The 115,343-nt window shown below is 41.6% G+C and carries 112 protein-coding genes (2 of these 112 only partly in view); 53 read left to right on the top strand and 59 right to left on the bottom strand.

Going from position 1 to position 115,343, the window contains the following annotated elements; all coding sequences use genetic code 11:
* The 5 genes from AC3E9V_RS04935 to AC3E9V_RS04915 all read left to right on the top strand — a co-directional run.
* A protein-coding gene (locus AC3E9V_RS04935; RefSeq protein ID WP_488752080.1) for a putative LPS assembly protein LptD crosses the window boundary here: on the top strand, positions 1-353 show its 3' portion. It extends 2,386 nt beyond the left edge of the window; the window shows 353 of its 2,739 coding nt (coding positions 2,387-2,739); the start codon falls outside the window, past its left edge; its stop codon occupies positions 351-353.
* A 113-nt stretch (positions 354-466) separates the two neighbouring features.
* A complete protein-coding gene (locus tag AC3E9V_RS04930; RefSeq protein ID WP_488752079.1) occupies positions 467-1,744 on the top strand; it encodes a sensor histidine kinase in 1,278 nt (425 codons plus the stop codon).
* Positions 1,741-2,157: a response regulator gene (locus tag AC3E9V_RS04925; RefSeq protein WP_488752078.1), complete on the top strand. Its 417-nt coding sequence runs from the start codon at positions 1,741-1,743 to the stop codon at positions 2,155-2,157. Before AC3E9V_RS04930 ends, AC3E9V_RS04925 begins: the two co-directional genes overlap by 4 nt.
* A gap of 14 nt (positions 2,158-2,171) precedes the next feature.
* On the top strand, positions 2,172-3,941 hold the full coding sequence (locus tag AC3E9V_RS04920) for a PAS domain-containing protein (RefSeq protein WP_488752077.1): 1,770 nt from the start codon (positions 2,172-2,174) through the stop codon (positions 3,939-3,941).
* Positions 3,942-4,290: 349 nt separating this feature from the next.
* Positions 4,291-4,644: a LytR/AlgR family response regulator transcription factor gene (locus tag AC3E9V_RS04915; RefSeq protein WP_488752076.1), complete on the top strand. Its 354-nt coding sequence runs from the start codon at positions 4,291-4,293 to the stop codon at positions 4,642-4,644.
* Positions 4,645-4,683: 39 nt separating this feature from the next.
* On the opposite strand, the gene AC3E9V_RS04910 is transcribed toward AC3E9V_RS04915, so the two are convergent.
* Complete coding sequence (locus tag AC3E9V_RS04910) at positions 4,684-4,863, bottom strand: hypothetical protein (RefSeq protein ID WP_488752075.1); 180 nt, start codon at positions 4,861-4,863, stop codon at positions 4,684-4,686.
* A 200-nt stretch (positions 4,864-5,063) separates the two neighbouring features.
* Between AC3E9V_RS04910 and AC3E9V_RS04905 the strand changes: the two genes are divergently transcribed.
* The 3 genes from AC3E9V_RS04905 (at position 5,064) to AC3E9V_RS04895 (ending at position 7,112) form a co-directional block, all read left to right on the top strand.
* Positions 5,064-6,026 carry a calcium/sodium antiporter gene (locus AC3E9V_RS04905; RefSeq protein ID WP_488752074.1) on the top strand — a complete coding sequence of 321 codons (963 nt, stop codon included), beginning with the start codon at positions 5,064-5,066 and terminating at the stop codon, positions 6,024-6,026.
* 80 nt (positions 6,027-6,106) lie between these two features.
* A complete protein-coding gene (locus AC3E9V_RS04900) occupies positions 6,107-6,817 on the top strand; it encodes a YebC/PmpR family DNA-binding transcriptional regulator (protein WP_488752073.1) in 711 nt (236 codons plus the stop codon).
* A gap of 67 nt (positions 6,818-6,884) precedes the next feature.
* Positions 6,885-7,112 (top strand): hypothetical protein, encoded by a 228-nt coding sequence (locus AC3E9V_RS04895; RefSeq protein ID WP_488752072.1) that lies wholly within the window; start codon positions 6,885-6,887, stop codon positions 7,110-7,112.
* On the opposite strand, the gene AC3E9V_RS04890 is transcribed toward AC3E9V_RS04895, so the two are convergent.
* Complete coding sequence (locus AC3E9V_RS04890; RefSeq protein WP_488752071.1) at positions 7,098-7,550, bottom strand: hypothetical protein; 453 nt, start codon at positions 7,548-7,550, stop codon at positions 7,098-7,100. The two genes, AC3E9V_RS04895 and AC3E9V_RS04890, sit on opposite strands and share 15 nt — an antisense overlap.
* A gap of 366 nt (positions 7,551-7,916) precedes the next feature.
* Here AC3E9V_RS04890 and AC3E9V_RS04885 point away from each other — a divergent pair, with 366 nt between their 5' ends.
* Positions 7,917-8,468, top strand: coding sequence for a hypothetical protein (locus tag AC3E9V_RS04885; protein WP_488752070.1), 552 nt, complete (start codon positions 7,917-7,919; stop codon positions 8,466-8,468).
* 375 nt (positions 8,469-8,843) lie between these two features.
* Entirely contained in the window at positions 8,844-12,197 is a 3,354-nt protein-coding gene (locus tag AC3E9V_RS04880) for a two-component regulator propeller domain-containing protein (protein WP_488752069.1), read from the top strand.
* Positions 12,198-12,385: 188 nt separating this feature from the next.
* On the opposite strand, the gene AC3E9V_RS04875 is transcribed toward AC3E9V_RS04880, so the two are convergent.
* From AC3E9V_RS04875 to AC3E9V_RS04860, 4 genes are all read right to left on the bottom strand, one after another.
* Positions 12,386-12,751 (bottom strand): DUF2200 domain-containing protein, encoded by a 366-nt coding sequence (locus AC3E9V_RS04875; protein WP_488752068.1) that lies wholly within the window; start codon positions 12,749-12,751, stop codon positions 12,386-12,388.
* A 172-nt stretch (positions 12,752-12,923) separates the two neighbouring features.
* Entirely contained in the window at positions 12,924-13,109 is a 186-nt protein-coding gene (locus AC3E9V_RS04870) for a hypothetical protein (RefSeq protein ID WP_488752067.1), read from the bottom strand.
* Positions 13,099-13,665, bottom strand: a complete 567-nt coding sequence (locus tag AC3E9V_RS04865; protein WP_488752066.1) for an ATPase — start codon at positions 13,663-13,665, stop codon at positions 13,099-13,101. The genes AC3E9V_RS04870 and AC3E9V_RS04865 overlap by 11 nt, the downstream gene beginning before the upstream one ends.
* 90 nt (positions 13,666-13,755) lie before the next feature.
* On the bottom strand, positions 13,756-13,887 hold the full coding sequence (locus AC3E9V_RS04860) for a helix-turn-helix domain-containing protein (RefSeq protein WP_488752065.1): 132 nt from the start codon (positions 13,885-13,887) through the stop codon (positions 13,756-13,758).
* 1,256 nt (positions 13,888-15,143) lie between these two features.
* On the opposite strand from AC3E9V_RS04860, the gene AC3E9V_RS04855 reads away from it, so the two are divergent.
* Genes AC3E9V_RS04855 through AC3E9V_RS04840 form a run of 4 tightly spaced genes read left to right on the top strand, consistent with a single transcriptional unit; the run spans position 15,144 to position 17,351 of the window.
* The gene (locus AC3E9V_RS04855) at positions 15,144-15,692 is read left to right on the top strand and encodes a hypothetical protein (RefSeq protein ID WP_488752064.1); all 549 of its coding nucleotides are present in this window, start codon (positions 15,144-15,146) and stop codon (positions 15,690-15,692) included.
* A gap of 13 nt (positions 15,693-15,705) precedes the next feature.
* On the top strand, positions 15,706-16,527 hold the full coding sequence (gene murI, locus AC3E9V_RS04850; protein WP_488752063.1) for a glutamate racemase: 822 nt from the start codon (positions 15,706-15,708) through the stop codon (positions 16,525-16,527).
* A gap of 12 nt (positions 16,528-16,539) precedes the next feature.
* Positions 16,540-16,872, top strand: coding sequence for a TfoX/Sxy family protein (locus tag AC3E9V_RS04845; RefSeq protein WP_488752062.1), 333 nt, complete (start codon positions 16,540-16,542; stop codon positions 16,870-16,872).
* A gap of 5 nt (positions 16,873-16,877) precedes the next feature.
* Entirely contained in the window at positions 16,878-17,351 is a 474-nt protein-coding gene (locus AC3E9V_RS04840; RefSeq protein WP_488752061.1) for a GNAT family N-acetyltransferase, read from the top strand.
* Between the two features lie 11 nt (positions 17,352-17,362).
* Here AC3E9V_RS04840 and AC3E9V_RS04835 read toward each other — a convergent pair whose 3' ends face one another.
* The 4 genes from AC3E9V_RS04835 to AC3E9V_RS04820 all read right to left on the bottom strand — a co-directional run bounded on the left by AC3E9V_RS04835 (position 17,363) and on the right by AC3E9V_RS04820 (position 21,245).
* Positions 17,363-17,713, bottom strand: coding sequence for a pYEATS domain-containing protein (locus tag AC3E9V_RS04835; RefSeq protein ID WP_488752060.1), 351 nt, complete (start codon positions 17,711-17,713; stop codon positions 17,363-17,365).
* A gap of 38 nt (positions 17,714-17,751) precedes the next feature.
* Positions 17,752-18,270, bottom strand: coding sequence for a hypothetical protein (locus AC3E9V_RS04830; protein WP_488752059.1), 519 nt, complete (start codon positions 18,268-18,270; stop codon positions 17,752-17,754).
* 68 nt (positions 18,271-18,338) lie between these two features.
* Positions 18,339-20,057: a lysine--tRNA ligase gene (gene lysS, locus AC3E9V_RS04825; protein WP_488752058.1), complete on the bottom strand. Its 1,719-nt coding sequence runs from the start codon at positions 20,055-20,057 to the stop codon at positions 18,339-18,341.
* A gap of 3 nt (positions 20,058-20,060) precedes the next feature.
* Positions 20,061-21,245, bottom strand: coding sequence for a proline dehydrogenase family protein (locus AC3E9V_RS04820; RefSeq protein WP_488752057.1), 1,185 nt, complete (start codon positions 21,243-21,245; stop codon positions 20,061-20,063).
* Positions 21,246-21,326: 81 nt separating this feature from the next.
* Between AC3E9V_RS04820 and aroB the strand changes: the two genes are divergently transcribed.
* Positions 21,327-22,364, top strand: coding sequence for a 3-dehydroquinate synthase (gene aroB / locus AC3E9V_RS04815; protein ID WP_488752056.1), 1,038 nt, complete (start codon positions 21,327-21,329; stop codon positions 22,362-22,364).
* Here aroB and AC3E9V_RS04810 read toward each other — a convergent pair.
* A complete protein-coding gene (locus AC3E9V_RS04810) occupies positions 22,353-22,514 on the bottom strand; it encodes a hypothetical protein (RefSeq protein ID WP_488752055.1) in 162 nt (53 codons plus the stop codon). The genes aroB and AC3E9V_RS04810 overlap by 12 nt on opposite strands.
* Positions 22,515-22,602: 88 nt before the next feature.
* On the opposite strand from AC3E9V_RS04810, the gene aroA reads away from it, so the two are divergent.
* Entirely contained in the window at positions 22,603-23,859 is a 1,257-nt protein-coding gene (gene aroA, locus AC3E9V_RS04805; protein WP_488752054.1) for a 3-phosphoshikimate 1-carboxyvinyltransferase, read from the top strand.
* 5 nt (positions 23,860-23,864) lie between these two features.
* Complete coding sequence (locus AC3E9V_RS04800) at positions 23,865-25,226, top strand: M20/M25/M40 family metallo-hydrolase (protein WP_488752053.1); 1,362 nt, start codon at positions 23,865-23,867, stop codon at positions 25,224-25,226.
* Positions 25,227-25,412: 186 nt separating this feature from the next.
* On the opposite strand, the gene AC3E9V_RS04795 is transcribed toward AC3E9V_RS04800, so the two are convergent.
* The 13 genes from AC3E9V_RS04795 to AC3E9V_RS04735 form a co-directional block, all read right to left on the bottom strand.
* Positions 25,413-25,733: a hypothetical protein gene (locus tag AC3E9V_RS04795; protein WP_488752052.1), complete on the bottom strand. Its 321-nt coding sequence runs from the start codon at positions 25,731-25,733 to the stop codon at positions 25,413-25,415.
* A gap of 397 nt (positions 25,734-26,130) precedes the next feature.
* Positions 26,131-26,751: a dihydrofolate reductase family protein gene (locus AC3E9V_RS04790; RefSeq protein ID WP_488752051.1), complete on the bottom strand. Its 621-nt coding sequence runs from the start codon at positions 26,749-26,751 to the stop codon at positions 26,131-26,133.
* Between the two features lie 22 nt (positions 26,752-26,773).
* A complete protein-coding gene (locus AC3E9V_RS04785; RefSeq protein WP_488752050.1) occupies positions 26,774-27,250 on the bottom strand; it encodes an SRPBCC domain-containing protein in 477 nt (158 codons plus the stop codon).
* Positions 27,251-27,254: 4 nt separating this feature from the next.
* Positions 27,255-27,581 carry an ArsR/SmtB family transcription factor gene (locus AC3E9V_RS04780; protein ID WP_488752049.1) on the bottom strand — a complete coding sequence of 109 codons (327 nt, stop codon included), beginning with the start codon at positions 27,579-27,581 and terminating at the stop codon, positions 27,255-27,257.
* 197 nt (positions 27,582-27,778) lie between these two features.
* Positions 27,779-29,056 carry a hypothetical protein gene (locus AC3E9V_RS04775; RefSeq protein ID WP_488752048.1) on the bottom strand — a complete coding sequence of 426 codons (1,278 nt, stop codon included), beginning with the start codon at positions 29,054-29,056 and terminating at the stop codon, positions 27,779-27,781.
* Positions 29,057-29,196: 140 nt separating this feature from the next.
* Positions 29,197-29,835: a hypothetical protein gene (locus AC3E9V_RS04770; protein WP_488752047.1), complete on the bottom strand. Its 639-nt coding sequence runs from the start codon at positions 29,833-29,835 to the stop codon at positions 29,197-29,199.
* Positions 29,819-30,310 carry an RNA polymerase sigma factor gene (locus AC3E9V_RS04765; RefSeq protein ID WP_488752046.1) on the bottom strand — a complete coding sequence of 164 codons (492 nt, stop codon included), beginning with the start codon at positions 30,308-30,310 and terminating at the stop codon, positions 29,819-29,821. The genes AC3E9V_RS04770 and AC3E9V_RS04765 overlap by 17 nt, the downstream gene beginning before the upstream one ends.
* A 283-nt stretch (positions 30,311-30,593) precedes the next feature.
* A complete protein-coding gene (locus AC3E9V_RS04760) occupies positions 30,594-32,228 on the bottom strand; it encodes a gamma-glutamyltransferase (RefSeq protein ID WP_488752045.1) in 1,635 nt (544 codons plus the stop codon).
* 92 nt (positions 32,229-32,320) lie between these two features.
* Positions 32,321-32,626 (bottom strand): hypothetical protein, encoded by a 306-nt coding sequence (locus AC3E9V_RS04755; RefSeq protein ID WP_488752044.1) that lies wholly within the window; start codon positions 32,624-32,626, stop codon positions 32,321-32,323.
* Positions 32,627-32,700: 74 nt separating this feature from the next.
* Entirely contained in the window at positions 32,701-33,405 is a 705-nt protein-coding gene (locus AC3E9V_RS04750; RefSeq protein ID WP_488752043.1) for a DUF6197 family protein, read from the bottom strand.
* Between the two features lie 160 nt (positions 33,406-33,565).
* Positions 33,566-35,239 carry a M56 family metallopeptidase gene (locus AC3E9V_RS04745; RefSeq protein WP_488752042.1) on the bottom strand — a complete coding sequence of 558 codons (1,674 nt, stop codon included), beginning with the start codon at positions 35,237-35,239 and terminating at the stop codon, positions 33,566-33,568.
* The gene (locus AC3E9V_RS04740; protein ID WP_488752041.1) at positions 35,232-35,606 is read right to left on the bottom strand and encodes a BlaI/MecI/CopY family transcriptional regulator; all 375 of its coding nucleotides are present in this window, start codon (positions 35,604-35,606) and stop codon (positions 35,232-35,234) included. Before AC3E9V_RS04740 ends, AC3E9V_RS04745 begins: the two co-directional genes overlap by 8 nt.
* A 357-nt stretch (positions 35,607-35,963) precedes the next feature.
* Positions 35,964-38,411: an ABC transporter permease gene (locus AC3E9V_RS04735; RefSeq protein WP_488752040.1), complete on the bottom strand. Its 2,448-nt coding sequence runs from the start codon at positions 38,409-38,411 to the stop codon at positions 35,964-35,966.
* A 315-nt stretch (positions 38,412-38,726) separates the two neighbouring features.
* On the opposite strand from AC3E9V_RS04735, the gene AC3E9V_RS04730 reads away from it, so the two are divergent.
* The 6 genes from AC3E9V_RS04730 to AC3E9V_RS04705 all read left to right on the top strand — a co-directional run bounded on the left by AC3E9V_RS04730 (position 38,727) and on the right by AC3E9V_RS04705 (position 43,110).
* Positions 38,727-39,401 carry a TIGR04282 family arsenosugar biosynthesis glycosyltransferase gene (locus AC3E9V_RS04730; RefSeq protein ID WP_488752039.1) on the top strand — a complete coding sequence of 225 codons (675 nt, stop codon included), beginning with the start codon at positions 38,727-38,729 and terminating at the stop codon, positions 39,399-39,401.
* Between the two features lie 88 nt (positions 39,402-39,489).
* Positions 39,490-39,825, top strand: a complete 336-nt coding sequence (locus tag AC3E9V_RS04725; protein WP_488752038.1) for an arsenosugar biosynthesis-associated peroxidase-like protein — start codon at positions 39,490-39,492, stop codon at positions 39,823-39,825.
* A gap of 42 nt (positions 39,826-39,867) precedes the next feature.
* Positions 39,868-40,905, top strand: a complete 1,038-nt coding sequence (gene arsS / locus AC3E9V_RS04720) for an arsenosugar biosynthesis radical SAM (seleno)protein ArsS (RefSeq protein ID WP_488752037.1) — start codon at positions 39,868-39,870, stop codon at positions 40,903-40,905.
* 42 nt (positions 40,906-40,947) lie between these two features.
* On the top strand, positions 40,948-41,928 hold the full coding sequence (gene arsM, locus AC3E9V_RS04715; protein WP_488752036.1) for an arsenosugar biosynthesis arsenite methyltransferase ArsM: 981 nt from the start codon (positions 40,948-40,950) through the stop codon (positions 41,926-41,928).
* Positions 41,929-42,007: 79 nt separating this feature from the next.
* Entirely contained in the window at positions 42,008-42,454 is a 447-nt protein-coding gene (locus tag AC3E9V_RS04710) for an Rrf2 family transcriptional regulator (protein ID WP_488752035.1), read from the top strand.
* Positions 42,455-42,564: 110 nt separating this feature from the next.
* Positions 42,565-43,110, top strand: coding sequence for a carboxymuconolactone decarboxylase family protein (locus AC3E9V_RS04705; RefSeq protein WP_488752034.1), 546 nt, complete (start codon positions 42,565-42,567; stop codon positions 43,108-43,110).
* A gap of 49 nt (positions 43,111-43,159) precedes the next feature.
* Here the strand turns inward: AC3E9V_RS04705 and AC3E9V_RS04700 are convergent, their stop codons facing one another.
* From AC3E9V_RS04700 to ettA, 3 genes are all read right to left on the bottom strand, one after another.
* The gene (locus AC3E9V_RS04700; RefSeq protein ID WP_488752033.1) at positions 43,160-44,053 is read right to left on the bottom strand and encodes a DUF72 domain-containing protein; all 894 of its coding nucleotides are present in this window, start codon (positions 44,051-44,053) and stop codon (positions 43,160-43,162) included.
* Positions 44,054-44,161: 108 nt separating this feature from the next.
* On the bottom strand, positions 44,162-44,317 hold the full coding sequence (locus AC3E9V_RS04695; protein ID WP_488752032.1) for a hypothetical protein: 156 nt from the start codon (positions 44,315-44,317) through the stop codon (positions 44,162-44,164).
* A complete protein-coding gene (gene ettA / locus AC3E9V_RS04690; protein WP_488752031.1) occupies positions 44,317-45,996 on the bottom strand; it encodes an energy-dependent translational throttle protein EttA in 1,680 nt (559 codons plus the stop codon). Before ettA ends, AC3E9V_RS04695 begins: the two co-directional genes overlap by 1 nt.
* 80 nt (positions 45,997-46,076) lie before the next feature.
* Between ettA and AC3E9V_RS04685 the strand changes: the two genes are divergently transcribed.
* Together AC3E9V_RS04685 and AC3E9V_RS04680 are read left to right on the top strand one after the other, a co-directional pair.
* On the top strand, positions 46,077-47,288 hold the full coding sequence (locus AC3E9V_RS04685) for a DUF349 domain-containing protein (RefSeq protein WP_488752030.1): 1,212 nt from the start codon (positions 46,077-46,079) through the stop codon (positions 47,286-47,288).
* Positions 47,289-47,423: 135 nt separating this feature from the next.
* On the top strand, positions 47,424-47,645 hold the full coding sequence (locus AC3E9V_RS04680; RefSeq protein WP_115870092.1) for a DUF2795 domain-containing protein: 222 nt from the start codon (positions 47,424-47,426) through the stop codon (positions 47,643-47,645).
* 98 nt (positions 47,646-47,743) lie between these two features.
* Here the strand turns inward: AC3E9V_RS04680 and AC3E9V_RS04675 are convergent, their stop codons facing one another.
* Positions 47,744-48,406, bottom strand: coding sequence for a 2-C-methyl-D-erythritol 4-phosphate cytidylyltransferase (locus AC3E9V_RS04675; RefSeq protein WP_488752029.1), 663 nt, complete (start codon positions 48,404-48,406; stop codon positions 47,744-47,746).
* A gap of 4 nt (positions 48,407-48,410) precedes the next feature.
* Positions 48,411-49,457 (bottom strand): tRNA preQ1(34) S-adenosylmethionine ribosyltransferase-isomerase QueA, encoded by a 1,047-nt coding sequence (queA, locus tag AC3E9V_RS04670; protein ID WP_488752028.1) that lies wholly within the window; start codon positions 49,455-49,457, stop codon positions 48,411-48,413.
* Between the two features lie 123 nt (positions 49,458-49,580).
* Here queA and AC3E9V_RS04665 point away from each other — a divergent pair, with 123 nt between their 5' ends.
* The gene (locus AC3E9V_RS04665) at positions 49,581-50,834 is read left to right on the top strand and encodes an ABC transporter permease (RefSeq protein WP_488752027.1); all 1,254 of its coding nucleotides are present in this window, start codon (positions 49,581-49,583) and stop codon (positions 50,832-50,834) included.
* A gap of 178 nt (positions 50,835-51,012) precedes the next feature.
* Here AC3E9V_RS04665 and recA read toward each other — a convergent pair whose 3' ends face one another.
* Complete coding sequence (gene recA / locus AC3E9V_RS04660) at positions 51,013-52,053, bottom strand: recombinase RecA (protein WP_488752026.1); 1,041 nt, start codon at positions 52,051-52,053, stop codon at positions 51,013-51,015.
* A gap of 361 nt (positions 52,054-52,414) precedes the next feature.
* On the opposite strand from recA, the gene AC3E9V_RS04655 reads away from it, so the two are divergent.
* The 7 genes from AC3E9V_RS04655 to tsf all read left to right on the top strand — a co-directional run bounded on the left by AC3E9V_RS04655 (position 52,415) and on the right by tsf (position 57,648).
* The gene (locus AC3E9V_RS04655; protein WP_488752025.1) at positions 52,415-53,101 is read left to right on the top strand and encodes a response regulator transcription factor; all 687 of its coding nucleotides are present in this window, start codon (positions 52,415-52,417) and stop codon (positions 53,099-53,101) included.
* Between the two features lie 9 nt (positions 53,102-53,110).
* On the top strand, positions 53,111-54,196 hold the full coding sequence (locus AC3E9V_RS04650; RefSeq protein WP_488752024.1) for a sensor histidine kinase: 1,086 nt from the start codon (positions 53,111-53,113) through the stop codon (positions 54,194-54,196).
* Positions 54,189-54,920 (top strand): RluA family pseudouridine synthase, encoded by a 732-nt coding sequence (locus AC3E9V_RS04645; RefSeq protein WP_488752023.1) that lies wholly within the window; start codon positions 54,189-54,191, stop codon positions 54,918-54,920. Before AC3E9V_RS04650 ends, AC3E9V_RS04645 begins: the two co-directional genes overlap by 8 nt.
* Positions 54,921-55,064: 144 nt before the next feature.
* Positions 55,065-55,508: a 50S ribosomal protein L13 gene (gene rplM / locus AC3E9V_RS04640; protein ID WP_488752022.1), complete on the top strand. Its 444-nt coding sequence runs from the start codon at positions 55,065-55,067 to the stop codon at positions 55,506-55,508.
* A 21-nt stretch (positions 55,509-55,529) separates the two neighbouring features.
* Positions 55,530-55,916 carry a 30S ribosomal protein S9 gene (gene rpsI / locus AC3E9V_RS04635; RefSeq protein ID WP_488752021.1) on the top strand — a complete coding sequence of 129 codons (387 nt, stop codon included), beginning with the start codon at positions 55,530-55,532 and terminating at the stop codon, positions 55,914-55,916.
* A 12-nt stretch (positions 55,917-55,928) separates the two neighbouring features.
* Entirely contained in the window at positions 55,929-56,687 is a 759-nt protein-coding gene (gene rpsB, locus AC3E9V_RS04630; RefSeq protein WP_488752020.1) for a 30S ribosomal protein S2, read from the top strand.
* 130 nt (positions 56,688-56,817) lie between these two features.
* Complete coding sequence (gene tsf, locus AC3E9V_RS04625) at positions 56,818-57,648, top strand: translation elongation factor Ts (protein WP_488752019.1); 831 nt, start codon at positions 56,818-56,820, stop codon at positions 57,646-57,648.
* 84 nt (positions 57,649-57,732) lie between these two features.
* Here the strand turns inward: tsf and AC3E9V_RS04620 are convergent, their stop codons facing one another.
* Positions 57,733-58,212 carry a hypothetical protein gene (locus tag AC3E9V_RS04620; protein WP_488752018.1) on the bottom strand — a complete coding sequence of 160 codons (480 nt, stop codon included), beginning with the start codon at positions 58,210-58,212 and terminating at the stop codon, positions 57,733-57,735.
* Positions 58,213-58,408: 196 nt separating this feature from the next.
* Complete coding sequence (locus tag AC3E9V_RS04615; protein ID WP_488752017.1) at positions 58,409-59,386, bottom strand: zinc dependent phospholipase C family protein; 978 nt, start codon at positions 59,384-59,386, stop codon at positions 58,409-58,411.
* A 123-nt stretch (positions 59,387-59,509) separates the two neighbouring features.
* Between AC3E9V_RS04615 and rpsT the strand changes: the two genes are divergently transcribed.
* The 13 genes from rpsT to AC3E9V_RS04550 all read left to right on the top strand — a co-directional run bounded on the left by rpsT (position 59,510) and on the right by AC3E9V_RS04550 (position 69,182).
* Positions 59,510-59,761: a 30S ribosomal protein S20 gene (gene rpsT, locus AC3E9V_RS04610; protein ID WP_488752016.1), complete on the top strand. Its 252-nt coding sequence runs from the start codon at positions 59,510-59,512 to the stop codon at positions 59,759-59,761.
* 85 nt (positions 59,762-59,846) lie between these two features.
* Positions 59,847-60,548, top strand: coding sequence for a RadC family protein (gene radC, locus AC3E9V_RS04605; protein WP_488752015.1), 702 nt, complete (start codon positions 59,847-59,849; stop codon positions 60,546-60,548).
* Positions 60,549-60,558: 10 nt separating this feature from the next.
* On the top strand, positions 60,559-61,164 hold the full coding sequence (locus tag AC3E9V_RS04600; protein ID WP_488752014.1) for a DUF1684 domain-containing protein: 606 nt from the start codon (positions 60,559-60,561) through the stop codon (positions 61,162-61,164).
* Positions 61,165-61,280: 116 nt separating this feature from the next.
* Positions 61,281-63,689, top strand: a complete 2,409-nt coding sequence (gene pheT, locus AC3E9V_RS04595) for a phenylalanine--tRNA ligase subunit beta (RefSeq protein WP_488752013.1) — start codon at positions 61,281-61,283, stop codon at positions 63,687-63,689.
* Positions 63,690-63,989, top strand: coding sequence for a hypothetical protein (locus AC3E9V_RS04590; protein ID WP_488752012.1), 300 nt, complete (start codon positions 63,690-63,692; stop codon positions 63,987-63,989).
* Positions 63,990-63,998: 9 nt separating this feature from the next.
* Positions 63,999-64,283, top strand: a complete 285-nt coding sequence (locus AC3E9V_RS04585) for a cell division protein ZapA (protein ID WP_488752011.1) — start codon at positions 63,999-64,001, stop codon at positions 64,281-64,283.
* A gap of 84 nt (positions 64,284-64,367) precedes the next feature.
* A complete protein-coding gene (rny, locus tag AC3E9V_RS04580) occupies positions 64,368-65,927 on the top strand; it encodes a ribonuclease Y (protein ID WP_488752010.1) in 1,560 nt (519 codons plus the stop codon).
* A 260-nt stretch (positions 65,928-66,187) separates the two neighbouring features.
* On the top strand, positions 66,188-66,766 hold the full coding sequence (locus tag AC3E9V_RS04575) for a hypothetical protein (RefSeq protein ID WP_488752009.1): 579 nt from the start codon (positions 66,188-66,190) through the stop codon (positions 66,764-66,766).
* Between the two features lie 68 nt (positions 66,767-66,834).
* Positions 66,835-67,593, top strand: coding sequence for an MBL fold metallo-hydrolase (locus AC3E9V_RS04570; protein WP_488752008.1), 759 nt, complete (start codon positions 66,835-66,837; stop codon positions 67,591-67,593).
* 46 nt (positions 67,594-67,639) lie between these two features.
* Positions 67,640-68,065 carry an Xre family toxin-antitoxin system antitoxin gene (locus AC3E9V_RS04565; protein ID WP_488752007.1) on the top strand — a complete coding sequence of 142 codons (426 nt, stop codon included), beginning with the start codon at positions 67,640-67,642 and terminating at the stop codon, positions 68,063-68,065.
* Entirely contained in the window at positions 68,062-68,514 is a 453-nt protein-coding gene (locus AC3E9V_RS04560) for an RES family NAD+ phosphorylase (RefSeq protein ID WP_488752006.1), read from the top strand. Before AC3E9V_RS04565 ends, AC3E9V_RS04560 begins: the two co-directional genes overlap by 4 nt.
* An 83-nt stretch (positions 68,515-68,597) precedes the next feature.
* Positions 68,598-68,789, top strand: a complete 192-nt coding sequence (locus AC3E9V_RS04555) for a type II toxin-antitoxin system VapB family antitoxin (RefSeq protein WP_488752005.1) — start codon at positions 68,598-68,600, stop codon at positions 68,787-68,789.
* A complete protein-coding gene (locus tag AC3E9V_RS04550; protein WP_488752004.1) occupies positions 68,790-69,182 on the top strand; it encodes a PIN domain-containing protein in 393 nt (130 codons plus the stop codon). It abuts the gene before it with no gap.
* Between the two features lie 3 nt (positions 69,183-69,185).
* Here the strand turns inward: AC3E9V_RS04550 and AC3E9V_RS04545 are convergent, their stop codons facing one another.
* From AC3E9V_RS04545 to AC3E9V_RS04475, 15 genes are all read right to left on the bottom strand, one after another.
* Positions 69,186-71,765 carry an ABC transporter permease gene (locus AC3E9V_RS04545; protein WP_488752003.1) on the bottom strand — a complete coding sequence of 860 codons (2,580 nt, stop codon included), beginning with the start codon at positions 71,763-71,765 and terminating at the stop codon, positions 69,186-69,188.
* Positions 71,758-74,343 (bottom strand): ABC transporter permease, encoded by a 2,586-nt coding sequence (locus AC3E9V_RS04540; RefSeq protein ID WP_488752002.1) that lies wholly within the window; start codon positions 74,341-74,343, stop codon positions 71,758-71,760. The genes AC3E9V_RS04545 and AC3E9V_RS04540 overlap by 8 nt, the downstream gene beginning before the upstream one ends.
* Positions 74,336-76,996: an ABC transporter permease gene (locus AC3E9V_RS04535; protein ID WP_488752001.1), complete on the bottom strand. Its 2,661-nt coding sequence runs from the start codon at positions 76,994-76,996 to the stop codon at positions 74,336-74,338. Before AC3E9V_RS04535 ends, AC3E9V_RS04540 begins: the two co-directional genes overlap by 8 nt.
* 1 nt (position 76,997) lies before the next feature.
* Complete coding sequence (locus AC3E9V_RS04530; protein ID WP_488752000.1) at positions 76,998-77,336, bottom strand: PadR family transcriptional regulator; 339 nt, start codon at positions 77,334-77,336, stop codon at positions 76,998-77,000.
* Positions 77,337-77,687: 351 nt separating this feature from the next.
* A protein-coding gene (locus AC3E9V_RS04525) for an IS3 family transposase (protein WP_488751913.1) occupies positions 77,688-78,862 on the bottom strand; the annotation gives its coding sequence in 2 pieces (ribosomal slippage) (positions 77,688-78,607 and positions 78,607-78,862; 1,176 coding nt in all).
* 383 nt (positions 78,863-79,245) lie between these two features.
* The gene (locus tag AC3E9V_RS04520) at positions 79,246-79,572 is read right to left on the bottom strand and encodes a Crp/Fnr family transcriptional regulator (protein ID WP_488751999.1); all 327 of its coding nucleotides are present in this window, start codon (positions 79,570-79,572) and stop codon (positions 79,246-79,248) included.
* Between the two features lie 191 nt (positions 79,573-79,763).
* Entirely contained in the window at positions 79,764-82,436 is a 2,673-nt protein-coding gene (locus tag AC3E9V_RS04515) for an ABC transporter permease (protein ID WP_488751998.1), read from the bottom strand.
* Positions 82,437-82,441: 5 nt separating this feature from the next.
* Entirely contained in the window at positions 82,442-85,081 is a 2,640-nt protein-coding gene (locus tag AC3E9V_RS04510; RefSeq protein WP_488751997.1) for an ABC transporter permease, read from the bottom strand.
* The gene (locus AC3E9V_RS04505; RefSeq protein WP_488751996.1) at positions 85,074-85,409 is read right to left on the bottom strand and encodes a PadR family transcriptional regulator; all 336 of its coding nucleotides are present in this window, start codon (positions 85,407-85,409) and stop codon (positions 85,074-85,076) included. Before AC3E9V_RS04505 ends, AC3E9V_RS04510 begins: the two co-directional genes overlap by 8 nt.
* Before the next feature lie 128 nt (positions 85,410-85,537).
* A complete protein-coding gene (locus AC3E9V_RS04500; protein ID WP_488751995.1) occupies positions 85,538-88,129 on the bottom strand; it encodes an ABC transporter permease in 2,592 nt (863 codons plus the stop codon).
* A 1-nt stretch (position 88,130) separates the two neighbouring features.
* On the bottom strand, positions 88,131-90,716 hold the full coding sequence (locus tag AC3E9V_RS04495) for an ABC transporter permease (RefSeq protein WP_488751994.1): 2,586 nt from the start codon (positions 90,714-90,716) through the stop codon (positions 88,131-88,133).
* Between the two features lies 1 nt (position 90,717).
* Positions 90,718-91,131 (bottom strand): endonuclease domain-containing protein, encoded by a 414-nt coding sequence (locus AC3E9V_RS04490; RefSeq protein WP_488751993.1) that lies wholly within the window; start codon positions 91,129-91,131, stop codon positions 90,718-90,720.
* Positions 91,132-91,315: 184 nt separating this feature from the next.
* Complete coding sequence (locus AC3E9V_RS04485; protein ID WP_488751992.1) at positions 91,316-91,984, bottom strand: DUF5041 domain-containing protein; 669 nt, start codon at positions 91,982-91,984, stop codon at positions 91,316-91,318.
* Between the two features lie 110 nt (positions 91,985-92,094).
* On the bottom strand, positions 92,095-92,913 hold the full coding sequence (locus AC3E9V_RS04480; protein WP_488751991.1) for a thioredoxin family protein: 819 nt from the start codon (positions 92,911-92,913) through the stop codon (positions 92,095-92,097).
* 14 nt (positions 92,914-92,927) lie between these two features.
* The gene (locus AC3E9V_RS04475; protein ID WP_488751990.1) at positions 92,928-93,257 is read right to left on the bottom strand and encodes a PadR family transcriptional regulator; all 330 of its coding nucleotides are present in this window, start codon (positions 93,255-93,257) and stop codon (positions 92,928-92,930) included.
* 155 nt (positions 93,258-93,412) lie between these two features.
* Here AC3E9V_RS04475 and AC3E9V_RS04470 point away from each other — a divergent pair, with 155 nt between their 5' ends.
* From AC3E9V_RS04470 to AC3E9V_RS04455, 4 genes are all read left to right on the top strand, one after another.
* The gene (locus tag AC3E9V_RS04470; RefSeq protein ID WP_488751989.1) at positions 93,413-94,252 is read left to right on the top strand and encodes an alpha/beta fold hydrolase; all 840 of its coding nucleotides are present in this window, start codon (positions 93,413-93,415) and stop codon (positions 94,250-94,252) included.
* Between the two features lies 1 nt (position 94,253).
* The gene (locus AC3E9V_RS04465; protein ID WP_488751988.1) at positions 94,254-94,739 is read left to right on the top strand and encodes an RNA polymerase sigma factor; all 486 of its coding nucleotides are present in this window, start codon (positions 94,254-94,256) and stop codon (positions 94,737-94,739) included.
* Entirely contained in the window at positions 94,732-95,322 is a 591-nt protein-coding gene (locus tag AC3E9V_RS04460; protein WP_488751987.1) for a hypothetical protein, read from the top strand. The genes AC3E9V_RS04465 and AC3E9V_RS04460 overlap by 8 nt, the downstream gene beginning before the upstream one ends.
* Positions 95,323-95,624: 302 nt before the next feature.
* Complete coding sequence (locus AC3E9V_RS04455; RefSeq protein WP_488751986.1) at positions 95,625-98,006, top strand: alpha-L-rhamnosidase-related protein; 2,382 nt, start codon at positions 95,625-95,627, stop codon at positions 98,004-98,006.
* A gap of 1 nt (position 98,007) precedes the next feature.
* Here AC3E9V_RS04455 and AC3E9V_RS04450 read toward each other — a convergent pair whose 3' ends face one another.
* Positions 98,008-100,749, bottom strand: a complete 2,742-nt coding sequence (locus tag AC3E9V_RS04450; protein WP_488751985.1) for a KAP family P-loop NTPase fold protein — start codon at positions 100,747-100,749, stop codon at positions 98,008-98,010.
* 95 nt (positions 100,750-100,844) lie between these two features.
* Between AC3E9V_RS04450 and AC3E9V_RS04445 the strand changes: the two genes are divergently transcribed.
* A complete protein-coding gene (locus AC3E9V_RS04445; RefSeq protein ID WP_488751984.1) occupies positions 100,845-101,720 on the top strand; it encodes a DMT family transporter in 876 nt (291 codons plus the stop codon).
* 495 nt (positions 101,721-102,215) lie between these two features.
* Positions 102,216-102,902 carry a DUF2461 domain-containing protein gene (locus AC3E9V_RS04440; protein ID WP_488751983.1) on the top strand — a complete coding sequence of 229 codons (687 nt, stop codon included), beginning with the start codon at positions 102,216-102,218 and terminating at the stop codon, positions 102,900-102,902.
* A 58-nt stretch (positions 102,903-102,960) separates the two neighbouring features.
* On the opposite strand, the gene AC3E9V_RS04435 is transcribed toward AC3E9V_RS04440, so the two are convergent.
* The 7 genes from AC3E9V_RS04435 to leuC all read right to left on the bottom strand — a co-directional run bounded on the left by AC3E9V_RS04435 (position 102,961) and on the right by leuC (position 110,226).
* Positions 102,961-103,542 (bottom strand): hypothetical protein, encoded by a 582-nt coding sequence (locus AC3E9V_RS04435; protein ID WP_488751982.1) that lies wholly within the window; start codon positions 103,540-103,542, stop codon positions 102,961-102,963.
* A 128-nt stretch (positions 103,543-103,670) separates the two neighbouring features.
* Positions 103,671-104,141 carry an outer membrane beta-barrel protein gene (locus AC3E9V_RS04430; protein ID WP_488751981.1) on the bottom strand — a complete coding sequence of 157 codons (471 nt, stop codon included), beginning with the start codon at positions 104,139-104,141 and terminating at the stop codon, positions 103,671-103,673.
* Between the two features lie 104 nt (positions 104,142-104,245).
* Entirely contained in the window at positions 104,246-105,487 is a 1,242-nt protein-coding gene (locus AC3E9V_RS04425; RefSeq protein WP_488751980.1) for a porin family protein, read from the bottom strand.
* Positions 105,488-105,604: 117 nt separating this feature from the next.
* Positions 105,605-107,128 (bottom strand): 2-isopropylmalate synthase, encoded by a 1,524-nt coding sequence (locus AC3E9V_RS04420; RefSeq protein WP_488751979.1) that lies wholly within the window; start codon positions 107,126-107,128, stop codon positions 105,605-105,607.
* 13 nt (positions 107,129-107,141) lie between these two features.
* On the bottom strand, positions 107,142-108,236 hold the full coding sequence (leuB, locus tag AC3E9V_RS04415) for a 3-isopropylmalate dehydrogenase (protein ID WP_488751978.1): 1,095 nt from the start codon (positions 108,234-108,236) through the stop codon (positions 107,142-107,144).
* Positions 108,237-108,827, bottom strand: a complete 591-nt coding sequence (gene leuD / locus AC3E9V_RS04410; protein ID WP_488751977.1) for a 3-isopropylmalate dehydratase small subunit — start codon at positions 108,825-108,827, stop codon at positions 108,237-108,239.
* A gap of 4 nt (positions 108,828-108,831) precedes the next feature.
* Positions 108,832-110,226 (bottom strand): 3-isopropylmalate dehydratase large subunit, encoded by a 1,395-nt coding sequence (gene leuC / locus AC3E9V_RS04405; RefSeq protein WP_488751976.1) that lies wholly within the window; start codon positions 110,224-110,226, stop codon positions 108,832-108,834.
* Between the two features lie 159 nt (positions 110,227-110,385).
* Here leuC and AC3E9V_RS04400 point away from each other — a divergent pair, with 159 nt between their 5' ends.
* Entirely contained in the window at positions 110,386-111,933 is a 1,548-nt protein-coding gene (locus AC3E9V_RS04400) for a hypothetical protein (RefSeq protein WP_488751975.1), read from the top strand.
* A gap of 224 nt (positions 111,934-112,157) precedes the next feature.
* On the opposite strand, the gene AC3E9V_RS04395 is transcribed toward AC3E9V_RS04400, so the two are convergent.
* From AC3E9V_RS04395 to AC3E9V_RS04380, 4 genes are all read right to left on the bottom strand, one after another.
* Complete coding sequence (locus AC3E9V_RS04395; protein WP_488751974.1) at positions 112,158-113,000, bottom strand: DpnII family type II restriction endonuclease; 843 nt, start codon at positions 112,998-113,000, stop codon at positions 112,158-112,160.
* Positions 113,001-114,068 (bottom strand): DNA adenine methylase, encoded by a 1,068-nt coding sequence (locus tag AC3E9V_RS04390; protein WP_488751973.1) that lies wholly within the window; start codon positions 114,066-114,068, stop codon positions 113,001-113,003.
* Positions 114,065-114,397, bottom strand: a complete 333-nt coding sequence (locus AC3E9V_RS04385; RefSeq protein ID WP_488751972.1) for a helix-turn-helix domain-containing protein — start codon at positions 114,395-114,397, stop codon at positions 114,065-114,067. The genes AC3E9V_RS04390 and AC3E9V_RS04385 overlap by 4 nt, the downstream gene beginning before the upstream one ends.
* Before the next feature lie 64 nt (positions 114,398-114,461).
* Positions 114,462-115,343 carry the 3' portion of a VOC family protein gene (locus AC3E9V_RS04380; protein ID WP_488751971.1) on the bottom strand. 180 nt of this gene lie beyond the right edge of the window, so 882 of the gene's 1,062 nt are visible here — the last part of the coding sequence; its start codon lies off the right edge, out of view — the gene reads right to left on this strand; the stop codon is at positions 114,462-114,464.

Raw genomic sequence — 115,343 nt, 5'->3', positions numbered from 1 at the left:
AATACGTGGATTTTAATCTACCCTGGACCCTTCGGGTTTCATATAGCATCAACCGGGGAAAACGCGGACTGGAGGATCCCGAAATCACTGCCCATACCATGAGCCTGAACGGGTCGCTAGGATTAACATCAAAAACCCAGATAACCTACAACACAAGCTACGATATCAAAAACAAAGCCTTTGCCACTACGCGAATCGGGGTGAGCAGAGATTTACACTGCTGGTCGCTGAATTTTTCCTGGGTTCCCTTTGGAAGGTACCAGTCGTTTAGCCTGACAATCCGTCCTAAATCAGCACTTCTGCAAGATCTCAAGCTTGAAAAGCGAAGGAACTTCTTTGATTTCTTTCAATAGCTTACAAAAAACGGCATTTTCTTAAATTTTTCGATATCATTACTTTCCTTCAAAAGTTAAAAGGTTATATTTATATAGTACTTATTACCTATTACCCTCTAAAAAAGTCAGCTATGAGAAAGTTATTGATTTTGTTTCTGGTTGGTTTTTGGGGTTCATCTTTTGGTACTGACAACATTACTCCTGAAGAAACCCCCTTTGAGCATAAACCTAACCCTACCTTAGTAAAAAACATAAAATCCTGCGCTACTCAATCAGAGGAAGTGCTGGAAGTCGATGGTCCTGTGAGTTATCTTACTAACCTGTTTAACACCTCTAATTACCCGGCGCGGTGGAATTGTGGTTACTGGTCAGATTTTGAAGGATGGTTTTACATCATTTCTGATTTATCCATATTTTCTGCATACCTATCGATCCCCATCATATTGTTGTTCATTTTTTTTAAGAAAAAATGGGTGGTCCCCTTTAAAAACAACCTCATCCTTTTTTCCGTTTTCATCCTGTTTTGCGGATTCACGCATCTTATTGAGACTATCCTTTTTTGGGAGCCGATATATCGGTTTAGCGGGCTCGTTAAACTTTTGACAGGCGTGGTAAGCTGGGTGACAGTCATTTCTTTAGGACAGGCTCTCCCATTTGCACTATCCTTTAAAAGTCCGGTAGAGCTGGAAGAAGAAATAGAACAAAGGAAAACTGCTGAGAAAAATCTGAAACGCATTAACGAAGAACTGGATACGTTTACATACTCCGTATCGCACGACCTGAGAGCTCCTTTACGGGCTATCAGTGGCTACTCATCAGTATTAAAAGAAGACTATGCTGACAACCTGGATGATGAGGGCAAAAAATACCTGGACCGAATCCTGTATAATACTTCAAAAATGGGTGTGCTCATTGATGACCTGCTTACTTTTAGTCGGCTAAACCGCAAAAAAACCGAGTTCAAGACCTTTTCGTCTGCAGAGATCATCCAAAATATAGCCGATCATAACCCGGACTTCAAGCACATTGAGATTGATACAAAATCACTTCCCCAGATAAATGGAGATAAAGCCATGCTGATGCAGGTATTTCAAAATATCATCTCTAATGCCGTAAAATATAGTAGTAAAGAACGCCACCCAAAAGTGGTAATACAAGGTGATGAGAATGAAAAGGAAGTTGCCATAACCGTTACAGATAATGGGGTAGGTTTTGACACGGGGTATGGACACAAGATATTTGAAGTTTTTCAACGTCTGCATTCGGATGATGAGTTTGAGGGTGCCGGAGTGGGTCTGGCTTTGTCAAAAAAGATCATTGATAAACACGACGGAAAAATTACCTTTAACAGTGAAGTTGGCAAAGGCAGTACATTCAATGTAATACTTCCAAAAAACAATTCGCTATGATGAGTCAAAAAGTTGACATACTACTTGCAGAAGACAATGAGGATGATGCAAACCTGATCATCCGTGCCTTAAAACCCTACCTGAGATCAGAGCTCATCTGGGTGAAAGATGGTTTAGAGGTCCTTGATTTTTTTAAAACCAGGAAAGAAACGCTACCGAAAGTTATCTTACTGGATCTTAAAATGCCCAAACTGGGAGGCTTGGAAGTTCTAAAAGAAATCAAATCACTCCCGCTTTTAAAAAATATTCCAATAGTCATATTAACCTCCTCTCAGGAAAATAGAGATTTACAGGGTTGCTATGACCTGGGGGCAAACAGCTATGTAGTTAAACCCATAGATTTTAATCAACTAATGGATGTAACCAAAGGCCTGGGCCAATATTGGCTGGAACTGAATGAGTCCTTAGCCTGATTGTATACACAACGATGACCAGTGAGCGAAATATCAAGATCTTATACCTGGAAGATAACATAGACGATATCTTCCTGCTTGAAAACATTTTGAAAAAATCAAGCAAAGGCATTGACTTTGTCTCCGTCAGCTCTAAGGAAACATTTGAAAAAAGCTTCAAGAATAAAGAAACCAAACCAGACCTGGTTATCTCAGATTACGCCCTTAACGGTTACTCAGGCTTAGATGCTTTGCTTTTTGTGCGCGAAATAGACGACATCATCCCTTTCATGTTTTTATCAGGGACCCTGGGTGAAGAAAAAGCCGTTCAGCTCATGCTGAAAGGCGCCAACGACCTCATTCTTAAAGAAAATATGAGCAAGGTGCCGAAGACGATCATACAGCTGATCAGTGAAGCCGAAAACAAGCGCGAAAAAATAAAATACCAAAAAGAACTCGAGCAAAAAAACAACATCCTCAAAACTCTGCTCGATAGTATGGAGGATTTCATCTTCCTTAAAGATGAAAATCAGCGCTACATCATGGTTAATGATGCTATGTGCAGGCATTTCCGGATCTCTATGGAGAAATTCATCGGTGCTACTGATGAAGAGCTTTTTCCATCGACCTATTCAATTAAAGCAGTTGAATCTGATGATTATGTACTTACAAGCAAAAAGCCGATTCTTTTTGAGGCTGAATATATAAGCCCTGAACAAAGAAAGATTGTAATTGAAACGCTGAAAACACCCCTTCAGGACCGCAATGGCAAAACCCGCGGCATTGTGGGGGTCAGCAGAGATATTACATTAAAAAAAATCCAGGAAGAAAAAATTCGTAGAAATGATGAGTTATTAAGTGAAGCCGAAAAACAGTCCAAATCCGGCAGCTTTCAGTATAAACTGGATTCAGGTATTTTAAAGGGATCCAAACAGTTTTTTAAAATGCTGGGCTATCCCGAGGATACGGAAGAAATATCATTAACAGATCTGATTTCGTGTGTTTACGAGGCTGAAAAAAGTATATTTATTAAAAACATAAACCAGGCGATACGGGACGAACAGCACTTCACAATGGACCATAGACTGATCGCACGGAGAGATTCTGAGGTCATTCCATGTCGCACTACTTTAAGCCCCTCCAAAATTCAGGGAATGTTTCATGGGAGCATTCAGGACATCAACGAAGACCGACAAAACAAAGAAGCGATTATCAACGCCCAGGAAAATGAAAGAAATGAACTTGCAGCAGAGCTTCATGACGGACTTACACAAAAGCTCGTAGCAGCTAATATGTACTTGTCTTCTATGAGTGAAGGCAACATGAATCTGGAACGAATCAATACAGCTGCGGAACTGATCCGGGCCGGACTTGAAGAAACAAGAAGACTTACCCGCAGCCTTTCACTTCACAACTTTGAAAACCTTGGGTTTAAAAATGCTCTTCTTGAAATCATAGAGTCTTTTCCTACTGACATTCATTTTAACCATGATTTTGATTTTGACGAAAGAGAACTCACCCAGGATATCGCAATAGCCCTTTACAGGGTCATACAGGAGGCATTAACCAACATTATGAAGTATGCCAAAGCCTCTAACGTAGGAATTATAATAAAAGCTCAGGAAGATACTCTTAGTTGCAAGATTATAGATGATGGAGTAGGCTTTGAAGTTAAGCTTGAAGAAGCTCTGGGAAACGGGCTTAAAAATATGCGTCAGCGAATATTGAGGTGTAATGGAGTTATGGAAATTTATTCCTCAAAAGGAGAAGGAACCACTATCGACATCTCAGTACCATGTAAATAATTATCAAAATGTACTATCAATTGATAGTATTTAACTTCATTAAATTTCGTAAAAACCCAATTGCGCATTATATTTGAACATATCCCAGCTATCATTTGATATTATCCAACTGCTTTTTACATTTATGGAGGGATACGTTTGGTTCCACGAAAAAATTCACTGTGGAACAAAGAGTGATTTTTTAAACTATCAGGATGAACACCCGGACTGCGTGTTGATGATGAAAATGTATACTTCAACACCTAAGGAACTCCAAAACGTCGCTGATAGTCTCAATAAATCAAATGTTATTAAGGAATTAAGAGGACGTTTCTAAATTATCCGCCATTTTTGTATAAATGCTGTGGATATGGATAAGAAGACCTGTATCATTGTAGAAGATGATCTAGCCTATCAGAAGATCATGCGCTTTTTTATCGGAAAGATAAGCGAGATGGAAATCATTGGGGTATATGCTGACACCGTAAATGCAAGTATCCAGATAGAGAAAAGAAAGCCTGATATCGTTTTCCTGGACATAAACATTTCCGGACTGGAGGGGCCGGAGTTTATGGAATTGCTTGATCATCGGCCTAAAATAATCATGGTGTCCGGCCATAATGAGGAGTTTATGAATACCCATTATGATATTCCCTATCATGCCTATATCCAGAAGCCAGTTGACATGGATAAACTAAAAGCAGCATTGAAAAACCTCACCTGAGAAATAGCTTCTGTTCTCAGCCTTAAGCCATGACCAATATTAATGAGGTTCCATCTGACGAACCGAATTGAGGTTATAGCAAACCTTCTTTGCTAATTTTTCCTGCTGGCAATCAAACACTTCCAGTAAGGAAAAAATATCCTCTTTCAAGGTCTGCAATTCTATTTCACAAAGGATATTGTAAGTTTTGGTCAGTGTATTATAAATCAAGTAGATCATCGGATTATTGTTTTAGTACATGCCAAAGATGCTTCCACAAACCCTGCCAATGTGTCTATTTTCGATTTTCTGCTATCTTTTTCAGACGATTGGTAGGCAAAATACCTAGTCTGGTCAAGGTAGATTCTATAAATTCTACCAGAATTCCTCAAATAAATGCAATCAATGATTATTTTCGCCCCAAACTATTACCGCAAAATATGTTGACCTATTTTCTTTTTATCATAGGCTTTTTGCTGCTTATCAAAGGAGCAGACCTGCTAGTGGATGGAGCAGCTTCACTTGCCAAGCGCTATAATATTTCAGAACTGGTGATAGGTCTGACCATCGTATCCTTTGGCACCAGCATGCCAGAGCTCATCGTAAACCTTTTTGCCAGCTTCAATGGCACCTCAGAGCTTGCAATCGGTAATATCTTCGGCAGCAACATTGCCAATGTTTTGCTGATCCTGGGTTTTTCAGCAATGATCAAGCCCCTACCTATCCAGAGAAGTATCTACTTCACAGAAATCCCAATTTCACTTGTAGCTACGTTTATGGTCGGTTTCCTGGCCAACGCCAATCTCTTCATTATAAGAGAAGGTCTTTCACTCAGCAGGTTTGACGGAGTATTACTGATCCTCTTCTTTGGCCTTTTCATGGGTTACATTTTTGTAATTGCAAAAAACAAAAACGATAACAGCAATGAAGGAGATGATATCTTGCTTCTATCACGCCGCAAATCAGCTGTATATATTCTCCTGGGTGTTATAGGACTGTTCGTAGGAGGTAAATGGATAGTGGACGGGGCGGTACTGCTGGCCTCCACCCTGGGGATGAGTGAAACTTTCATTGGGCTTACTGTTATAGCTATCGGCACTTCACTACCCGAGTTGGTCACCTCAGCTGTGGCAGCCAGAAAAGGCCAGGCAGACCTTGCTGTAGGTAATGTCATAGGCTCTAATATCTTTAACTTGCTGTGGATCCTTGGCTTAAGCGCCATTATAAGACCACTACCCTTCAATGTGGTCAACAATATGGACATACTCATGATCATACTGGCTAGTACCACTTTGATCTTTGCAGTGATCATTGGTAAACCTCCAAGAATTTCCCGGCTGGAGGGTCTGGTGTTTGTCCTCATCTACTTTACTTATATGGGATATCTCATTGTGAGGGGTTAAAAACAATATTTGACAAGCTGAATATTGTAAACAGTACTTACCACTTAGTACTTTTGCACTACTTTCAAAAACGATAAATCATGGGAAGAGCATTTGAATATCGCAGGGCCGCAAAAGAAGCCAGATGGGACAAAATGTCCAAATTATTTCCGAAACTGGCCAAAGCCATCACTGTAGCTGTAAAAGAGGGCGGTCCTGAACCGGAGATGAATGCCAAGCTGCGTACGGCTATTCAGAATGCCAAGGCACAAAACATGCCGAAGGATAACATTGAAAATGCCATTAAACGCGCCAGTGGTGGTGATGCTGCTGATTACTCTGAAGTCACCTACGAAGGCAAAGGACCGTATGGCGTGCTCGTCTTTGTGGAATGTGCCACAGACAACACTACACGGACAGTAGCTAACGTCAAGTCCTATTTCAGCAAAGCCGGCGGAGGTCTGGTTCCAAATGGCTCTCTGGAATTTATGTTTGGCCGAAAAGCGGTATTTGAGTTTGAAAAACCTGAAGGACTGGAGCTGGACGAATTGGAGCTGGAGCTGATCGATGCAGGACTGGAAGAAATTGAGACCAACGAAAACATGGTGTATCTCTACGCAGACTATACTGAGTTTGGCAATCTCTCAAAAGCGCTTGAAGAGAAAGAGATCGATGTAAAAAAAGCCAACCTGCAAAGAATTCCTACCACTCCGGTAGAGTTCTCAGAAGAACAAATGGAAGAAATCGAAAAAATGCTTGACAGGATTGAAGACGATGACGATGTGCAGGCCGTCTACACAAACATTGCCTGACTTTCTCGTATTTTCATGAACAACACCCCTATCTAATTCCTTAGCATAATAAGGAGATGTTTAAGAAATGAGAGATTGGATAAAGATCATCAGTTTAATAATAATGACAGGCATGCTATCTGTTTGTAGTACACCTGAAAACCAGAATGTAAAAGATGCTACCTATGTACAGGAAGGTGACACCATTAACCCTCTGGAAGGCTCGGGTGAAGGCACTGCAGGAAATAAGTACATGGAAAGCGCTGACAATGCAGATAGTACCAAAGAAGTGCAGCAGGATCTAGAGCTCGACTAATTTCTTTCCTGCCTCTTCGATCGCATAGGATTTATAAGATTCAAATTCTTTTTCATCCATATCAGAAAGTGTGGTGGACAGGTGTGTTGGGATTTCATTTCCTTCAGAGTCCCACCACTTATTAGCCAGCTCCTTAGCTATATCTACATCTACATTGAATAGGTGTATTTGACTATCAGAAATGACCCAGGCCTTATCCTCGCTGGTGTATTTCTTAAAAATCATCGTACGAATATTTCGTGCTGTCGGGTCACCACTTCTGAAGTGGGCCTCGGTGTAAGTCATCGTTTCAGGTTCCGTCATGATATTATCCCAGAACTTCCTGGAGGAGATGATCTGGGCAGCAGATACGATGTAAGCCGAATCCCTGTCTAAGGGCATTTTGCTAAGGTCACAAGAAGCTGTAAATTTTTTCTTTTTGGTAAACAGGCCGAACATAGATGTTTGAGTTTTTGTCCTTTAAAAAACCTATACCTAATGAAAAACAGGTTTGAATTAGGCATAAGAAATCTACTTAATGTACTGATTTCCCTTGAAAAGGTTACTCAAATGGTCGTTTAAATCAATAAGAAGATCATATTTGATGTAACGCATGCGATGAGGATAAAATACGTTTTAAAGCATACTTGATTACCTGTAGTCAGCCATGACACCTTGACCTTACCCAGTTGAGCGGTGAGTGCGGCAGCATTAGTTATTGACTCGCGCTTTGTCCAAATGATTGGTAGATGAAGCCCATTTTACGTATATTTAGTAGAGGGAAGCCATCATGGTCTTCCCTTTATTGACTAAATGGCCCCAAAAATGAAAAAGATACACTACCTCAGTATCCAGGGAAGATATGCCCCGTCTTTCTGGTTCAAAAATCAAGAAACGCAAAACTTTCGTTCGCTTATAGAATCCATCACACTGCACAGTGCGCTGGTTATCTCCTCGATATACCGGTCAGATGTCTTTTACTTTTCCATCGAAGATAAATCTGAGCTGATCATACTCACTTGGTGTACCTTTAAGAGCCATCATTATGATGAGCATATGAAAAGCAAGTTTATCCGGGCAAATAACAAGGCTGATGCATTTGAATTTTACTTTGATACTTTGCTCCACCTGATGCGCAAGCCCAGCTACTATGAGAGATACAAGGAGCGGCTCAATGAGATCCAAAACCAGGAGAAAAACCACGATATCATTAATGAGCTCATGCAGTGTGACGTGCACATGGCAGAATGCTACAAAGCGCAGCATGTAGATTACAAACAACTCACCCAGGACAAAGAAACCGATCCAAACTTTCTGACCTGTACAGGATTTGAAGCACTGGCTGGAAAAAGCATAAAGGAGATCAGCTACAACTAAGGAGGCCTTCGGAAGTTGCCTTTGAGGGATGAAAAATACTCCGCTATTCTTGAGATCATCGGGATCAATCCGCTTGTATTTCCATCCGATGATATACTTCAACCCTAATTATTCAATAGAAAATGAATAAACTGAGACTACGGTCATTATTATGAAATAAGCAGTCTATTTCATAATTTCGGCTGAAGCACGATTTGGTTATGCTGTATTTTCATGGCAGTTGATGATCTTTAATTCAAGCTATTAACTATAATCAGTTGCGAAACCAAAATCCTCGTGGGGGACTCAGACAAATTTTATCTTAGTCTATATATGAACCGAAATAATCGAAGATTTTGATTATATTATTTACTATTAGTTGGATATTGTATGGCCATGAAGAGCTATTCAAAGTATATTGTTCTACTATTATTACTGATCAGTAATCATCTGTCATTTTCTCAGGATAATTTCAATTTTGATAACGTCTTCCTGCAAAACCTTTCTGTAGAGGACGGCCTTTCTCAAAGCAATGCCAATTGTATGTTGATAGATTCAGATGGATTTGTCTGGATCGGTACCAATTATGGATTGAATAGATTTGATGGATACGATTTTAAAACTTACTTAAGGATACATGATGACAGCCTGGGTAAAGGAGTGAACACTATCGTGTCCATTTATGAAGATAGTCAACAAAATATATGGGCAGGTACAGACGGGGAAGGATTATTTCAATTTGACCGGGAAACCGACACATTTAAAAGATTTTTAGGTAACGCTGCAGATTCGTCAAGTCTCAGTTTGAATACAATTATCTGTATCACCGAAGATTCCAATGGCTACCTATGGCTGGGAACTTATTGGGGGCTAAACAGGTATGACAGAGAAACCGGGACCTTCAGACGATTCTTTTTTAGTGATGTAGAGAGTCCGTCAGCGAACAGTGCTTATGCTTTACATAGTTTTGAAGATAAGATCTTAGTGGGCACTACACAGGGGTTTTCAATAGGGAATATTGAATCTCTTGAATTTGAACATTATACCACAACTAATTCCGATGTAGCCGGTGGAGTTCGTGCCATTCGTAAAGACACAAAAGGCAGGATCTGGCTGGGTTACGAATCCGGAGTTGGGATCTTTGAATTGACTTCCGGAAAATTCCGGCATTTTAAACTCGAAGGGGCGGTAGAGAAAGCCGGGACAGCCTTTATCAATGTAATTTATGAAGATGAGCATGGAAATATATTGATAGGAACGGGCAACGCCGGACTATGGGTATACAATGGGGAAAATAATTTCATTAATTTAAGTTCAAGGAATTCGCCGGAGATAGCTAATTTATCCGTTTACAGCATAGCTGAAAGTAACGAAAAAATCTGGATCGGGACTTTCGGAAAGGGGGTATTCCTTTACAACAAAGATGGGACCCGCTTCACCCACCTGTTTGACTTCCATCCTGGAATAAAGAAGTTTGCAAAGAATTCGATACTTGAACTGGCTGAGGACCAGGATGGAAATATATGGATCGGCACGGATGGAGCAGGCCTTTATAAGATGAACCCTGACCACAAAGTAGTTGAAGCCTACATACATGACCCCCATGATCCGGCTACTATATCAAGTAATGTAGTAAAATCGTTGTTGTTTGATCGTGAGGGAAACCTTTATATCGGTACTTATTTAAATGGCATGGATATTATCAATACATCAACCGGTGAGATCACACATTACCAGGCTCAAAAAGGTGTTGAGAATTCATTAAGCGGAAATAATATATGGACATTGGAAGAGGATGATAACGGGCATATATGGGTCGGCACGCTAAATAACAGTGTCAATCGATTTATACCGGAGACAGGACAATTTATCTATTATCAGGATGATATATTTGATACTACCAAATATTTGACCACAACAACCCTTAAAATTATCAGGGATTCAAAGAATATTCTTTGGTTTGTTACCCCTGATGGAATTTGCCGGTACATTCCCGGATCCAATTCATTTGCGAGATATGAATCCATCGGGAAACTCACCTCAGGAGTTACCAATATCTTCGAATCGAGTGACGGCACTATTTGGGTAGCTGCTACTAAAGGATTGTTTAAATATGCTCCTGAAAAGGATCGATTTGATCTGATGGAAATGAAAACATCCGAATATCCCAAGATCCAGGGAATACTGGAAGATGAAAAAGGAAAATTGTGGTTTTCGACATATGGAGGCATCGCCCGATACGATCCGGAAAGCGGCTACTTAAAGTCTTTTGATGAAAGTGACGGGCTGCAGGGAAAGGAATTTAATTATGATGCCAGTTTAAAAGCAACAAATGGAAAATATTACTTTGGCGGGTTAAACGGGTTGAATGTATTTGAACCCGGGAAAATAAAAGATGACACAATAGGACCTGAAGTCGTATTAACCGGTTTTTCTCTTTTTCATCAACAGATCTTGCCCCATGATCCTACAGGCCTGCTATCCGGGGATATTAACTATCAGAAAAGTATCACATTGGATTATGATCAGAAGGTATTTACCATATCATATGCGGGATTAGATTTTGATTTTCCGAAGCAAACAATCTATGCTTACAGGTTGGATGGCTTTGACGAAAATTGGAATTTTGTCGGAAAAGACCGTTCAGCTACTTACACAAACCTGCCGCCCGGAAGCTATACCTTTGAAGTAAAAGCTCAGAATAAAGACGGGTATTGGTCGGAGGACCTGAAATCAATAAAAATATCGGTTCGTACTCCCTATTGGCAAACGGTCTGGTTTAGAGCAATAGTTATTATTTTATTTATTACAGTAGGCTATTTGCTCTTTTTATGGAGGACGCGAACGTTAAAGATCAAGAGTGCTACTTTGGAAAGACATGTTGAAGTCAGGACCAGAGAGCTGCAGGAAACCCTTGATAAATTAAGGGATACTAAAGATCAGTTAGTGATAAAAGAGAAAATGGCTTCTATTGGTATTTTATCAGCCGGTATTTCTCATGAATTAAATAACCCTCTGAATTTTATTAGTGGGGGTCTTAATATAATAAAACGTGAATTTTACGACAAAACCGGATTCAACCCTGAAAAAATTAAAGACAAAAAGAAGGATGGTAATAAACTGTTGTTTCAAAAAGCCCTAAAACTAATTGATGAAGGGTTTGAAAGGTCCAATATGGTGGTGAAAAGTATGATAAGTCTATACAATAAAGACAAACCTGTATTGATCAAGACGGATATTACGGAAATGATCGAGTTTATCCTCGAAAAATTGGAAAATGAGCTTGATCCTTCAATAACACTGGAGAAGGATCTGCAGCTAGACCCAATCTATGTATTGCCTGACCGGTTACAACAGGTGATTATCAATATAATTGAGAATGCTATTCACGAGACCATGTCGGATAAAAACCCTCATCAACGGTTTATAAAAATAGCTACTGAAAAAAATACTGAGGGCAAGAAAAACGGAGCAAAAATTACTATAACAAATACGGGACCTTTGATCCCTGAAGATATTTTACCAAAAATATTTGATCCCTTTTTTACCACTAAAGAGGTAGGTGTAGGGAGCGGTCTTGGGCTATCTGTAGCATACTCATTTACTGAACAACAAGGTGGAACCATAGAAGTCAACAATAATTCCAATGGAGTCACTTTTACCATCAACTTACCGTACAGGACCGAGCTTTCTGAAGAGGTTAATATTAAGCAACAAGATAACTCCGATGTTACTATAAGCTTTCAGTAGTGGGAGCTGCAAAGCTTGCTACTGCACGGTGTTGTAGATCGTGCTCTCTTCTTTCGATATAGCATTTTTGTAAAGGTCCATGATTGGAAAACACATATCAATGTCATTCCAATCTAAATTCCCATCTTTTATTTGAAATTCTTTGAATTGACTTTCGTCCAAATACTTTTTGATAGCAGCCGGTCGGTTTAAGCACTCCTTAATACCTTCTCCATCTTTTTGCCTTTCGCCAATTCGTCCACCAGCTTGTCCAAATACCTTACTTGCCGGGTTAGCGGATTTTCGATTTCTTCCACCCGGTAGCCACAGATCACTCCTGTAATCAGGCGAGCATTTGGGTTCAATTTTGCCTTCTTGAAGAAGGTTTCAAAAGTCACCTTCTCGTCTATCAGTTCTTGCACTTTTTTGTCATCATAACCGGTCAGCCATGCTATAACTTGATGCAATTCTGCTTTTGTCCTGCCTTTACGTTCTACTTTTGTGACATAATGCGGATACACCGAGGCAAATGTCATTTTTGCCATGCGCTCATCGTGTTCGGGTGTTGTCTTCATGGCTTATATTTTAATGCAAATCCTTCAAATTATACTCATATCTGGCGCGAAAGTTTGTCACGGGCTAAGTTCCTCGCAAGTGGGAGGGGGTAGGCTTGGCCTTTGTTAATATCTATAAAGTATCTGTCTCAAATGCTCTTTGCAAGTAGCTCATAAACCCGGGGCGCGTAGCCTATGGATTTTTAGCGCTTGTTGTGGGGAGTATTTCATCAGGTGGAATAGCTATTACCTTTCCGTCCCGTGAAACAATCAATGGACTATTATTTCTCTTTTTGAATTCCACCATTTTTCTGTAAGCTTCTTTTAATCCCAGATTCACCTTTTCTTCCAGCTCACGTAATTTTTCCCTATTTTCCATTGTATTCTTTGTTTAAGTAAGACCATTTGTTTTCACTTCTTATTATCACTTCATCATCAAATCCCTCAGCAATAAATTCGAAATTTTCAGTTGAATTGTCAACTAAAATCCATCTACTGACAATCGACCGATAAATTTTGAAGAAGTTCATCAAGCCATTTGAGTATCTTCTTTCAATTGTCTCAATGGGAATGTTGTGTCCTCCCTCTTTAACCCTGGTTTGTACTCTGTGAATTGCCAGTTCAACGGAATCAAGGGTGAGAAAAAGTAAAGTTGTATCATAACCTTGTTGCTCAGCCTTTTTGATTAATCCTTGATATGACTTTGTTGATAGCGTGGTCTCAAAAGCGAATGATTCTCCTTGATTTAACAGTTCTTTAATTCGCTGTAACATCAACCGTCCAGCTCTGATTCCTGCTTTTTCCGGATTCAATGGAGAAATGCCCTTTGCAATTTCATCCGCATTTACAAATTCATCACAGTCAAATATTTCGGGAAGAATTGTATAGGATAGGGTTGTTTTTCCTGCCCCGTTTGGCCCGGCTATGATGTACATCTTTTTCACATCACAAATATAGGATTTCCTGAGTCAGTTGCTAGCAGCAATTATTCTCCACAACGTTTATATATACCTCGGTAGGGAATTTTAAAGCAGTTGTTCCACTCTATCCAGAAAGTGGCCCGGCATGATCTCCAGCACTTTACACAATTTGTAGAAATTAGCCACCGTGGGCGATAGCACACCTCTTTCTATGCGTGAAATATAGGATCTGTCCAAATCCTCCGCCCCTGGTCAGTGAGGCCACAGACCAGGGGAAAAGCCAGCCCCTGCAACCTGCAAGGCCTGATCCATCCCGACTTAATGACGGTTATAAAAAGAATAACATCCGACAATAATTGATTATTGTCCGTTAATAATTGAATAATATCATCCTAGCGCAAGCGTCTAGGCGACCCGGTCTACGCGACCCGATCCGCTTGTGCTTATTATCCAGGCCCAAGCGGACGCTTGAGCCAGTTCTGAGGAGGAAAAAATGAACGCCAGAAAAGGTCAATAACCTCATCTGGTGCGAAAACCCGGCAGCAGTGCAATCATACTTCCATATTGAACGAAAAACCCGGCAGCAGTGCAATCATACTTCCGTATCGAACAAAAAACCCGGCAGCAGTTCAATCACACTCCCATATCGAACGGAAAACCCGGCAGCAGTGCAATCGTACTTCTATATCGAACGAAAAACCCGGCAGCAGTTCAACCATACTTCCATATCGAACAGAAAACCTGGCAGCAGTGCAATCATACTTCCGTATCGAACAAAAAACCCGGCAGTAGTGCAATCATACTTCCATATTGAACAGAAAACCCGGCAGTAGTGCAATCATACTTCCGTATCGAACGGAAAACCCCCTCCTAGCCCAAACCAAAAAAACTATATTTCTTCAAAGACAAAGGCGAATGTGATTTTGTGGTTTTTGACAAGGACAAACCCTTTCAGGCCATCCAGATATGTTATGAAATCAATGATGAAAATTTTGAACGGGAATACAACGGCTTATTAGAAGCCATGCACTTTTTTAAGCTAAAAAAAGGAATAATTGTAACCATTGGTCAAAAAGATACATTTGAAAAAGACGGGCTTTCCGTTGAACTTATTCCCGAATGTGAGTTTTTGAAGTGAGGGATCAAATATTCATATATATCTTCATTTTTTTTAGTAGCGTCCGAGAAAAGATTTTGCTTTCAAAGAAAATTTATCAAAATCTACCCCTAAGCCGGGCGCCCCTAAATCCCCTAAAGGGGACTTTCGAACACCCCTTCAGGGGACGGGGGTAGTTTTGAAGGATTCGAAAAAATCTTTTCCCGGATGGAATCTCATTTTGTTTAAACGTGCTTTTTTAGAATATCTAAATTTTAGTCGGACGACAGTGATTTTTTTTAATGACGATTTCGGGTTGAAGCAGAAACTAATTTACTTTAAAAATAAAAGAGCTGGTATCCGGTTATAAGATTAACCCACTCAAAAAAACTGAATTATGAAAAATCAACTGGTTGTATTCTCGCTTACGTTTTTGTTTATAAGCTCCCTATATGCCCAAAAAGGCCAGGTTTTCCCCGATCTGGACGGAGAAAGCCTCACACATGGAGAAGTCAATATTCCGGAAGACATCAAAGGCAAGCATACGCTGGTTGGATTAGCCTTTTCCAAGAAGTCAGAAGATCAGCTCAAAACCTGGTTTAACCCTGTATATCAGCAATTGATCAAAAAGCCCGACGAAGGAGATCTGTTTGCTTTCAGCTATGATGTGAACGTCTACTTCATCCCTATGCTAACAGGAGCAAAACGTCCTGCCTACCAGGCGGTGATGAATAAGGTAGAAAAAGATGTAGATAAGCAATTACACCCACATGTGCTTTTTTACAAGGGTAACCTCAACGACTACAAGGATGCTTTAAATATAGATGATAAGCACACCCCATACTTTTACCTCCTGGATAAGGAGGGCAAGATCATCTATGCCACCAAAGGGCGGTACGACAAATCAAAACTTCAGAAAATGATTGACCAATTACCCTTCGAGTGAGTAGCTTCGCAGAATGAAGGAGGGTCCGATTGGTATTTTTGATTCGGGGTATGGAGGTCTTACGGTTCTTAAAGAAATAGTAAAAGAACTGCCGGATTATGATTTCCTCTATTTTGGCGATAATGCCAGGACCCCCTATGGGCCCAGGTCCTTTCAGACGATCTATAAATACACCCTGGAATGTGTCGAGTATCTTTTTGAGCAGGGTTGCCCACTGGTCATCCTGGCCTGCAACACCTCTTCAGCTAAAGCTTTACGCACCATCCAGCAACGGGATCTCCCCAAAAAGTACCCAAACCGGCGAGTGCTTGGGGTTATCCGCCCTACCGCAGAGGTCATCGCCTCAAAAACAAAGACCGGCAAGGTGGGCGTAATGGGGACCACAGGTACTGTAAATTCGGAATCTTACATTCTGGAAATTGAAAAACAAGCTCCTCATCTGCAGGTATTTCAGCAGGCTTGTCCTATATGGGTTCCGCTGGTAGAATATGGAGAAGCAGATAGTCCGGGAGCAGATTACTATATCAAAAAGTACCTTGATGACCTCTACAGCCAGTCCGAAGACATTGACACCATCTTGCTGGCCTGTACCCACTACCCGCTGCTGATTGAAAAGATCAAAAGGTTTGTAAAACCCGAAACGACCATACTCAACCAGGGAGAGATTGTAGCTCCCAGCCTGAAAGATTACTTGCAAAGACACCCGGAAATTTCTTCCCAATGTGTCAAAAACCGTAAACTGCGATTTCTTACCACAGATGATACGGAAACATTTAATGGCCAGGGTCATGTATTTTTCGAGCGACCGATTTTAAGTGAATTTGTGCATCTTTAGAGCAAAAATAACATGGCCTTCTCACCTGAAATAGCAAATCGAATCCGCCAGGCGCTCAATACACTCCCCGAATCATTTGAGGAGAAAAAGATGTTTGGTGGCCTGTCTTTCCTTTACAAAGGGAAAATGACTGTAGGGATCGTAAAAGACGAGCTGGCGGTAAGAGTAATTGAAAAAAGGATGGAAGGTGCTTTGCAAAACCCACATGTAAGGCCAATGGATTTTACCAAACGTCCAATGAAAGAATTTGTATATGTTTCTACACCGGGCTTTGAAACTGAAGAACAACTCATGCAGTGGATAGAAATGGGGCTGGAACATGCTAGAGCTAAAGTGAAGAATTAGAGTTAATGGAATTAGAGTTAATGGAATTAGAGATTGCGAAAATAAGCCATAAGGATAAGATGCCAATGGATCTACTTTTACAGGCAGACCCTTCAGAAGAAATGATCAACAAATACTTATATGCCGGAGATACTTACCTGGCCAGATCAGGCAGTGAAGTAGTGGGGGTATTTGTACTGATGCCCAACAATGAAGAAGAGGTAGAGCTGAAAAACATCTCTGTGGCTAAGGAATACCAGGGGCATGGAGTAGGAAAAGAGATTATCAAGTACGTTATCCGCATCTCCAAGATGGAAGGTTTTAAGTACCTGGTGGCCAAAACAGCAGACACCAGCACTGATCAGCAGAAGTTTTACGGGAAGATGAAGTTTAAGCCTTACTTCGTTATAAAGGGTCACTTCATCAAGTACTATGAGGAGCCGATCATAGAGAATGGTAAGCAAGCAGTAGATCAGGTAGTGCTCAGAAGGGAGTTGTGATTGCTGATCTTCTATGCAAATTGAGGTTTTAAAGAAGGATTACTTTTAATCTCTTTATCATAGTTAAGGTAATGATTCAAGTCCAGTACCTCACCATTTTTAAGGATAACTCTTGCCCTCACCTCAAATAAGCCCCAGGTCCAGATTACGATCGAACAATCAGGATTGTTAATGGATCTCCGGACATGCTTGGTAGGACGCTTGAAGGTAGGATGTAAATAGTAAATAACAGATTCAACAAACGGTACATCATTTCCTTTCAATGAAATATAAACCTTGAACCGGTTCTTTGACGCTTTTTTTACATAAAAGTGTGTCTTATGGGAAGGGTGAATAACTGTATCTACTATGCGTATATCCATATAACTACTATTTTCTCAAGATAAAAATACCAAAAAATCTACTCTTCCGAACCAAGATTAATATCCGCAGATTGTATAGCGTCTGAATTTTCATTCTGTTCCAGCTCATCAGGAGAATCTGCCTGAGCCTCCCTTTTTCTACCCACAGACTCACCAAAATAGTAACCGATTATTGAACCAACAATACCTCCTAAAGTAGAAATAACTGCTTGTAAAACATCTTTTAAATTCTCAAAGTTCTCCGATCCTCCGTTATCTAAAGTAATAGCATGTATAACCGAGTAGATCAACACCCACGCAAAAACCACAATCACAATTAAGGCCAGCAGATGCCTGAAATCGTTGATCAGTCTTACAAAAAACTCGGTAATTAAATAGATAAACTTTGTTTGTGAAGGGTTTTCATTCTCTTTCTTAAATCGCCCCCACTTAAACAACCAAAAAGCCCACTGAACAACAAGCATAAATGCGACAAGACACAAAAAGAAATTAAACAGTGCAGCGCCATTCTGGCTAAAAAATGAAAAGAAATTGCTGATATAAGAATCTTCATTCATAACTATTAATAGTCAGACGGAATTTGAAGATAAAGAATTAATTTGTAATCCAGGGTGCTTTTGAAAACTCAGACCAATGCCTCAATCCGCATCCCGCTCTCTTCTTTAGTCACTTTAATTACCCCGGCATTTCTCAGGCCCTTCACTGCTTTATCCCACTTTTTATTCGATAGCTCTACTGAATTTTTAAGGTCATCCAGCGCCATCGCCTTATGAGGTTTCAGGGTTTCAAGCACCAGCTTTTCTTCCTCATTCAGCTCCACCCTGACTTTCTTCTCGGGCTTCATCTGTGGGAAGAACAACACGTCCTGGATGCTGTTGGAGTTGGTCATGATCATCGTCAGCCGGTCAATACCCAGCCCAACTCCGGCAGTTGGTGGCATCCCATATTCCAGTGCCCTGAGAAAATCCTCATCCAGCGCCATCGCCTCCTCATCGCCTCGCCTGGCCAGCTCCAGCTGATCTTCAAATCGCTTGCGCTGATCTACCGGGTCATTCAGCTCAGAGTAGGCATTCATGATCTCCTTGCCATTACAGATAGCCTCGAATCGCTCTACCAGACCGGGCTTAGACCGGTGTTTCTTGGTGAGAGGAGACATCTCTTCCGGATAATCGGTGATAAAGGTCGGCTGGATCAGTTGCCCCTCACATTTCTCTCCAAAGATCTCATCAATGAGCTTTCCTTTACCCATGGTTTCATCCACCTCCACATTTAGTTTTTTAGCCGTTTCACGGAGCTGCTCTTCCTCCATCTCAGAAATATCAATACCTGTGAAGTGCTGAACAGCCTCAAACATGGTAAACCGCTTCCATGGACGCTGGAAATCGATCGTGTGCTCCCCTACTTTTACTTTAGTATCTCCATGGAGATTAATAGCGATTTTCTCCACCATCTCTTCCATAAAATCCATCATCCAGTTATAATCCTTATAAGCTACATAAAGCTCTACCTGGGTAAACTCCGGGTTATGGAAACGAGACATTCCTTCATTTCGGAAGTCTTTTGCAAACTCATACACCCCGTCAAATCCTCCTACGATCAACCTTTTGAGGTAAAGCTCATTAGCAATACGCAGATAGAGCTTCATGTCGAGGGTGTTGTGGTATGTTTCGAACGGTCGCGCAGCTGCACCTCCATGGATCGGTTGCAGAATGGGGGTCTCCACCTCCAGGTACCCATGATCATTCATAAAATCCCGTATCGTATTAATCAGTACGGTCCGCTTTTTAAATACATTTTTAACGTGCGGGTTCACTATCAGGTCCAGATATCGCTGACGATATCTTTGCTCAGGATCGGTAAAGGCATCATAAGTCTTTTTATGTCCCTGCTCATCCTCCACCTCTTTTACCACAGGTAAAGGCCGGAGGGATTTTGAAAGCACTTTTAAGCTGGTTACGTGGATCGATATCTCCCCCACCTGGGTAGTAAATACATACCCACCGATTCCTATGATATCTCCAATGTCCAGACGCTTCTTAAAAACATCATTGTACAATGACTTATCCTCACCCGGGCAAATATCATCTCTGCGAATGTATATCTGTATTCTACCGGTACTGTCCTGGATCTCAGCAAACGAAGCAGACCCCATAATCCTCCTGCTCATCAGCCGTCCCGCAATGGAAATATCCTTGTAGTCGGTTTTTCTGCGCTCGTAATTCTCCTTTATGTCTTTTGCAGTGACGTTTACATCAAAAAGGTCTGCGGGATACGGGTTGACCCCCATTTTCATTAGCGCTTCACGCTCATTTCTACGCTGGATTTCCTGTTCGCTTAATTGCATTTTTTATGATTTACTGCGTCTTCTTTTTAATTCTTTTTTCACTAAAGTATACTCTCGTCCACTCTGACCTGCAATGGAGGTATTTTCCTCCGCTCTCCTAAACAAATACGGCAAAACCTTCTCCACCGGTCCGTAGGGCACATACTTGGCTACATTATAGCCCAGATCTGCAAGTTTAAAGGAAATGTTGTCACTCATACCCAACAGCTGGGCAAAATACACCCTGTCATCATTTTTGGCAATCCCGTGAGTCTCCATCAGGTTAACCAAAAACTGGCAGGAATCTTCGTTGTGTGTCCCTGCACAAACGGCAAACCGATCGATGTGCTCAATGGCAAACTTTACGGCCTCATTGTAGTCCCTGTCAGTAGCCGCTTTGTCTGGCTGGATAGGATCAGGATAGCCTTTCTCCTCCGCTCGTTCACGCTCTTTTTCCATGTAGGCGCCACGGACCAGCTTGGCAGCAAAAAAAAAGCCTTTGCCAGTAATCCGCTCGTAAGCTTTCTCCATATTATCCAGCGCTTCATGTCGATAGAGCTGATAGGTGTTGTACACATAAGGCCTTTCCTTATTGTGCTTTTCCATCAACTCATACACCATCTCATCTACCACATCCTGATACCAGGAGTCTTCCGCATCCACCATAAACTTCATCTCGTTGGATACTGCGCGATCTACAATGATTTCCAGCCGTTCTTTGATCCGCTCCAGACGTTTCTGTTCGGCTGGTGTCAGCTGCTCACCTTTCTGTTTCTTTTCCATCAGCTTTGCCGACCCCAGTCCGGTTACTTTAATTACACAAAAAGGGATACTCACATGCTGTTTGGCATATTCGGCTACCCTAAGGGCTTCTTCCATCGCCTCGTCGTACCCTTCCTCTGAAGCCTCACCCTCCACGGAGTAGTCCAGGATCGTTTTCACTCGTGACTGAGCCAGCAGAATCATCCGGGGTTCGCTTCCTTCAATGGACTCACCACCGCAAAACTGATCAAATAATGTCTTTTTGATCAACCCCTTTACAGGCAAATGCGCTTTTAATGCCATATTGGTCATAAAAGTGCCTGTTTTCACCATCCAGGGGTGGTTCATGGTAGAAAACACAAAATGCGACTTACGCAACTCACGATTTGACTTGTGAGCAAATGCTGTTGCAGTATCTTCGAAGTTGATTTTAGAATTTTCTGACATACTTTTGAAAACTGAGCGCAAAGATAATAAGCTCACAACCATTCAGGTTGATTGTTGAATGATCATTTTTACCAAAAAATCTTGAACAGACCAGACTATATCCACTTCACAGATGACCCTCATAAAGCCCTTAATGAAGTCCTGGGGCAGCTAAAACCAGACCAGGTAGCATACCTCGTAGATGAGAATACCAGGCAACAATGTTTGCCCGCACTTAAGCTTCCTGAGGATGCACAGATTATCGAAATCCACAGCGGGGAGGTGTTTAAAAACCTCAATACCTGCGAACTCATCTGGACACAATTGACAGCATTTGGGTTTTCTCGCAAATCATTATTGGTTAACCTGGGAGGAGGAGTCATTGGTGATATGGGCGGCTTTGCTGCCAGCACCTATAAGCGAGGCATCCGGTTTATCAATATCCCTACTACCCTCCTGGCTGCTGTAGACGCAAACATCGGTGGGAAACTGGGTATCGATTTTAAAGGATTCAAAAACCACATCGGAGTCTTCAATGACCCTGATGCAGTCATTATCTGGGATGGCTTTTTAAAGACCCTTCCTGAACGTGAGTTAAGATCAGGCTTTGCAGAGGTAATCAAACATGGCCTGATCCACGATAAAAATTATTGGAAAGATGTCTCTTCCAAAAAATTTCCACACCTGGACTGGCTGGAGGTAATAAAACGATCCGTGGACATCAAAAGCGATGTGGTGGCCCAGGACCCTAAAGAAAATGGTCTGAGAAAAATCCTGAACTTTGGGCATACGATCGGTCATGGCGTGGAGACCTGGTATTTGAACTCCGGAAAAGACCTGCTGCATGGTGAGGCCATCTCTATTGGGATGATCACGGAAGCTTACCTCGCGTGCAAGCATAGTGACCTTTCTGAAAGCGAACTGGAAGATATTTCCCGCTATATCGTTGGGATCTACAATAAATTCCAACTACCCGAAATAGCTGAAATAATGCCCATCATGCTTCAGGACAAAAAGAATGTGAACAGTGAAATCAGCTTTTCACTGCTACAAGAGATTGGGACTTGTTTATTTGATCAGCGAGTAGACTTAAAACTCGTAGATGAGGCTTTTAAATACTACAATCAATTAAATAAATAAGTTTTCCTTTTCTTCAATCCCGTTTTGCGTGCTAGTTTTGGCTTCCCTATTCTTTACATTGATCACTTTATTAGGGATAGCGATCAAGAAGGTAAGCGAACCAACAATGGCAGTGGCAATTAGGGTCCCGATGGTCTTAGTTAGAGACATATTCGTATTAGTTAATTTGTTTTATGCGGATACTATATCTACGTATTTTACGGTTAGATAGACGTTCCTTTCTTAAAATTATTTTAGTTTGAAATATTTTCTATCACATTTCGATAATCAGCTAAAAGGAGTCGTTCAGCTGACGTCTTCTAAAAGTGAAAGCAATCGCGCTTTGCTTATCAACGCCCTCAGTGGCAACAAATTGTCGCTGGATAACCTTTCAGCAGCCCGCGATACGCAAACCATGCAGAGACTTCTCCAAGAATCAGGCCAGTCCAGGCCAATCCAGGCCGGACCGGACCAGTCTAAAACCTGGGATGTGCTGGATGCGGGCACCACTATGCGATTCTGCACAGCTTACCTGGGGGTAAAAGGGAACGGACAAATCATTACCGGGACTCCTCGCATGAAAGAGCGCCCGATCGGACTTTTAGTGGATGCCTTGAGAAGACTGGGAGCCACCATTGAATACGTTGAAAAAGAAGGTTATCCTCCCCTGAAGATCTACGGCATTGAGGAGCAAAAAGCCACCGTGATCGAAATCCCCGGCAACATCAGCAGCCAGTTTATCAGCGCTTTGCTGATGATCGCTCCAAAACTGCCCCAGGGGCTTACTCTAAAGCTTACAACCGAGGTATTTAGCCGTCCGTACATTGAAATGACACTGGGGCTGATGGAACGATTCGGTGTGAAGTCTACCTGGAAAGGAAGTGAGATAACCATAAAAAAACAGAATTATTGGGAAGCAAGCTATACGATCGAAAGTGACTGGTCCGGCGCCAGCTATTGGTATTCTATAGCCGCCTTAAGTACTTCAGGAAGCATTAAGCTGCTTGGTTTGCACGAAAAAAGCCTGCAGGGCGACCAAAAGATTGCTGAGATCATGAAAAATATGGGAGTCAATACGGTTTATGACTCATCCGGAGCCCAGCTGATCAAAACTTCCAAAGTCGAAAAAGAAATCACCATTGACTTCAGAACCTGCCCGGACCTGGCTCAGACGGTGATGGTAGCTGCGGCTGCAAAAGGTGTGACCCTGAAAATGACAGGCCTGGAAAGCCTGAAGATCAAAGAAACTGACCGGATAGCTGCTATGCAAAATGAGCTGGAAAAGATTGGGGCCACACTTACTGAAGCAGATCATAGCTGGACCATGATCCCCGGAAAACTACCTGCGCAGGCTCCGGCAATTGATACGTATGAGGACCACCGCATGGCCATGGCTTTTGCTCCACTCTGTCAGGTGATGGATATAGAGATCGATGACCCTGATGTAGTCAAAAAATCCTACCCGGCATTTTGGGAAGACCTGAAATCCGTAGGAATTGAAATCAAAAGACATTGAAAACCATGAAAAAGCTCTTTTCATTACTTATACTCTTCCCTTTACTCATCCAGGCTCAGGATCATAGTAATGCCATCAAAAGTATCTACGATGAGCAGCTGACGAACAGCCCGGTGTACGAAAACCTGAGGTACCTCTGTAAGGGAATAGGTAACCGGCTATCGGGTTCGCCGGAAGCTGCAGCAGCCGTGGAATACACCAGACAGCTGATGGAATCTTATGGATTTGATACCGTTTACCTCCAGCCGGTGATGGTACCGCACTGGGTTCGCGGAAAGCAAGAGATCACCAGGGTCACCAACTCCGAAAAGAAGGGAGCTTTTGAGCTCAACTCTATTGCTCTGGGCAATTCAGTGGGGACCGGCCCTGAGGGAGTGCTGGCAGAAGTGGTAGAAGTGAAAAGCATTGAGGAAGTCATTGAACTTGGCAAAAAGGTAGCTGGAAAGATCGTTTTTTACAATGGCGAGATGGACCCTACGCTCATCAATACGTTCGCTGCTTATGGTGGAGCGGTGGTGCAAAGGGCTTACGGAGCATCTGAAGCCGGTAAATTTGGGGCAAAAGCAGTGATCGTCCGATCCATGACCAACCGCAGGGATGATATACCTCACACAGGCTCCCTGGTATACAAACCGCTCATGCCACAGATCCCCGCTGTGGCGATCAGCACCAATGATGCCGATGAGCTTAGCAACCTTCTCAAAAAACAAAAGGACCTGAAGATCTACCTGGAAACGCACTGCCAAATGCTGGACGATGAGCTCTCCTACAACGTGATCGGCGAGATCAAAGGGACGGAATACCCAGATGAGGTCATCGTGGCTGGCGGTCACCTGGACTCCTGGGACGTGGGTGAAGGAGCTCACGATGATGGCGGTGGCTGCATGATGGCCATTGAGGTGGGCCGCACATTCAAAGCTCTAGGCATCAAACCCAAACGAACCATCCGGGTGGTGATGTTTATGAACGAAGAAAATGGCTTGCGAGGGGGGAAGGAATATGCCCGGCTAGCTAAAGAAAAAGGCGAAAACCACATCGCCGCCCTGGAATCTGACAGTGGCTCGTTCGGCCCAAAAGGTTTTTCTTCCATAGGCACCGACGAACAGCGAGACAAGATCAAAAGCTGGAAGCCTTATCTCCTACCCTACAATGTGTTTGATTTTGACCCGATAGGCTGTGGAGCTGATGTGAGCCCGCTGGAAGATCAGGGTGTATTCCTGATGGAGATGGAGCCCAACCCACAGAAGTACTTCAACTACCACCACACCGAGGCGGATGTTTTTGAGGTGGTGGACAAACGCGAGCTGGAGCTTGGAGCCGCTACGCTTACAAGTATGGTTTATCTGATCGATCAGGAGGGGATTTAGGATAACTTGCGAAAAAAACCTTGGCGCTTAGCTGCTAGCTATGTGCCTGTTGCGCAACTCAAATTTCCCCGAAATGGTCAGTTTTCTTATCTGAAAACTTCAATTACAAAGGCTTATAGACAGGTAACGCTTTGATAATATTAGACATTTACCAACTATTGAGGGGTTGTGCAACAGCTACTATTGTTATGTTTCTTTAGCAAGTTCAGATATTGCCTGACTAATTCGTTTAGATAAATCATTGGGGTTTGCCATTGACTTCAAGCGTGATCCAACATGCTTGGCAAAATCTTCCAAAACATCAATTGGATCGTTACTAGGGTTATTGGGTAATGCTAAAGCATCTCGTAAATGTTTGAAAGAATGTAAAGACAAAAGCGACTCTCTATCTTCAATGGTAATTTCAGTGTTTAGATTACGAGCCAGTCGGTTTCTAATTTTATTGAGTCGTTTAATCCCTGTTGAGAGTTCTTTCGTTTCATCCGAAAAATTTTCTATTAACGACACTTTCTGAGAAAATGATAATCGGATATTTTCTAAATCTCCAAGATTCGGGTTAAGTGATTCAATATATTTGTAAGAAAGAATTCAACGAACAGGTGGGATCTAAGAATGCAACCAATAGTGGTAAAATTCTGGTTCCATTTTTCGTTAATGCTGGAAATTTGCTCCTCCATCTCAGCATTTAGCTTTTCCTTTCCTCCTGAAAGTTCAATTACTCGCTTGGCTAATAATGTTGGGTCTTTTTCCATGATTCAGTGAAACATAACGGTTAGTATATGAAAAGTAGGCGATTTCGAGGTACGAAACTTTCGATTAGGCAGAAAGCTTGATGTGAGCCAGAACCTTTGATTTAACTGCTGTTTCGCCTATTTTTTATATACATTGTTAGCGGGTCGTTGTTTTATTTCTTCGTCAGTTTGTATCTTAAATGTGTTGTCAAGTCTGAAGGTATCACCTCCACTATTTGAATGTCATATTTGTTTTTGTCAATACCGTCAAAAAGTCGGATACCGTTTCCTAAAAAAACAGGTGCAATGTGTATGAAGAACTCATCCACAAGCCCTGCGTTGAGAAATTGCTGAATGGTATTTGCTCCACCTTGTATTCTCACATCTTTTGCTTTTGCGGATTGTTTTGCTTTTTCAAGTGCACTTTCTATTCCGTCATTAATGAAGTGAAAAGTTGTCGAGCCTTCTTGGACCCAAGGTTGCCGCTTTTCGTGTGTTAAAACATAAACGTCTGCTTTATATAGGTCATTCGGCCAACTTACTTCACCTTCCTCAAACATTCGTTTTCCCATAATAAAAGCACCTGGTCTCGTATTTGATTCTTTAATTAATTTTCCATCAGGACCATCTTCTTTCCCTCCGTCTATTCCTAAATATTCCCAAAAAGCTTTTTGATTAAGCATCCACATATGAATTTTTCCTGATACTCCACCCATTGGGTTCTTTGGGCCTCTATTGTCACCTGCGAAAAACCCATCGAGAGATATTCCACTGTCAAATATTATTTTACTCATAATTTCCTGTTTTATTTAGTTATTAACTGACTGTCATTAATTTAAGATAGTTTTCAAGTCTGTTTAAGGTCTGTTTACCACCTTCAATGGCGTTTACTTTTCTATTTAATTCTTCAATAATTTCTTTTGACTTGAATACTGATTGCATTGTCAATAATGTTTTACCGTCAACTTCTTCAAAGAAAACGGAAACAGTGAAATTATAATCTTCACTTTCTGCACCCGTATGTCTATAGGACAAAAGGGAAGGTCTTTTTACTTCTACATACTCGATTTTATTATCCCAATCACGTCCCATTCCGTGCATAATAAAATCCCATTGTTCACCTATTTCTACAGTCATTGATTTAGTTGTTAGCGAAAAACCGTTTGGTCCCCACCATTCTTTTATGTGTTCAGGAGTTGTCCACACTTCCCAAACTAAATCTATTGGTGCATCAAGAAGTCTTGCATGTGTAATAATGTTGTCTTCTTGTTTGAATGTATTGTATTTTTTCATCTTTCTATTTCTTCCTTTTCTGAATTTTTGCCAAATAACTTTCCAATGAGTCAAGTTTATTATCCCAGAAATTTCGGTATTGGTCTACCCATCCTGAAACTTCTATTAATCTATCGAGCTTTGGTTCGCAAACTCGTTCTCTGCCTTGTTGTTTAATGTTAATGAGTCCACATTCAGTCAAAATTTTCACGTGTAGTGAAACAGCTTGACGTGTCATATCAAAGTTATCAGCAAGCGAATTCACATTCTGTGGTTTCTGAGAAACCAAATGTATGATTGCTCTTCTTGTTGGGTCAGCTATTGCTTGAAAAACATCTCGGTTTGGATTCATATTGAATATTTAATGAGCAAGTAATCGCTTGCGAATATAAGTGCAAGTTTTTACTTGCGCAAATTTATTTGTCATTTTCTTTAAAAATTATTCCTGAAAAGTAGAAGGGAATGTTGGTCTGATTGGGTGTCGCTCCGCAATGCCCGCTAACGTTTTACTAAACTGCGTTTCAATGTAGTTTAGGTTATGTTAACTACTTATTTGTAGTGAAGATTAAAGTAAAAACCCGCATTTCCGTAGACGCCTTTTTTTAGTTGCTTACCTAATACGTATCCTTCTGTTTTATACCCCATATTTGCTATCAGTCCCAATTTATGGTTGATCATTAGATTTTCTGTAATCTCAATATTTAAGCCCAAGTTATTCTCAATGCTGCTCCAATAATCAACACCTAAATTGATAGAGTGTCTGTCTACAATGTTAATGTCTCGAATGGAAAAACCTGTGCCACGTATTTGATCAATCATATTTCCTCCTATTCGGTAATAAACATTGAAAGGAGGTAATTTGTCAACCTTGAAATAAGCATTGAAGTAATTTTCAGCTCCAAGTGTGCCACGACTCGCTAAAATTGAAGGCATAAATTGTACATTTTTAACTTTAAACATGAGTGGCTTGTATGACGTTTTTCCAGTGATAATATAATTGAAGAATCCGTACAAGGAATTGACAATTGAAGGATCGAATAGGGCAATATTATATGCTCGTACTTGTCTATCATATTGATCAAGAAAGAACTCGTTTATATATGCAGTAGAATCCAGTGGAGCAAATGGGATAGGGTTTGATTCGCTCACAAAACCATCATAATATCCATATTTTCTGGTAAGATTTACATTGTATTCTATAGGATCGTTACCTCCTAATAAAATTTCTCTTGATGGGGATTCAACATATTGGGTAAGAGAACTATTAATATATTGACCAGGTCCGAGTTTGTTTGCCAATATTGGGATTAATGAATGCCATGAAGTATATTGCCCACTATACATTTTATTCATTTCAAGTTTTGTAATAGTCGTTGTAACATCATTTCCGGCAAGGCTATTATACATTAATTCTGTTTCGGTAAACTGACTATAGAATATTGGCGTCTTTGGTGCTGTGCTACCGCTTCCAAATTCAACCGTCAATTTAATATTGGTCAACCCATAACTCCTCTGAACTTCATAATGCCCGAGTTCATGAGCAAGCGTATTAATGTAATTAGGAATCAAAACAAGTCCAGCTAAGCTATGTATAGTTCTAATGGTGATGTTGTCCCATTTTTTATTTGGAATGAAATCCAATTTATCATTAGACAGCACTTGAGCAGTAGGGTCCATAATTAAACCCGTTACGGAAAGGTAATTATTGGCAATAGGCTCAAAATTGGGTCGTGAACCCCAAACAAAACTGTATTTAATTGCTGTTGTATCCTGCGCAAAACAATGGTAGGAAACAAGTATTAATAGTATTATTAGTACTTTTTTCATTGTAGTTAACGTCTATCAATGTGCGGAGGCCGGGATTTCGAAGCTCCAACTTGTCATACTGTAACAATTTTGAGTAAATGCACTAAACTTAAATTCACCCACATTGCCCGGCTTACATATATTGCGTGTTATCACCATTTTTAGTTTCTCAACTCTTCCATTTCAGCAATCATGTTTTCGAGTTTTCTGAAAATTCGCCTGTAGACCAAATTCACATCCCATTTATAAATTTTACCACCAAAAATATAAATTAGAATCGCAATTATGAGGGATATAATCCAGGCAAAAGTCGGAATTCCATAAACTAGATGAAATCCGGAATTCAAAAAAGCTGCATTCGTTACTTCTCCCGCTTTCAATGCATGTGCTATTGGCATCAAAGATGCTAAGAAAATCAAAGGATAGAAAAAACGCATAACTTTTGCATTGTTTGAAATCGCTGTTTTAAGCCAACTATTGAATGACTTGAGGTAATCATAGCTACTTAAACCAACATCAATGTTTTCCATAGTTCTTCCCTGTTTGATACTTATCCAACAAACTCCCATCAAGAGAAAAAATATGAAAGTTCCGGCATAGGGCGTCCCAAGCGCAGTATACAACCCCAAATTCAAAAACGCAAAAACCACAATGGCATAAATATTAACCTTCATAATTCGTTTCAATTTATCGATAATAGTTTTCGATTTTTTATTGTACAACTCATTAAGTTTAGGGGCGATTAGTGCTTCGCTATCTAAAAATCCTTTTTTCCAAATTGTTTCAATTGACTTTTCCATCTAATGTTTTTTTTAAACGTTCCTTTATTCTTTTAATGCGTACACCGATGTTGTTAGCATTGGTGCCAATGATATTTGCGATTTCCTGATATGACTTTTCTTCCAGATAAAATAAAATCACTCCTCTGTCAACCTCAGATAATTGTCTGATAGCATCATACAATTGATTAAGAGATTCATCAGCAAATGCATTGCTTTCTGCTATTGTATCTTCAGGCAAGGAATCAGAGGCGAAATACTGGTGATTGCTTTTCTTTTTCTTTAACAAAGTCAAGCATACATTCAATGATATCCTATATACCCAGGTGGACCATTTAGACTCTTTTTTGAAGTTGTCTTTGCTTTTCCATAATTGCAAACACACCTCTTGATAGTAGTCTTCAAAATCCTCTTGCGAATTGGTATATGCCCTGCATATTTTGATGATGATTGAGGCATAGGGTAAAATTGATAAAGTATAAAAATCGCTACTCACTGTTTTTTTCTTGATTAGTGGCTAAAGTCAAAAATTATTACACTCTATTCAATATTTTTAATCGATGTGAGTATGGAGCAACTAGAATCAATGAATCAGATTCCTCTGGCGAGTATTGGTGATAACGTTATTGCTATCAATCGTGGTTTTGGTTGGTGTGTCAGCTTTGCGTGACCATGATTTGATAGCTGATGTTGTATAACGTTTTGTTACAAATTTCATTTATACCTTCAAGCCAACCCATTCTCAATTATTTAGTCAAAAAAATATTACTCAAATCAATCTATTTAAGCCAGACTTCAGTACCTCTTAATTCTCTTGTTTCAATATCACGATAGATTCCTGTCCAAAAACCACTAATGACTGAGTGATCTTCACTAACATCACCCCCTAATTTTTGTGTTTCTGATATTAGCTTATTCGAATATTTGTCCGGCTCAATGTATAATTTTAGTTTTCCATCAAGCATGTTAAATGCCCCCACAGTAGGTGTTTCTACACTTTCTTTTGGAGTCATTTTGAAATCCAATATATTTATTAATGAAGTTAAAGTTTGATTGTGTAATCCAGAACCAATGCAGGAAAAGCCTAAAATAGGTTGGCCATCTTTTAATACAATTCCAGGATTAGTGCCTTCAGGAAGTCGTTTTCCAGGGCCAACTTTTTGAATCATTTTCTGCTGAAAAGTTGCTGGGTCAGGTATAGAGATACCATCAACAAATAGACCATTAGAACCCCAATTTAATGTATTTATACTATGGATCATAGCAACCATATTTCCCCATCGATCTACCGCAACGATTGCTGCCGAATGTTCATTATTATAAAGGTTATTTCGATTTTTATTTGCCTTATCGGTTTTCAACATATGTTCCCAAATTAATTTTGATGTTGTCTTTTTTAGTCTTGATTCCTCTGAAAGATCAATCTTATCATCAAAATACCTAGGATCAAAAGATGCATACATGGATGCTTTTAATATTTGGATCAAGGTCGCCATTGCTTTAGGAGATTTAGTATAATGCCCTATCTCGGATAACTTGGACACCTCTGCTAAATTTAAGGATTCGATTAAGTTCATACCTCCAAAAGCGGGGTTGCCATGTGTGTAGATATCATATCCATGATAATTCCCATGAACTGGATTTGACCAGATCACTTCATAGTTTTTCATATCCTGAAGGGTAATTTTACTTCCAATATTTCGTGCAGCTGATACAAATTTTTGTGCCCATTTACCTTCATACATATAATCTGAACCCTCTAAGCTTATTTTTTTTAGAGTCTTGGCTAATTCTGGTTGTCTAAAAATTTCCCCGGTACTATAATATGATCCATCTGGCTTTGAGAATACTGCCTTTGATTCTGGGTATTTGTTTAGAATATTTTTCCATGATCTGAAAGCATTATCATCTGCCTTAGTCCACACTGTTCCTTCTTCCGCAATCCTAATTGCATTATCAAACAAACTCTTAAAAGGGATTTCCCCAAATTTGTTATGTGCCTCCTCAACACCTTTCATAAAACCGGGTATCAGAATAGTCCGTCCATCTATTATATTTCTGTCGGCATCAGCCCCATAGTTTGTGAATGGAATTGTAAGTGGATCTATTTCATTCAGCACAGTATTAAAAGCTCCATTCATATTGTGGATTGTACCAGTTTCTGCTTCAAAATAAATTAGATTCAACATTCCTGCGTAACTAATATATTTGCCTCCACTTAAAGCAATTTCAGCGAGAGCCACAGATAGAGCTGCGTCCATTGCCGAGCCTCCTTCATCAAGAATTTTCATTCCATTGTCTACTGCATCTTGACTTGTAGAAGCAGTAATTAAATACTGATCTTGACCTGTATTACAGGCAAATTGCATTGTAAAAATTAATAAAAGGAGAACTCTAAATAGTATATTCTCCATTCGAGCACATTATCTAAATGTTATACAACATTTGAATACCCTGACCAAAGGTCATCATACTCACACTATGTCTCCACTAATTTAATAGTTTTTTATTCTCGCAAAATCAGTGGTAGCTCCATGCGTACAGATTTCCGTGGCTTTAGAGGTGTTGCGTCATTTCTTACCACCGGACGATCATTTCTTACCAGCATTTCGTTATTTCCTGAGAGCAGATGACGATTTCCCGGGACCATTTCCTTATTTCTTACCAAAAGATGGCTATTTCTCACCAGCTCCTCGTCATTTCTTAGAAGCAGATGGGCATTTCTCATCAGCACTTCGTCATTTCTTAACAGCAAATGGTCATTTCTTACCAACACTTCATCATTTCTCATCAGCACTTGCTTATTTCTCACCAGCTGGGTGACATATGCCCGATCAGGTACATCACATTTTTCGGATTTGCTGCTATTGTGTTCCCGTTTTCTTTCTATTCTTCTTCAAGAATTGCTTCCAGTTTAGCAGTTGATCTACTCAAAAGTTCTTTGATTTCCCTGAATGAATTTTGATTATTAAAATCCATCAAACGATGACGATACTCTTTACCTGGAGTTACTTCCTGAATCGTTGTACGAACAATATTCATAGCAGGATTTCTGTGGTTAAAATCACCAAACACTTCAACTGAAGCACTATAAAGCGCGCAATACAAACTCCATTTCAGGTTTTCATTATCATCTTTACACTTTCGATCGTCATTATTGTTCCAGAATGATTCCTCTTCCAAAATTTTATCAGCTTTCCTTAGAATTTCCAAATCAAGTTTACCTGGAGTTGGCCTGTATTTCCAGTCAATCGAGAATTTAAGTGAGTCTACGGTAGTGGAGATGTTAGTCAGAGGATACCAACCGAAACTTATTTTTATTAGCAGATCACTTGTGACATCAACATTATTTTTAACTATACCAAACTCAAAATTTCCTTTTTGTGAATTATATAGAATACCGGTCGCACCCAGTAAAATATTGTCCGGGTTGGTAGATGGATAGACGACTAAGCTATCAAAAAAGTCCGGATCGACGCGTCCAATATATTTACCATCATCTTCAACTAATTTGAAGTTGAGCACCTGTCCAAATAAGTTAGTATTCAACAGCAAAAAGAGCATTAGAAAAAATTGCTTAAACATGGTCATGATTTCATTTTTATTGGATTAAGTAAATGATCTGCCTCACCCTGGAAAAAACAGATAAAAGAAAGAAGAAACCCACCTTTCCAATTGATATGGTTAAGCAAGACTCCTTCTTCCTCCCACCAAAGGCACACCAATGGCTTTTGAAAGATCATATAGTTAATCACCCATCCATATCAGCAATAGATATGGCCCTGGGAACGCCCTTACGAACCGCGTTATATTCTTCCCTTTCCAGGTCGTAGAAATCTTTGCCAAACATCTCCTGAGCCCGCTCCTGGTAGATCTTGTTAAATCCTTCCTGGATGTGAAAGAGGTTGGCCAGGTAATCGTTATAGGTATCTTTATCATCATAACGTGCACTAATAGCATAATCCTGTGACCCTTGTCTCATAAAGCCCTTTACGAAATCATATACCTGGCTTTGGAGAGCTGGCCTCTCTCCATTCCCAAGATCTACTTTAAGCAGCGTCAGATCACCTGATGCCTCCAGTTTAGAGGCGTCTACTACCTGAATGGTAGGATGGTCCGGATGTGGAGGTAATAATAAGGGCATTTCTACACCATTCCCACCAGCAGTCAGCCCTTTATAAAGCAGTCTTCTGCAGTCAGCTTTTCTAAGCTCCCACATGACCTCCCGAACAAGCTTCATCTCCTGCCCTTTATCAATCCGGGTTACAACTATCCTACTCTCTGTCAATCCTGACTTCTCAATTACACCTCCTATCTCATCTACAGCTATTTCCACACCATCGATAAACAGTGTGTTATTGATTATCACCAGATCCAAAGCGTCGCTAAGATCTCCATCGAAGGAATACCCGCTCTGAGGCAAAACCGGAAGGCTCACCTCCATACGTATTTCCGGTTTGCTCTCTGCCGAAACTTCATCGATCTTTGAATTGCACTGAACAATGATTACACTAAGTATCATTGTGATTCCCAGGGCCATGGCTACTTTTACTTTACCTGACCATCCTGATTTTTTATTTTTCATCATGGTTATTCTCTTTTTGATAAATGATAAATTGAAATTGTGTACCAACCCGTATGAGTTGTTGCTGATCAATTGACTCAAAAGCATGGTCTGGTACTCAACCAAAGAGTGACCCATGTTTAGTACTTCATTATCTGCTATATATTCATGTGTAGTTTTCAGGGATTTGATCAGCCGCCAGATGATGGGATTAAACCATAAAAAGGCCGCCAACAGTTGAACAAATAGTAAGTCGGCAGAATGTCGCTGACGAATGTGGATCTTCTCGTGCTCCAGGATTTGACTAAACTCCGGACCGTCCACCAGCTTTTCGTAAGCAAACACATACCGTGAAAAGGAAAACGGAGCAACGGGCTCAGGTAGCTTGACCACCTTAACACCATCCATAATAAGCATTGGATTCCTTTTAATCATTTTTCTTATCCATCTCAAGGTCCGGGCCGTTCCGGACAAGCATACCACTATACCAATGGCATAGATGAAAATGAGACCTATAAGGATCTTACCAGACCAGTCCGTCTGGCCAAATGATCCATTACTCATTTTCGCTTCTGCTATATTGCCTGCATTTCGTGCTTCAAAATCCCACGAAGCAACGGCCTCATAGTAGGACATTCTAAACCTGCTGATCTCCTCGATCGGCCGCTCTACCACAGCTACCTTTGTCGGATTAAAATCAAAACTCAAAAGCGGAAAAAGCAGGGATATCACTACAATACCCAGAAGAAAAAAGCGATTAAGGCTGAAAAATGTCTCCTTTCTTAGCACCAAAGCATATAAAAGGTAGAGGAGTGCAAGTACCACACTTGCCTCCAACAGGTAAAGTAACAGCTTAATCATTTTTCTTAGACTTTAGGTCTTCCAGCATTTTCATGACTTCATCCAGCTCCTTTTCATCCAGCTCTTTGCTTTCAGAAAAGAAGTTGACCACTTGCTTAAGCGAATTGTTGTAATAATCCGAAACCAGCCTCGACAGCTGCCCCTTCCGGTACGCCTCCTTCGACACCAGTGGATGATACTGGTGGGAATTTCCGTAGGCTGTATAACCCACGATCTCCTTTTGCACCAATACCCGCACGATTGTAGAAACGGAGTTGTACGGAGGTTTAGGGTCGGGATACTGATCAAGGATATCCTTGATAAAGCCTTTTCCAATATCCCAGAGAATCTTCATTATCTTCTCCTCTGCTTTAGTTAAAGTGACCATCGCTTTATGAGTTTTAATTAATCAGCAATACAAGCTTACAACTTATTTTTAAGTTATACAACTTAATTATAAGTTAATTAACTTAAGGATACGTTTTACAGTTGTTAGTAAGCGACTATAATGACAAATCCTGTGCTGGTCCTCGTTTATGATCAAAAACCTTAATGATGGCATTTTAAAGTGCCTCATGATCCGGATGTGTTTAGTCGTTTTTCGTCTGATATGTAATCAAAATCCCCTACCCATCAAAACCTCTTCTCGGCTCATTCTACACCTGGTGGGGCAAGGGGGATTTGACATCTCGTCATACAAGACTATAAACAACCTTAGAATGTCATTTTGAGCCTGGGTAAATAATTACTCATCCCGAAGAACTTCTGTTGGATTGATCCGTGATATCCTTCTGATTCGCAATGACATGACCATCAATGAAATTGTCAAAATCAGCAATAGCGGAACCAAACCATAAACCCAATTTAATTCGACCCGCCACGCATACCGTTCCAACCAATTGTTAGATGCCCAGTAACTAATAGGCCAGCCGATAGCAAGGGCGACCCCAATAATGTATAAGTATTCTTTACCTAGAAGGTTAAAAAAGTCATTTTGTGATGCTCCCAGAATTTTGCGAATTCCGAATTCCTTTGTCCGTTGATTAATGACCAACGTGATCATACCCAACAGTCCTATTGAAGAGACAAACAGAATTAGTGCTGTAAAAATAGACATGATATTTTTCAGCATATGATCTTGTTTGTATTGCCGTGAATAATAACCATCCAGGAAAAAGTAATCGAACGGTTGATCCGGGAATACTTCCTCCCAATTGGTTTGAACCAGATCAATAGCTGACTGTGTTTCCACAGTGTTAAGCCTGACTGAAAAAAACCGGTTCCGATTCATTGATCGAGTATAAAATGTAACCGGTTTTATTTCATGGTGTAGTGATTGTTGGTTGAAATCTTTGACTACACCTATGATTTGGCATTTCCCATCTTTTCCGATATACATGTAATTACCAACTGCATCTTTTGGGTTTTGATAACCAAGCGCACGTGCGGCAGTTTCATTGATTACCATGTTAAATTTTTTGTAATCAACTTTCGAAAATTCAGGATCAAACCCTCTTCCTGCCAGGAGATCAATGTTAAATGTTTTGAAAAAATTTTCATCAACTCGGATTGATTGCATTGGGGTTTTACCTTCCATTGCCGTTAATGCAGGACGGAAATCCAGCGATTGGCGGATAACATAACCAGGAACACTTGAACCCACAGTGGCGCTGTGAATAATGGTACTGCTGGATAGCCGATCTGTTAAATGGTTGTATTTCATTGTTATGGATGAGTCTTCACTCGTTTGATATGTAGGAAAAACAATGACTTGTTCTGGCGAAAATCCGAGCTTTTGACTTTGCATCCCATCCAATTGTCGGAAAATGACAAATGATATGAATATGAGAAATATGGTAGCCATGAATTGAAAGGTTGTTAAGGCCCTCCTCAGTGAAATGTTGAATCGAATATCTCCATGCTTACCCTTGAGCGCTGTGACTACCTGCATTTTTCTAAATGCCAGAGCCGGGTATCCTCCGGCCAGAACCGGAATTACTAATCCTGATAATAATAAAAAGACCCAATAAGGTTTATGATCCAATATGCTATATCGGGGATCTAATTCCAGATAATAATTGAATTGAGTGACGAATAAACCTACAATCAAAACTGAACATCCAATAGAAATCGTAATAATAATCAACCCCTCAGTGAAAAATTGGGCAAATATCTTAGAGCCACCACCCAGAATTTTTCTAATCCCAATTTCTTTTAATCGTTCCTTGGATCTGGATATCATTAAGTTCAGGTAATTAATAATTCCTATTACCAGAAGTATGATTCCGATGAGTTTGAGTGCAGCTATAACGTTTGGATTACCTTTTTTGGTAAATTCTCTGAATAAGTCAATTGAACCGAGATGTAGTTCATTGACTGATTGTAGTTGAAATTTAAAGACGGTGTTTTCAGCTTTGTATCGATCAGTTTGATTGTCCATATACAATTGATCTAGTTTTTCTTCCACCTTTTTAACCTGAGTCTGATCATTTATTTTGAGGTAATTATAAGTATTATAAAGGCTCCTCCAATTATTATCATCATCGGCCGAAATTTTGTCCCAGGGCAAAAGCATTTTAACCTGTAAATGGGATGTGGAAGGAAAATCATCAAAAACCCCTGCGATTTTTAAGTATCCAAGAAAATCAGATTGGATGATTTGACCAACTGGATTTTCATTAGGGTAATATCTATCAGCTATTGACTTGGATATTACCACAGTTGATTTTTCTTCTAAGGAGAGGTTGCCATAAATAGCTTTTCTTGGAAAAAATTTAAAAAAGGAAGGAGTTGATATGAAAACATTATCACCATTGAACCAGTCTCTTTTCACAGAGTCTTTAAGCACTGACATCACATTATGGTTTAGCTCGAAACTAAAACCAAATAACCTGACATAGTCGTCAACCTCGGGAATCGATTCCATGGCATAAGGGCCAACGGCAGAGAAGGTTGTTGCCAGGGATTGAATATTTGTGTCATTTGTATAATTGTTCATATGGACACGATAGACCTGATCTTTGTTAGGGTTCCACTCATCAAAACTTTCTTCAAATGTTACATATTGGTATATGAAGGACGTAGATACCAGGGTTAGGATTAATCCCAGGATACTAAAGATTGAAATTGACTTTTCCTTGTTAAGGAAGCGAAAAGCAACCTTGAGGTAATTCGCAAATATTTGGGTTTGCATGGTATTAGTTCGGTTATTGCTGGATGATCTCAAATCGTTTATATCGTAAAAAGAGGGTAGCCTTAGTAAGGGTTTTAATTAATCAGCAATACAAGCTTACAACTTATTTTTAAGTTATACAACTTAATTATAAGTTAATTAATTTAAAGATACGTTAATCTAATCGTTTTCACCTTATTTGATTCTGAAGTTTTAAAGAGAATGGCTCTAATATGAGAACAACAAACCACCCCTTTTGCACATCCGCTGACATTTTCATGCATCGTAAGTGAATTAATGAAACAGATACACTGTTAAATTCTTAACTTACCACTGATGAAAGGTGCTACAGCCATATTATTCTTTTCCCGGAGCCCTGAAGAGGAGCTGATGGAAAAGAAATTTCATCAGGACAGATCTAAAGCTTATCAGATTGCGAGATTTCTTGTTTCAAGGACCAGAAACATCCTTAAGCAAACCGGCTTACCTGTATTTGAGGTAAACAGCCTCAATCAAACCGGAAACACCCCAAACGAACGATTTCACAATGCCATAACCCACATTTTTTCAAACGGATATAAACAGGTGATCGCCGTGGGTAACGATTGTCCGCAGCTGACCCCGCAGGATATCCTGAAAGCCAAAGAAGCTCTTGAAACCAAATCCATCGTACTGGGACCTGACCTCAGGGGTGGCGCTTTTCTGATCGGGGTTAAAAAAGAACATTACCAGCCGAACCTCATACTCAATACTCCATGGGGCAGCCGCAATTTCCTGAAAACAATCACGGATCATTTCAAAGCAGATGAACTACTGCTTCTAAATTCACTGACCGACATCAACGAACCCATCAGCCTGCAGCATGTAAGAGGCGTATCTTATCGCAGGTCACTGTTGGTTGCGTTTTTGAAATTATTCAATAATATCCAGTGGGTCTTACACCCCCAAATGGCTGCCACAAAGCCCATAGCTACCTTTTCCATATCCCGGGGGCCACCACAACTGGCCTAAACTCCATCTTCGTAAATTTTATTCAAACAACCCATTGCCCCGGGCAGCGGGTAGTATCTATTAAACCTATTTATAACCCTATCTTAAAATGAAGGAAACGTATTACAACAGGGAAGACCTGAAGAAATTTGGTAAGATCACGGAATTTCAAAAAGAGCTCGGTGACAAGTTTTTCGAGTACTATGGTAAAGTCTTTGAACCCGGAGCGCTCACAGCTCGTGAAAAATCGCTGATCGCTTTGGCTGTAAGCCATGCCATCCAGTGTCCATACTGCATTGATGCCTATACGTCAGACACCATGTCTAAGGGTGTGGACGAAGAGCAGATGATGGAAGCGGTGCACGTAGCAGCAGCCATTAGAGGTGGCGCCTCCCTGGTGCACGGCACACAAATGATGAACCAGGTCAAGTCAAAAATGATGTAGCGCCTTCACCGCTACTGTTTTTTATCATTTAAAAAACTATCTATGAAGACGCTCAACAGGCAACAACATAAATATTCATCCACGGATGCTCAGCTGGAAGTGCTGGATGATAATGAATCGCTGGGCATCCCCTCTTTTCAGGACAGGTTAGAAAACATTGGATTATATCCACTCAAGCCTACTGGCATAGAGATCTTCCAGGTCAACCTGGGAAAAATGTGCAACCAGGTATGCAAACACTGTCATGTGGATGCTGGTCCGGACCGGAAGGAGATCATGACAAAAGAGACCATGCAGCAGTGCCTGGATGCCATCCGTAGTACGGACATCCAAACCGTAGATCTCACCGGAGGCGCTCCGGAAATGAATCCAAACTTTCGCTGGTTCGTGGAGGAGATATCCGCCATGGGCAAATCGGTGATCGTCCGCTGCAACCTGACCATCATTTTAGCGAACCCTAAGTACAACGACCTGCCAGAGTTTTACAAAAAACACAAGATCAATGTGGTTTCATCACTCCCATATTTTGCGGCTAGCCGAACTGATGCGCAAAGAGGTGAAGGGGTATTTGGCAAATCCATTGAGGCGCTTAAAATGCTCAATGAAGTTGGGTATGGTAAAGATCCTGAGCTTCAACTAGACCTGGTTTACAATCCTTCGGGCGCTTTTTTACCCGGCAGTCAGGAAGAGCTGGAAAATCAGTTTAAACAGAAGCTGCAAGAAAGGTATGGCATTGTTTTTAATAATCTTTTCGCTATTACCAACCTCCCGATAAGCCGGTTTCTGGAATATCTGATGACTTCAGACAACTATGAATCGTACATGAATGAGTTGGTCAATGCCTTCAATCCGTCAGCAGCTGCAGGGGTCATGTGCAGAAATACCCTCAGTCTGGGATGGGATGGTTATTTGTATGACTGTGATTTTAACCAGATGCTGGAAATGAAAGTCAGAGATGCACCGCAGCACATTTCCAATTTCGACCTGGAACAAATTAACAACCGATCCATCAAAATCGGCCAGCATTGCTACGGATGTACCGCTGGTGCAGGCTCCAGCTGTGGTGGAGCTACTACCTAGTCTGTAATTGAGAATTGATAATTGATAATTACTTACTGCATTATGGCAACTGATATAAAATACCTGGACGTAACAAAAGATATCTATAAACGAGCAGCGGAAACCCCAGATGTAGGACTGTGCTGCACCACTACTCCTGTCTGGGCGTTCCCCGGACTGGAGATCCCCAGGATCATGCAGCAGATGAACTACGGCTGTGGTAGCACAGTACATCCGCGCGATCTCATCAACAACCCAAAAACGCTGTATGTAGGGGTTGGAGGAGGAATGGAGCTCCTGCAGTTTGCGTATTTCAGCAGACAAACTGGTGGGGTGATCGGGATCGATGTGGTGGATGAAATGCTAAAAGCCAGCCACGATAATTTCGCAGAAGCTGAAAGACTCAACCCCTGGTTTAAGTCTGAGTTTGTAGATCTACGGAAAGGGGATGCAATGGACCTTCCAGTAGAGGATGAGTCAATAGATGTAGCTGCTCAAAACTGCCTTTTCAATATCTTCCATGAAGAGGACCTGAAAAAAGCGCTTCAGGAAATGTACCGGGTATTGAAACCGCACGGAAGGCTGGTGCTTTCTGATCCGGTTAGTGAGTCTCCAATGCCAGATACGCTCAAAAACGACCCTGAACTACGAGGACTATGCCTGAGTGGGGCATTACCGCTGACAGATTACATTAAAATGATCACCGATATTGGTTTTGGTACAGTTGAGATACGTGCGAAAAGACCCTACCGGATACTGGATCCTGAACATTATGATACCTCGGAAACCATTTTCATCGAGAGTGTAGAAGTTTGCGCCATCAAAGATCCTATGCCAGAGGACGGGCCATGTGTCTTCACCGGAAAAACGGCTATCTATTTTGGTGATGAGGAGTATTTTGATGACCACAAAGGCCATGTTCTCACACCTAATCAGCCTTTGGCCGTGTGTGATAAAACCGCCGGGAACCTGGGCTCATTAGGCCGAAAGGATATTTTCGTTTCAGAAAGCACCTTTCACTACGACGGGGGTGGTTGTTGCTGATCAGGAATAGGGGCTGGCTGTTTCAAGCAGCCCTTTTTGAAACCCCATAAAGATTTGATTTTACGTAAATTGCTGGTGTATGCAAGCCAGTACGAAATTTTCCAAGGCCATCCATATTTGCATTTACCTCAATGTAAACAGGGACCATACAGTCTCATCCAATGAGCTTGCGGACAGCCTTTTAACACATTCAGTGGTCATTCGTCAGCTGATCGGTTTGCTAAAAAACAAAGGCATTCTTAAAACGTCGATTGGTTCTTCAGGAGGAGTTGAACTGGCCAAATCACCTTCAGATATTACCCTCTGGGATCTTTACAAGGCAACACGGGAAGATGGGCTTTTTAAAAGACCAAATAAGATAAATCCGGATTGTATCGTTAGTTCTAACCTGAATGTTTTAGTCCATGATTCTTTTACTACCGCAGAAATGGACATGCAAAATACCCTGGCTCACAAAACAATCGACCAGCTTACCCATCATCTCCATGAAATAGTTGGAGGACCTGCCTTGAAGAAGGGAAAATAGTCTCTGTGTCACATGCTTGACACTATCTAACGCTCTTACACTAAAAGCCAAACTTAACTACTCATGAGGCGTTCTAAATGTAACTTTAAAAATTACATTTAAATAAAAGCATGAAAAACTTAGACGTATTATCAAGAGAAGAGGCATCAGAAGAGAGCCGACAACTATTTGACACGCTAAAATCAAAACTAGGTACAGTTCCGAATGTCTATGCAGCCATTGGAAACTCATCAAAAGCTTTGGGTGGCCTTTTAGCGCTAAATGAGAGCCTGTCTGCAGGCGAATTTTCCGGAAAAGAGATTGAGACGATTGCATTAGCCGTGGCTGAGGCCAATAGCTGTGACTATTGTCTGGCAGCTCACACCACTGTGGGTAAAATGCAGGGCCTCACGGAAGAGCAAACAGTAGAGATCCGAAGTGGCGCTATAGCAGATGAAAAATTGAAGGCACTGAGTGAGCTGGCTAAGGCGATCACCATCACCAGAGGAAAACCAGACCAGCAGCTGATTGACAACTTTCACAATGCAGGATACAGCAAACCAGCGCTTTCAGAATTAATAGGTTTTGTAGCCGCAAATACCATTACGAACTACACCAACCACATTGCAGATACGAAAATTGATTTCCCTGTTGCTCCTTTATTGCAGGGTGCATAATTGTTCCCGGTCAGCAGTTCATTCTGAATTGCTGGCCTCTTTTTTAAACCTAAAACTGCAACTCTGCTTGTTCTTCGCCAAGTGAAGGGAGCTGAAGATCTGTACCAAACTCCTTATTGAACTTCTCAATAAAATAAGCAGACAGGTATGGCGAAGCCTTTTCCAAATTCTGATGAACAAAAAAGTATAGCCTCTCCAGTCCCTGATCTTTCCAAACCTTAAGCCGCTCGATCCAGTCATCCAGGCGTGCATAGTCGCTTTCATGATTTGCACCCACATACCGCACAAAGGCCACCGGAGATGTCAGCCTCATGTGCAGCAGGTCTCTTCTCCCCGCGGTATCGGTCACGATATTGGCCATTTTGTACTTTTCGAAAAGAGAATAGATCCATTCTGCCTCTTCTGGGTCATTAAACCACTCAGTGTTTCTAAGCTCAATGGCCAGCGGAATATCCTGATGCCACACATCCATAAATACCTCTAAACGGTCCTTGTTTTTAGGGCCGAAATTGTCATGAAGCTGAAGAAAAGCCATCCCCAGCTTATCACCAAAGCTTCGGGTGTTGTTGCAGCATTCCTCCACCTCCATTTCCACATTGTTGAGTCGTTTGATGTGGCTTATGAAGCGAGAAACCTTAGGAAAAAACTTAAAATCATCCGGGACCTTATCTTTCCATTTCTGAATCTGCTCCGGGCCATAATTATTGTAAAAAGTGGCATTCAGCTCAATAGAGTTGAATTGACGAGCGTAATAAGTCAGCTCGTCTTTGGTGCCTCTGGGATAAAACTTTTTCAGGTCCTGCTTATTCCACTTGGCACAACCGACGTAAATTTCTGATAAACCCGAACCCCCTTCTTTCTTTAGAACCTCCGCTGTACCGGGATGATCCTCTGGCAAAGTAAAGTCAACTAGTTCCGGGTTTTCTACGCTGCCAAATTTCATACTGATCTCAATTATTGCTGTTGTCTTTTAGTCTCCTTAACTGGTTTATTAGTAAATCCAAATCCTGTTCAAATTGTCCAAACTATTTCATAATCTATACCGAAATAATCAGATAATCATATACAGCAAAAACAAAACGATCAACAGAATGGCCACCCATTTATAACCTGTACTAAAGTCCGTAAATTCATACCCGCAGATCGGACATGTTTTACTTTTCGCATCTACTTCCATGGCACAGGATGGACATTCTTTGGTTTTCATTACTTTATCTTCCTGTACTTAATCCGCTTCGGAGTTTCATCGCCTAGTCTTTTCTTTCTATTCTCCTCATACTCTGTAAAGTTGCCTTCAAACCAATACACCTGGGAGTCTCCCTCATAAGCCAGAATGTGGGTACAGATCCTGTCCAAAAACCATCTATCGTGAGAAATAACCACCGCACAGCCGGCAAAATTCTCCAGAGCTTCTTCCAGTGCCCTAAGGGTATTAATATCCAGGTCATTGGTAGGCTCATCCAGTAACACAAGGTTTGCACCCTGCTTCAGGGTTATCGCCAGGTGGACACGATTGCGCTCTCCACCGGATAGCACACCCACCTTCTTTGTTTGATCCGACCCGGAGAAGTTAAACCGGCTTACATAAGCACGGGCATTCATCTCTTTATCTCCCAGCTTTATGAGCTCATTTCCTCCGGAAATAGCTTCAAAGACCGAATCATTAGGTTTCAGGTCATCATGTTCCTGATCCACATAGGCCATTTTTACTGTGGGTCCCACATCAAATGTGCCGGAATCCGGCTTTTCCTTTCCGGTGATCAAATTGAACAATGTGGTTTTCCCGGCTCCATTTGGCCCGATCACTCCCACTATACCTCCCTGCGGCAGGCTAAATGACAGGTCATCAAAAAGGAGCTTATCTCCGTAAGCCTTAGAAACATTCTCAGCTTCAATCACTTTACTTCCAAGCCTTGGTCCCGGAGGGATATACAGTTCAAGCTGCTGTTCTTTTTCTTTGCCCTCTTCTCCCAGCATCTTATCGTACGCTGAAAGCCTGGCTTTGGATTTTGCATGGCGTCCTTTTGGTGTCATCCGCACCCATTCGAGTTCTCGCTCCAGGGTTTTCTTTCTTTTTGACTCAGATTTTTCTTCCTGTGCCAGTCGTTTTTGCTTTTGCTCCAGCCAGCTGGAGTAGTTTCCTTTCCACGGGATCCCTTCTCCACGGTCCAGTTCCAGTATCCATCCGGCCACATTATCTAAAAAGTATCGGTCGTGGGTCACAGCGATCACCGTTCCATTGTATTGCTTTAGATGCTGCTCCAGCCAATGAACCGATTCAGCATCCAGGTGGTTAGTAGGCTCATCCAGCAGAAGTACATCCGGTTCCTGTAGCAAGAGACGGCATAGAGCCACCCGCCTTTTTTCGCCACCGGACAGATTTTTAATAATTGCATCTTCCGGGGGAGTTCTTAATGCGTCCATAGCGCGCTCCAGCTTACTGTCCAGCTCCCAGGCGCCTACCTGGTCCAGCTTATCCTGCACCGCTCCCTGCTTTTCAATGAGCTTGTTCATTTTATCCGGATCTTCCAGGATCTCCGGCTCACTAAATTTCAGGTTTATTTCTTCATACTCATCGAGTAGGTCTGTGATTTCCGTCACAGCTTCACTGATCACTTCTTTTACCGTTTTTTCCTGATCCAGCTCAGGCTCCTGCTCCAGGAGACCCACACTATATCCGGGTGAAAAAACCACTTCACCCTGGTATTCCTGGTCTATTCCGGCAATAATTCTTAATAATGATGACTTTCCTGAACCATTTAAACCCAACACTCCTATCTTCGCACCGTAGAAAAAGGATAGATAGATGTTTTTCAGTACTTGTTTCTGTGGCGGATATATCTTATTAACCCCCGCCATAGAGAATATAATTTTTTCGTCAGACATTTTTGGTTAATTTCAAAACGAGATCGAAGTTACTGTATTTATCTGTCAGCAAATAATATACAGAATAACAGTTTTATATTGTGAGCACAAAGGAAGTACCTTTTGGAAAAATAGCCGATGATAAGATCATCTTAGATGGATGGGGCAACCACCCGGAACGTGAAATTGGTGAGGTAAGAGACAATGATCCTGAAGCTTCAATAAATTATTTTACAACTAAGTTTTCGGAGTTGGAAGAAAAGATCGCTGAGCTTGAAAAAGAAATTGAAACCTCTGCAAATAAGGGTTCTTTTCTGATGAAGCTTCTTCACTTAAAAGAACAGCTACCCAGCCATGACGGACTTGGCGATTACCAAAAGCTACACGAACGTCTCGAAAGACAGGAAAACCTGCTGCAGGATACCATCCAAAAAAACCGGGAACGAAATAGTGAAATTAAAAAAGCATTACTAGACGAGGTAAAGGCCGCTGCAGAAAAGATCAACTGGAAAGAGGCTACTGAGGAAATCCACGATATAAAAGCCCGATGGATCAAAACAGGAAACGCTAAAGAAGAAGAGCAGGAAGAGCTTGATCAGGCATTTTGGGGAGTCCTGGAAGCGTTTTTCGAAAAAAAGAAGCGTTTTTACGAAGATAAAAAAAGACTCGGGGAGCTTCGAAAGAAAGAGTATGAAGCCATTATAAAAAAGACAGAACAGCTTAAAGAGCTACACGGTAAAGTACGTTTTGACCTCATCAACCAGCTCAAACAAGAATGGAGAGATGTGGGGAACATCCCTAAAGAGGAGTACACGGAACTGTTAAGGGAATTTAACCAAAGCCTTAAGAGCCAAACACCTGAAAGCTCTCCTGTAGACCTGGAGGAGATAGTTACGGAGCTGGAAAGCTTTATGAATGGAGAAAAAAAATATCACTTTAAGCTAATAGATGGGCACAAAAGAGCATTGAAAGGAGTGCGGCCCAAAAACAAGGAAGAGAAAGACCTGAAAAACCAGGCGTTTTCCAAGATACAGCTTCTCCTGGAACGAGACTTTTTAGACAAAATAGCCACTAAGAGATTTGCCAACTTTCGCGAGCTTGAAAAAGCCAGAAAAAAAAGTATCCGGATCGGGATTCTGGAAGAGCTACTGGGACGGGACAAAAGTGATCTGGCCAGGTACCAGGAAAATTCGGCTAATTTTTCCGCTGGCACAGGCAGTATGATAGACCTTGTGGAAAAGAAACTGATCCAACAGCGCAGGAAAATTGAGACGAAAGAAAAGCTTTTAAAAATACTTAAAGCAGAAAATTGATTTTTTTCTCAAAAAATGAAACAAAAAAATTGCTTTTTACATTAAAGGTGAGTACTAATGGAGAGGAGAAAAATAAAAGTTTGATTTCTCATTAGAAAAACTATTTTTGCACGAAATTTTTAAAGGCATAAGAATATGTATTGGACACTAGAATTAGCTTCATACCTGGAAGACGCACCGTGGCCAGCCACAAAGGACGAATTGATCGATTACTCAATACGATCCGGAGCTCCCCTTGAAGTGGTGGAGAATCTTCAGGAACTTGAAGACGATGGTCAGCCTTATGAGAACATCGAAGAAATCTGGCCAGACTATCCTACCAAGGAAGATTTTTTCTTTAATGAGGATGAATATTGACAGAAGAACTGTCCGAAAAGAACCAGAAGCTTCGGAAAACCGGAGCTTTTTCATTTCTAAAAATAATATATTCATTAGTTAGTATTGCGCTGCCTAACTCAGAGTAAGGCTTCGGCAATAATCAGATCCTCCGTAGTGGTGATCTTTATATTTCTATAGTCTCCCCTCACAGGGCTTACTATGCCACCGCTTTTTTCATAAACGGTAGCGTCATCGGTAAATTCAGACGATTCCTCCTGCTTAAATGCTTGCTTGATCAATGATGTCCTGAAAGTTTGCGGTGTCTGCACGGCCAGATATCTGGATCTATCCCGGGCCTGTGTTTGCCCGTTTGCTAACCTCTCTCGCATGGAATCTTTCATTTCCACCATCACCACACCTGAACCTGTCCTTTCAGCAGAAGTAAAAGAATCAGCTATTGCTTTTTGGGTAACAAGAGGACGAACCGCATCATGAATGGCCACCAGATCAGCAGTAACTTTTTCCAGCCCCGCACGAACGCTTTGAAAACGAGAATCCCCGCCAACAGCCACCACTACAGGCTGTTCAGCAAAATATTCGATCCGAATATCCTCCCACAAGCTCAAATGTGCTTCTGGCAAAACCAAAATGACCTCAATAGCAGGATCGTAGTTCAGGAAGACTTGTACAGTATGAACCAAAATAGGCTTACCTGCCATCATCAAAAATTGCTTGGGTACTTCGTGCCCCATCCGGGTACCACTACCTCCAGCTACGATGACAACAGATCTCCCGGCCATACTTCTACAGGATCAACATCGCATCACCATAGGTAAAGAAACGATACTTCTCTTTGATAGCAGTCTGATAAGCTTTCATGATTAGCTCATACCCTCCAAATGCTGCTGCAGTCATGAGTAGCGTAGATTCCGGAAGGTGGAAATTAGTAACCAGGGCATTACAGATCTTGAATTCATACTGAGGGAAAATGAACTTATCAGTCCACCCCTCATTGGCTTTTAACCGGCCTCCGGCTGAAACTGATGACTCCAGGGTCCTCATTACTGTAGTGCCAATAGAGCATACCTGTTTCTTTTCATCCAGAGCTCTATTCACCCGATCAGCTGTTTTTTCCGGAACCATATAGTTTTCAGAATCCATCTTGTGCTTGGTAAGATCCTCCACGTCTACCGGACGAAACGTACCAAGACCTACATGTAAAGTGATCGGATCAATATCCACACCCTTAATCTCTAAGCGCTTCATTACCTGGCGGGTAAAATGGAGGCCTGCTGTAGGAGCTGCTACTGCTCCGATGTTTTTTGCGTAGATGGTTTGAAAACGCTCACGATCTTCAGGCTCAGCGGCTCTCTTGATGCTTTTCGGGAGGGGTGTTTCCCCAAGTCGATCGATCATCTTGTAAAATTCGTCTTCTTCTCCATCAAATAGAAAACGAATGGTCCTGCCTCGCGAAGTAGTGTTGTCAATTACCTCTGCTACAAGCTCACCATCGCCAAAATAAAGCTTATTCCCAACCCTGATTTTCCTGGCCGGATCTACCAAAACATCCCAGAGTTTCATCTCTTTATTGAGTTCACGAAGGAGAAAAACTTCAATTTTCGCACCAGTTTTTTCTTTATTTCCGTATAACCTTGCAGGGAAAACTTTGGTGTCATTGATGACCATGACATCACCTTCATCAAAGTAATCGACTATATCCTTGAAAACCTTATGCTCAATTTCGCCTGTATCCCGATGCACAACCATAAGCCGCGACTCATCGCGGTTTTCTTCAGGGTGCAAAGCGATATGACTGGAAGGAAGATCAAATTTGAATTCGGATAATTTCATTTGTACTATCTTGGATTAATCGATGGAGTTGATTAAATAAGTCGGCAAAATTAGTAAATACTTTTGTCTTTAAACGTATAAAAAAGGATAACCTTACAACCAAACCTTAAAACGGAATAGCTGGTGATCATCATTAAACTTATCTTTGAAAGCTTTCGGTTCGCCTGGAATGCCCTCCGGATGAATCTTCTACGAACTACTTTATCCCTACTGGGGGTTACCATTGGAATTTTCGCCATCATCGCCGTCTTTACTCTCGTAGATTCACTTGAGCGAAGCATCAAAGACAGTTTAAATTTTTTAGGTACCAATAACATTAACGTTCAGAAATGGCCATATGGTTTCGGAGGAGGGCCATATCCCTGGTGGAAGTACTTACAGCGCCCTTATCCGACCTATGATGAGTACCGATTCCTTAGAGAAAATGTCAAACATGCTCAGGCAATGTCCATCTTTACCGTGCGAGGTGGCGTCACTGCCAAGCATGAAAGCAGCAGTAGTGTTGATCTGGATCTGATTGGCATAGTCTATGACCATAAGGATGTCTACGAAATTCCCATTGAAAAAGGTCGCTACTTTACTCCACAGGAAGCAGATGCCGGTAGAAATGTAGCGATACTTGGCTATCGGTCAGCTTCGGAGCTTTTCCCAAACGAAACCCCCATTGGTAAGGAAGTCAAGATCCGCGGATTAAAGTACTATGTAGTAGGCACTATAAAGGAAGAAGGTGATAGCTTTTTGGGTGCTCCTACCAATGATGAAAACATCTACCTCCCCTACAAATCATTTATCAAGCTTTTTTATACGGGCAGGAGAAGTGGCGTAGAACCCCTGATCACCGTAAAAGGACTTGAATCTGATATAGGTCTCGTAGAACTGGAAGCTGAACTACGAGGATTGATGCGCAAAAAACGGGCGCTGAAACCCAAAGAGGAAGATAACTTTGCTCTGAACAGACCAGAGGCGATAGCTAACTTCATTGGTTCCACTTTTGACGTAATAGGATTGGCAGGCTGGTTCATTGGTGGGTTCTCTATCCTGGTCGGTGGATTTGGTATAGCCAATATTATGTTTGTTTCTGTCAGGGAGCGTACCCATATCATTGGCATTCAGAAATCACTTGGCGCCAAGAACTACTTTATCCTGTTTCAGTTCCTTTTCGAGTCGGTTTTCTTAAGTGTACTGGGAGGTGGCGCTGGTATTTTCATGGTTTGGCTGCTATCCTTTATCAGTCTGGGGTCATTAGACCTGATACTCAGCTTTTCTAATATCGCCCTTGGACTTGGTGTATCAGCTATTATCGGAATGGCCTCAGGGATCATTCCGGCTGCCATGGCCGCAAGACTTGATCCGGTTATTGCTATCAGGACACAGTAGTCGTTACTAGTGTCACGACTCTTAAACTTAAATAAGGATACTAATTCATGCCATCACTAAGTTGATGAAATCTTTGTTTTATAAGTATAAGTAAGAAGCTGAGTGATGGCATGAAATTTAGCTTGCTTTCTTAGTCATCGTGACACTAGCTCAGTGATTTGTCAGGAAGTAAATACTTTTATTTTTCTTCCTTCACAGGCTTCTCATCAAAGACCTCAGTGTCTTCCCCCTGGATTTTTGCTTTGATCTTGGCCTCCAGCTCTTCCATGAGCTCAGGATTATCCTCCACAAGTTGCTTCACGGCATCCCGGCCCTGTCCCAGCTTATTGTCATTGTAAGAGAACCATGATCCGGATTTTTTGATCACATCGAGCTCCACACCTATATCTATTATCTCACCAGACTTACTGATGCCTTTACCATACATGATATCAAATTCCACCACTTTAAACGGGGGAGCCACTTTGTTTTTAACCACTTTGACACGGGTGCGGTTACCCATCACATTATCCGCACTTTCTTTGATCTGCCCGATCCGGCGAATATCCAATCGAACGGAAGCATAAAACTTCAGGGCATTTCCCCCTGTTGTGGTTTCCGGGTTACCAAACATCACCCCGATCTTCTCACGAAGCTGGTTGATAAAAATACAGGAGCAGCCTGTCTTGTTGATCGCCCCGGTGAGCTTTCTGAGCGCCTGAGACATCAAACGTGCCTGAAGCCCCATCTTACTGTCACCCATCTCACCTTCAAGTTCTCCTCTGGGAACGAGAGCAGCAACAGAGTCAATCACAATAATATCGATAGCACCCGACCGGATCAAATGCTCCGCAATCTCCAAGGCCTGCTCTCCATTATCAGGTTGAGATATCAGCAGGTTTTCCGTATCTATACCCAGCTTCTCGGCATATGTCTTATCAAAGGCATGTTCTGCATCTATGATTGCGGCTAATCCGTTCTTTTTCTGAGCTTCGGCAATACAGTGCATGGCCAAAGTGGTCTTACCTGAAGATTCTGGCCCGTATATCTCAATAACACGACCTTTAGGGATACCTCCCACTCCCAGGGCCATATCCAACCCCAAAGATCCGGTCGAAATAGTAGGCACATCCAAAACCTTATTATCTGAAAGCTTCATAATAGTGCCCTTCCCATAAGTCTTTTCAAGCTTGTCAATTGTTAATTGAAGTGCCTTTAATTTTTCAGTATTTTCAGCCATGCCGTATTTAAAATCAGAAGTTAAAACTTAAAGCTAATAATATTAGCAATAATTCACAATTCAGCTAACTATTTTAGCTCGTGGAATTTCCCATAATCTCTTTTCTGGTTCGAATTTAACCTAAATTTGTCATGCTGTAATGGGATTGGAATGAACAGTTTCGATTTTATATCATTTCATCGGAATATTAGCCCAATTAACAAATTGTTACCTTTTTCACATAAAATTGATTTCTCCTTAATTTTGAATAATATCGAATGTCTTTGCATTCTTTCAGTGTCATTCTGATGGTATCTGCTCGGACGGTTAATTTTTCATGAATAGAAGATTAAGCTAACTTTAACTGTAACTACAAACTCAAATGGCTAAGCATAATCAGAAAGTGCTGGTAGTAGATGATGAAGCAGACATTCTGGAATTGTTGAAATACAATCTTTCCAAGGAAGGCTATGAGGTAAAAACGGCCCTGGATGGCATAAAAGGTGTGGATGTAGCAAAATCCTTCATACCTGACCTGATCCTGCTGGACATCATGATGCCCAAGCAGGATGGTGTGGAAACATGCAGACAGATCCGCGAAATACCTGAACTGGCCAATACATTCGTTATCTTTCTTACTGCACGGTCCGAAGAGTACTCCGAAGTAGCTGCTTTTGATATGGGAGCAGATGATTATATCACAAAGCCGATAAAACCACGCGCATTGGTCAGCCGCATAAATGCGCTGTTCAGAAGAGAGTCGAAAAAGAAAAAAGAGTCTAATAAAATCACAGTGGGTGAGCTGGTGATAGACCGCACCAGCTATACGGTCTTTTCAGGTGATCAAAAGGTCAATCTCCCTAAGAAAGAATTTGAATTGCTCTATTTTCTGGCTCAAAATCCGGGCAAAGTATTCAGCCGGGATGAGCTCCTTCAAAATATATGGGGAACGGATGTGTACGTACTGGCTCGTACCGTAGATGTACATATAAGAAAGGTGAGAGAAAAAATCGGAGATGGTTTTATATCCACAGTAAAAGGCGTAGGCTACAAGTTCGATACCAACTAAGGTCATCTTATGATCATTAATTCCAGAGGCTTATCTCTCCTATTGGCATTTTTCATTTCGTTAATCACCACAGCTTTTTTGTTGCTGGTACCCACCATCAATAATATAGCCCTGGTTATTGCTTTTGGGATAACATTTTCCTCTGCTTACATCTTTATAAGACTGGTTCTTGAGTTTCTGTTTTTCCGCCATATTAACTCAATCCATGACGCGCTGGAAAACCTGAGAGACCAGGAGCTTTCCAGGCTTACCAAACCCACAAAGAGGTTTTCATTTAATCCACTCAAAAAGATAAACCGGGACATTTATAATTATGCTGAAAAGAAACAGCAGGAAATCCGTGAGCTCAAGAGGATGGAAACCTTTCGCCGGGAGTTTATAGCTGATGTATCACACGAGCTTAAGACCCCAATTTTTGCCGCTCAGGGATTTGTACATACTTTATTAGATGGTGCGGTGGAAGACAAAAAAGTCAGAGGAAAATTTCTCAAAAAAGCTGCCAAGAGCCTGGATGGGCTGGATGTGCTCGTGCAAGACCTTCTCACCATTTCGCAAATGGAGACCGGTGAGATTAAAATGCACTTTGAAAACTTCGACATTGTTGAGCTGACTAAGGAGGTAATTGACCAACTGGAAGGGAAAGCCGAAAAAAATAAAATCACCGTAACGCTGGAAAACCCAGACAGTAAGTTTTTTGTACGGGCAGATTATCAGCGCATCTACCAGGTAATGATCAACCTTGTTTCAAACGGAATAAAATATACAAAGAAAAAGGGTCGGGTGACCATTCGCTTCGAGCAAGATGGTAAATTTGTAACTACCCGTGTAACTGACAATGGCCGAGGCATTCCCAAAGAAGATTTAGGTCGTATCTTTGAGCGGTTTTACCGTGTAGAAAAAAGCAGATCTAAAGAGAAAGGCGGAACCGGGTTAGGGCTTTCTATCGTAAAACACATTATGGAGGGTCATGCCTCCACCATAGAAGTAGAAAGTGAATACAAAGTAGGTTCTGCTTTTAGTTTTAAACTAAAACGCGGGAAACCGGTCGCTCACAGATTTTTAGAGGAAGAGGACGAAGAGGAAGACTATGCATAAATATGTCAAAGGCATCACATTCAGAGATATCACTCTCTTTGAAAATGAAAATTATGTGGTGATCAATAAGCCACCTTACATTTCCACACTGGATGACAGAAATGATCCCGTAGATATTTTAAAGCTCGCCAGGGAAGAAATACCTGAGGCACAGGTATGCCACCGCCTTGACAAGGAAACCTCTGGCATACTCGTAGTAGCAAAGCATCCGGAAGCTTACAGGCATTTTGCGATCATGCTGGAAAAACGTCAGGTAAAAAAAGTTTACAATGCGGTCATACAGGGCATCCATGAGTTTGACAACCTGGAGGCCGATCAACCAATTCACTCAACCAACAGCAAATCCCGCATAGATTTTAAAGGGGGCAAGCCTTCACTGACTTTGGTTTCCACTTTAGAAACATTCAGGCTACACACACTGGTCAAGTGTTTTCCCGTGTCCGGGAGATTGCATCAGATCCGGGTGCACCTTGCCTTTCACGAGGCTCCCATCTGTTGTGATCCTGCATATGGGGGGGATTACATCTATTTATCGCAGATCAAGAAAAATTTCCACCTTGGTAAATTTAAAGATGAAGAACATCCGCTGATCCAGCGTGTGGCTCTCCATGCTCACAACATTGCCTTCAGAGATTATGAAAATGAGGAAACCATCATTGAGGTAGAAGCGCCCTACCCCAAGGACTTTGCAGTGTTAGTAAAGCAGCTCCGTAAAAACCTTTAGATCAGGCATTTTGGAGCATTCCATGCATTCTTGCTGATACTCAAACTTAATCGTGATCTTATTTTGGTTTTACAATATTAAACCTCTATTTTTGTGTCCCTTTTCTAAAGGGGAACCTATAGTTCATTTTAAACGAATAAAAAATTGGATACTTTAAGCTATAAAACGGTATCGTTAAACAGTGCTACAACAGAGAAGAACTGGGTCATCATAGACGCTGATACAAAAGTATTGGGTAGAGTGGCTAGCGAGGTAGCAAAGATCATCAGAGGTAAGCACAAAGCAAGCTACACTCCACATGTGGATTGTGGTGATAACGTGATCGTTATCAATGCTGATAAAGTCCGGCTGACTGGTAAGAAGTGGACTGATAAGCAATATATACGACACACAGGATACCCTGGTGGTCAGCGTTTTGAGACACCACAAGAAGCAAAAGCTAAGTCTTCCAGATTATTGGTTGAGAGAGCTGTGAAAGGTATGCTTCCAAAAAACAGACTGGGGAGCAAGCTCTTCAAAAACCTTTATGTGTATGAAGGTGCAGAGCACCCTCATGAAGCACAGAAACCGAAAGAAATTAAACTTTAAAAACGAATCTTTAACACCTAAATGGAAATCATTAACACCATTGGAAGAAGGAAAACCTCTGTAGCCAGAGTGTATCTGCAGAGCGGGAAAGGTGAGATCACTGTCAATGACAAGGATATTGCCATATACTTTCCTTCTGAGATTTTGCAAACCATCGTAAAACAACCCCTGGCCAAGCTGGAGGTGGATGGAAACTATGAGATCAGCGTAAATGTTGATGGCGGAGGGCCGAAAGGTCAGGCAGAGGCGGTAAGACTCGCCATCGCCCGCGCATTGGTAGAACTAGATGAGGAAAACAAACCTCCTTTGAAGAAAGAAGGATTTCTTACCAGAGACCCCAGAATGGTAGAGCGTAAGAAATACGGCAGAAGAAAAGCGAGAAGAAGATTCCAGTTCAGTAAACGATAAGATCTTATAGTTATGTCAAAAATAGAATACAAAGACCTTTTAGATGCCGGTGTACATTTCGGACACCTTACCAGAAAGTGGAATCCGCAGATGGCACCTTATATCTTCATGGAGAAGAACGGCATCCACATCATTGATCTAAATAAAACATTAGTTGAGCTTGACAAAGCAGCTAGCGCATTGCAGTCTATCGTTCGTTCAGGACGAAAAGTGATGTTTGTTGCTACCAAAAAGCAGGCTAAGGAAGTAGTAGAAACAGCGGCTCAGAAGCTAAACATGCCATACGTAACCGAAAGATGGTTAGGTGGTATGTTGACCAACTTCGCTACGATCCGTAAGTCACTCAAGAAAATGGCCGGTATCGATAAGCTTATGAAAGATGAAGCCTATCTGAACCTGGCAAAAAGAGAGCGACTGATGATCAGCCGTGAAAAAGCTAAGCTTGAGCGTGTACTTGGCGGTATTTCTGATCTGAACAGACTTCCTGCGGCTCTTTTCGTGATTGATATCAAAAGAGAGCACATTGCTGTAGCAGAAGCGCAAAAGCTTAATATTCCTGTGTTTGCACTGGTTGACACCAACTCTGATCCTACTCAGGTAGATTTTCCGGTCCCTGGTAATGATGATGCCTGGAAATCAATCAACCTGATCACAAACTACCTGGCCAAAGCGATAGAAGAAGGCCTATCTGAGCGCAAAAAGGATAAAGAGGAAGCAAAAGTACAAGAAGAGGAAGAGGCTAAGCGAAAAGCTGACGAGCAAGAAGCTTAATCACAACATATTTATGAACTGTTCAAAAATTGAACATTGGTCTATCCTACCCGGTAGCTATCGGGCTCAGGAGGATGTCGGTGTTCAATTTTTGTTTAGAAGCAATTAAAAAAGTAAATAAAGAAATAAAATGGCTATTACTGCGAAAGACGTAAACAAATTAAGACAAATGACCGGTGCCGGGATGATGGACTGTAAAAAAGCACTGGTGGAAGCAGATGGTGATTTCGATAAAGCAGTAGAACTGCTTAGAAAAAAAGGTCAAAAAGTATCTGCTAAACGAGCTGACAGAGAAACAACTGAAGGTGTAGTTGTAACAAGAACTAACGACGACAATACAAAAGGTATCGTGATCGCTTTCACTTGTGAGACTGACTTTGTGGCTAAAAATGAAGATTTCGTTGCTCTTGCAAACGAAGTTGCTGACCTGGCTTTTGAACATGCCCCGGCAGATATAGAAGCACTTAAAGCACTGAAATCCGGTGACATTACACTGGGAGAAAAAATCGTGGAGGCGACCGGAAAAATTGGTGAAAAGCTGGAAATCAGCACCTATGAAACGTTAGAAGGAGAAGCAGTAGTGCCATACATTCACTCTAATGGCAAATTAGGTGTACTTGTCGTTCTTAAAAATGCCAACGGTGCATCTGTGGAAGAAGCCGGACGCGATGTAGCTATGCAAATCGCAGCAATGAATCCAGTAGCTGTTGATAAGGATGGTGTGGATTCCGCAACTGTGGAGAAAGAGATCGAGATCGGAAAAGAGCAAGCAAGACAGGAAGGAAAGCCTGAAAACATAGTGGACAAAATTGCTCAGGGTAAGCTTCAGAAGTTTTTTAAGGAAAACACCCTGCTTAGCCAGGCATTTGTAAAAGACAGCTCCGTGTCTATTCAGCAGTATCTGGATGGTGTAAGCAAAGGGCTTACTGTTGCTGATTTCAAACGAATTGCAATTGGTTAATTAAGAAGCACAGTATCAAAAGATAAAAACCCGCATCTTGCGGGTTTTTTTATATCCATAAGCATAATAAAGTTCGTTTCAGCGCTAGTTAGCCTTACTAACTAAGTTAAAATCCACCGGAATCAAATTTTCATCAAAATTAAGCGTCTCATCCCCTCGTTCTTTACTTTTGATTTCCATCTCATAAAATACCGTTTCATCCTTGAAGCTCGTGATCTTCCAAAAACCCCTTACCTTATACTTATCATAGGTATCATCCAGGTGATGAATAAGTGATACAGGCACATTCTTACTTAGGTCCAGGTTTTCGGAAATCGGTTTGCCATCCGAGTCATACATCGTCACCACATCAAAGCCTTCATAGGTAAAATCAGCTTCGTATAGTCTACCATCATCTATTACCTTCCACACATTTGTTGTGCTGTTTGGATAATGATGATAATGCCACTTCAATATCTCAAATGAGATCTCCGATTCACTTACTTCCGCTGTTTGAGCATAACTCAAATACCCAACACAAAAGAGAAAAGACGCCGTTAGAAAACTCACAATTACTTGCCTCATAATCATCCATAGTTTGGTAAACCATTAATAATCTACTAATGAAAATGAAAATATCATAATTATTTCGACGAAATGAAGCGATTTAAAGATGGGGAACCACAAAGTGAAAGTTTTTGAAACATTCCTGAGTATGAAAGCCAGTAATTAGCGTAACTAACTCATTTATAATTACATACAAAGTTTCAACAGGTCCTGCTCATGGAAACCGGTTGTTTCCGGATAATGGTTCACCACTCTCATGGTTTCTCAAATTCTCCATACTTTGCCTTCCTGTTATTTTTTCCTGAGCGTCTACTGTATGAAGCAGTTGATCAAGTGAAGGCTGGCCTGCATCCACCCACGCAGTATACCAAAAGTTGGCAGTCATTTTTATAGCCCGACGTAGCTGCCGACTCACCATACCATTCAGTCGCTGGTGGTAATCTCTCGAATATTCGTACGAATAAACCCGTACAGTGCTGTTTCCTCTCTCCTCATAGCTGTATTTTTTATCCTCCGGGTACTTCTCACTCAAGGACTTTTCTATCAGCAAGACAGAGTCCAACGCCAAATGCGCGCTCTCTACAGCCTTCCAGGCTGCAAGCTGCGTATCTCTAACGTATGAGGCCTTTCCTACAAATAAGTCATAATCTTCAAAAAACAATTCCGGAAGTCTGGATTCCCAAAAGCCGTGAATACCATACTGACCCGTAAGCTGGCCGTTGTAGTTTTCAGTAGTATGCAGCGGAACATGCGCATCGCCTATGTAATGACCAAGATCCGCTGAATATCTGAGGATCTGCTCAATATTTCCCTCACTAAATGCCTGGGTTAGCTTGTATTTCACGAGATTGATATGCCACGGCACCACACCATAAGCCTTCAGCGTATCTTCGGTATATTCTTCCACTGCGCTATTCCAGTAGCGTGGCATTTTGTAGAGAGCGCTATCACCATACACATCCAGGTCAATGTAATGCCTTGGAGCTTCTGCAGGATTCACATACCGTCGTTTATCCGGGTTCACGGCTTTTTCAGAAATGTATTGGATATGGTACTTATAAAAATCAATCATTTCCGGAGGAAGGCTAAAGACAGCCAGCCGATTGATCTGCTTATGAGCAAAAAAGCCCCAGCCCATCAGCCCAAGACTTATCGTAGCGATGATTGATAGAGTAGCTATTCGCTGGATCATAGGGGCAAAATAACTGAAAAAATTTATAGGATATCTCCCACTTACTTAATCGATTACTTTTGTTTTAAAGATCAATTGTTCTATCTTTGCATCCCTTAATTAGGACAGGAGAATATTTAGATTATGGCAAATCATAAATCGGCATTAAAGAGAATTCGGTCAAACGAGGCGAAAAGACTTAGAAACCGCTATCAGCACAAGACCACCAGAACTTATGTGAAACGTCTGAGAGAAACTACAGACAAAGCAGAAGCTGAAAAGCTGTTGCCTCAGGTGATCAGCATGGTAGATAAGCTGGCTAAGAAAAATCTCATTCATAATAATAAGGCTTCCAACCTGAAATCCAGCCTTGTTCGCCAGATCAACTCGCTGTAACAAATTACGGAACCTAAAAGATCTTTGCCCTGTCCACCTGGTCAGGGTTTTTTTATTATCTTCAATTCTTAAAGATTGACAGATAATGGAGCACACATCAAGCTACCTTGCCATCAACAAATGGGCGGAAGAAGACCGCCCCCGTGAGAAATTAACCCTCAAAGGAAAAGCCTCCCTATCAGATGCCGAGTTAATTGGTATACTCCTCGGGTCAGGCACTAAAACCTTGAGTGCAGTGGACCTTGCCAAGCAAATTTTAAAAGCTGTAGATAACGATCTGCATGAATTAGCCAGGCTAAGCGTAAAAGACCTGACGAAGTTTAAGGGTATAGGCCAGGCTAAGGCTATCTCCATAGTAAGCGCACTGGAACTGGGACGAAGAAGAAAAAACGCCGAGCCACAAAAGAAACCAAAGATTACCTGCTCAAATGATGCTTATGAATACATAAAACCTGAGCTGATTGATCAGAAGCATGAAGAATTCTGGGTGATCCTGCTACGCCGAAATAATGAGATCATCAAAAAAGAAAAAATCAGCTTTGGAGGAGTTTCCGGAACCATTGTTGACCCGAAAATCATATTTAAAAGTGCGATTGAGTCACTCGCAAGTGGCATTATATTGGTACATAATCATCCCTCTGGCAATACCAAACCAAGCGAATTGGATATCCGGCTTACTGAAAAATTAAAAAAAGCTGGTGCACTGATGGAAATCCCCATTTATGATCACCTGATTTTTACAGATCACGATTACCTTAGCTTTGCAGACGAATCAATGATGCCATGAAGGAGTTTCAATGAAAAAGATAATTTACGTTTTGATCCTTGTCGTAGGTGTGATTATTTTCTTTTCTCTATCGAGCGGAGAAACCGATGAAGATTACCGTAAAAAAGTTGCGGCGGTAAGAAAAGACAGAATCGATTTCCTGAAATCTTCAGAAAAATCTCCTTTTGAGGAATTTAACAAAAAATTCCATCCACCGACCTTTTTTCCTGTGGATAAGTCTTATAAAGTGCAGGCCAGGCTGGATCGGATTAAATCCATACAGAGAGTCAGGATCCAAAATAGCGATGGCACTACGGCCATGTACAATAAGTTTGCTTATGCGGACTTTGAGCTGAAAGGACAGCAACTAAGGCTTCTGATTTTAAAACCATCAGGGTTTGGAGTGCCTAACACCTACTTCACTGCCTTTGCAGATGAAACCAGCACGCTGACTACCTATGGTGGAGGTCGATACCTTGATCTGGAAATAGGCAAATCTGATAAAATAGAAATAGATTTTAACCTGGCTTATAACCCCTACTGTGCTTACGTATCAGCGTATTCCTGCCCCCTGCCTCCCGCTGAAAATATTTTATCCGTATCTATAGAAGCTGGGGAGAAAGATTATAATCATTAAGCCTAGCGAATCGGCAGCACTTTCCTATTTTTGCCGATTAACAATGTTTTTTATTAAACCATGGTAAAAAAAGACGCTCAGGTCTTTTACCATGAAAAATCCCTCGGAAACAAAAGATGAAAATATCGTATAGCTGGCTTAAAGATTTTATAGATATCAAAGAAAGTCCTGAAGAGATCAGTGAAATCCTTACCCAGACCGGGCTGGAAGTGGAAGGGCTGGAACGGGTAGAGAAAATTCCGGGAGGATTGGAAGGACTGGTAGTAGGCGAAATTTTAGAGTGTGCGGATCATCCCGATGCAGATAAACTTAAGCTAACAAAAGTAGACGCGGGGACAGGTGAGCTCTTGCCAGTTGTATGCGGAGCTCCAAATGTCGCAAAAGGTCAAAAAGTCATAGTAGCCACCGTCGGTACCACTATTTATCCCACAGGCCATGAACCTTTCAAAATTAAAAAGGCTAAGATTCGGGGAGAAGTATCTCAGGGGATGCTCTGTGCTGAAGACGAAATAGGACTTGGGCAAAGTCATGAGGGATTGCTGGTTCTGGACACTGACAAACCAAATGGCACTCCGGTTAAAGAGCTTTTTGAAACAGGAGAAGATTATGTCTTTGAAATCGGCTTAACACCTAACCGTGGTGACGCCACCGGCCACCTGGGAGCAGCCCGGGATCTGAAGGCTTATTTTGACCGGCCCATCAAGGTTCCTCAGGCCCCGGCAAAAGATATTAAAACGGACGGACCAATAGAGGTCCTGGTAGAAAACCAAAAAGCCTGCCCGAGATATTCAGGAGTAACCATCCGGGGCGTAAAGGTGGGGCCATCCCCTGAATGGATGCAATGGAAACTCAGAGCTGTTGGTCTGACACCCATCAATAACATAGTAGACATCACAAACTACGTAATGATGAGTCTTGGTCAGCCCATGCATGCATTTGATGCTGCGGATATCAAAGGAAACAAGGTCGTAGTTAAGACCCTTCCCAAAGGCACCAAGTTCACCACACTTGATGAAGTAGAACGAAAGCTGGGGGCTGAAGATCTGATGATCTGTGATGAGAAAGATGGCATGTGTATCGCCGGTGTGTTTGGCGGCATCCGGTCAGGCATTAAAGACACGACCACAGACATTTTTCTGGAAAGCGCTTATTTCAATGCCGATTATGTAAGGGCTACAGCCATGCGGCATGGTTTATCTACCGATGCTTCCTTCCGGTTTGAGAGGGGTACAGACCCGGAAATGACCATACCTGCTCTGCATTGGGCTACGGACCTGATCCTGCAACATGCTGGCGGGCATGTCGCTTCTGACTATGTGGATATCTACCCGCAAAAGATTGAACCAGTAGAGGTAAAAACCACCTATAAAAACTTCCATCGGCTGATTGGAGTGGATCTGCCACACGACAGAATAATTAAAATCCTCAACTTACTGGATATCGAAACCAAAGAAATAACCGATGAGGGATTTACAGCTGTAATCCCTCCGTATCGCAGTGAGGTGACCAGGGAAGCAGATCTTGTAGAAGAAGTTCTCAGAATCTACGGATTTAACAATATCCCACTGGAGGAAACGCTCTCGTCCGGATACATGGCATCTTTCAATGAGAAAGAGCCATACAAGGTACAGGAAGATGTATCCCATTACCTCGCGGGCAAAGGGTTTTCTGAGATACAGACCAACTCACTGACCAACCCCAGATATTTCAGAGAACTTCCTATAGGAGAAAATCCGGTAGAGATCCTTAACAAGTCAAGTGAGGAGCTGGGTTATATGAAAACCACTCCGCTGTATACCGCACTGGAGTCTATCAGACACAATATAAACAGGCGGATTAAAAACCTGAAGTTCTTCGAGTTTAGCAAGACCTACTCAGAAAAGAGCAAAAGCAAATACTGGGAAACAGAATACCTGAATCTTTATCTCACAGGGGATCAGCAGGACGAAAACTGGATCAACCCCTCCGGACCTGTTTCCTTCCATGATCTTTCAGGAGCATTATTTTCAGTCTTTCAGTACCTGAAAATCAATGACTATACTACCGAACCATCCGATAGCTCCATCTTTGACTATGGACTGCGGGTGAAGTTTAACAACAAGGTAGTGGGAGAGCTGGGTAAGCTCAAAGATAAGATCTCCAAATACTTCGAGATCAATCAGGAAGTCTTCTATGCTGAGTTTTTATGGAAAGACATTATAAAAGCTGTTTCCACAGACTATGAGTTTCAGGAACTCTCCAGGTATCCTGAGGTCAGAAGAGATCTTTCATTGGTTTTGGACAAAAATATTTCCTACAATGAGATTAAAGACTTATCTTTTAAAGTCGAAAGGAAGCTTTTGAATAGAATGAATGTCTTCAGTGTATATGAAGGCGAAAAACTTGACGAAGGAAAGAAATCCTACGCTATAAGTTTTTATCTTCAGGACAAAGAAAAGACCTTGACAGATAAGGTTATTGATAAAACCATGAATAACCTTATCAAGACATTTGAAACCGAGATTGGAGTCATTATCAGAAAATAGATGAGTAACGAGACACTGAGATCAGAAATACTTAATCTGGAAAGAAGAGTTAAAATCCTGCTTAGTGAACACGCTCATTTGAAACAGGAAAATGATTCCGTCAAAAGGGAAAATGAAGGCCTGAGAGCACGATTGGAACAAAAAGAGTCCAAACTCTCAAACTTTCAAAATCAAATGAAAATTAGTAGAATTGTAGAAAGCATGGTAGTCGACGGGGATGATACAACCGAGCTAAAGGAAGTGATTGACGACTATATTAAGGAGATAGATAAATGTATAGCTCATTTGGATGAAGCTTAAAACAACCGAATGGCAGAATTATCAATAAAGCTAAGAATTGGGAATCGAGAGTATCCCATGAAGGTGAAAGCCGAAGATGAAGAACGCATCAGGAAAGCTGGAAAAATGCTGAACGAGAAAATAAAATCGTACAGGAACCAGTTTGGTATAGATGACAATCAGGATCTTTTGGCCATGGTAGCCTTTGACTGTTTAGTGGATAAAATGAAAAAAGAAGAAACTATCGAATCTACGGATGAAGTAGCGCTTGACAGAATAAAACACATTAGCCAAATGATAAGTGAAGCTATCTAGCTCCTCAATTTAAAGCACCTTCCTTTCTCGGGTTTATACACGCCGGCGTCCATGTATGTGTAAATATATATACTTTATTAACCCATGGACATCATATATATAGTAACTGGACTGATCGGCATCCTGCTGGGATTTGTCATAGATCGGCTGCTTCTCAGGAGATCGGTACTGAAGAAACTCAAAGAAGCTGAGGAAGAAAAAAAGCTTATCATTAAAGAAGCTGAAGTCACAGCAGAAAGCATCAAAAAAGATAAGATCCTTGAAGCAAAGGAAAAATTTCTGAAACTTAAGTCTGAGTTTGAAGAAGAATCAAACCGTAAGAAAAATCAAATTATAAGTAATGAAAATAAGCTCAGGCAGCGGGAAGGCAACCTTTCCAAACAGATAGAACAAAACAAGCGAACAGAGGCAGAGCTTGAATCGGCCAGGGAAAACCTTCAGGCTCAGCTGGAGATCGTGAAGAAGCGTAAAGAAGAATACGAAAAGCTCAAAAATCAGCAAATTAACATTCTGGAAAAAGTTTCCAACCTGACTGCTGATGAAGCAAGAAGTCAGCTGGTCGAAACACTCAAAGATGAAGCCCGAACCAATGCCTCGGCACACATCAGAGACATCATGGAGGAGGCCAATATGACTGCCACCAAAGAGGCGAAAAAGATCGTCCTGCAAACTATTCAGAGAACTGCTACGGAACATGCTATTGAAAACTGTGTTTCTGTTTTCAATATTGAAAGCGACGACATAAAAGGAAAGATCATCGGTCGTGAGGGAAGAAACATCCGTGCCCTGGAAGCTGTGACTGGCGTTGAAATTATTGTGGACGACACCCCTGAAGCCATCATCATATCAGGTTTTGATCCGGTGAGAAGGGAAATTGCCCGGCTCTCTTTGCACAGACTTGTGCAAGACGGACGTATTCATCCTGCGCGGATTGAGGAGATCGTGGCTAAGACTACCAAAAACATAGAAGAAGAAATCGTAGAAATAGGCGAACGTACTGTCATTGACATGGGCATTCATGGGCTTCACCCGGAGCTAATCAAGCTTGTTGGCAGGATGCGCTTTAGATCATCTTATGGTCAGAACCTCCTGCAGCACTCCCGGGAAGTAGCCAAGCTCTGTGCCACCCTGGCATCTGAACTAGGACTGAATGCCAAACTAGCTAAACGCGCAGGGTTGCTACACGATATTGGTAAGGTCTGGCCGGATGAGCCAGAAAAGCCACACGCAATCATCGGAATGGAATTGGCTCAGAAATATAAAGAGAACAATGAGGTTTGCAACGCTATAGGTGCGCACCACGATGAGATCGAAATGACCTCTATGATCTCCCCGATCGTGCAGGCCTGCGACGCGATATCAGGGAGTCGTCCGGGAGCACGTCGCGAGATTATGGAGCAGTACCTCAAGCGGCTCAAAGAGCTTGAAAATGTAGCGTTGAGCTTCGAAGGAGTAAACAAGTGTTACGCAATTCAGGCCGGTAGAGAGCTAAGAGTGCTGGTGGATGCAGAGAATGTCTCTGACCAGGTAGCAGGGGAATTGTCATTCAATATCTCCCAAAAAATCGAAAAGGATATGCAGTATCCCGGGCAGATCAAAGTAACTGTAATTCGGGAGACTCGAGCCGTAGCATTTGCTAAATAGCATCACTTTCAAAAAGAAGATGGACTCCATGATTTTGAGTCTTTATGAGAACTTTTTATATTATCCATAGAGAATAAGCGGGAAATAAAAGGTTGTGGTATGGGTCACAAGAGCATAGCAAGGTTTGGTCAGCTATATAGAAGCCTTTTCATTTTAAACACCTAATGTACTTTGCCGTAATGCATTTAAGGGTTCCTATATATATACTGCTTTTCATTTCATTCTACCGCTCATTTGGTCAGCAGCAAAATGCTAATCGAGTGACCCATTATCTTTTGCCTGAGTTTGTACCTGGAAAAGTAGTCATGAAAAATGGGACCAGCCAGGAACTGTTGGTCAACTATGAAATGCTGACTAGTAAAATGGTGATCCTCGAACGTGGAGTCACCATGATTATTGGGGAGAATGATTCTCACACCATTGACTCCATTTATGCCGGAGATCACCTGTTTGTTTTAGTGAACAATCGGTTTTTAGAGTTGCTGCACGATTCTTCAATTAGCCTTTATGTAGATCACAAGTCAAAAATTGATCTCTACAGTAAGAAAGCGGCATATGGTGGACGGACAGAAGTGGGTGCTGTAGAAAATCAGTACTATTATAATAATGGATCAGGTGTATGGAAGCTGGGTAACACTAGTGAATTTGAAAAAAAACTCAGCAGGGAATATTATCTGAAAACCGAAGGTTTGTTAAAATTTGGCACCAAAAATCAGTTTTTAGAATTATTCCCTGAACATAAAAAGTTACTGAGAAAATACATTAGAAAGGAAAATATCAAATTTGATTCACCAAAGAGTATAATAAAACTCACTCAGTACCTTGAAGAGATCCTTTGAGCTAATCAGCCATTATTTTCTTCACATAACTTTCAATTCGTTCTTTCGTTCTTAAAAAGAAAGAGAAAATGGTTAAGCCAATACTTCTATTAATTCTTTTCACGACTTCATTCAGTGGCATTTCCCAGCGGGCTGAACCTGACGTAATCTCAACAAAGGCAGGAGATCTGACCATTCAGCCCATTCTTCATGGTACATTGGTTCTGAAATGGAATGATAAAGTAATTTATGTTGACCCCTATGGAGGCGCCCAAGCCTTTGAAGGAATTCCGGATCCCACGCTAATCTATATCACAGACATTCATGGAGATCACCTGAGTGTGGAAACCTTAAATGCAATCAATACCGATAAGGCAAAATTTGTAGTCCCTCAGGCTGTGGCTGACCAGATGCCTGATAAACTAAAAACCGGTGTCTACATTATGAATAATGGAGAAACAAGAAGCATTGACGGTATCCTTACTGTGGCGTTGCCCATGTATAACCTCCCTGAATCCCGGAACTCTCGTCACACAAAGGGCAGGGGAAATGGCTACATACTAAACCTGGGAGGTAAAAATGTATACATCTCAGGAGATACGGAAGATATCCCTGAAATGCGCTCGCTCAACAACATTGATATAGCATTTATCTGCATGAACCTCCCCTACACCATGGACATTGATCAGGCAGCCAGTGCTGTCCTGGAGTTTGAACCCGAAATCGTCTATCCCTTCCATTACAGAGGGAAAGGCGGTCTTAACGACGTGGAAGGATTCAAAAAACTTGTCAATGAAGGAGATGAATCCATAGAAGTAAGGCTCAGGAATTGGTACCCCGAATACTAATTGGTATATTTGCTTTTATTGAGAGGTAAATTTACTGTTTCTGAAAATGAGCTCTAAAAAGAAATACGACATAGAGGGGAAAATACCTGCTCATGTATCTGAGCCAGAAATGCTCTATGCAATCAGAAAAAATACGGTCACCACCGACTATCTGGACCACCTTAAAGATCTTTCCGGCCTTAAGGACGAAACCCTGTCTGCGTCTCTGAATCTCAGCATCAAAACATTCAGAAATTATAAAGTCACTTCCTCCGCCATGAAGCCTCATTTGCAGGAACACGTTTTGTCACTTCTCTCACTTTATAAGCATGGGATTTCAGTGTTTGGCCATCAAAAACAGTTTAATGAATGGCTTGCAAAAACCAATTACTTCTTTGATAATGATCAACCAATCAACTTTCTAACCACTATAAGCGGCATCCGCTATGTAGATGACCGGCTCACTGCTATTGAGTATGGAGATAATGTATGATCGTTTATCGAATAGCCCGACTAAAGTACACGGATACACTCTACAGCTCTGGCGCCGCTAACCGATGGAATAGAGCACGACAAGAGGTGATCTATACTTCTGAGAGCATTGCTTTGTGCGCCCTGGAGCTATTGGCACACACGAATGGTACACGGCCTGATGGAAAATTTGGACTGATGCATATTGAGGTGGCAGATCCCTCAATCAGCACGGTGAGTTTACCCGACCTACCTTCGGAATGGAATACCCTGGCCTCCTACCCTTACACCCAACACATCGGCAGCACCTGGTATGAGCAATGCAAACAATTGATATTAAGCATTCCCTCTGCCATTATTCCCTCCGAAAGAAATCTCGTGATCAATACCCGCCACCCTGATTACACTAAAAATGTCCGTTTGATAGAAGTAAGTGACTTCTTTTGGGATAGCAGGTTTCCGTCGAAGTGACGAATGAATTTGTTTTTTTAATCCCATAACAAACAATCCCACAAAATAAACGTAAATTTATATGTACTAATGCATAAAAAATCATGCGCACCACGTTAGACCTCCCGGAAGACCTCATAAAGGAAGCCATGGAAGTTACAGGAGCAAAAACCAAGAGCCAGGTAATCCGTGAAGCACTAGAATATCAAATCAAAAGAAATAAAAGGCTAAAGCTTCTCTCATTCAAAGGAAAAATTAACCTGGATATTGACCTTGACTCTTTAAGAAAGAGATAAGTGCCCAGCAGGTATCAAATACTAGTAGATAGCTCGGTTTGGATTGATTTTTTCAGGACTGGCAAACAATCTGAGTTAGAACAATTCCTAAAAGAAGACTTAATTGTGACAAACGAGATAATTCTATGTGAATTACTCCCTCAACTGTATCATTCAGGCCAGCACGAAGCTGCAGATGCATTCCAAAATATTGATATCATACCCCTGAACATTGACTGGCAGATTATACGCAAGTATCAAGAGATTAACCTGAAGAATGGTATTAACAAAGTTGGAATTCCTGACTTAATTATTCTACAGCAAGTCATAAGTGAAAAGTTAACGCTGTTTAGCCTGGACAAACATTTTAAGCTAATGAGTGATCATTTATATTTTGATCTGCTTGATGCTTAAAGACTATTCATCCCTCAAAGTAGTAGCAGGATTGGTTGACCGTATCTTTCTCAGATATATACCGATAATCAACAAGGAAGTAGCTAAAAGGACTACCAGAGAAAAAACAAATGTGTTCAAAGACAGATCAATCCGATAGGGATAGTTATCAAGCCATTGTTCTGTCCAGTAGATCACAACAGGCACAGCTATAATTGACGCAACTACAATTAGCCAGAGGTACTCTTTGAAAAGTAATTGACCAAGGTTTGACAAACTGGCACCCAGTACTTTGCGCACAGCAATTTCTTTAATGCGGCGCTCTATGCTATACGACACGAGCCCGATCATGCCCAAACCACTAATTATCAAAGCCAAAAGGGAAAAGCTGTACGCTAGTCGTTGCATGATCATCTCTTCACCGTATTTGCTTTCGATCTCGCGATCCAGAAAATGATATTTCACCGGGAAATCGCTAAACTCCTCATGCACCTTCTCTATATAAGTAAGCGCTTCAGTTGTTTGGTTAGAAGCTACTTTCATGAAAACGTAATTTGTATTCAGAACATTTCTGATAACTAATGGCTGAATGGTCTCATGCAATGATGCAAAGTGAAAGTTTTTAGCTACCCCGATGATTTTGCCCTTTCCACCCCAAAAAGATAACTGTTCTCCTATAGGCTGGTCAAAACCAAATGTTTCTGCTGCCACCTCATTGATAATGTATTGCATAGAATCCTGATGAAGTTCTTTTGAAAAATTAGCTCCGGCTATAAGATCGACATCCAGCAGTTCAAGCATTCCCCGATCTACGTCCTGTATCCCAAAGAAAAACTCATCACCATTAGAAGGTTTGAGACGCCAGTTTACATCCCCCGTATAGCCAAGTGGTCCGATGAAGTCGTGGTTGGAGCCGCTTACTTCCAGGATGGATGAATGTGACTCAAGAGCAGCTTTTATCTCCTTGTATTTTGATTGAGAGTGTTGGTCAAGCTCCAGATAAGCTATGTTTTCCTGATCCAGGCCCAGATCTTTCCCTGAGAGGTATGTCAACTGCTGGTACACAATAAAAGCTCCACTCACTAAAAGAATGGATAGACAAAACTGAAGGCCCACCAGCCCTCTCCTGATAAAAAGGCCCTGCTTGCTGGTGTTTTTGATTTTTGAAAGTACGTTTTGACCACTTTTAGAAAGGGTCAAAGCCGGATATATTCCTGACACAAAAAGTGTAGCCAGGAAAACACTCGTTAGCAATAAATAAAACTGAGGATCCAGATAGTTGATAACAATGGATTTTCCCGTTATCGCATTGAAGAAAGGTAAGGTGAGATAAACACCAACGATACTGATCAAAATGGCTCCAATAATTATCAGACCAGACTCGATCAGAAACTGTAGCACCAAAACAACCTTATTTGCTCCAAGCGTTTTTCTAATCCCGATTTCTTTATCCCGACGAATGGCTCTGGCTGTTGTCAGGTTGATATAATTAAAACAGGCAATGAGTAGAGTGAATATCGCCACTAAAGCAAAAAGGATCAGATTATCGATACGTCCGCCGGCCTGCTTTCCATTTTCAAAACGGTCATAGAGGTATTGATCTTCATACTTCTGCATGGTTAGCTCATACCATTTTACACCAGCTTTTTCTTTAGGTAGCTCCCTGATTTTCTTCGAGAAAGTCTTCAAATCTGTTTGAGGGTCTGTCTTGATGTAGGTCGCAAACCAGGTATTGCCCCAGTTCTCCATATTTTCGTGCAGTGAGAGTAGATTATCAATAGGAATCAGCAAGTCGAATCTAACCGAGGAGTTTTTCGGAATATCCTCAAACACTCCTGTGACCAAAAACTCCAGATTAAGCGGACCATGGTGGATAGTTATTCGCTCACCGACCGGGGATTCACCTTTAAAATACTCCTTTGCAAGTCTCTCTGAAATGACTATGCTTTTAAGATCCTGCAAGCAAGTTTCCGGACTCCCCTGGAGCATGGGGATGCTGAACACCTCGAAGAAGTTGGGATCAGCTGAAGCAAAAGACTGCTCGGAGAGCTGATCATTGAGCGTTACAGCTACAGGCTCAGCATACGAATACCTGACACGATTCAATACTTCGGGAAAGTCCTCCACCAATGCATCACCTAAGGGATAAGCCGTGCTCTCCTCGGTATAAGTAGTTCCATTGACATCTACTTTCATCATCATCCGATATAGCTGGTCTCCATTTTCATGAAAGCGGTCAAAGCTATATTCGTCTCTGATCCAGTAATATGTCAGTAGTGTACACCAGACTCCACAAGCCAGCCCGATAATGTTGATTGCGGTAAAAAACTTTTCCCGCCTGAATATTCGGAAAGCTATTTTTAAATGATTTTTAAACATACCATAATGATTTAATCTTTTATGCCCGGAAAGGGACTTCATAAGAGATGGCCGAAAAAGCCTGACAACATCCCAGGTAAACTTCCATTTAGCTTTCAGTGCCCCCCTTGCCTTTACATTTTCTTCAAAAAGCTCCACCAAATCACCCTCGATGTATTTCACAAGATCCGGATGGCAAAACCAGCGGAGGAAACGGAGTAATATTTTCGGTGGATGGTTATTCATCTCTCAGTAGGTCCACAGGATTCAATGAGATAGCTTTTACCAGCTGGTAAGCCACAGAAAGGCCTACAATAACAGCACTGAAGAGAATGGCTAGACCGAAGTGGATAGGCGAAATCTCAATACGATAGGCATATCTGTTTAGCCAGTGATCCATTCCAAGAAATGTGAGGGGACAGGAAAGGGTCAAAGCGATCAGCAGTATATCAAAATAGTTTCCAGACAGCATCCTGACTAGCCCAAAACGAGAAGCACCCAGCACCTTTCTTATGCCTATCTCCTTAATTCGTCTGTTCACTATATAGCTCGTCAAACCCACCAGTCCCAGACACGAAATAATAATTGATAGCAAAACGAAAAGGGCAAATACCTTTCCTAATCGCTGCTCATCTTCATACAATATTTCAATGTCTTTATCAATAAACCCGAACTCGAAGAGCACTGAAGGGTCAACACTGGTGCAGGTAGCTTCAAGTGCTTCCACTGTCCGCTGAAATTGATTGGGTTCTGTGCGTAGCACTAGGTAATTAGCAGTCGGGTAATAAACAAGTATCAGCGGCTCCACCTCAAAGTGGAGTGATTTAAAGTGAAAGTCTCTGATAACCCCTATTATGTTTCCCTTCCCATGAAGGTTCAGCCACTTTCCTACCGCAGCTTCAGGAGTAAAACCCATCAGTTGAGCAGCTGATTCATTGATTATGTAATTTTTCTTATCTGTTTCTAAGCTTTCCGAAAAAAATCTCCCACTTACCAATTGTACTTTGAATACATCGAAGAAATTTTCATCTACGCCCATGTTAGGAATTACAGAGTTCAGTTCCGGATCTTTACCCTCCCAGTCCAAACCATGATTGGCCTGTCCCATATCTACAGGCAGCGAGGAGATAAAGGTAAAATTCTCTGTGTAGGCATTCTTTTCAAGCTCCTTCTTGAGCGTGTTGCTGTTTTTCAGGTTTTCGGATAACCTGGTGTATACGAGGTTACTCTTATCATATCCCAGGTTTCTGTTTATAATCATTTTTAACTGATCGGAAACAATGAAATTTGCGGAAATAAGGGAGATCGAAATAACGAACTGCACCAGCACCAGGGCATTGCGGTGATTAAACCAGCCGTACTCATTGCGTTGGTTGATCTTTTCCATTCCTGCAGAAGAAACAACACGATTCAGTGAGAAAGCAGGATATACACCAGCCAGGAATGTAACCAATACAATAAGCAATACAGCACTGAAGAGTACACGGGGCTGGCTCAGATCGAGGGAAAGCTGAACACCAACAACTTCGCTGAAATAAGGAAGTAACATAAAAGTCAGGCCCAAAGTGACCAGCAAGCTGAGGGTAGCGTACACGAATGATTCGATGATGAAATAGAAGATCATTTGCCCTTTTGAAGCACCGATCGTTTTACGAATCATAATCTCCCTGGCTCTGGTCAGTGACTGAGCAGTGGTCAGGTTTGCATAGTTGATGCAGCCTATCAGTAAGATCAACCCGGCTATCATCATCATTATCTGCACATACATCATGCTTCCCCCGGCATCTGTGTCAAATTGCAGATCATTGTGCAGGTGAATTAACCGGATGGGCTCGATATTAAAATGAACCTCAAATTCACTATCATGAGTCAGGTAAAGAGCCTGCAATTCTTTATTCAGGTTACGGATATCAGCGTCAGATATTTTGGCTTCTGGTCCAAGCTTAAAATAGGTCCTGAAAGCAAACTCACTCCAACTGGACCCATAGTCATAGCTGGCTGTGGACTGACCATAGGACATGGGAAGTATCACATCGAATCTGAGGTGAGAGTTAGATGGAGGATCAGCAAAAACCCCCGAAACGGTAAAATCTGCCTGATCATCTTTTCGAATTACTTGCCCGATAGGGTTCTTTCCATTGAAATATTTGAGTGCTGCAGATTCTGAAATGGCTACTTTATGAGGTTCATTCAGAACGGATTCCGCAGATCCTTTGATAAGCTTGAAAGAGAAAACCTGAAAGAAGTTTTCATCGCCCATGAGCACATTTGACTCTTTGAATTTCTGATCCCCCACCTCAAAAACTGCTTCAAATGTTCCTCTGAGTCTAGTGGTAGACGCCACAAAACTGTACTGATCCTCCAATGCACCAGCCAGTGCCCCTGGACTAACTGCGGTATGGAATTCACCCGAGTTACAAGAGACCCTGTAAATCTGATCTGCATCTTTATGAAACGAGTCAAAACTACTTTCATGCGCCACCCACAGCATGATCAGAATGCAGCTTGTCATGCCAGCCACCAACCCCATCAGGTTGATGGCTGCAAAGAATTTATTTCGCTGCAGATGTCGGTGAGAGGATTTAACGCTGTGTCCTAAAATACCGTAGTGACTAAGCTTTATTCTATGAGAAAGCCCAATCATCTCAGGTCTAAACAATTTTATCACATCCCACACAAACCTCCAACGTGCCGTATGGATACCCTTCTTCCGAACATTCTCCTCAAAAAGCTCCACCAAATCACCCTCGATGTAAGTGACCATGTCTGGCCGACAAAACCAGCGGAGGAAGCGGAGTAATATTTTCGGTGGATGGTTATTCATCCCTTAAAGATTCAACTGGATTAGTATTAGCTATAGCAAAAACCCGATGGAATATTGTATAGCTTGAGATAGCCAACAGAACGATACAAGGAATCAACAATAGGCCTGGTGTAAATCCAATACGATAAGCATAGTTTTGGAGCCAGTGATGGCCTGCGATAACGATTATCGGCATAGCAATCAAAACAGCAATCAGGATCAGGATCAAGTATTCCTTTGACAGCAACAGCATAAGACTCCACAGATTCGCACCCAAAACCTTTCGTATTCCTACCTCTTTAATCCTGAGCACAGTAGAATACGAAATCAAGGAAAAAAGTCCTATGCAGGCAATGAAAATCGCTATCAGACTAAAAGTAAAGAACATTTTACCGAATCGAACATCTGCTCGATACTGGGCATTAAAGTCCTGGTCAAGAAAATAGCATTCGAACGGATCATTAGGATAAATTTCTCTGAAATTAGCCTCAATGTAATCCAAAGTTTCCCGAACGTTCTTTGTGCTAATCCGGATAGACAGATAGGCATTAAAGTTCTTGACAACACCAAAAATGGTTGGCTGAATGGGTGCCTGCAAGGAGTTCCAGTGAAAATCCCTAACCACGCCCTGTATTTTCAGCGTATCCATGCCATCCATTACAATGTGGTTGTTAATGGCATCCATCGGTGACTTCAGTCCTAAAACCAGGACAGCTTTTTCATTGATAATTACTGCTTCATAGTCATGCATACCTTCGGTAAAAGTGCCGCCTGAAACAAAATCCAGGTCATAAACATCGTTAAAAGAGTGATCAACCAGTACGACATCTCCGACCTTGTTATCCGCCCTCGGGTTGCCCAACTTACGCATGGGTTCTGTCCCTATTTCTCCCTTAGAAGGAATATTACTGGATCCGGTAATCGCCTCAATTCCTGGATGATTTTGAAGTTTGGCTTTGAATAGTGAATGGCTTAGAGACAACTGCTCATTGCCTCCTTGGTCGAGTACGGCTCTGGGTCCTGGCACAATTAGTATTTTTTCCATATCCACTCCCAGCTCCCTGCTTTTCATGTAAGTAACTTGCTGGTACACCAGGTACGTACCGGCTATTAGTACCATGGAAATCAAAAATTGAAAAAGTACAAGTCCTCTTCTCAAATAATGTCCTCTATGCGATACCACATTTACTGACTTCAACATGGAGACCGGATGAAAGCGCGCCAGGATAAATGCCGGATACAAACCCGAAAAAAATGACCCGACAACCAAAAACAATATCAGGCAAAGCCAAAATGAAGGACCATTAAATGCTTCAAAAGAAATATTTCTGCCCAACAGATCAGGGAGTAAAGGCCTGACCAATGCAATGAGCAACGCTACCAGAAAAACAGCTATAAGATGGACTGCAAAAGATTCGAAGAGAAACTGACTAATTAGTTGCTTTTGGTTTGCTCCCATGGATTTTTTAATACCGACCTCCTTTTCTCTGCGAATGGCCCTGGCGGTGGAAAGGTTGATGTAGTTGATCCACGCCATGAGTAAAATCATTAATCCCACAGCACTGAAAACCCAGACATCCCGGATATCCCCATTTTGCCAGCCATATTCTGAAGTGAGATCAGAGCGAAGGTGAATGTCCGTCATGGGTTGGAGGCCGATCTTTACTTCCTCTCCGGCCTGCTTCAGACCATCCCCCAGCCTGTTTTGTATCAGCTGACCTAATCCTCGCTCTAAGGCTTTAATATCTGCAGATGGCGCAGCTCTCAGGTAAATAGAAAAGTTGGTCCATGCCCATTGATCACTTCTCACATATGCTCCGTAATGTGAGAGCAAAAATTCCATGGGTATGACCATACCGAACTTTATATGCGTGTTTTCCGGAAGATCTTTCAGCACACCCTTTACGATAAACTCCCCACTAAGTGTGCCACCGTACACTCTGAGTGTCTCCCCAATTACCTCTATGCTTCCAAAGTACTTTTTTGCCGCCTCTTCGGTGATAACTATGCTGTTCATATCATCCAATGCATGTTCCGGCCGACCGGCTAAAAACGGAAACTGGAAAAGATCGAAAAAGCCCCTGTCGGCATATAAGATATCGCCCTCAAAGAAATTGCGTTGATTTTTAGCATTTGACACCACTAGATCATTCAGGATGGAAACGGGATGTATCCGAACCAGCTCCTCAATTCCAGACAATTGCTCCCTGGCTTCCGCTCCCAATCCGCTCCAGGTATCAGGTTCACTGGCTTGTAGCGCCCCACTCCTATAAGTAGACTGGGTGATACGGTATATTCTTTCTGCATCCGTATGAAACCGGTCATAGCTAAGTTCAAACTGAACGTGCTGGAGAAGCACCATGGCTGCCGCCAGACCTACTGCCAGTCCAAACACGTTTATGGACGCATAGGCTTTATCCCTGGAAAAATTCCGCAACGTGATTTTCAGGTAGTGCAACCACAAGCCATAGTGATTCATCGGATAAGTCCCTCCCGCAGGCCGGAATAGCTTCACCACATCCCAGAAGAACAGCCATCTCGCTTTTCTGGCTCCTTTTTTCCGTACACGGTCTTCAAAAAGCTCCACCAAATCACCCTCGATGTATTTCACAAGATCCGGATGGCAAAACCAGCGGAGGAAACGGAGGACGAGTTTTGAGGGTGATGGCTTCATGTCAGACGAGTTTTGCCTCAAGAGCCACTTTAGGAATGGCGTTGTACAGCTGATTTCGGACCTCCTTTGTCTCTTCAATAGCTTTACTGCCCAAAGCGGTAATCTCAAAGTACCGTTTGGGTCTACCACCTCGTTCACTGGTGGACTCTCCTTCACGAGATGACAGGTAGCCTTTATCTTCCAGCCGTTTCAGTGCCGATTGCAGTGCACCCACACTTACTTTTCGGTTGAGCCGCTCTTCTATATCTTTTTTGATCGATACTCCATACGCATCGCCATAGAGTACCCCTACCGTTAGCATGACGATCTCTTCAAATTCACCTAATTGATACTTTCCCATGTTTTTTCCTAATTGAAGTATTGCAATAGTAAGCAGGAAACAGGTAAATTCCTAATTGTAGTGTTGTGTTTTTCAAAATAGACTTGAAATCTTATTTTGAGCCCTGACAGGCTCTCCAAATGTAACGCAGGCGACATTTCGGAGAACGCAGCCTTCAACCAAGAGAACGTAGCCTTCAACCAAGAGAACGCAACTTGTAACTACTGGAACGCAGCTTATAGCTAAGAGAGCGCAGGGTTCAACCAGCAGAACGCAACTTATAACTAAGCGAACGCAACTTGCAACTAATGGCACGCGGCTTATAGCTAAAAGAACGCAGGATGGACTTGCAATAAAAAACTGGACAAATAGTTAAGCGCATTTTGAATAATTGATTTTCCAATATTGTTCCGGAGTTTTATACCCCAGATATGCATGTTTTCTTTTGCGATTGTACCAAATTTCGATGAACTCGAACAACTCTGTTTTTGCTTGCAGAATGCTGTTGAAGTTCGTGTGTTTGACCAATTCAGACTTTAGGGTTTTAAAGAAGTTTTCCGCCACTGCATTATCCCAACAATTGCCCTTCCGGCTCATGCTTTGTATCACTTGATAATGCTTAAGCTTACCTGTGAATGCAGATGAGGCATATTGGATTCCACGATCCGAATGAAAAACTAATTGATGAGGGACAAAAGATCTATTCAGAACTGCCATTTTCCAGGCAGCCAATACCGAATCCTTGGCGGTCATAGTAGTACTTAATGCCCATCCGATTATTTTCCGATCATATAAATCCATAATAATGGTTAAATACATCCATCCTTGACGAGTTGGGATGTAGGTGATATCCGAAACCCATTTCCGGCCAGGTGCTTCTGCTACAAAATCCCGGTCAAGTAAGTTTTCGGCCACTGGCAAGTTGTGCCTGGAATCGGTGGTAAGTATTTTAAACTTCTTGTTGACAATGCTTTTAAGCCCTTCTGAGCGCATGATCCTGGCTACCCTGGGGCGAGAGACTTTCCATCCTCTATCCCTAAGCTCGTCAGTTATTTTGGGGCTGCCGTAACGACCTTTGCTCTGTTGGTAAACCATCTGTACTTCTTCAGTGATCTGTTGATTTTCAAGCTGTCTGCTGGAAGGCTTTCTATTCAACCAATCATAATAACCACTTCTGCTTACATTGAAGACTTTACACATCTTCTCGACACCAAACCTGTGGCGGTGATCCTTCATGAACCGGAATATTTGTTGTCGTTCCTGGAGAAGATGCCTACTGCCTTTTTTAAGATATCCCTTTCCAGTTGGGCCTCTTTCAATTCTTTCTTGAGCTTGGCTATTTCCTTCTGTTCAGCTGTCATGTTTGCATTTCCATGGCCTGAAAAGCTACCACTCTGGTACTGTTCATGTTCACGCTTCCACCGTCTGACAAGCTCCGGTCTGACTCCAAGTTCTTCAGCAACCTCCTTTGTGGATTTATCCCCATAACACAGGTTCACTGCCATTAATTTAAACTCCTTATCGAAGTTTCTTCTTTCTCTTTTCATTATCAGTAAATTTAGCTACCCGAGCTTAACTTACTGTCCGGTCAAATGTAGCAGGTTCAGGATTCAACCAAGAGCGCGCGACCTTCAACCAACAGAACGCAGCTTATAACCAGCAGAGCGCAATTTCCAGCTAAGAGCACGCAGGATTCAACTAAAAGAGTGCAGGTCTCGTCCCGAAGAACGCCTTCTACTCTTGTTCCTAAGCTTCGCCCTAGAGGACACCTACCGTTAGCATCACGATCACTTCAAATTCACCTAATTGATACTTTCCCATGTCTTTTCCTAGTAAACAGGAAATAGGTAAATTCTAATTGTAGTGTTGATTTGTAGTCCGCTAAAAAAACTGGGTAAATGGTCTACATGCAGTACTTTTCATATCCTGGTTAGTAGCCAGCCCGGATTTTTTCGGCAAAAGGCCTATGGTTTTTAACAAGTTTCTGAACTTCTGCTAAAGTGAAAAAGCAACAGAAAGAATCCTCTACTGTCTTTGCGGAATTAATAAAACGCTTATTCGCAACGGATCCAGGACCGATGTAATCCCCCTCCGTTGCCAGGTGGTTATCTTTCCCATTATTTCCACTAAAAACCTTCACGCTTCCATTATAGATACAAAAAAAACCTTCCGGAGTATCACCTTCTCTAAACAGATAATCGCCTTCTTTGAAGTACAAAAGATCTCTATGGATAAGCTTTGTTTTATCCCGTTCCATTAAAAAAAATTCATTGTCGGGCACACAGAGGGGACTATTAGGGCATACTGAGCATAAGCGTAGATCGATATTGCAAATCCTTAATTTCATCGGGTTTCAGGAATCTGTAGCTTTGTAAGCCAACAAGTATAACCACAATTATCAATTATAAATATGATTTAAATCATACTCACTGGTAGTGAGGAGAGTCCCTACTCAAACCGTAGAGAATCAACCGGGTTGCGTTTTGAAACCGAGAATACTTGAAAACCGATGGTGAAAACCCCGATGATCAACAGGAAAATTGCTGCCACAATGATAGTCCCATACCCAAAGCTGATGCGATTTGGGATATTCTCTATCCATAGGTTATTCACAAAATAGCTGAGAGGGGCTGCGATCAGCACTGCTATCATCAGTAGCCTTAGGAATGATTTTCCCAGCAGCAAAGCCAGCTCTGCCGCGCTTGCTCCTAATACTTTCCTGATCCCCACCTCCTTCACTCTGCGCTCAGTGGTGTAAATAGCCATCCCCAATAGTCCCAGGCAGGAGATCACAATCGCAAGGAATGCAATAAATCCAACCACCGATGCCAGATCACCCAGCCAAAAATTGGCTCTGGCCAGGCTCTCATTGTAAATGCTGTAGCTCATAGGGTGCAGTGGGTCCACTTCCTTCCATTTTGCCTCCAGCATTTGTATGGTCTTTTGCCTGTCCTGAGAGGCTACTTTTACATTCAGGTAGCTATAGTCAGGCGGGTTGTTCCAGTAGACCAGGGGCTTGTCTCCTTCACCGGAGATAGGCGATTGAAATTTAAAATCCCGGATCACTCCCACGATTTGGAATGGAGCTTCAAAACCTGAAATGTTGATCGGCTGGCCGAGCAGTTCCGATGGGCTCTCATACCCCAAAGCCTTCACCGTGTATTCATTGACCAGGATCGACTGCTGATTGTCTGACCGTGGATCCAGATTTCTCCCGGCGAGAAGGACAAGATCAAGTGTTTCCAGCAGGTTCGGGTGGATGCTTTGGAATTCTATTTTTATGAATTCATCATCCGGAAGATGTATGGCTCTACCATAGGAATTAGGCATGGCCGGGATCAACTGGCAGGCCGAGACATTTTCCACACCAGGGACTGTGCTCAGTTCAGTCATGAGTAGTTCATGATCATTCCCTCGCAAGGGTATATTCACAACATTGCTCACATCCATACCATAATCAAAATCCATAAAATGCTGGAACTGACGGGTGATCAGGACGGAAGTCACAATAAAAAAGAAAGTGAAAACAAACTGAGAAACATTCAGCACTGCCCGCAGCCCGATCCTTCCTGATTTCGGACTGCCCAGACTTTTGAGCACCCTTGTCGGAGAAAAGCGGGAGAGGACAAATGACGGATATAGTCCTGCCAGCACTCCTACCAGAAGTGTAAATCCTAAAAAGATCAGGTAGACCTTGAGATTTCCGGCTAGGTCCAGGTCCAGGTGACTGATCACCCAGAGGCTGTTGAATGCCGGCTTCAGGAAAAAAAGCAGCACATTGGCCAGCACCAGCGCCAGAAAAGCGGTCAAAACGGACTCTACCAGAAACTGGAAAATAAGGTTCTTTCTTGTTGCTCCATTTACTTTTCGTACCCCGATCTCTTTAGCCCTGGACAGGGCACGCGCTATGGACAGGTTCGTATAGTTGAGGGCAGCTGAGAGCAGAACGACAAGCGCCAGGAAGCCTAGGAAATAATAAGCCTGTACCGGAAGTCTTAGGGAGATCGGGTTTCCCAAAAAATCGCCCAACACGATATCATCCAGGTTTTGGGCTATAAGCTTCTTTCCGTCCAGTTTTTCCTCTTTTTCAGTAATCTCATCCAGAGCAGCCTGCAAATCCACCTTACCAGTCTGCTCATTTAGCAAAAAGTAGGTAAAGGAGTGTGAGTGATTGTCCCAGTCTTCTGAGTGATCCGGAGCTTTTCCTTCTTTGTACAGGCGAGGTAAAGATGAAGCCGAAATGAGCGCATCAAACTTCAGATGGGTTTTGTAAGCACCTGCATCTATCACTCCCGTGATGATAAAGCTGCCCCAATCCTCACTTTTCTGACCAGTCTCCGTTCCCAGATCAATATGGATGTGGTCGAGCCCCCGGCCTAAAAATGTCACCGTTTTCCCGATAGGGTCCCTGTCATTAAACAGCTTGTAGGCTACCTCGGAAGTAATGAGTATTGAGTTTGGCCTGGTCAGAGCGCTTTGTCGATCCCCTTCCACAAGCTCAAAGCTGAAGACCTCAAAAAAGTCCTGATCTGCGAAGAAGCCCCGTACTTCTGCAAACTTTGATTGCTCACCATTGGCATACAAAATATCGCCGCCTACTCCCCTCACTAGCTGGGTTGCATTTTTTATGATGGGATAGTTCGTTTCCATTTCACCTGCCAGTGGCATTGGGCTGGAGGCATTGGCTTTTGAGGAGTTGGTCATTTGAGTAACTGCCCTAAAGATGTGATCCTTATTCTGGTGAAACTGATCCGTCTCCCGCTGGTCTGCCAGCATGAGAATGACCAGCAGCGATACGGCCATGGCCACAGCCAACCCGAAAATATTGATGAATGAAAAGGTTTTGTATTTGAGGATATTTCTCAATCCTACTTTGAAGTAATTTTTTATCATGCCGTAATGGTTTAGTCTTTGATTTCCTTCAAATGATTTGATAATACCCGGCCTGAAAAACCGGATCACCGTCCAGGCAAATCTTCTCCTGGCCTTGCCTTCTCCATAATTTTCCAGGTCTTCCTCAAATTGCTCCTCCAGGTCGCCAAGGATCGATTCCTGTAATCCTTTCCGACAATACCATTGAAAGAATTTTTCGAAAAGTCCTGGTGGTTTTATCTTATTCATGGCTTTTACTCGTCTCTGAGTACTTCCACAGGGTTTGACAATGCAGCCGAGATTGTTTTGAAACTCATCGTAAGGAGTGAAAAAACCAAGGTAACCACACCAGAGATTAAGAACACCCCAAATCCGATGGAGATCCGGTAGGCAAATTCACCCAGCCAGCTATTCATGATGTACCAGGAGATGGGGATTGAGAATAAAAGGGATATCCCAAAGAGTTTTACAAAATCAAGGGACAGTAAAGTAACAATGCGCTGAGTAGATGCACCCAGTACCTTTCTCACACCGATCTCCTTTGTTCTTTGAGCCACGCTGTAGGTAGTCAGTCCGAATAAGCCCAGGCATGCTACCAGCATAGCCAGGCCAGAGAAAATGGTAAAGATCGATCCAAATCGCTCGTCTGCCTCATACTGACGATTGAAATTGGCATTATTAAAATGTGCGACGAAGGGATAGTGTGGCGCCAGATCCATCCAGATACTTTCCAACTCATCCAATGTTTGACGAAAGTTGTTTGATTTGAGACGAAGTGAAAACATGGAAGAATTAGAAGGTGTTGAATACCTCAGACTCAAAGGTTCTACATCCTTATGTAGTGACACATAATTAAAATCCTTGATAACACCTACAACCTGTCCTTTTCTTCCCCACTGCTCAAATGATTTGCCGATGATATCCTCCGGGTTTGAATAGCCAAACATTTTAGCCGCAGCTTCATTGAGCATCAAAGAATTGGCTGAATCAAGTGGGTGTTCTCTTGAAAAGTTCCGACCGGCGGCCATGGTCATTTCATAGGTGGGCACAAAGTCCTCATCGATCTCATAAATAGCCGGTCCTTTATAGACCAGTTCGCCGGTTTTGGGGTCTGCAACACCTGTACCAGCATTTGGAAAAAAGTCTCCGGGGGTTGCCCTGGAGGAGGCTACACTAATGACATCCTTGTGATTAAGAAACTCAGATTTAATGGCTTTTATCTTCTGCTGAACCTTTGCATTCCATCCATAGTCGATCACCAGTACCTGATCGGACTTAAATCCCATATCATAGTTTCTGAGATGATTCAATTGTGTATAGACAACAGTGGTTCCCACCAGGAGGATGATTGATAGCGAGAACTGCAGTACGACCAGCGACTTCCTGAGCCAAATACCTCCGGAAGAAGTTCTAAAGGAGCCTTTCAAAACCTTTACCGCCTTAAATCTCGACAATACAAATGCCGGGTAGCCTCCAGCCAAAAAGCCAATTAGTAGGATAATCCCCATCCCCATGGCTATATTTTTAAGGGTGAACAGCCAGGAAATTGGCAATGTCTTTCCTGATAAGGATTCAAGATAGGGATGTCCTAAAAACAGGAGACCGAAGGCAAGGAGTCCTGCAATGAATGTAAGCAGAATGGACTCGATCAGAAATTGGTAAATGAGCGCTTCACGTGTTGATCCGATGGTTTTGCGAATGGCTACTTCTTTAGCCCGCTCCACCGACCGGGCGGTGGCAAGATTGACAAAGTTGATGCAGGCAATCAACATGATAAAAATCGCAACAGAACCAAAAATGTAAATGTTATTTAGGCTGCCTGTAGGTCCGGGCTGCCTGCCTGCATCGGAGTGCAGATAGGCCTTTGAAAGTGGCTCGAAGCGCAAGTCATAGCCAAATCCTTCTGTAAAATTCTGTTGTAGAAAAGGATCAATTTTTGCCTGGAGTTGATCTATAGATACATTTTCATGAAGTGTGAAATAGGTATAAAAATCCACATACCCCCAGGCCGTGAAAATGCCCGGTCGGAAATTTCTAAATGTACTCATGGAAACAAGTCCGTCGAACGAAAAATGTGAATTAACCGGGAGGTCAATGACGGCAGTCACTTCAAATAAATCTTCGCCATCCATTTTTAGCGCTTTTCCTATCGGATCTTCGGATCCGAAATATTTTTCAGCCATTTCATGGGTCAGGACAATGGTATTGGGACGATCCAGTGCTGTTTTTGAATCACCAGCAAGGACCTTCCATGAAAACACATCAAATACCGTGGAATCAGCAAACAGGATATTGTTTTCCTGAAATCTTTTACTGCCGTACTCCACCAGCCAGGAGGTGGGACTGGTGAATCGAAATGTTTTTTTTATTTCCGGAAAATAGTTTTGCAGTGCAGGAGCCACTGGTGCATTCCCCCATACCTGATACTCGCTGTCCGGGACAGAAGGGCTATTATTCGCCCCATCCTTCTGCCCAAATCGGTGAAGGACTCTATAAGTCCGTTCATAATTTTCATTGTACCGGTCATAGGAAAGTTCATTGTTTACATAGATAAGAATAAGAATGCAGCTGGCAATTCCTACACTGAGTCCGGTTACATTCAGGATGGAGAATGTTTTGTTGCGGAGTATATTTCGCATACTCACTTTAAAATAATTTTCTAACATACCGTAGTGATTGAGTTTTTGACTTTCTTCAAAGGATTTGATAATACCCGGCCTGAAAAACCGGATCACCGTCCAGGCAAACCTTCTCCTGGCCTTGCCTTCTCCATAATTTTCCAGGTCTTCTTCAAACTTCTCCTCCAGGTCGCCAAGGATCGATTCCTGTAATCCTTTCCGACAATACCATTGAAAGAATTTTTCGAAAAGTCCTGGTGGTTTTATCTTATTCATAGCTAAACTTCAACTGTGGAGTAAGCTTCCATAAACTCATCCTGGAGTCTTTCATCTCCTGAAGCAGCACCTTGCCTGCGTTGGTTATTCTGAAGTAGCGCTTTCTCCTGCCCCCGCGTTCCTGCGTTGCTCCACCCATGTAAGATTCCAAAAAGCCTTTTTCTTCCAATCGATACAGTGTAATATGCACCGAGCTGAGGTTGACTTCCCTGTTTTGATGCTCTTTTATCGCATTCACGATCGTATTTCCATACGCATCGTCATTCTGGATCAGTACCATTGTCAATATGAGCTCTTCAAACTCTCCTAAAAATGTTGTTCTTCCCATTACTATTGAATTTGTAAAACTAATATACGAGCTATTTCTATTTAAGTTGTAAAAGAAATGAGGAAAAACCGGGAAGGTTAGATTAAGTACTCCAAATGAAGCGGAGCCAGAACTTGGGCAGAAGAGATTTATTCATACCTTAAGACATCAACCGGATTCTTACGGGCAACCCACCAGCTCTGCATAAATACAGCCAGGAAAGACAACATCAAAGCTGCAATACCACCTACCAAAAAGTACCAAACTTCTAAATCGATCCTATAGCTATAATTATCCAACCAGGATCGCAAAAAATACCAAACGACCGGGCATGAAAGTGTGAAAGATAGCGCTATAAGCTTCAAAAATGAATTGCCTAGCTTGATGAAAATCTGTGCTCGATTAGCTCCATGGACCTTACGTATACCCATTTCTTTAACTCTCCTCCTGGCCTCACTCCAGGCAAAAGCAAACAGACTGGTAAACGACAGGATTATGGCTACTGAAGTAAACAAACCGTAAACTTTCATAGTCAGCTTTTCCTCTTCATACTGTGCCTGAAGTTCATTCTCTAAAAACCGGTACTGAAACCACTGTTTTGGGTTAATTTCCGCATGAAGATCTTCCAGTTTTTTAAGGGCTTCTGCCTCTTTTTCTCGTTGCAATTTTAGAAGAAAACTGTTTTCAATGTCTTGCATGTAGTAAAGGATCAAAGGCTCAATCCTGGAAGATAGGTGCTGGTAATGAAAATCCTTCACCACTCCTACAACCTTAAATTCACCCCAAAAAATATTCTCAATTCGTGCATTTAACAAATCATCAAAGCCCCAGTAATCCCACGCGGCTTCATTGATTACTACGCTTTTCCCTCTTGAACTATCCAGTGAATCACTAAAGAATCTACCCTGTATCATTTCCAGATCCAAAATGGATTTGTATCCGGGATCCGCGGTTAGGATATTTTGTGTAGTAGCCTGATCTGACCCAACCAACTTGTGATCCATCGGATACGAAGCCCCCTCGATGGGCAACTCTCCCTGACTAATTGCCAGGATATCCGGATCTTTTCTAAGTTCAGACCTCACATAATTATACTTTCCTTGCTCTTCTTGATAAAGCACCCTTAAAGAATCCCGGCTCATATTTTGGTCTCGAAAGATCCCTTGTGTCAGTTTGAGCGAAACCACGTTTTTGGGATCCATCCCAAGATCTTTATGGATCATAAAGTCATATTGCAAATACACAACCAGTGAAGAAATCAATAAGATGATGGTAATGGCAAACTGAAATACAGTAACAGCTCGCTGAACAGTGGGCACACGTCCTACAGGCAATACCTTACTAAATGCATTGATAATATTTATCCTGTAAATAAAAATACCGGATAGTATTAATGAACTAACCACAATACCTGCTCCGATCAACACAATAACAGTTATAGAAGTAAATAAATCCAGCGTTAGATTATTCTGAACAAGGGAGTTGAACGCCGGGAATAAGGCAATTACCAGACTTGCTGAGAATATGGAAGCAACCAGGAGCAGGTACAATCTGCTAACACATATTTCCAGAAACAAATCAGACCTTGTTGCTCCCGTAATGCACCTTATAGCCAATGACCTGCCTGAAGATAGCTGTAGGATATGCTGCAGGTTTGTGAAGCCAAATGAGCAGATTAGCAAGATGACAATAGCAATCATCTTCATATTACTCACCACCGCTTCATTACCAAACTCAGAAAACACGTTAGTAAAAAAAGGTGTACCGAAATAAACCTCATCAAAACGCTTAGTAAATAATGTACCTTCAGGAAATTGATGATGATCCTGAATTGCTTTCGCAATTTTCTCATCAAACCTTTTCTTATCAAAATCCCTCTGAGTTAACAAGAAATTAGTTCCCATCCTGCTCCACCGTATATTTGTCTCCTTTCTTGACACCAAAGCATCAAATTTCATGGATGAATTTGAAGGGATTTCCTTAGTAACACCGGCAACTCTGTAGGTAGCTGTGCCCTCACAGTGCAGTTTGACATATTTGCCCACTGGATCCAGATCTCCAAAAATCCGTTCAGAAAGCTCCTGACTCAAGACAATGCTTTTGGGTTGTTCAAAAACTGTAGCTGTGTCACCGCTTTTCAATGGGAAATCAAAAAAGCGAAAAAAGTTATCGTCTACAGCCCATAGATTAATGGTTCGCTCTTCATTAGCATACTCGACCTGTGCTTCACCATCTTCATTGTACACCTGAACATATAAGTTATCCCGCACCTCCGGATATTTGTCTATTTCGTACAAACCTGACGATGGTCGTGGCTTGGACATAGGGGTGGCCTTCTGCATCAACAGATGGATCTGACTTTTTTTAGAGTGGAAGTCGTCCATAGACGACTCATTATCGATCCATGAGTAAAGGAAGGTTACACATACTCCACCCACCATTAAACAAAGTAAACTAAAGGCTGTGATCAGTTTGTGAATAGAAAAAACTCTAAATGTGATCCTGGTGTAGTGTTTCCACTTGGCCCAGAAAATGGAGTTTTTCATTTGATATGATTTTATTATAGATGGTCTCATCAACCTAATCACTTCCAATACAAAAAGCCACCTCGCCGCTTTCCCTTCTTCTTTCCTTTTCTCAAACCTTTCCAGCAGGTCCCCCTCGATATCCTCCACATAGTCCGGGTGGCAGAACCAGCGGAAAAAGCGGAGGGGGAGGCGAGGTGGTTGAGGGTTTTTCATATTATTCATACCTCAACGAATCTACCGGATTTGCTAAAGCGCCTTTGATAACTTTCCAACCGACAGTGATGGAGGGAACAGCGAGCATAATTATCAATGCGACAACAAACACGTCGACCCCTACCGGAGCATGATAAACATAGACATGCTCAAACAAAAATGTCCGGACCACTAAATATGCAAGCGCCGACCCAATTAAGAATGCAATTATTACATATCGGATGAAGTCATTTAAAATTAACTTCACCATTCCACTCACAGAGCCTCCAAATACTTTGCGGATGCCAATTTCCTTGGTACGCTTTTGTACACTTAGAGATACGATTGAAAAGAAACCAGCCGCTGACATTATGAGTGTAGCAACTGCCAGAAAAAGACAAAGATTTCGAATGATAAGATTGATATAAACTTGCTTATAGATCAGCATCTGCTGCCTGAAGCCCGCATACGGAATTTCAGGTAATACACGGTACCAGGCTTCTGTAATCATCTGATCTGTATCCACAATCTCATTGCTAAAGTTCACACTGAGATATCGAAAGTCCTCCTTATTACCCAGAATAAATGCACAAGCAGGCTCCTCTTGCATAAGTCCAAATTCTTTGTGGTTATCTACCACTCCAATGATCTCGCGCATCTGATCATCCAGATATATCGACTTCCCTACAGCATCCTTTAATCCCATCGTCTGAACCATTTTCTGGTTGATAATCACTGTTTTTTCCCTATCCTGTGTCCCTGCTATAAATTGTCTCCCCTGGATGAGCTCTATGTCAAGAGTTTGCAGATAATCATCGCTAACTCTAAGTAACCTAACCTGCTGTTCCGGGAGATCTAACTCTTGTTTCACCATTCCGTCCGATGATCGACCTACTATATTTTCAGATCCGGATACATGGGGGATTTGTGGATTTTTAAGCAATTCATTCCGAACCAGCTCCAATTCTTTTGAATTGTTAACCGGTATTACTGCTACGTCATGCACTGCATAGCCAAAATCCATAGAATACTGATAGGATGCATTTTTAGTTAACATTAAGGTGGTAATAACCGCCAGGCCAGCCACTGAAAACTGAGCAACCAACAATCCCTTGCTCAGCGCTCCCATTTTTGCGAAAAGCGTCTTCCCTTTCAGGATAGATACAGGCTCATGTTTACTGATTCGAAAAGCGGGGTATAATCCGGCAAGTACCGCGGTAATTAATGGAAAGCCAATTAGAAAAAGCAGTACTCTCGACTCAAGAATATATCGCATGTCAAGAGATTGGTCAAAAAGGGCATTGTAACCATCAATGAGAAAATAGGCTCCACCAAGTCCTACAAGAATGCTAAGCATACATAGAAGAATATTTTCAACCATAAAATGCCGTACCAATTGGAATCGTGTACTTCCAATGACCTTTCGCACACCAATCTCTTTCAACCGGTTACCTGAAAAAGCAATAGAAGTGTTGGTAAAGTTGAAACAGGCAATCAACAGGATAATTAAGGACAAAATGGAAGTGACTCCTACCAAAAATCCAACCGCATTCCGATTTAATGCCCGCCCTCTGACCCAATTGGGCAGATCAATATCCGATGTAAAAGCAAGCTCTCTAAATGGTTGTAAATAGAAGTCAGCTACTTCCAGATCTTCGCGGAGTTCATTGTGGATTGATACATAATGATCAAGCTGCTCATCGATGTTCTTTATGTTATTACCTGAGGAAGTTTTAACAAACAGGCTAATCTCTGAATTCCAGTTGTTGGTTTGTTTGAGACTGTTGAACGGAAGCATGATATCAAATAGGATGCTTGTATTCTCTGGGACTTCCCGGGTCACAGCGCCAATTATAAACGTTTGGCTCTTACCAGATGTAGTGGTAATAGTAAGTGGTTTGCCAATTGGGTTCTCATAGCCAAAGTATCTAAAAGCAGCTTTTTCATCGAGCACAGCCTCCTGCGACCGAAGTTTTAGTTGTCCTGACGCTAGCGGAAAATTTAGCATGTCGAGTAGCTCCATGTCAGCATAGTGGATTACCTCCGAAAAGGCCTTATCATTAACTTTTACTATCGCTTGTCTGGAGTCAAGCCGTGAAGCTTGTTTAATCCCACTTATTTCATCCTTTAGGACAGAGCCCAGAGCAACCGGAGAAAGGCCCCATTTCTCATGGACTCCATCCACTACTCGTACCGTATTGACTCGATACACGTTTACATCCTTGTCTGCATGATGCTCATCGAACCGAAGCTTATAATCCAAATTCAAAAAAGCTACAATACAGCACATTAATGCGAAGCCCAGGCCAAGCAGATTGATCGCTGCATACGTTTTGTTCCGAATCAGATTGCGCAAAGAAACTTTTAGTTCGTTTTTAAACATCCCGTAATAATTAAGTTTTTGACTTCCTTCTATTGATTTGATAATCCCCGGCCGGAAAAGCTTCAGCACATCCGTTACGAAAAGCCATCGGGCAGCTTTGCCTTCCTGCCTACGCTTCTCAAACCGCTCCAACAGATCCCCCTCGATATCTTCTACATAATCCGGATGGCAAAACCAGCGGAAGAAACGTAGAGGGAGTTTGGGGGGATGAGTGGGTTTATTCATTTCATTTCTTGGTTTTGCCCCCAACCCCCTGAAGGGGGCTTAGTATACGTTCACATTCCAATTTTATCTTTTCAAGGACGTCATCTAATTGATTCTCGATTTCCTCATTCCTAAATCTCATTACTTTGATCCCGAATTGATTCAACTCATAAGTCCTTCCCTGATCGTATTCCCTTTGTTGAGTCTCCAGATGACTATTCCCGTCTAATTCAATTACTAGCTTTAGCTTATGACAATAAAAGTCGGCAATATATTGATCTATAGGATGTTGAGGTTTAAATCGTAATCCCAGAAGCTTATTTGCCCGCAATTCTTCCCATAGGATTTTTTCCATGGATGTCATATTCTTTCTTAGCCATTCAGCTTTTCTGAAAATCTCTGGTTTAGCATTATAAAACATTGCTCTTTCAGTCATAACCACAGCATTTTAAACTGTCATTGATCTCATTAAGAAATCCCTTGGCTCCCTTTAGGTACGACCCGGTTAGGGCTGGGGCAAAACAAGGGATTTCGACCTGGCAAAACCAGCGGAAGAAACGTAGAGGGAGTTTGGGGGGATGAGGGTTCTTATTCATATCTTAAAGCATCAATTGATTTCTTCATCCTTTCACGAGGTAATAAATCACATAGTAGTGTGGTGAGGAGTGTAAGAGTTCATCTGTTCGTTCATCTCCTTCAGACAGCTTAACAGCACCACAAAATCTCTGAAAGCCGTGTTTTTTGTCTTCCCATGAAGATGCCAATACTGTCAATGGAACCTTAGCGTTCAACTTCCAGTGAGTATTGGAGTAGTCACGCCAGGTATAGAATTGATCCTCGTATTCAATTTTATATTTCAGTTCTTTATGGGTCCGCATTGCATATGTTGAGATGAAGATCTTATTGCTTTCATCTTGTTCTTTTGTAAATATTTTCAGTTGATCTATATAATCCAGAAAATAATTTTCAGTTCCACGTTCGTAGTAGTGATATTCATTATCGAGAGCGAATATTGTGTCGGAGTTAGCGAGCTTACCATCCACAAATTCATCAACTAAAAGTGAGAATTTGTATTTTCCATCAAACTGACCAAGAGTAAATTTTCTAATGGTTACTCCAGCTACTTCCAGACCCTGTAATAAATCAAGAGTGGTTATTTGATCTGACTGATACAAATTATACCGATCTTCCTTGACAATTTGGGATGCTTGGTTTTTCTTTTTTTCTTGAGAAAGCAAATTGTGATTTGCCAGTACTAAAAGTGCAAATACAAGAATCAAAATTTTCATGGTGTGTCATTTTGTTTAGGTGATTGACTATGTTCTTTTATTTTTTAAGGGTTGTATTATTCAGAAAAAACGAGGGGAGGCGTGGTGGTTGTGTTCATCAGCCAATGTGTTTAGTTGGTGGAGGCATACATCCTGGATTCCCGGATCAGCTCCTTCAGAAGCTTGTCCCTCACCCCCTTTCTTATAGTACCCTGATGGTGAGGAAAGGCATAAAGTGCTTTCTCTGCATACATCACCGCTTTTTTGTAATCTTTATCTAAGTAATAGACAAGGGCCGCCACGAAAGTATTGAAGTAGTACTCCTCTATTTCAAGCGATTTATTAACCATCACGTTGGCTGAACTGAGGTCTCCCTGAAGGTTTGAAAAGGCACTCAACCCCAGGTTTTCATCCGAGTACTCACCAGACAAGCCCACGAGCGACACAAAAGCCTGGTTAGCAGTATTGAACAGGGAATAAATTTGTTTGTTGCGCGTCTTCAATTTGTTCCACCATACACCAAAAGGCCTATATGTCTTTGCAGACAATGCCTTTCGTCCTTCCTTGATGATCTTATCAGGAGACTTATAATTAGCTGCTATATGAATAATATTACCATCAGGGTCCAGGTAAAAATAGGTAGGATAGCTATAGCCATTAAACCTTTCTCCAAAATCTCGACCTATTGGCGTACGCTCATCAACGATCAGATTAATGAAATTTTCATTGTAAAACTTTCCGACTCTTTCATCAGAAAAAACCTCTTTTTTCATTTTGTAGCAGTACCCACAATGAACACCGAACTCTATAAAAACAGGCCTATCTTGCTCCCTGGCCAACTTTAAAACCTGAAAATAATCTCCACTTTCGAAATTGACACCCTGCTGAGCCTGTGCAGCAAAGACACCTGATAAAAAAACAGTCAAAAAAAATAACCTTAAACTTTTCATACAATGCTTTATTTCTATTTACCAAACACGAATTCAGGAACAGCACTCCAAAGACCCATGCGCTGCTCTTTGGTTTCTTTAAGTACAGTTGCCCCATATTGAGTAAGCGAAAAGAAACGCTTACGCTTTCCTCCACGTACTGCTGTGGCTTCTCCAAATTCCGATTTGAGGTAACCTTTCTTCTCCAGCCTCCTCAGCACGGTCTGCAGTGACCCGATACTCACTTTCCGGTTGAGGCGCTCTTCCATCTCCTCAATAATGGCTATACCATATGCCTCTCCATGCAGTATAGCTACCGTCAGCAGTACGATCTCTTCAAATTCTCCAAGTTGATATTTACCCATAGTCAGATATATTTACCTTAAACGTAGTTAATATATTTTTAAAAACAACCAAGCTGTTAAATATTTTTACCTTAATTGTAGTTTTTAGTGACTTTTTTCTGCCAGAGTGTAACAAATCATAGCAAACCTTATCTAAGTCAACAAAAACTTAGAAAATGAAACGATTTACACTTTTAGCAATCACCTTACTTTTTAGCATCTCTTCATACAGCCAGACATTTGAGGCTTTTGAGGTTGAAAAGTCAGGAAAGGGTCAGGCCATTATTTTCTTGCCGGGATTTACAACTCCTGGAGATGTTTGGGACCCTACAATCAATGCACTGGAAGAAGAATTCAAAACTTACCAATTTACTTATGCCGGATTTGGTGGAGTGCCTGCTATAGAACTGCCATGGTACCAAACCCTCAGTGATCAGATAACTGCATACCTGGAAAAGGAAGATATCAAAGAGGCAATTTTAATCGGACACAGCATGGGCGGCATGCTGGCCATTGATCTCGCCTCAGCAGCTCCCGATCGAATAACAAAAATGATCCTTGTGGATGCACTCCCCTGTATCCGGGAGGTGGTGATGCCACAGCTATCTGCTGATCAGATCCAATATGAAAATCCTTACAGTCAGCAGATGATGGCTATGGGGGATTCTGCAATGCGTGCAACAGCCGGATATATGGCTCAGGGCATGACAAACACGCCTTCAAAATTTGGCACCTTGATCGATTGGATTTTGCAATCCGATCGCGAAACGTATGTTTACGGATATACAGACCTCCTAAAACTGGATCTAAGAGATAAATTAAAGAATATCAAAGCACCTGTTTTAGTTTTGGCTGCAGATTTTCCAACAAAAGACGAGGCATTGAAAACTGTAAACGGCCAATTTGACCAACTAAAAAATAAAGAGATCAGAATTGCGCAGAACAGCAAACACTTCATCATGTTTGACCAGCCGGAGTGGTTTTACGATCAGGTAAATAGCTTTCTAAAACAGTAAAATGGATTACAGCGATCAATTCAAAGCTTATTATGAACAATACCAGGACATGGTGCGCACACTGTGTCTTGGTTACTCGAAAGGAAATCAACCTGAAGCTGATGATCTCACGCAGGAAGTTTTCATGAAGATCTGGGGAGCTCTCCCTTCTTTTAGAGGAGCCTCGTCACCAAAAACCTGGATATACCGGATCTGTGTAAATACCTGCCTGCTCAACATCCGGAAGAAAAACCAGGGGGACTTTAGGGACCTTCACGATAGCTACAATGAAGTCAAAGAGGAAGAAATGAAAGATCACCATTTCATGGAGCTATACCAGGCTATTGGTCAGCTGAAAGAGATGGACCGGATCGTGATCATGCTGGTCCTTGAGGAAGTAGCTTATCCCGAGATCGCAGAGATCGTGGGAATATCAGAAGGTAACCTTCGAGTAAAAATCTCAAGAATTAAGGAACGATTAAATAAAATATTAAGCCAAAATGGATAATACATTTGAAAACCTGAAAAAGAACTGGTCAGCAGCTAAAGCTGAGCAGCCTTCAAAGGCAAGCAGTGAAGCTATGCTTCAAAAAGCTAAAAAGAGCCACAGCTTTGCCAAAAAACAACATCTTCTAAACATTCTTATCCTTGCAATAGTGGTGTTGGGACTAGCCGCATTCTTTTACTTTGTGGCTCCCATGCAGGAGACGATGAGTCGCATTGGTATCACTTTCATGATCGGAGGGCTACTGGTTCGTATTTTGATCGAAACAATAAGTCACTCAAAAGCCAGAAACATTGATTACAGCAACTCATCTTTAGACCTGGCTAAAATGACGAGCACGTTTTACAAATGGAGAAAACGAATTCACGGACCGGTTACGCTCACCATAGTGCTCCTGTATTCCATTGGATTCTACATGCTCACTCCTGAGTTTTCTCTTTACTTTGAACCATTCTGGATCTACATGATGGATATAGGATACCTGATAATACTGGTTGGTTTATTTCTGGTTATAAGATCCGGTGTGATAAAAGAATTGGCTCATCTTAAGTTTCTGGACAAATTAATTCAAGAAAACCCTACCTAAATTCTTTAAGTGCAAACCTCTGTTAATTTTTCAGAGGTCTGCACACCTCTTGCTTTTTAAGTCAGGTTTATCATTTGATGAAGTTCCCTTCAAGGACTTCACTTTAACTGTTTCATGCACTTCATCTGTCAGCCCAACCAAATGGTTGAAACTTCATGTCCAAAACCATAATCTCAGCTTTTCCAGCAAAACAGATGTCCAAACTATTTTTCAGTACTACAACCGGCAATTTGAAGTAGTCAACCCAATGTCCCGAATTTCATGCAAAATCCTTATCTTCATGATTTCACAAACCACTGACGATGAAATACCTGATCATTGTAGCTATTCTCGCTATTTCCATTTCCTGCTCGGCTCCTGAAGAGCTGATAGAAAAGCCCACACTACTCAGCCAGATCTCTGAGCTGGAATCCATCCCCGGGAAATCAGAATACCTGGAAAGCCCTTATGTGACTGCAGGTGATCGGTTGTATTCCGTCGGGCATCAGGATGGCAGTTTCCCGGATTTAGGATGGCATGTGAAAGGTGAAATGGGCGGTATCTGGGACCACCCCATTAAGTTGATGGATGGGTTTACACTGGGCATCAGCAATGGAGAAAATTTTTGGTGCATTACGGAAGCAGAACAATTTATCAATTATCCCTTAGCCAACAGACATGAATTTTCCATCGGTAAGAATATGACAGCCACTCGTGTACAATTCGTACCGGATGGCGTAGAAGGGATGGTTATTGAATATACCCTCTCCAATCACGGAGAAAAGACAGAAAACCTGGCCGTGGAGTTTACGGGCATGGTGGACCTGAGACCTGTATGGCTTTCGGATAGTATAGGAATAACAGATGGAAAAGACCTGATCGAATACAATAAGGAAATGCAGGTATGGATTGCGAAGGATTCTCTCAATGAATGGTATACCCTATTTGGGGCAGACAGAACCATTAATAAATGGCAAAAACCTTACTCAGACTGCAGCTATAAGAGAAAAGGCCTGGGAGTGGACCCGATGGTATCTTTTGAAACCAGCCTCGCTCCGGGAAGTTCAAAGTCTGTCCGATACTTTATCTCAGGTTCCTATCAGTCAAAAGAAGCAGCCATCAAAACATACAAACAGCTCAAAAATCAATATAACGAGCTCCTGCAGGATAAAATAACCCGGTATGAAGAGATAAAAAAAACTGCACAACTGGATATACCGGATCAAAGACTGGAAGAACTCTATACCTGGACGAAATACAACACAGACTGGCTGATCAGAGACGTTCCTGAACAAGGGCGAGGACTTTCGGCAGGTATACCGGACTACCCCTGGTGGTTTGGCACAGATAACACTTATTCCCTTCAGGGATGGTTAGCCACGGGCCAGCATGAAGAGGTGAAAGCTACCATTGAGCTTATTTTGGAGCTTTCGAGAAAGGTAAATAAAGATGCCCATATCATGCATGAAGCCTCTACAAATGGCGTGGTATTCAACCCCGGCAATCTTAATACCACGCCCTATTTCATCCACGTTTTATGGAAGTATTACCAATGGACGGGTGATACCGAACTCCTGAAAAACGCATATCCTGATGTGAAAAGCGGGATCAAATGGCTGGAAGATCAGGATGAAGACGGCAATGGGTACCCTGATGGTGCCGGCATGATGGAGATCCATGGTTTACACTCAGAAATGATAGATGTTGTCTCTTACATGCAGGCGGCGTATTCTGCGGCAAGCAACATTGCCAGGCTGATGGGTGACCAGGAGCTGTCCGGCCAATACGCTTCCGGGGCTACCGAGCTGATGGAGCGCATCAATAAAGAATGGTGGGTAGCCCCGGCCAATACGTTTGCTGATTTCAGAGCCAGTCGGGTAAAAACCCTGCAACTGATCAATGATGCTATAATACGCGCTGACACGCTGGACAAACCCTGGGCGGTGGAAGAGCTCCGGCAAACGAAAGCGCGTATTGGGCGTCTACGCGATAACAGGATCCGGGGCCATGTAGTCCATCACAACTGGGTGGTGAACACACCACTTGAGCTGGGTATTGCCACACCTGACAAAGCAGAAAAAGCGCTGGAAACGGCCCGAAAATACACAAACCGGTTTGGTATGTATGTTACAGGCATTGACCGGGATGAGAGACAGGAAGAATCATCCAAATGGCAAGCTTTCAGCTATGTAGGTGCGGTCATGACATTACCAACAGGTGTTCAGGCAATTGCTGAAGCCAACTACGGCAATCCTGATGAGGCTCTGGGTTATCTGAAAAACCTTACCAACAGTTTCAGCTACGCCTTGCCTGGATCCATGTACGAGGTAAGTCCCGATTACGGCATGGTGGCCCAGGCCTGGAATATTTATGCGGTAGCGACTCCTATTGTTGAGCAGTTTTTTGGGGTCCTGCCTGATGCAGCCAATAAAGAGGTCACCTTTCAACCCATGATGCCCTCTGGGTGGGAAGAAGTAAGCTTAAAAAATATCAGGGTGGGTTCAGACACACTTTCCTTCTCAAAAACCAAGGAGGGGTATCACATTACTCAGACCCAACCGGACTGGAATATCCGTCTCATACTCCCTGATGATGGAAATAAGGTGATCCTTAACGACGAGGAATTTGATACGCAGGTCACCGGAACGAACCTGGTAATCAGGATGACCGGAAGGGAAAACCGGATAGTGTTTCAAAAGTTCTAGTTTATTTTACTAGGTTGGGTTCAGCTTGAACCAAATAAAAAAGGACGGTTTCAGTATCCTTTTCCACAATAATTGGCTCTTTATTCTCTAAAGAGACTTTATCATAGTCTACTGGACGAATCTCTCCATTTTTTCCAAATTGCTGATTCAATAGATCTAACAACCTATTTGAAATATCTTGAGTTAAATGATGTAAACCCCTTTCTGCGGTAGGCCAAATAATAGTAAGTAATGGCACTTCTTTATAAGTAAGGACCTCAATTCCTTCAACACCACTAAAAAATTCTTTCAACTGATTATGAAGTTTAACTTTTGATAAATGAGGGCTAAACTGGAACAATAGGAGCTGTTTCTTATAGTAAGCGTTGGAAGCATCGGATATTCTTGCAAAACGAAAGGGTATATAGATTTCCTCATGATCGGTGTTAATAAGATTATGCAACTCCAAAAAATTCTTAAATTCCTTTACTGGACTAAAAACACTTTTTGGATCAATGGTCTCAATATAAGGTTTAATAAGTGAAATTGTAGATTTCAATGAGTAACAATTATACTTATCTATTGCTAAAAATTCCCTTAAGAAATACTGGCATTCATTTCCTTTAAGCCACATTATGAACCGGTCTGTTAGATACGGAAATTCAATACCAGAAGACTTAGACTCTTGAGCTATTTCTATGAGGGCTTTAAACTCACCCTCAGATATATTCTCTTTGCGAGAAAAATCAATTTTCAATAAGATGGTTTTAAATATTTCATGGAACTTTGGATATTTATTGAAATAGCCAGGTTGATTATTAAGGATATATTTAAATAGTGATATTGCCCTAGAAGATTCCGGTAAATTCTTTATAATAAAGGAGGCAATCTCGCCTTGAGTGCCTTTGCCTAAAATCAGTATTTTGCCAATTAGAGACGAAGCATCATTCCAATAATTTATATGAATTTCTTTATTGATGTAAAGAAAATATGCCTTAATTCTCAAGATCTCATCACTCTCATTATTAATAAACTCAAGACTCCTCTCAGGGAATTTTAAAATGAATTCCTTCAGTTTATTAGGGCTTTGATCGACTCTATTGAAGAGATTTTTGAATAAGGAGTATGATGGAATACCTGCTAATCCTTCAAGGTTAAAATAATGATGAAAATGATTTGATTGAAGAATAGAGAATGGAGACTTTGGTGGTTCAAAAATGCTTTTTAAGACTGATTGCTGCTCTTTATGAGCTTGAAAAAGAAATGTTGATTCGTCCAGGTTTGATCTCAATTTATTTCCCTCACATTTAAAGGATACCTCTTTATCAAATTCGAAATACTTATCTGAATTCAAGGATATATCCGCATAAACATCGCTCTCCTTCAGTTTCAAAATCATTACTTCTAAGAATGTGTAAACATCAACAGTATCCTTTAAGGATTGGTACTCAAACCTAAAATGATTCGCCAACCGAATCACATCTCTTCCAGTTCGTATCTGTTCTTTAAAGTAATTGCTATCTGATACTGCCCTCTCTAAGTCTACTTTTAACTTTTCCGTTATTATTTCATTCCTGCACTCAAGAGGCAAGACTCTGCCCATAAATTCGGACCGTATTTGCTCATGGTTTATGGCAGGGAGATATATTTCAAATTGCACATACTTGTCTGGATATATTTTAGAGCCAAGCTGTTCTGATAATCGGTCCTTGTCATATGCAATGATGTAGTGAAAGTTTGAAAAATCAGCGTTGTTTCTAATCAGTGTAAATATCTCTCTAACTTCCTCACGGTCTATCCTATCCAAATCATCAATAAAAACATATACCTTCTTCCCAATTCTATGAATAGCATTTTCTATTTCTTCCTTTAGTTTTTCTGAGCTTTCCGAACTGATTAGAAAACCAGGATTTGATAGAAAACCTCCCGAATAATGTGAAATCAAATTGGCATATCTTTTAAGGTATAGTGCTATATTCGTATCATAACTGTCTAAATCAGTTCTAAGAATTTTAAAGAACCCTTTTTTTGCAAACCCTTTCTCATAATCAGTTGGTTTAAAATCTATGAGTAGTGTATTCTCTTGAAAATATCTTTTCAACTCTACCAAAAAGCTTGATTTACCAGAACCCCAGGGCCCTACTACTCCAATTGTAAAAGTTGAATCAAACTGCTGACTTTGTAATTTATCAGCCAAATCTGCTGCTAACTCTGTTCTGGCCTCATTTACTTCACTCAAGTTTTCCAATTCATTATCCTCGTGAAACAAATTAGAGTCGTAGGATTGTCGTTTTCTCTTTCCAGATGGGATGTACCCTAATATCCAAAAAAATGGTGTACATAAATAAATATCGAGTATAAGCAGATTGGAACCTTCAAGAAAAGGGATTGGATCCCAATAACTTGAACTTTTATAGGAGAAGCACCAAGAAAAAGCAATTAAAACAGAAAGGTAGATAACTAGCCTTGGGGCAAAAATTCGCTTTTTACCAAGTAGAAAAAATGACCATCCTATCAAGCCAAAAGGGATTAACAATAAAAGTCGATCAGACAAATCCGCTTCAACCGATGAAAATATTTCAAGACAACCAGAACTAGCTATTATTCTTTGAATATGATCATTGAGGAAAAATAGAAATAAGAATGGTAAAACTAACTCATACCAACCTTTGGGTTTTTTAAGAACGCTTAGTTCTTCTTTGAAATAATTGAAATCTAATTCAAAGTATGTTCCCTTTAATCTTTCTGGCAGTGAAAAACTCATTTTACGTAATTTAAAAAATAACGGACAATTAAAGTCTGCATTTCTACTTAGCCAATTGAAAAAGAGTAAGCTTCTAAGTTTACCTTTGTGCCTTCATGAACAACCACCTATCGCAATTTCTCCAGCTCGGACTGGCCATTGTCATCATGTCCAGCTCCGGAACCCTTGGTCGTTACATTGAGCTTCCTCCACCGGTGATCATTTGGCTGAGATGTGTGATCGGGGCTTTGGCCCTTTTTGCATTTTTAAAGTTTAGCAACCTCAGCATGAAAATAGGCAGACAAAGACACTTCTGGACCATTTTCGGGAGCGCTTTGTTACTGGGGACGCACTGGATCTCTTACTTCTATTCGTTGAAGCTTTCGAATGTGGCCATTGGAATGCTGTCCCTCTTTACCTATCCGGTGATTACTTCACTTTTAGAACCCATCATCCTAAAAACCAGGTTTCAATTGAGCAGTTTGCTTTTGGGTATTGTAGCCCTGGCCGGTGTTTCATTTCTGGTTCCGGAGATGACAATTGAAAATAACTATACACTGGGCATCCTGATCGGTGTTTTTTCCGCAGTGACCTACTCGGTAAGAAATATCCTGTTGAAAAAGAGAGTAGCTGACCAGTCTGGTATCACACTGATGTTTTATCAGCTGTTTTTCATTTCCCTGTTACTTTGGCCGGTAATCTTCCTGTTTGAATTCAAATCAGGCACTATTATCCATCAGTGGGAGCCGCTTCTGATACTCGGGCTGCTGACTACAGCTACCGGGCATACTTTATTTGTGCTGAGTTTTAAACATTTTACCATTAGTACGGTCAGTGTCATTAGCTCTTTGACTCCACTATTGGGCACTTTGCTGGGCTTTATTTTTCTGGGCGAAATACCTGCGGGGAGAACATATATTGGAGGTTTTTTGATATTTATGACGGTGATCGCAGAAAGCGTGAAATCAATCCGGCAAAGAAGGGGAACCTGAACCCGGAGAACCCACACAAATCGAGCTAAAAAGTAACACTTTCCGTAAAAATACCGACAAGCTTTTACCAATATTTCAGGGGTTTGCGGTCTCCCTAATCACCCTATTATTGCATTATCTGATAGACGGTTAGATATCTTTCTAAGCAAAAGCGGTTTTACCCTGACAAAATACTGAGAATCAGTATTTTCGTCAAATTATTCATTAGAATAATGAGGGTAAGTCTAAAGGCGTAGACGTAACTCTTCACAGTTGTTTAGTTTCAAAATGATGCGAAGAAAGATCAAGCTTTAAGTAGCACATGATTAACGGAGGAACTGGAAATGATTTTCCGTATTGGCTATAGTTCCTCCGTTATTTTTCTCAACCTTCCGTTGAAAACACCCTCATTTGAATCCCCTGAAGCCCTTTTTTGAATGAGACCAGATCCACTTTAGTAATCCCTTATACGATCCATAATACACATATAAATCTGATGTCCGCTAACTTAGCAAAATGATATCCGCAGAAAATCTGGAATTTTTAACCGAGCTGGACAGAAATAACAAAAGAGAATGGTTTGAAAGAAACAAAGAACGCTTTGAACATTTCAAGAGAGAATTTGGAGCATTCCATAATCACTTAGGAAAGCTTATGGCCAGTCACGATCAGATCGGAGGCAGCAAGACATTCAGAATTTATCGGGATGTGAGATTTTCTAAGGATAAGACGCCTTATAAAACCTATTGGTCAGGTACTTTTAAGCGAGCCACGCATTATTTGAGGGGAGGTTATTACTATCAAATTGAGCCAGGAAAAAGTTATGTAGCAGGTGGCTTCTTTGGCCCGAATTCTCGAGATCTGTTACATATCCGAAAGCAAATAAGCCAGGATCCGGATCACTTGCGGTCAGTCATCCGGAGTGAGCCGTTCAAAGAACGTTTTGGACAACTCCAGGGAGAAAAAGTAAAAACCAGCCCGAAAGGTTTTTCAGTAGATGATCCGGCAATAGATCTAATCAGACACAAGCAGTTCCTGGTCTACGAGTATTTAACTGATGAAGAAGTGTTGGCAGATAATCTGGCTGAAAGAATCAACGGATCATTTACTGCCATGAGGCCATTTTTTGATATTATGAGTGAGTACCTGACTACTGACTTAAATGGTGAATCACTATTAGATCATTCGGATAGTAGTGGTTAATTAACCACATTTGTCTCTTTACAGGTCGAACTTTATACAGTTATGATTCAATACCTCGTTATTTTCTTAGCCTTCCGCTGAAAACACTCACATTTGAGTTAAAAGGATTTCCTGAAGACCTCCTGAAAGAGACTACCTGACCTATGTGCCACAATGCATCTGCTATGGGTCCGTTGAGCTGATTCCAGAAAGGAAACTCTACCCGATCTTCTCCTTCTCCATAGATAATCTTAAAGTTTTCTAAGTCAGCTCCGGAGGCTTTGAGTGCATTGCTTGTTTCTTCGATATTAATCAGCGTCCTGGCCCTTAGCTCTTCAAAAGTCCATTCGGAAATGTCTATCCGAGTATTAGAAACTTCTCTTGTGGAATTAACAATCACCTGGGTTAACCCAAAGATATGCTCCAGCGTCTCCCGACTTGTGCGGGCTTCATTATTTGGTCTGAAAGAAAGGTCCTCCGATCTCAGGCCTTCCGTGGCCCAGTAATAGCGAAATCCAAGCCCATCAACCATGCGCGCAGCTACAGTTTCTGCCGTGAAAGTCTCCGGGTAAGACGGGATTTCTGCATACGGTAAGACTTCCTGAGCTGTGGATGAAAAGAAAATCAAGAAGGTGGCTAGCAGGCAATAAAGTTTCTTCATACCAGAAAGCTAACGAAGAAAATACCAGTGAAAGAAGAAATATTGATAGACGGTTACTTCCCGGGGATATATGGAAAACAAAAAAAGGAGCCGAAGCTCCTTATGTTTGTAAATAGGATAAGTGAAATCTATTTTATTCGATAGGCTACCCCAACTCCAAGCACTCCCTGGTCAGCATCACCTATAATATATTTTATTTCAAGAAAAGCTGAAAGTGGATCAACAATCTGGAATTGAGCTCCTCCACCCAGGTTAAGACCAAACTCGGTATTTGAATCAAAACCTTCTACTTTTCCTGTAGTAAAGTTCAAACCAGCCAACGGATACAAGTTCAAGCCTGTAGCTACATTAAAATTATAGTGTCCATCGACATCAACCATCCAGTAATCAACATTTAAATCACCAACTGATTCAGGAAAATAAAAAGTAAGCCCTGCGGCAAGATCAATCTCAGTGGTGATACCGTATACAGCTCCAATGTTTAAACCTCCTTCTTCAGCATCAAATGCATATGAGTATGCTCCTTTTACATCCAATTGAGCATTTGCAGAAAAGAACGTAACAAGAGTAAATGAGGCTAGTAATAATAGTTTTTTCATTTTTCTGAGTTTTTATTTAACATTTCCAATGCAAGATAATTAGAACAATTTGATTAACCATTAAGCGGTATCATTAATTGTAATAAGGCGAAAAGACATTATCATCATAGTTGAAAACCAACCAGGAAATAGACCCTATTGGGGTAAGTTGGCATATAATCTGAAATTCCATCTGTACTTTCACCCCTTACTTCCAATGAGAAACGTTTATAGCTTAAGCCTATTGAAGCTACTAAACCGGCTTCATAATGTTTAAGTGGATAAGGTAGCCTTCGTATAGTAGTGGTCTCATTGCTAAAGACCTTAGATTCAAGCCGTAGATAGGTTGTTTCATTCCTTCCAAATCCATAAGAAACCCCAACCCTTGCAAAGACTGAAATACGTCTTACAGGTTGTGAGTACGTTAATAAACTGGAAATCTTTAAATATGAGAGCCCGATTTTGGATATGTAATAATAGTGGATATTCTCGGACTTGATATCTTCATACCTTCCATTCAATAGAAAGGAAACATATGTCAAATCATTTCTCAAAGACCACCGCTTTTTATTCCTTGGAAAAATAATATCAAGATACAAACCACCGGCAGGCTTAGTGCTTATTGAGTAGTCCGCATAGGCTACATAATCATAGATACCTGACCCAAAAGAAACAGCAGTTAAAGTCAGCCCTCCTAATACTCCAAACCTTACTTTGGCATTGGGGAATGTGTGCTTATAAGGCTTTTCCTGGTCGACACAACCATAGTATTCCATGAAAAGATTCATTAGAGCTTTTCGGGAATATTTAAAAGCAGCAATTTCCTGAATAATTCCAGAACAATCATTAAGATAAGAGTGTAGTTGAGCTTTGTAGTTTAACTTCTCCTTCACCCCAGAGGGAGCCAGGTACTTCTTATGTAATAACAAACTATAACCACTATCATCTTGAATGTAGAAATGTTCTTTTCCATTTCTGTCAGCGTGTAAGAGGAGACTTTTTGGTCCTCCGATTAGTAGAAGTAAAAAAACATTTTGATTAGAAATGATTTTAAATTCAGAGTTTTCCTCAAGGTTGCTAAGGTTATAAGGGGATCCTTCGGTATCGACAACAGCACTTCTATAGACCTCATCTTTAACCATAAACCCTAGTACCTCTGAGGGAGAGTACTTCTTGCCTTTACCATCCGGATTTAATGCAAATGTGATTTTGTTTGGAGTCTCTCTCCTATCACCATAATCTATATACCCAGTTAAAGTATCTTGATTTGGCATTATCAGCTTCCCAGGTAAAAAATTCCTTTGAGCCGCTGATTTAATAAAAAACAGGGATAAAAGACCCGTTAATACTACAGATTTTAATTTCATTTTAAGGCTGCAATTACATTAAAATCAAAGTGCTATCTTAGTATAAAACATTTTGAAACACAAAAAAGGCCTCCCATCAGGAAGGCCCTCATTCTTCACTACTACTCGTAAATCGGACTATGCACTAGCTTTTATGCTAGCTTTATTTTTGACTGACGCTATTTTATTGATCGCATCTACATAGGCTTTCACCGAAGCAATGATCACATCCTTATGTACACCAAAGCCCATGTAATGCTGGTCCTCATGCTTTACACGCAAATGTACCTTTCCATCATCGTTGCGGTTACCCATCGACTGAACCAGGAACTCGTCCATATCAAAAGTCTCTCCCACAATCTGATCTACTGCACGGAATGCGGCATCTATTGACCCCGTTCCGGTAGCTGAGGAGTGGACAATCTCCTTATTGATTTCCAATTCAACGGTAGCTGAAGGAAACACAGATTCACCACAGATGATCTGAACATTTCTAAACTTGATTCCTCCCTCAGGAAGTGCACCTTCCACCAGGATGATCAGGTCTTCATCTGTTACGTCTTTTTTCTCATCAGCCATTTTCAAAAATTGCTGATATATTTCCTCTACACGCTGATTATCCAGATCATATCCAAGACGAGTCAGGTGGTATTTCAATGCAGCTTTTCCACTTCTGGCGGTCAGAATGATAGAAGACTGAGGGATGCCCACGTCTTCAGGGTTGAGGATTTCGTAGTTCTCTCTGTTTTTGATCACACCGTCCTGATGGATTCCGGAAGAGTGTGCAAAAGCATTTCTACCAACAATCGCTTTGTTAGGCTGCACCGGCATACGCATCATTTTGCTCACCAAAAGACTCAAAGCATAAATATGCTTGCTATTGATATTGGTGTGCAGATCAATGTCTTTGTGCGTTTTCAGGATCATGGCTACCTCCTCCAGAGAGGTATTTCCGGCACGCTCACCGATGCCATTGATGGTCACTTCTACCTGGCGAGCTCCATTGAGAACTCCAGCCATGGTATTGGCAGTGGCCATACCCAGATCATTGTGGCAGTGGCAGGAAATGATCGCATTGTCAATTCCTTTTACATTCTCTTTCAGAAATTTGATTTTCTGGCCATATTCCTCCGGTAAGCAATACCCCGTAGTGTCCGGGATATTCACAACCGTAGCTCCGGCCTTGATCACGGCTTCCACCATACGAGCCAGGTATTCATTTTCCGTCCTTCCCGCATCTTCGCAATAAAACTCCACATCCTCTACGTACTTTTTCGCATACTTTGTAGCAGCTACGGCACGTTCCAGAATGGAATCCTGATCGCTTTTGAATTTGTATTTGATATGATAATCCGAGGATCCTATGCCGGTATGGATCCTTTTGCGTTTAGCATACTTGAGTGCATCCGCTGCAAAATCAATATCCTTCTCCACTGATCGGGTCAAAGCACATATGATCGGGTCAGAAACTGCTTTGGATATTTCGATCACTGAGTTGAAGTCCATAGGACTGGAAATAGGGAAACCAGCTTCAATCACATCCACTCCCAGTGTCTCAAGCTCCTTGGCTATTTCGACCTTTTCAGGGGTGGAAAGCTGACAACCGGGGACTTGTTCCCCATCTCTCAATGTGGTATCGAAAACATATACTTTATCACTCATGATATTAATGTTTTTAAATGGTCACTGAAGCATTGATATGAGCTAATACCTGCTCTCCAATACCGTCAGTGGTTAGTATTTTATCTTTGGGTGTATTGCTACCTGCGATATCCGCAGATCGGTATCCTTCTTTCAGTACAGCATCTACAGCATTGATCACAGCCTGGCTTTCTTCTTTCATTCCAAAGGAGATATCCAGCAGCAATGCCGTAGAAAGTATTGTAGCCAGTGGATTGGCTTTATTTTGTCCCGCGATATCCGGCGCAGAACCGTGAATAGGCTCATAAATGCCTACGCTATCGCCCACAGAAGCTGACGCCAGCATACCAAGTGAACCAGCAATCTGAGAGGCCTCGTCAGTCAGGATATCACCAAACATATTTCCGGTAAGCACTACGTCAAACTGTTTTGGATCCTTGATCAGCTGCATTGCAGCATTGTCTATAAACATATGAATGAGGGTTACTTCAGGATAGTCTTTTGAAACCTCGTTTACCGTTTCTCTCCATAGTCGTGATGACTCCAACACATTAGCTTTATCCACCGAATGAACAATTTTTCGGCGCGTCATCGCCGCATCAAATGCCTTCTCCGCTATTCTGCGCACCTCCATTTTTGAGTAGCGCATGGTATCCACAGCCTCTTCTCCGTCTTCACTCCGGAATCTCGGCTCTCCAAAATAGATCCCTCCGGTCAGCTCTCGGAAAAATAGAATGTCTGCTCCTTTTAAAATCTCAGGCTTGATACTGGAAGCATGAGCCAGCTCATCAAAGATCTTAATCGGCCGGATATTGGTATACAACCCCAGCGATTTCCTGATCTTTAAAAGGCCTTGTTCCGGACGTACCTTCCTGGAAGGATCATTGTCATACATAGGGTGACCTACAGCTCCCAGAAGTATGGCATCTGCTTTTTTGCAGGCTTCCAGGGTCTCATCAGGCAGCGGATCACCGGTAGCCTCAATGGCCGCATGTCCAATTAAATGGTTTTGAAAAGAGAAGGTATGGCCGAAAATTTCAGCGATTTTTTTTAAAACATCATTACCCCATGCTGTCACTTCCGGACCAATACCATCTCCGCCTAGTATAACTATATTCTTATCTGCCATTTAAAATCTTATTTGCTGTTGTTCAAATGCTTCAATCTCTTTTTTGCCAGTCAGGATGTAATCAATATCATCATATCCTTTGATCAGGCACATTTTTTTGTATGCGTTGATCTCAAAATTCTCAGCGCTTCCTGTGGAATCATTCGTGATTTTCTCTTCTTCCAGATCAACTGTCATTGTTGCTGAGGGATCCTTTTCGATGGTTTCGATCAGCTCATTCAAAAAAGCATCCGTCACCTGAACAGGTAAAAGGCCATTGTTCAGTGAGTTCCCCTTAAAAATGTCTGCAAAAAAGCTGGACACGACCACTTCAAATCCATAATCCTTGATCGCCCAGGCTGCATGCTCCCTACTGGATCCACATCCGAAATTTTTTCCGGCGACAAGGATCTTACCCGAGTATGTAGGGTCATTCAGCACAAAATCAGACTTTGGATTATTATCATTATCATATCGCCAGTCACGGAAGAGGTTATCCCCAAAACCCTCCCGGGTTGTCGCCTTCAGAAACCGCGCTGGTATGATCTGATCCGTATCAATATTCTCAACCGCTAAGGGTACTCCTGTGGATGTCAGTTTCGAAAATCCCATTATGTTATATCAGTTCTCTAATGTCCGAAATTTCACCCGTCACAGCTGCAGCTGCAGCCATCAGCGGGCTCACCAAAAAGGTCCTCGCTCCGGGACCCTGTCGCCCTTCAAAGTTTCGATTTGAAGTGCTTACACAATATTTGCCTGCAGGAACTTTATCTTCATTCATACCCAGGCATGCAGAACACCCCGGCTGTCGCAATTCAAAACCTGCTTCTGTGAAAACTTTATCAAGTCCTTCTTCTTTGGCTTGTTTCTCCACACCTTTCGATCCGGGCACAATCCACACATTCACTCCATCAGCTTTTTTCTTACCTTTCACAAAGTCTGCCACAGCTCGCAGATCTTCAATGCGGGAGTTGGTACAGCTTCCAATAAACACGTAATCAATCTTCTTTCCTTTCAAAGGTTGATTTGGGTCTAAACCCATGTAATTGAGGGCCTTGGCCATATCCTTGGCAGTGCCATTTACAGACACATCAGGTATCCTTTGCGAAACACCCATGCCCATGCCCGGATTGGTGCCATATGTGATCCATGGCTCTATCTCTTCTGCATTAAATTCCTCTACCCGATCATATTCAGCATCAGGGTCGCTCGGCAGGGTTTTCCAGTAAGCCACTGCTTTATCCCACGCTCCGCCTTTTGGGGCAAACTCACGCCCCTTCAGATACTCGAATGTGGTTTCATCCGGAGCAATCATCCCTCCGCGAGCCCCCATCTCGATACTCATATTGCAGATGGTCATTCGGGCCTCCATAGAAAGTGAAGTAATCGCAGATCCTGCATACTCCACGAAATATCCCGTCCCGCCAGCTGCGGAAAGTTTCGAAATGATGTATAAAATAATGTCTTTGGCCGTTACACCTTTCGCCAAGGCACCATTCACCTCGATACGCATAGTCTTAGGCTTATACTGCAAGAGACATTGAGTAGCTAAAACCTGCTCTACCTGTGAAGTACCAATCCCAAAGGCGATGCTGCCAAATGCTCCGTGTGTGGAAGTATGGCTGTCCCCGCACACCATCGTCATGCCGGGCTGAGTAAGTCCCAGATCTGGTCCTATCACATGCACTATTCCCTGCTTTTCATGCCCCAGGTCAAACAACTCCACTCCAAATTCCTCGCAATTCTCTCGTAGTTTCTGCACCTGAAACCTGGAAAGTGGCTCAGCTATCGGAAGATGCTGATTAATGGTTGGGACATTATGGTCCGCTGTAGCTGTGGTCTGGTCAGGCCTCAATACCGGAAGACCTCTTCTTCTAAGCCCATCAAAGGCCTGAGGCGATGTAACCTCATGTATGTAATGTCTATCAATATAAAGAACTTCCGGGAACCCTGGCTTTGATGAAACCACATGTGCATCCCAGACTTTTTCAAAAAGCGTTTTACCTGCCATTAAATTCTTCCTCTCAGATTTATGCTCCAATTTTCAAGGTTCTAATGTAGAGGTCAGTGCGGCAACAGTAAAACCTAATTAAAATTTAATTACGATTTCTACAGGAACTAAAATGGATTATATTAATTATGTAGATATATTTAGCGAAAATATATTACAATGTCTAAGATAAGATCCGATCATCTTTTTACATTAATTAAGTCGATGCGAAAGAGCGAAAAGCGCTATTTCAAAATTCGTAACAAAGGTCTTAGTAATGAGGATACTAAATACGTTTTGCTTTTTGACCGCCTGGATGAGCTCGAGGATTTTGATGAAGACAGTATCATTGCTAAAAATAAGTGGATCAATCCGAAGCAGTTCAGCAACCTTAAAGCACACCTTTACAAAAAATTGCTGCAGAGCCTGAAAGAATATACCGCCTCCACTAATGAGGACATCAGCATTCGTGAGCAAATTGACTATGTGCAGATCTTGTTTGATCGAAGCTTATACAATCAAAGCAATCAGCTTCTGCAAAAGGTCAAACGCGCCATGCGTAAAAGCGACAACCTGGAACTCCACCTGGAGGTTCTTAAGTGGGAAAAGAACCTTCTCCCATATTCTCTGGGCAAAACCAACCAGACGAGGATCAATCAAATCGTGGAGGAAGCCAATAAGATCAATGACCGGATCTCACGAGTTAATCTCCTAACCAACCTGTCAGTAGAGTTCAGTGCCATCTACCTGAGAACAGGATACATCCGCAACAAGGAGGATTATGACCGGATAAGCAGAATATTCAATGCTCAATTACCAAACTGGGATGAGGAAGAATTATCCTTCAGGGAAAAACTGCTTTGGTACGATATACAACTCCATTACTTCAGCTTTATCCAGGATTTTGAAAAAGTATACCTATACGCAAAAAAATGGGTAGACCTGTTTGAAGAGACACCCAGGTCCGCCTATTATCTTGAAATGTACATCAGGGGTTTAAATCATTTACTCAATGCTCAATCACGCCTGGTCCTTTACGATGAGTTCCAGAAAACACACAAAATCCTGAGGACACTGGCTAGCCACAAGCTTGTGCGCCTGAATGAGAACCTTCAGATCCGGCTGTTTAAGTACAGCTATGCTCATCAGTTTAACGGCTACTTCATGGTGGGAGACTTTGATCGCGGGGTACGGCTCCTGAGGAGAATAGAGACCAGGCTGGAAGGTTACATTGGCATGCTCGACAGACACTCGGAGCTCGTCCTCTTTTACAAAATAGCCTGCCTGTATTTTGGAAACGGAAACTACAGAGATGCTCTGAAATGGCTGAACCGGATCATCAACTACGGAGACCAGGATATTCGCGAGGATGTTCATTCTTTTGCCCGGATCATCAACCTTATTACGCACTATGAGCTGGGGAATCAGGACGTCATCGAGTACTATTTAAGGTCTACTTACCGCTTCCTTCTGAAAAAGCATGACTTGCATTCTTTTCAACAGTACATTCTTGAGTTTATCAAGAGTCTTTCCAAAAACATGACTCAAAGCGAGCTCGTTAACCGATTTGAAGACCTCAGGGGAAAACTGATTGAACTGTCTGAAAGCAAGTATGATAAGCGTGCGTTTGTGTATTTTGACATCATCTCGTGGCTGGAAAGTAAAATAGAAGACCGCCCAGTCAGCGAAATTATCCAGCAAAAAGCACAGAAAGTCCTACAGGATTGATCGGGGCACCCCGGAAGTTTCAGTTAATTCAATGGTTTTCTTTTCAAGGGCTTTTTCGAGAGGCTTTTTCTCGAAATTTTCACCGTACGTGCTTCCACTTATGTAGCAAAAGACACTGTAAAAGAACAGGATGAGTAGGGGTAGAAAACAATCATCCGGAAACCGGGAATCTCGCCGTTTGGTTTTTGTTAAGGATGATTTGGCAAGGAATTCTAGAGGGCATGCTACAAGTTCAATTCCACCTTCAATTGCCGCAAATCCGCTAATAAATCAGTACTCATGGACTGAGTATATATTCGATAAATATAACCCTCATTTTGATAACCAATCAATTTATCGAAATCACTCAGCCGAGCTTTCCATGTCACTCCATCAGTGACTAACAAGAAAAAGGTATCATTTCTCTTTTCTTTAATGATCTTTTCTACATCTCCAATAACATCTGTCTGTTTGCTCCCAGTAGCACCGTATGCTTTTGATTCAATAATAATATTGGGCTGCTCTTTAGAAGGAATACAAAAGTCAGCTTTGGCTGACCTTTCACCACCTTTACCAATAAAACTCACCCTGGCATCATAGTCATCAAAAACCTCCCTAACTAAAGCTTCAGCAAAATCTTCCAGATTTCTCCCTCTCGTTTGACCCTTTATCGCACTTCCTCTACCTCCCTTTAATCTTTCTATCAGAATATCTTTCCATGTGAAGTTACTTTCAAAAAGAGACGTCAACTTCTCAGCCAGTCCAAACTCTAAAAGCTTGTTAACAAATCCAGTCGGATCAGAATTGAATTTTTTTACTCCATAACCCTCTTTTGTATCAAAAAACAACGCTTTAAGGGTGACAGTGAATTCATCTTTAGATTGTTCTAATGCAAGCCTAAAAAGCAGCATTGCATTCTTAAAATCTTGCTCAATAATATTAATGATGAATTTTTCATCAACAAGAGAATCAGAAGGTAGCTCAGCCAGAAATTTTACAAACTTCTCAGAAAAATCATCTCTCCAATCTGTTTTGACTTCACTTAGAAGATTAATTAGGCCCTCCTTATTTTGAATATGCCTCTCCATCTAATTCGTTCCAATAACCAAGTACTCCTTTACAGAGGCCCTCTTGACTTTGGAGTGAGTACCAAAATGATATCTATGTGGCTTTTCTTCAATGACTACATTTGGTTTGTACTTACTCATCAGGTTTATTAAAATATCCAAATCCGGAAAGGCATTTGAGGAATAGGATAGAACTAAAATGCTATTACGGAATTTTTTAAAAAGCTCATCGAATGCTTCAATAGCTGTCCGTCGGTAGGAAAATGGAGTGTATTTCTTTTTGATCTTCTTCACTTTGGTCTCATGCATAATTTCCTCACCTTCCCAGTATTTCGAAAGACCTTCTAAGAAGTGATATCGCTTTACATAACAATTATCATCAGATTTAGGAACATAAGGAGGATCCATGTACACTAAATCCGGAATATAAAGACTGTTATTAAAATCAAATACACTGCCATTAAAAGCAATATTACTTTTGGCGTTATCAAAAACTATTTCATTGTAAATGCCAACCTGCTCAAGAAAATGCTCCTCTAGAGAGATTCTTAAATCTCTGCGACCATCATTGTATTTATCCAGATTTCCAGACACTGTAAAAACTCCTCTAGGTTGTTTCTTAAGACATGCGCGAAAGAGTGCAGCATATGCTAAAGCCATTTTATTCTTGGAATCCAAGTTTCTAATATTAAAGCTTAGCTTATCCAAAAAATTCAACTCTCCTTCGCTGTAAAATATTCCCTGGAATGTTTCAGAAATAAAACGATCACTTTTAGGAGCTTCCTCTAAAAGGACACAAAGATCCTCTTTGGATAGCATTTCTTCATTGTTTTCAATTAATGCACGTCCAATTAAAGAAGAAAAATTAAGAAAATCATTAGTGTAAACTTTTTTACCCATCAGCTTAAATAGGTAGGAAATTACATTTGAACCTGAAAACGCATCAAGAGCTGACTCAAATTCCAAATTCTTGAGATTTTCATAAATCCATGGAGCAAGCCTATGCTTGCTCCCCATATACCTAAGATAAGGATACTCCTTTAGCCGACTTTCTACCCTTTTTTCTTCTATTATTTCAGCTAAGGTCATATTTCCAGGTTTCCTTGTTTGTACCGCTTTTGCCTTTCGTATTGGAGCTTTTTTTCAGCAAGTTGTAAAACCAAGTTGGAGCATTCCTCATCCCTCAACTCATACATGACCTTATCACTAAGAAAAACGACCATTAAATCGTTTAATCCAATTCCTAAAAATTCTGCTATTTTACAAACCATTTCTTTATTTGCAGATCGATCACCTCGTTCTATTTTGCTGAGTGTAGAAGGGTCTAAATCTAAATAAGCTGCCACTTTTCTTATAGGGTATCCTTTGCCTTCTCTTATACGCCTTATATATTCTCCAAAAGTTTCCTTATAATGCATTGAAAAAAAATTCAGGACATTTTTTGTCAATAAATATAAAGATTATTTGGAATGTAAACAACATTCAATCCTTCACCCTACTAAACCGAAGCGCTTTGAGCATAAAATCAGGGAGTGGCTTAAGCGGATCTCTCTTTTCCACGTTTAGGAATATACCCAGCTTCTCAACAATAGGGATTTTGTAAACTTCAATCATCTCGATCAATATCCCATCAGGATCATCAATGTAGGTGCAGTGAACTCTGGTAGTTCCTCCCATATCCAGGGTATCCTCTGTATCGCAGGTAAACCCAAACCCTTTTTCCTCCAGCGTTTCTCCCAGAGCTTTCATTCCCCGTACATCCAACCCTACATGCACAAAACCAACATCCCCCCAGATCCTGCCTTTCCAAACTTTTTTAGGCTTGTAGTCAATCGCCTGGATCAACTCGATGTAGGTATCTGCGGTAACCTTCGCAAAACCACCACCCGGAGGATTGGACTGGGTCAACCTGATTCTGCGGAATTTCTTTTCTCCCCCGGCCAGACTTTTGAAGTCTTCAAAAACGTTTGTCTTATCGTAAACCACTTGGTCATACCCCAAAATATCCGCATAAAGCTTAAGCGACTGATCAATATCCGTTACGCCAATTACACAACCATTGGGGCCGGCAGTCACATGTTTAGGTTTGGTATAAAAATTACGGCCCTGAACAATTTGAAAAATCAGTCCATTCGGATCTTCAGCATAGAACGTATCGCCACCATCTGGCATCCGGACAACTTCCGATAAAAGTTTTGCCCCATTTTCCTGGAAGTATTGGTAAGCCTTTCTGACATTCGGGCTTTTCACCTGATTGATGTAGATGGCGATATCACCCAGCTCCACATCAAACTCAACCTTTCGCGGGCTAAAAGAAGTAGGATTTACCACCTCCATAGCGCATCCACCCTGAAGATTCAGGAT

Source organism: Marinoscillum sp. HNIBRBA16962 (assembly GCF_057801515.1).
This window is presented reverse-complemented; position numbering and strand designations above follow the sequence as displayed.

What these genes read in the sequence shown, in the direction of transcription:
- AC3E9V_RS04930 (WP_488752079.1), top strand. Translation starts at nt 467, where the DNA reads ATGAGAAAGTTATTGATTTTGTTTCTGGTTGGTTTTTGGGGTTCATCT.
- AC3E9V_RS04925 (WP_488752078.1), top strand. Translation starts at nt 1,741, where the DNA reads ATGATGAGTCAAAAAGTTGACATACTACTTGCAGAAGACAATGAGGAT.
- AC3E9V_RS04920 (WP_488752077.1), top strand. Translation starts at nt 2,172, where the DNA reads ATGACCAGTGAGCGAAATATCAAGATCTTATACCTGGAAGATAACATA.
- AC3E9V_RS04915 (WP_488752076.1), top strand. Translation starts at nt 4,291, where the DNA reads ATGGATAAGAAGACCTGTATCATTGTAGAAGATGATCTAGCCTATCAG.
- AC3E9V_RS04910 (WP_488752075.1), bottom strand. Translation starts at nt 4,863, where the DNA reads ATGATCTACTTGATTTATAATACACTGACCAAAACTTACAATATCCTT.
- AC3E9V_RS04905 (WP_488752074.1), top strand. Translation starts at nt 5,064, where the DNA reads ATGTTGACCTATTTTCTTTTTATCATAGGCTTTTTGCTGCTTATCAAA.
- AC3E9V_RS04900 (WP_488752073.1), top strand. Translation starts at nt 6,107, where the DNA reads ATGGGAAGAGCATTTGAATATCGCAGGGCCGCAAAAGAAGCCAGATGG.
- AC3E9V_RS04895 (WP_488752072.1), top strand. Translation starts at nt 6,885, where the DNA reads ATGAGAGATTGGATAAAGATCATCAGTTTAATAATAATGACAGGCATG.
- AC3E9V_RS04890 (WP_488752071.1), bottom strand. Translation starts at nt 7,550, where the DNA reads ATGTTCGGCCTGTTTACCAAAAAGAAAAAATTTACAGCTTCTTGTGAC.
- AC3E9V_RS04885 (WP_488752070.1), top strand. Translation starts at nt 7,917, where the DNA reads ATGAAAAAGATACACTACCTCAGTATCCAGGGAAGATATGCCCCGTCT.
- AC3E9V_RS04880 (WP_488752069.1), top strand. Translation starts at nt 8,844, where the DNA reads ATGAAGAGCTATTCAAAGTATATTGTTCTACTATTATTACTGATCAGT.
- AC3E9V_RS04875 (WP_488752068.1), bottom strand. Translation starts at nt 12,751, where the DNA reads ATGAAGACAACACCCGAACACGATGAGCGCATGGCAAAAATGACATTT.
- AC3E9V_RS04870 (WP_488752067.1), bottom strand. Translation starts at nt 13,109, where the DNA reads ATGGAAAATAGGGAAAAATTACGTGAGCTGGAAGAAAAGGTGAATCTG.
- AC3E9V_RS04865 (WP_488752066.1), bottom strand. Translation starts at nt 13,665, where the DNA reads ATGTACATCATAGCCGGGCCAAACGGGGCAGGAAAAACAACCCTATCC.
- AC3E9V_RS04855 (WP_488752064.1), top strand. Translation starts at nt 15,144, where the DNA reads ATGAAAAATCAACTGGTTGTATTCTCGCTTACGTTTTTGTTTATAAGC.
- murI (WP_488752063.1), top strand. Translation starts at nt 15,706, where the DNA reads ATGAAGGAGGGTCCGATTGGTATTTTTGATTCGGGGTATGGAGGTCTT.
- AC3E9V_RS04845 (WP_488752062.1), top strand. Translation starts at nt 16,540, where the DNA reads ATGGCCTTCTCACCTGAAATAGCAAATCGAATCCGCCAGGCGCTCAAT.
- AC3E9V_RS04840 (WP_488752061.1), top strand. Translation starts at nt 16,878, where the DNA reads ATGGAATTAGAGTTAATGGAATTAGAGATTGCGAAAATAAGCCATAAG.
- AC3E9V_RS04835 (WP_488752060.1), bottom strand. Translation starts at nt 17,713, where the DNA reads ATGGATATACGCATAGTAGATACAGTTATTCACCCTTCCCATAAGACA.
- AC3E9V_RS04830 (WP_488752059.1), bottom strand. Translation starts at nt 18,270, where the DNA reads ATGAATGAAGATTCTTATATCAGCAATTTCTTTTCATTTTTTAGCCAG.
- lysS (WP_488752058.1), bottom strand. Translation starts at nt 20,057, where the DNA reads ATGCAATTAAGCGAACAGGAAATCCAGCGTAGAAATGAGCGTGAAGCG.
- AC3E9V_RS04820 (WP_488752057.1), bottom strand. Translation starts at nt 21,245, where the DNA reads ATGTCAGAAAATTCTAAAATCAACTTCGAAGATACTGCAACAGCATTT.
- AC3E9V_RS04810 (WP_488752055.1), bottom strand. Translation starts at nt 22,514, where the DNA reads ATGTCTCTAACTAAGACCATCGGGACCCTAATTGCCACTGCCATTGTT.
- AC3E9V_RS04800 (WP_488752053.1), top strand. Translation starts at nt 23,865, where the DNA reads ATGAAAAAGCTCTTTTCATTACTTATACTCTTCCCTTTACTCATCCAG.
- AC3E9V_RS04790 (WP_488752051.1), bottom strand. Translation starts at nt 26,751, where the DNA reads ATGAGTAAAATAATATTTGACAGTGGAATATCTCTCGATGGGTTTTTC.
- AC3E9V_RS04785 (WP_488752050.1), bottom strand. Translation starts at nt 27,250, where the DNA reads ATGAAAAAATACAATACATTCAAACAAGAAGACAACATTATTACACAT.
- AC3E9V_RS04780 (WP_488752049.1), bottom strand. Translation starts at nt 27,581, where the DNA reads ATGAATCCAAACCGAGATGTTTTTCAAGCAATAGCTGACCCAACAAGA.
- AC3E9V_RS04775 (WP_488752048.1), bottom strand. Translation starts at nt 29,056, where the DNA reads ATGAAAAAAGTACTAATAATACTATTAATACTTGTTTCCTACCATTGT.
- AC3E9V_RS04770 (WP_488752047.1), bottom strand. Translation starts at nt 29,835, where the DNA reads ATGGAAAAGTCAATTGAAACAATTTGGAAAAAAGGATTTTTAGATAGC.
- AC3E9V_RS04760 (WP_488752045.1), bottom strand. Translation starts at nt 32,228, where the DNA reads ATGGAGAATATACTATTTAGAGTTCTCCTTTTATTAATTTTTACAATG.
- AC3E9V_RS04750 (WP_488752043.1), bottom strand. Translation starts at nt 33,405, where the DNA reads ATGACCATGTTTAAGCAATTTTTTCTAATGCTCTTTTTGCTGTTGAAT.
- AC3E9V_RS04745 (WP_488752042.1), bottom strand. Translation starts at nt 35,239, where the DNA reads ATGATTAAGCTGTTACTTTACCTGTTGGAGGCAAGTGTGGTACTTGCA.
- AC3E9V_RS04740 (WP_488752041.1), bottom strand. Translation starts at nt 35,606, where the DNA reads ATGGTCACTTTAACTAAAGCAGAGGAGAAGATAATGAAGATTCTCTGG.
- AC3E9V_RS04735 (WP_488752040.1), bottom strand. Translation starts at nt 38,411, where the DNA reads ATGCAAACCCAAATATTTGCGAATTACCTCAAGGTTGCTTTTCGCTTC.
- AC3E9V_RS04730 (WP_488752039.1), top strand. Translation starts at nt 38,727, where the DNA reads ATGAAAGGTGCTACAGCCATATTATTCTTTTCCCGGAGCCCTGAAGAG.
- AC3E9V_RS04725 (WP_488752038.1), top strand. Translation starts at nt 39,490, where the DNA reads ATGAAGGAAACGTATTACAACAGGGAAGACCTGAAGAAATTTGGTAAG.
- arsS (WP_488752037.1), top strand. Translation starts at nt 39,868, where the DNA reads ATGAAGACGCTCAACAGGCAACAACATAAATATTCATCCACGGATGCT.
- arsM (WP_488752036.1), top strand. Translation starts at nt 40,948, where the DNA reads ATGGCAACTGATATAAAATACCTGGACGTAACAAAAGATATCTATAAA.
- AC3E9V_RS04710 (WP_488752035.1), top strand. Translation starts at nt 42,008, where the DNA reads ATGCAAGCCAGTACGAAATTTTCCAAGGCCATCCATATTTGCATTTAC.
- AC3E9V_RS04705 (WP_488752034.1), top strand. Translation starts at nt 42,565, where the DNA reads ATGAAAAACTTAGACGTATTATCAAGAGAAGAGGCATCAGAAGAGAGC.
- AC3E9V_RS04700 (WP_488752033.1), bottom strand. Translation starts at nt 44,053, where the DNA reads ATGAAATTTGGCAGCGTAGAAAACCCGGAACTAGTTGACTTTACTTTG.
- AC3E9V_RS04695 (WP_488752032.1), bottom strand. Translation starts at nt 44,317, where the DNA reads ATGAAAACCAAAGAATGTCCATCCTGTGCCATGGAAGTAGATGCGAAA.
- ettA (WP_488752031.1), bottom strand. Translation starts at nt 45,996, where the DNA reads ATGTCTGACGAAAAAATTATATTCTCTATGGCGGGGGTTAATAAGATA.
- AC3E9V_RS04680 (WP_115870092.1), top strand. Translation starts at nt 47,424, where the DNA reads ATGTATTGGACACTAGAATTAGCTTCATACCTGGAAGACGCACCGTGG.
- AC3E9V_RS04675 (WP_488752029.1), bottom strand. Translation starts at nt 48,406, where the DNA reads ATGGCCGGGAGATCTGTTGTCATCGTAGCTGGAGGTAGTGGTACCCGG.
- queA (WP_488752028.1), bottom strand. Translation starts at nt 49,457, where the DNA reads ATGAAATTATCCGAATTCAAATTTGATCTTCCTTCCAGTCATATCGCT.
- recA (WP_488752026.1), bottom strand. Translation starts at nt 52,053, where the DNA reads ATGGCTGAAAATACTGAAAAATTAAAGGCACTTCAATTAACAATTGAC.
- AC3E9V_RS04655 (WP_488752025.1), top strand. Translation starts at nt 52,415, where the DNA reads ATGGCTAAGCATAATCAGAAAGTGCTGGTAGTAGATGATGAAGCAGAC.
- AC3E9V_RS04650 (WP_488752024.1), top strand. Translation starts at nt 53,111, where the DNA reads ATGATCATTAATTCCAGAGGCTTATCTCTCCTATTGGCATTTTTCATT.
- AC3E9V_RS04645 (WP_488752023.1), top strand. Translation starts at nt 54,189, where the DNA reads ATGCATAAATATGTCAAAGGCATCACATTCAGAGATATCACTCTCTTT.
- rpsI (WP_488752021.1), top strand. Translation starts at nt 55,530, where the DNA reads ATGGAAATCATTAACACCATTGGAAGAAGGAAAACCTCTGTAGCCAGA.
- rpsB (WP_488752020.1), top strand. Translation starts at nt 55,929, where the DNA reads ATGTCAAAAATAGAATACAAAGACCTTTTAGATGCCGGTGTACATTTC.
- tsf (WP_488752019.1), top strand. Translation starts at nt 56,818, where the DNA reads ATGGCTATTACTGCGAAAGACGTAAACAAATTAAGACAAATGACCGGT.
- AC3E9V_RS04620 (WP_488752018.1), bottom strand. Translation starts at nt 58,212, where the DNA reads ATGAGGCAAGTAATTGTGAGTTTTCTAACGGCGTCTTTTCTCTTTTGT.
- AC3E9V_RS04615 (WP_488752017.1), bottom strand. Translation starts at nt 59,386, where the DNA reads ATGATCCAGCGAATAGCTACTCTATCAATCATCGCTACGATAAGTCTT.
- rpsT (WP_488752016.1), top strand. Translation starts at nt 59,510, where the DNA reads ATGGCAAATCATAAATCGGCATTAAAGAGAATTCGGTCAAACGAGGCG.
- radC (WP_488752015.1), top strand. Translation starts at nt 59,847, where the DNA reads ATGGAGCACACATCAAGCTACCTTGCCATCAACAAATGGGCGGAAGAA.
- AC3E9V_RS04600 (WP_488752014.1), top strand. Translation starts at nt 60,559, where the DNA reads ATGAAAAAGATAATTTACGTTTTGATCCTTGTCGTAGGTGTGATTATT.
- pheT (WP_488752013.1), top strand. Translation starts at nt 61,281, where the DNA reads ATGAAAATATCGTATAGCTGGCTTAAAGATTTTATAGATATCAAAGAA.
- AC3E9V_RS04590 (WP_488752012.1), top strand. Translation starts at nt 63,690, where the DNA reads ATGAGTAACGAGACACTGAGATCAGAAATACTTAATCTGGAAAGAAGA.
- AC3E9V_RS04585 (WP_488752011.1), top strand. Translation starts at nt 63,999, where the DNA reads ATGGCAGAATTATCAATAAAGCTAAGAATTGGGAATCGAGAGTATCCC.
- rny (WP_488752010.1), top strand. Translation starts at nt 64,368, where the DNA reads ATGGACATCATATATATAGTAACTGGACTGATCGGCATCCTGCTGGGA.
- AC3E9V_RS04570 (WP_488752008.1), top strand. Translation starts at nt 66,835, where the DNA reads ATGGTTAAGCCAATACTTCTATTAATTCTTTTCACGACTTCATTCAGT.
- AC3E9V_RS04565 (WP_488752007.1), top strand. Translation starts at nt 67,640, where the DNA reads ATGAGCTCTAAAAAGAAATACGACATAGAGGGGAAAATACCTGCTCAT.
- AC3E9V_RS04560 (WP_488752006.1), top strand. Translation starts at nt 68,062, where the DNA reads ATGATCGTTTATCGAATAGCCCGACTAAAGTACACGGATACACTCTAC.
- AC3E9V_RS04555 (WP_488752005.1), top strand. Translation starts at nt 68,598, where the DNA reads ATGCGCACCACGTTAGACCTCCCGGAAGACCTCATAAAGGAAGCCATG.
- AC3E9V_RS04545 (WP_488752003.1), bottom strand. Translation starts at nt 71,765, where the DNA reads ATGAATAACCATCCACCGAAAATATTACTCCGTTTCCTCCGCTGGTTT.
- AC3E9V_RS04540 (WP_488752002.1), bottom strand. Translation starts at nt 74,343, where the DNA reads ATGAATAACCATCCACCGAAAATATTACTCCGCTTCCTCCGCTGGTTT.
- AC3E9V_RS04535 (WP_488752001.1), bottom strand. Translation starts at nt 76,996, where the DNA reads ATGAAGCCATCACCCTCAAAACTCGTCCTCCGTTTCCTCCGCTGGTTT.
- AC3E9V_RS04530 (WP_488752000.1), bottom strand. Translation starts at nt 77,336, where the DNA reads ATGGGAAAGTATCAATTAGGTGAATTTGAAGAGATCGTCATGCTAACG.
- AC3E9V_RS04520 (WP_488751999.1), bottom strand. Translation starts at nt 79,572, where the DNA reads ATGGAACGGGATAAAACAAAGCTTATCCATAGAGATCTTTTGTACTTC.
- AC3E9V_RS04515 (WP_488751998.1), bottom strand. Translation starts at nt 82,436, where the DNA reads ATGAATAAGATAAAACCACCAGGACTTTTCGAAAAATTCTTTCAATGG.
- AC3E9V_RS04510 (WP_488751997.1), bottom strand. Translation starts at nt 85,081, where the DNA reads ATGAATAAGATAAAACCACCAGGACTTTTCGAAAAATTCTTTCAATGG.
- AC3E9V_RS04505 (WP_488751996.1), bottom strand. Translation starts at nt 85,409, where the DNA reads ATGGGAAGAACAACATTTTTAGGAGAGTTTGAAGAGCTCATATTGACA.
- AC3E9V_RS04500 (WP_488751995.1), bottom strand. Translation starts at nt 88,129, where the DNA reads ATGAAAAACCCTCAACCACCTCGCCTCCCCCTCCGCTTTTTCCGCTGG.
- AC3E9V_RS04495 (WP_488751994.1), bottom strand. Translation starts at nt 90,716, where the DNA reads ATGAATAAACCCACTCATCCCCCCAAACTCCCTCTACGTTTCTTCCGC.
- AC3E9V_RS04490 (WP_488751993.1), bottom strand. Translation starts at nt 91,131, where the DNA reads ATGACTGAAAGAGCAATGTTTTATAATGCTAAACCAGAGATTTTCAGA.
- AC3E9V_RS04485 (WP_488751992.1), bottom strand. Translation starts at nt 91,984, where the DNA reads ATGAAAATTTTGATTCTTGTATTTGCACTTTTAGTACTGGCAAATCAC.
- AC3E9V_RS04480 (WP_488751991.1), bottom strand. Translation starts at nt 92,913, where the DNA reads ATGAAAAGTTTAAGGTTATTTTTTTTGACTGTTTTTTTATCAGGTGTC.
- AC3E9V_RS04475 (WP_488751990.1), bottom strand. Translation starts at nt 93,257, where the DNA reads ATGGGTAAATATCAACTTGGAGAATTTGAAGAGATCGTACTGCTGACG.
- AC3E9V_RS04470 (WP_488751989.1), top strand. Translation starts at nt 93,413, where the DNA reads ATGAAACGATTTACACTTTTAGCAATCACCTTACTTTTTAGCATCTCT.
- AC3E9V_RS04465 (WP_488751988.1), top strand. Translation starts at nt 94,254, where the DNA reads ATGGATTACAGCGATCAATTCAAAGCTTATTATGAACAATACCAGGAC.
- AC3E9V_RS04460 (WP_488751987.1), top strand. Translation starts at nt 94,732, where the DNA reads ATGGATAATACATTTGAAAACCTGAAAAAGAACTGGTCAGCAGCTAAA.
- AC3E9V_RS04455 (WP_488751986.1), top strand. Translation starts at nt 95,625, where the DNA reads ATGAAATACCTGATCATTGTAGCTATTCTCGCTATTTCCATTTCCTGC.
- AC3E9V_RS04450 (WP_488751985.1), bottom strand. Translation starts at nt 100,749, where the DNA reads ATGAGTTTTTCACTGCCAGAAAGATTAAAGGGAACATACTTTGAATTA.
- AC3E9V_RS04445 (WP_488751984.1), top strand. Translation starts at nt 100,845, where the DNA reads ATGAACAACCACCTATCGCAATTTCTCCAGCTCGGACTGGCCATTGTC.
- AC3E9V_RS04440 (WP_488751983.1), top strand. Translation starts at nt 102,216, where the DNA reads ATGATATCCGCAGAAAATCTGGAATTTTTAACCGAGCTGGACAGAAAT.
- AC3E9V_RS04435 (WP_488751982.1), bottom strand. Translation starts at nt 103,542, where the DNA reads ATGAAGAAACTTTATTGCCTGCTAGCCACCTTCTTGATTTTCTTTTCA.
- AC3E9V_RS04430 (WP_488751981.1), bottom strand. Translation starts at nt 104,141, where the DNA reads ATGAAAAAACTATTATTACTAGCCTCATTTACTCTTGTTACGTTCTTT.
- AC3E9V_RS04425 (WP_488751980.1), bottom strand. Translation starts at nt 105,487, where the DNA reads ATGAAATTAAAATCTGTAGTATTAACGGGTCTTTTATCCCTGTTTTTT.
- AC3E9V_RS04420 (WP_488751979.1), bottom strand. Translation starts at nt 107,128, where the DNA reads ATGAGTGATAAAGTATATGTTTTCGATACCACATTGAGAGATGGGGAA.
- leuB (WP_488751978.1), bottom strand. Translation starts at nt 108,236, where the DNA reads ATGGCAGATAAGAATATAGTTATACTAGGCGGAGATGGTATTGGTCCG.
- leuD (WP_488751977.1), bottom strand. Translation starts at nt 108,827, where the DNA reads ATGGGATTTTCGAAACTGACATCCACAGGAGTACCCTTAGCGGTTGAG.
- leuC (WP_488751976.1), bottom strand. Translation starts at nt 110,226, where the DNA reads ATGGCAGGTAAAACGCTTTTTGAAAAAGTCTGGGATGCACATGTGGTT.
- AC3E9V_RS04400 (WP_488751975.1), top strand. Translation starts at nt 110,386, where the DNA reads ATGTCTAAGATAAGATCCGATCATCTTTTTACATTAATTAAGTCGATG.
- AC3E9V_RS04395 (WP_488751974.1), bottom strand. Translation starts at nt 113,000, where the DNA reads ATGGAGAGGCATATTCAAAATAAGGAGGGCCTAATTAATCTTCTAAGT.
- AC3E9V_RS04390 (WP_488751973.1), bottom strand. Translation starts at nt 114,068, where the DNA reads ATGACCTTAGCTGAAATAATAGAAGAAAAAAGGGTAGAAAGTCGGCTA.
- AC3E9V_RS04385 (WP_488751972.1), bottom strand. Translation starts at nt 114,397, where the DNA reads ATGCATTATAAGGAAACTTTTGGAGAATATATAAGGCGTATAAGAGAA.